The 113,062-nt window shown below is 46.0% G+C and carries 122 protein-coding genes, 1 other RNA gene, 5 pseudogenes and 2 other annotated features (2 of these 130 only partly in view); of the genes and pseudogenes, 23 read left to right on the top strand and 105 right to left on the bottom strand.

Going from position 1 to position 113,062, the window contains the following annotated elements; translation table 11 throughout:
• From ACWJJ5_RS12215 to ACWJJ5_RS12205, 3 genes are all read right to left on the bottom strand, one after another.
• A protein-coding gene (locus tag ACWJJ5_RS12215) for a DNA internalization-related competence protein ComEC/Rec2 (protein WP_327969212.1) crosses the window boundary here: on the bottom strand, window positions 1–1,626 show its 5' portion. Its footprint begins 726 nt before the window's first position; only the first 1,626 of its 2,352 coding nucleotides appear in the window; it begins with the start codon at window positions 1,624–1,626; its stop codon lies beyond the left edge, outside the window.
• Window positions 1,627–2,196 carry a ComE operon protein 2 gene (locus ACWJJ5_RS12210; protein ID WP_003152868.1) on the bottom strand — a complete coding sequence of 190 codons (570 nt, stop codon included), beginning with the start codon at window positions 2,194–2,196 and terminating at the stop codon, window positions 1,627–1,629.
• Window positions 2,197–2,262: 66 nt separating this feature from the next.
• Window positions 2,263–2,877, bottom strand: coding sequence for a helix-hairpin-helix domain-containing protein (locus ACWJJ5_RS12205; protein WP_454022436.1), 615 nt, complete (start codon window positions 2,875–2,877; stop codon window positions 2,263–2,265).
• A gap of 58 nt (window positions 2,878–2,935) precedes the next feature.
• Between ACWJJ5_RS12205 and comER the strand changes: the two genes are divergently transcribed.
• Window positions 2,936–3,757, top strand: coding sequence for a late competence protein ComER (gene comER, locus ACWJJ5_RS12200; protein ID WP_014305449.1), 822 nt, complete (start codon window positions 2,936–2,938; stop codon window positions 3,755–3,757).
• 68 nt (window positions 3,758–3,825) lie between these two features.
• Here the strand turns inward: comER and ACWJJ5_RS12195 are convergent, their stop codons facing one another.
• Genes ACWJJ5_RS12195 through ACWJJ5_RS12160 form a run of 8 tightly spaced genes read right to left on the bottom strand, consistent with a single transcriptional unit; the run spans window position 3,826 to window position 8,831 of the window.
• Window positions 3,826–4,563 (bottom strand): class I SAM-dependent DNA methyltransferase, encoded by a 738-nt coding sequence (locus ACWJJ5_RS12195; RefSeq protein WP_454022435.1) that lies wholly within the window; start codon window positions 4,561–4,563, stop codon window positions 3,826–3,828.
• Entirely contained in the window at window positions 4,560–4,916 is a 357-nt protein-coding gene (rsfS, locus tag ACWJJ5_RS12190) for a ribosome silencing factor (protein ID WP_003152864.1), read from the bottom strand. Before rsfS ends, ACWJJ5_RS12195 begins: the two co-directional genes overlap by 4 nt.
• 17 nt (window positions 4,917–4,933) lie before the next feature.
• The gene (yqeK, locus tag ACWJJ5_RS12185) at window positions 4,934–5,494 is read right to left on the bottom strand and encodes a bis(5'-nucleosyl)-tetraphosphatase (symmetrical) YqeK (RefSeq protein ID WP_454021540.1); all 561 of its coding nucleotides are present in this window, start codon (window positions 5,492–5,494) and stop codon (window positions 4,934–4,936) included.
• On the bottom strand, window positions 5,484–6,053 hold the full coding sequence (locus ACWJJ5_RS12180; RefSeq protein WP_003152860.1) for a nicotinate-nucleotide adenylyltransferase: 570 nt from the start codon (window positions 6,051–6,053) through the stop codon (window positions 5,484–5,486). The genes yqeK and ACWJJ5_RS12180 overlap by 11 nt, the downstream gene beginning before the upstream one ends.
• Before the next feature lie 10 nt (window positions 6,054–6,063).
• Entirely contained in the window at window positions 6,064–6,354 is a 291-nt protein-coding gene (gene yhbY / locus ACWJJ5_RS12175) for a ribosome assembly RNA-binding protein YhbY (protein ID WP_003152858.1), read from the bottom strand.
• Complete coding sequence (aroE, locus tag ACWJJ5_RS12170; protein ID WP_454022434.1) at window positions 6,348–7,190, bottom strand: shikimate dehydrogenase; 843 nt, start codon at window positions 7,188–7,190, stop codon at window positions 6,348–6,350. The genes yhbY and aroE overlap by 7 nt, the downstream gene beginning before the upstream one ends.
• A 19-nt stretch (window positions 7,191–7,209) precedes the next feature.
• Window positions 7,210–8,310 carry a ribosome biogenesis GTPase YqeH gene (gene yqeH / locus ACWJJ5_RS12165; protein WP_014305454.1) on the bottom strand — a complete coding sequence of 367 codons (1,101 nt, stop codon included), beginning with the start codon at window positions 8,308–8,310 and terminating at the stop codon, window positions 7,210–7,212.
• Window positions 8,311–8,312: 2 nt separating this feature from the next.
• Window positions 8,313–8,831, bottom strand: a complete 519-nt coding sequence (locus ACWJJ5_RS12160) for a YqeG family HAD IIIA-type phosphatase (protein WP_007408254.1) — start codon at window positions 8,829–8,831, stop codon at window positions 8,313–8,315.
• Between the two features lie 357 nt (window positions 8,832–9,188).
• On the opposite strand from ACWJJ5_RS12160, the gene sda reads away from it, so the two are divergent.
• A complete protein-coding gene (sda, locus tag ACWJJ5_RS12155; RefSeq protein ID WP_003152850.1) occupies window positions 9,189–9,329 on the top strand; it encodes a sporulation histidine kinase inhibitor Sda in 141 nt (46 codons plus the stop codon).
• 132 nt (window positions 9,330–9,461) lie between these two features.
• Here the strand turns inward: sda and ACWJJ5_RS12150 are convergent, their stop codons facing one another.
• The 3 genes from ACWJJ5_RS12150 to ACWJJ5_RS12140 all read right to left on the bottom strand — a co-directional run bounded on the left by ACWJJ5_RS12150 (window position 9,462) and on the right by ACWJJ5_RS12140 (window position 11,206).
• A complete protein-coding gene (locus ACWJJ5_RS12150; RefSeq protein ID WP_003152848.1) occupies window positions 9,462–9,596 on the bottom strand; it encodes a hypothetical protein in 135 nt (44 codons plus the stop codon).
• Window positions 9,597–9,670: 74 nt separating this feature from the next.
• Window positions 9,671–10,402: an SGNH/GDSL hydrolase family protein gene (locus ACWJJ5_RS12145; protein ID WP_003152845.1), complete on the bottom strand. Its 732-nt coding sequence runs from the start codon at window positions 10,400–10,402 to the stop codon at window positions 9,671–9,673.
• A 69-nt stretch (window positions 10,403–10,471) separates the two neighbouring features.
• A complete protein-coding gene (locus ACWJJ5_RS12140) occupies window positions 10,472–11,206 on the bottom strand; it encodes a polysaccharide deacetylase family protein (protein ID WP_202735637.1) in 735 nt (244 codons plus the stop codon).
• Window positions 11,207–11,438: 232 nt separating this feature from the next.
• Here ACWJJ5_RS12140 and ACWJJ5_RS12135 point away from each other — a divergent pair, with 232 nt between their 5' ends.
• Entirely contained in the window at window positions 11,439–12,065 is a 627-nt protein-coding gene (locus ACWJJ5_RS12135; RefSeq protein WP_017418184.1) for a TVP38/TMEM64 family protein, read from the top strand.
• 59 nt (window positions 12,066–12,124) lie between these two features.
• On the opposite strand, the gene ACWJJ5_RS12130 is transcribed toward ACWJJ5_RS12135, so the two are convergent.
• From ACWJJ5_RS12130 to ACWJJ5_RS12120, 3 genes are all read right to left on the bottom strand, one after another.
• Window positions 12,125–12,346 (bottom strand): N-acetyltransferase family protein, encoded by a 222-nt coding sequence (locus ACWJJ5_RS12130; protein ID WP_454022454.1) that lies wholly within the window; start codon window positions 12,344–12,346, stop codon window positions 12,125–12,127.
• Between the two features lie 66 nt (window positions 12,347–12,412).
• Window positions 12,413–12,553, bottom strand: a complete 141-nt coding sequence (locus ACWJJ5_RS12125) for a hypothetical protein (protein ID WP_238703883.1) — start codon at window positions 12,551–12,553, stop codon at window positions 12,413–12,415.
• Window positions 12,519–13,775 carry an MFS transporter gene (locus tag ACWJJ5_RS12120; RefSeq protein WP_454022433.1) on the bottom strand — a complete coding sequence of 419 codons (1,257 nt, stop codon included), beginning with the start codon at window positions 13,773–13,775 and terminating at the stop codon, window positions 12,519–12,521. The genes ACWJJ5_RS12125 and ACWJJ5_RS12120 overlap by 35 nt, the downstream gene beginning before the upstream one ends.
• Before the next feature lie 454 nt (window positions 13,776–14,229).
• Between ACWJJ5_RS12120 and sigK the strand changes: the two genes are divergently transcribed.
• Window positions 14,230–14,955, top strand: a complete 726-nt coding sequence (gene sigK, locus ACWJJ5_RS12115; RefSeq protein ID WP_020956104.1) for an RNA polymerase sporulation sigma factor SigK — start codon at window positions 14,230–14,232, stop codon at window positions 14,953–14,955.
• A gap of 49 nt (window positions 14,956–15,004) precedes the next feature.
• Here sigK and ACWJJ5_RS12110 read toward each other — a convergent pair.
• The 6 genes and pseudogenes from ACWJJ5_RS12110 to ACWJJ5_RS12085 form a co-directional block, all read right to left on the bottom strand.
• A pseudogene (locus ACWJJ5_RS12110) lies at window positions 15,005–15,202 on the bottom strand (DUF2634 domain-containing protein); the annotation flags it as partial.
• Between the two features lie 100 nt (window positions 15,203–15,302).
• Window positions 15,303–16,001 (bottom strand): aspartate/glutamate racemase family protein, encoded by a 699-nt coding sequence (locus ACWJJ5_RS12105; protein WP_454022432.1) that lies wholly within the window; start codon window positions 15,999–16,001, stop codon window positions 15,303–15,305.
• A 93-nt stretch (window positions 16,002–16,094) separates the two neighbouring features.
• The gene (locus ACWJJ5_RS12100) at window positions 16,095–16,364 is read right to left on the bottom strand and encodes a phage portal protein (protein WP_454022453.1); all 270 of its coding nucleotides are present in this window, start codon (window positions 16,362–16,364) and stop codon (window positions 16,095–16,097) included.
• 55 nt (window positions 16,365–16,419) lie between these two features.
• Window positions 16,420–16,537: pseudogene (locus ACWJJ5_RS12095) on the bottom strand (hypothetical protein); the annotation flags it as partial.
• Window positions 16,538–16,809: 272 nt separating this feature from the next.
• Window positions 16,810–16,917, bottom strand: a complete 108-nt coding sequence (locus ACWJJ5_RS12090) for a winged helix-turn-helix transcriptional regulator (protein WP_082181728.1) — start codon at window positions 16,915–16,917, stop codon at window positions 16,810–16,812.
• 3 nt (window positions 16,918–16,920) lie between these two features.
• Window positions 16,921–17,772: an aldo/keto reductase gene (locus ACWJJ5_RS12085; protein WP_070082139.1), complete on the bottom strand. Its 852-nt coding sequence runs from the start codon at window positions 17,770–17,772 to the stop codon at window positions 16,921–16,923.
• A 170-nt stretch (window positions 17,773–17,942) separates the two neighbouring features.
• On the opposite strand from ACWJJ5_RS12085, the gene ACWJJ5_RS12080 reads away from it, so the two are divergent.
• Window positions 17,943–18,386, top strand: coding sequence for a MerR family transcriptional regulator (locus ACWJJ5_RS12080; RefSeq protein ID WP_052586319.1), 444 nt, complete (start codon window positions 17,943–17,945; stop codon window positions 18,384–18,386).
• A 203-nt stretch (window positions 18,387–18,589) separates the two neighbouring features.
• Here ACWJJ5_RS12080 and ACWJJ5_RS12075 read toward each other — a convergent pair.
• Window positions 18,590–18,769, bottom strand: a pseudogene (locus tag ACWJJ5_RS12075) (phage major capsid protein); the annotation flags it as partial.
• Window positions 18,764–19,495 (bottom strand): annotated as a pseudogene (locus ACWJJ5_RS12070) (recombinase RecT); the annotation flags it as partial. The pseudogenes ACWJJ5_RS12070 and ACWJJ5_RS12075, both read right to left, overlap by 6 nt.
• 97 nt (window positions 19,496–19,592) lie before the next feature.
• Between ACWJJ5_RS12070 and ACWJJ5_RS12065 the strand changes: the two are divergent.
• From ACWJJ5_RS12065 to ACWJJ5_RS12055, 3 genes and pseudogenes are all read left to right on the top strand, one after another.
• Entirely contained in the window at window positions 19,593–20,435 is an 843-nt protein-coding gene (locus tag ACWJJ5_RS12065; protein ID WP_071391589.1) for a sialate O-acetylesterase, read from the top strand.
• Window positions 20,432–20,959, top strand: coding sequence for a PadR family transcriptional regulator (locus ACWJJ5_RS12060; RefSeq protein ID WP_065180886.1), 528 nt, complete (start codon window positions 20,432–20,434; stop codon window positions 20,957–20,959). The genes ACWJJ5_RS12065 and ACWJJ5_RS12060 overlap by 4 nt, the downstream gene beginning before the upstream one ends.
• Before the next feature lie 17 nt (window positions 20,960–20,976).
• Window positions 20,977–21,455, top strand: a pseudogene (locus tag ACWJJ5_RS12055) (GyrI-like domain-containing protein); the annotation flags it as partial.
• 441 nt (window positions 21,456–21,896) lie between these two features.
• Here the strand turns inward: ACWJJ5_RS12055 and ACWJJ5_RS12050 are convergent.
• The 9 genes from ACWJJ5_RS12050 to ACWJJ5_RS12010 all read right to left on the bottom strand — a co-directional run bounded on the left by ACWJJ5_RS12050 (window position 21,897) and on the right by ACWJJ5_RS12010 (window position 28,033).
• Window positions 21,897–22,433 (bottom strand): ATP-binding protein, encoded by a 537-nt coding sequence (locus ACWJJ5_RS12050; RefSeq protein ID WP_454022431.1) that lies wholly within the window; start codon window positions 22,431–22,433, stop codon window positions 21,897–21,899.
• A gap of 160 nt (window positions 22,434–22,593) precedes the next feature.
• Complete coding sequence (locus ACWJJ5_RS12045; RefSeq protein ID WP_063636810.1) at window positions 22,594–22,812, bottom strand: hypothetical protein; 219 nt, start codon at window positions 22,810–22,812, stop codon at window positions 22,594–22,596.
• Window positions 22,813–22,910: 98 nt separating this feature from the next.
• Window positions 22,911–24,287 carry a Tet(L)/Tet(K)/Tet(45) family tetracycline efflux MFS transporter gene (gene tet, locus ACWJJ5_RS12040; protein WP_369614552.1) on the bottom strand — a complete coding sequence of 459 codons (1,377 nt, stop codon included), beginning with the start codon at window positions 24,285–24,287 and terminating at the stop codon, window positions 22,911–22,913.
• Between the two features lie 33 nt (window positions 24,288–24,320).
• Window positions 24,321–24,383, bottom strand: coding sequence for a tetracycline resistance efflux system leader peptide (locus ACWJJ5_RS12035; protein WP_134816631.1), 63 nt, complete (start codon window positions 24,381–24,383; stop codon window positions 24,321–24,323).
• Between the two features lie 112 nt (window positions 24,384–24,495).
• A complete protein-coding gene (gene satA / locus ACWJJ5_RS12030) occupies window positions 24,496–25,017 on the bottom strand; it encodes a streptothricin N-acetyltransferase SatA (protein WP_025649659.1) in 522 nt (173 codons plus the stop codon).
• A gap of 141 nt (window positions 25,018–25,158) precedes the next feature.
• Window positions 25,159–25,659, bottom strand: coding sequence for a DinB family protein (locus ACWJJ5_RS12025; protein ID WP_015387974.1), 501 nt, complete (start codon window positions 25,657–25,659; stop codon window positions 25,159–25,161).
• Between the two features lie 200 nt (window positions 25,660–25,859).
• Window positions 25,860–26,111 (bottom strand): DUF2651 family protein, encoded by a 252-nt coding sequence (locus ACWJJ5_RS12020; protein ID WP_017418201.1) that lies wholly within the window; start codon window positions 26,109–26,111, stop codon window positions 25,860–25,862.
• A 273-nt stretch (window positions 26,112–26,384) separates the two neighbouring features.
• Window positions 26,385–27,188 carry an HAD-IIB family hydrolase gene (locus ACWJJ5_RS12015; protein ID WP_048368151.1) on the bottom strand — a complete coding sequence of 268 codons (804 nt, stop codon included), beginning with the start codon at window positions 27,186–27,188 and terminating at the stop codon, window positions 26,385–26,387.
• Window positions 27,189–27,220: 32 nt separating this feature from the next.
• Window positions 27,221–28,033, bottom strand: a complete 813-nt coding sequence (locus ACWJJ5_RS12010; RefSeq protein ID WP_102421623.1) for a Cof-type HAD-IIB family hydrolase — start codon at window positions 28,031–28,033, stop codon at window positions 27,221–27,223.
• A gap of 236 nt (window positions 28,034–28,269) precedes the next feature.
• Between ACWJJ5_RS12010 and ACWJJ5_RS12005 the strand changes: the two genes are divergently transcribed.
• Window positions 28,270–28,995, top strand: coding sequence for a MurR/RpiR family transcriptional regulator (locus tag ACWJJ5_RS12005; protein WP_053573170.1), 726 nt, complete (start codon window positions 28,270–28,272; stop codon window positions 28,993–28,995).
• An 85-nt stretch (window positions 28,996–29,080) separates the two neighbouring features.
• Here the strand turns inward: ACWJJ5_RS12005 and manA are convergent, their stop codons facing one another.
• The 6 genes from manA to ACWJJ5_RS11975 form a co-directional block, all read right to left on the bottom strand.
• Window positions 29,081–30,028 (bottom strand): mannose-6-phosphate isomerase, class I, encoded by a 948-nt coding sequence (manA, locus tag ACWJJ5_RS12000; RefSeq protein ID WP_013352992.1) that lies wholly within the window; start codon window positions 30,026–30,028, stop codon window positions 29,081–29,083.
• Between the two features lie 14 nt (window positions 30,029–30,042).
• Window positions 30,043–32,001 carry a fructose-specific PTS transporter subunit EIIC gene (locus ACWJJ5_RS11995; RefSeq protein ID WP_102421624.1) on the bottom strand — a complete coding sequence of 653 codons (1,959 nt, stop codon included), beginning with the start codon at window positions 31,999–32,001 and terminating at the stop codon, window positions 30,043–30,045.
• Window positions 32,002–32,153: 152 nt separating this feature from the next.
• The gene (locus ACWJJ5_RS11990) at window positions 32,154–34,106 is read right to left on the bottom strand and encodes a BglG family transcription antiterminator (protein WP_454022430.1); all 1,953 of its coding nucleotides are present in this window, start codon (window positions 34,104–34,106) and stop codon (window positions 32,154–32,156) included.
• A 229-nt stretch (window positions 34,107–34,335) separates the two neighbouring features.
• Complete coding sequence (locus ACWJJ5_RS11985) at window positions 34,336–35,253, bottom strand: MBL fold metallo-hydrolase (protein WP_146284315.1); 918 nt, start codon at window positions 35,251–35,253, stop codon at window positions 34,336–34,338.
• A gap of 46 nt (window positions 35,254–35,299) precedes the next feature.
• On the bottom strand, window positions 35,300–35,782 hold the full coding sequence (ybaK, locus tag ACWJJ5_RS11980) for a Cys-tRNA(Pro) deacylase (protein WP_013352996.1): 483 nt from the start codon (window positions 35,780–35,782) through the stop codon (window positions 35,300–35,302).
• A gap of 67 nt (window positions 35,783–35,849) precedes the next feature.
• Window positions 35,850–36,734 carry a LysR family transcriptional regulator gene (locus ACWJJ5_RS11975; RefSeq protein WP_003152795.1) on the bottom strand — a complete coding sequence of 295 codons (885 nt, stop codon included), beginning with the start codon at window positions 36,732–36,734 and terminating at the stop codon, window positions 35,850–35,852.
• Window positions 36,735–36,858: 124 nt separating this feature from the next.
• Between ACWJJ5_RS11975 and ACWJJ5_RS11970 the strand changes: the two genes are divergently transcribed.
• The gene (locus ACWJJ5_RS11970; RefSeq protein ID WP_070082149.1) at window positions 36,859–38,067 is read left to right on the top strand and encodes an MFS transporter; all 1,209 of its coding nucleotides are present in this window, start codon (window positions 36,859–36,861) and stop codon (window positions 38,065–38,067) included.
• Between the two features lie 149 nt (window positions 38,068–38,216).
• On the opposite strand, the gene ACWJJ5_RS11965 is transcribed toward ACWJJ5_RS11970, so the two are convergent.
• The 7 genes from ACWJJ5_RS11965 to ACWJJ5_RS11935 all read right to left on the bottom strand — a co-directional run bounded on the left by ACWJJ5_RS11965 (window position 38,217) and on the right by ACWJJ5_RS11935 (window position 45,186).
• Window positions 38,217–41,378, bottom strand: coding sequence for a bifunctional cytochrome P450/NADPH--P450 reductase (locus tag ACWJJ5_RS11965; protein WP_167860298.1), 3,162 nt, complete (start codon window positions 41,376–41,378; stop codon window positions 38,217–38,219).
• 27 nt (window positions 41,379–41,405) lie between these two features.
• On the bottom strand, window positions 41,406–41,972 hold the full coding sequence (locus ACWJJ5_RS11960) for a TetR/AcrR family transcriptional regulator (protein WP_003152789.1): 567 nt from the start codon (window positions 41,970–41,972) through the stop codon (window positions 41,406–41,408).
• Between the two features lie 209 nt (window positions 41,973–42,181).
• Window positions 42,182–42,721, bottom strand: a complete 540-nt coding sequence (locus ACWJJ5_RS11955; protein ID WP_013352999.1) for a class I SAM-dependent methyltransferase — start codon at window positions 42,719–42,721, stop codon at window positions 42,182–42,184.
• A gap of 172 nt (window positions 42,722–42,893) precedes the next feature.
• Window positions 42,894–43,049 carry a hypothetical protein gene (locus ACWJJ5_RS11950; protein WP_007408227.1) on the bottom strand — a complete coding sequence of 52 codons (156 nt, stop codon included), beginning with the start codon at window positions 43,047–43,049 and terminating at the stop codon, window positions 42,894–42,896.
• A gap of 173 nt (window positions 43,050–43,222) precedes the next feature.
• Window positions 43,223–43,363, bottom strand: a complete 141-nt coding sequence (locus ACWJJ5_RS11945; RefSeq protein ID WP_003152787.1) for a YrzI family small protein — start codon at window positions 43,361–43,363, stop codon at window positions 43,223–43,225.
• 389 nt (window positions 43,364–43,752) lie between these two features.
• Window positions 43,753–44,553 carry a formate/nitrite transporter family protein gene (locus ACWJJ5_RS11940; protein WP_454022429.1) on the bottom strand — a complete coding sequence of 267 codons (801 nt, stop codon included), beginning with the start codon at window positions 44,551–44,553 and terminating at the stop codon, window positions 43,753–43,755.
• Window positions 44,554–44,817: 264 nt separating this feature from the next.
• Window positions 44,818–45,186: a DUF2294 domain-containing protein gene (locus ACWJJ5_RS11935; RefSeq protein WP_003152783.1), complete on the bottom strand. Its 369-nt coding sequence runs from the start codon at window positions 45,184–45,186 to the stop codon at window positions 44,818–44,820.
• 306 nt (window positions 45,187–45,492) lie between these two features.
• Here ACWJJ5_RS11935 and fdhF point away from each other — a divergent pair, with 306 nt between their 5' ends.
• On the top strand, window positions 45,493–48,435 hold the full coding sequence (gene fdhF, locus ACWJJ5_RS11930) for a formate dehydrogenase subunit alpha (RefSeq protein ID WP_454022428.1): 2,943 nt from the start codon (window positions 45,493–45,495) through the stop codon (window positions 48,433–48,435).
• Window positions 48,436–48,452: 17 nt separating this feature from the next.
• Window positions 48,453–48,944, top strand: coding sequence for a DUF1641 domain-containing protein (locus ACWJJ5_RS11925; RefSeq protein ID WP_003152780.1), 492 nt, complete (start codon window positions 48,453–48,455; stop codon window positions 48,942–48,944).
• Window positions 48,945–48,983: 39 nt separating this feature from the next.
• Here ACWJJ5_RS11925 and ACWJJ5_RS11920 read toward each other — a convergent pair whose 3' ends face one another.
• The 5 genes from ACWJJ5_RS11920 to ACWJJ5_RS11900 all read right to left on the bottom strand — a co-directional run bounded on the left by ACWJJ5_RS11920 (window position 48,984) and on the right by ACWJJ5_RS11900 (window position 52,770).
• Window positions 48,984–49,214, bottom strand: coding sequence for a YrhC family protein (locus ACWJJ5_RS11920; RefSeq protein WP_013353003.1), 231 nt, complete (start codon window positions 49,212–49,214; stop codon window positions 48,984–48,986).
• Window positions 49,215–49,297: 83 nt separating this feature from the next.
• Complete coding sequence (locus ACWJJ5_RS11915) at window positions 49,298–50,440, bottom strand: bifunctional cystathionine gamma-lyase/homocysteine desulfhydrase (RefSeq protein ID WP_003152778.1); 1,143 nt, start codon at window positions 50,438–50,440, stop codon at window positions 49,298–49,300.
• Window position 50,441: 1 nt separating this feature from the next.
• A complete protein-coding gene (locus ACWJJ5_RS11910; RefSeq protein WP_454022427.1) occupies window positions 50,442–51,365 on the bottom strand; it encodes an O-acetylserine dependent cystathionine beta-synthase in 924 nt (307 codons plus the stop codon).
• Between the two features lie 47 nt (window positions 51,366–51,412).
• The gene (mtnN, locus tag ACWJJ5_RS11905; RefSeq protein ID WP_003152774.1) at window positions 51,413–52,108 is read right to left on the bottom strand and encodes a 5'-methylthioadenosine/S-adenosylhomocysteine nucleosidase; all 696 of its coding nucleotides are present in this window, start codon (window positions 52,106–52,108) and stop codon (window positions 51,413–51,415) included.
• 20 nt (window positions 52,109–52,128) lie between these two features.
• Window positions 52,129–52,770 (bottom strand): class I SAM-dependent methyltransferase, encoded by a 642-nt coding sequence (locus tag ACWJJ5_RS11900; RefSeq protein ID WP_003152772.1) that lies wholly within the window; start codon window positions 52,768–52,770, stop codon window positions 52,129–52,131.
• A 183-nt stretch (window positions 52,771–52,953) separates the two neighbouring features.
• Here ACWJJ5_RS11900 and ACWJJ5_RS11895 point away from each other — a divergent pair, with 183 nt between their 5' ends.
• Entirely contained in the window at window positions 52,954–53,157 is a 204-nt protein-coding gene (locus ACWJJ5_RS11895) for a YrzA family protein (protein WP_003152771.1), read from the top strand.
• Between the two features lie 39 nt (window positions 53,158–53,196).
• Here the strand turns inward: ACWJJ5_RS11895 and ACWJJ5_RS11890 are convergent, their stop codons facing one another.
• From ACWJJ5_RS11890 to ACWJJ5_RS11830, 13 genes are all read right to left on the bottom strand, one after another.
• A complete protein-coding gene (locus ACWJJ5_RS11890) occupies window positions 53,197–53,913 on the bottom strand; it encodes a YrrS family protein (RefSeq protein WP_070082151.1) in 717 nt (238 codons plus the stop codon).
• A 63-nt stretch (window positions 53,914–53,976) separates the two neighbouring features.
• On the bottom strand, window positions 53,977–55,731 hold the full coding sequence (locus tag ACWJJ5_RS11885) for a peptidoglycan D,D-transpeptidase FtsI family protein (RefSeq protein WP_014305484.1): 1,755 nt from the start codon (window positions 55,729–55,731) through the stop codon (window positions 53,977–53,979).
• Window positions 55,732–55,783: 52 nt separating this feature from the next.
• The gene (greA, locus tag ACWJJ5_RS11880; RefSeq protein ID WP_003152766.1) at window positions 55,784–56,257 is read right to left on the bottom strand and encodes a transcription elongation factor GreA; all 474 of its coding nucleotides are present in this window, start codon (window positions 56,255–56,257) and stop codon (window positions 55,784–55,786) included.
• Window positions 56,258–56,510: 253 nt separating this feature from the next.
• Window positions 56,511–57,146: a uridine kinase gene (udk, locus tag ACWJJ5_RS11875; protein WP_003152763.1), complete on the bottom strand. Its 636-nt coding sequence runs from the start codon at window positions 57,144–57,146 to the stop codon at window positions 56,511–56,513.
• A gap of 6 nt (window positions 57,147–57,152) precedes the next feature.
• Window positions 57,153–58,421: a peptidase U32 family protein gene (locus ACWJJ5_RS11870; RefSeq protein ID WP_003152759.1), complete on the bottom strand. Its 1,269-nt coding sequence runs from the start codon at window positions 58,419–58,421 to the stop codon at window positions 57,153–57,155.
• 17 nt (window positions 58,422–58,438) lie between these two features.
• On the bottom strand, window positions 58,439–59,368 hold the full coding sequence (locus ACWJJ5_RS11865) for a peptidase U32 family protein (protein WP_003152757.1): 930 nt from the start codon (window positions 59,366–59,368) through the stop codon (window positions 58,439–58,441).
• Between the two features lie 6 nt (window positions 59,369–59,374).
• Entirely contained in the window at window positions 59,375–60,028 is a 654-nt protein-coding gene (locus ACWJJ5_RS11860; RefSeq protein WP_003152755.1) for an O-methyltransferase, read from the bottom strand.
• 151 nt (window positions 60,029–60,179) lie between these two features.
• Window positions 60,180–61,271, bottom strand: a complete 1,092-nt coding sequence (mltG, locus tag ACWJJ5_RS11855; protein WP_278071195.1) for an endolytic transglycosylase MltG — start codon at window positions 61,269–61,271, stop codon at window positions 60,180–60,182.
• Window positions 61,272–61,381: 110 nt separating this feature from the next.
• Complete coding sequence (locus tag ACWJJ5_RS11850; RefSeq protein ID WP_003152751.1) at window positions 61,382–61,663, bottom strand: DUF1292 domain-containing protein; 282 nt, start codon at window positions 61,661–61,663, stop codon at window positions 61,382–61,384.
• Window positions 61,664–61,675: 12 nt separating this feature from the next.
• Window positions 61,676–62,092, bottom strand: coding sequence for a Holliday junction resolvase RuvX (gene ruvX / locus ACWJJ5_RS11845; protein ID WP_003152750.1), 417 nt, complete (start codon window positions 62,090–62,092; stop codon window positions 61,676–61,678).
• 8 nt (window positions 62,093–62,100) lie between these two features.
• Entirely contained in the window at window positions 62,101–62,367 is a 267-nt protein-coding gene (locus tag ACWJJ5_RS11840) for an IreB family regulatory phosphoprotein (protein WP_012118070.1), read from the bottom strand.
• Between the two features lie 84 nt (window positions 62,368–62,451).
• Complete coding sequence (alaS, locus tag ACWJJ5_RS11835) at window positions 62,452–65,088, bottom strand: alanine--tRNA ligase (RefSeq protein WP_454022426.1); 2,637 nt, start codon at window positions 65,086–65,088, stop codon at window positions 62,452–62,454.
• A gap of 80 nt (window positions 65,089–65,168) precedes the next feature.
• Window positions 65,169–65,376, bottom strand: a binding site (T-box leader).
• A gap of 43 nt (window positions 65,377–65,419) precedes the next feature.
• Complete coding sequence (locus ACWJJ5_RS11830) at window positions 65,420–66,481, bottom strand: AI-2E family transporter (RefSeq protein WP_454022425.1); 1,062 nt, start codon at window positions 66,479–66,481, stop codon at window positions 65,420–65,422.
• Between the two features lie 218 nt (window positions 66,482–66,699).
• On the opposite strand from ACWJJ5_RS11830, the gene ACWJJ5_RS11825 reads away from it, so the two are divergent.
• From ACWJJ5_RS11825 to ACWJJ5_RS11810, 4 genes are read left to right on the top strand one after another with little or no spacing between them, the layout of a single operon-like run.
• Window positions 66,700–67,428, top strand: coding sequence for an amino acid ABC transporter ATP-binding protein (locus ACWJJ5_RS11825; protein ID WP_094247706.1), 729 nt, complete (start codon window positions 66,700–66,702; stop codon window positions 67,426–67,428).
• Window positions 67,429–67,448: 20 nt separating this feature from the next.
• Complete coding sequence (locus ACWJJ5_RS11820) at window positions 67,449–68,276, top strand: transporter substrate-binding domain-containing protein (protein WP_454022424.1); 828 nt, start codon at window positions 67,449–67,451, stop codon at window positions 68,274–68,276.
• Window positions 68,277–68,332: 56 nt separating this feature from the next.
• A complete protein-coding gene (locus tag ACWJJ5_RS11815; protein WP_146277231.1) occupies window positions 68,333–68,983 on the top strand; it encodes an amino acid ABC transporter permease in 651 nt (216 codons plus the stop codon).
• A gap of 18 nt (window positions 68,984–69,001) precedes the next feature.
• Window positions 69,002–69,658 carry an amino acid ABC transporter permease gene (locus ACWJJ5_RS11810; RefSeq protein ID WP_024085646.1) on the top strand — a complete coding sequence of 219 codons (657 nt, stop codon included), beginning with the start codon at window positions 69,002–69,004 and terminating at the stop codon, window positions 69,656–69,658.
• 35 nt (window positions 69,659–69,693) lie between these two features.
• On the opposite strand, the gene ACWJJ5_RS11805 is transcribed toward ACWJJ5_RS11810, so the two are convergent.
• The 8 genes from ACWJJ5_RS11805 to cymR all read right to left on the bottom strand — a co-directional run bounded on the left by ACWJJ5_RS11805 (window position 69,694) and on the right by cymR (window position 76,459).
• Complete coding sequence (locus ACWJJ5_RS11805; protein WP_003152741.1) at window positions 69,694–69,825, bottom strand: YrzQ family protein; 132 nt, start codon at window positions 69,823–69,825, stop codon at window positions 69,694–69,696.
• A gap of 21 nt (window positions 69,826–69,846) precedes the next feature.
• Window positions 69,847–70,038, bottom strand: a complete 192-nt coding sequence (locus ACWJJ5_RS11800) for a hypothetical protein (protein ID WP_003152738.1) — start codon at window positions 70,036–70,038, stop codon at window positions 69,847–69,849.
• Window positions 70,039–70,050: 12 nt separating this feature from the next.
• Window positions 70,051–70,509, bottom strand: coding sequence for a PRC-barrel domain-containing protein (locus tag ACWJJ5_RS11795; RefSeq protein WP_017418223.1), 459 nt, complete (start codon window positions 70,507–70,509; stop codon window positions 70,051–70,053).
• A 118-nt stretch (window positions 70,510–70,627) separates the two neighbouring features.
• Window positions 70,628–73,006 (bottom strand): SF1B family DNA helicase RecD2, encoded by a 2,379-nt coding sequence (gene recD2 / locus ACWJJ5_RS11790; RefSeq protein WP_146277235.1) that lies wholly within the window; start codon window positions 73,004–73,006, stop codon window positions 70,628–70,630.
• An 18-nt stretch (window positions 73,007–73,024) separates the two neighbouring features.
• The gene (locus ACWJJ5_RS11785) at window positions 73,025–73,645 is read right to left on the bottom strand and encodes a tetratricopeptide repeat protein (protein ID WP_088005508.1); all 621 of its coding nucleotides are present in this window, start codon (window positions 73,643–73,645) and stop codon (window positions 73,025–73,027) included.
• An 87-nt stretch (window positions 73,646–73,732) separates the two neighbouring features.
• On the bottom strand, window positions 73,733–74,848 hold the full coding sequence (gene mnmA, locus ACWJJ5_RS11780) for a tRNA 2-thiouridine(34) synthase MnmA (RefSeq protein ID WP_058906210.1): 1,116 nt from the start codon (window positions 74,846–74,848) through the stop codon (window positions 73,733–73,735).
• Window positions 74,849–74,884: 36 nt separating this feature from the next.
• Window positions 74,885–76,024 carry a cysteine desulfurase family protein gene (locus tag ACWJJ5_RS11775; RefSeq protein ID WP_071391560.1) on the bottom strand — a complete coding sequence of 380 codons (1,140 nt, stop codon included), beginning with the start codon at window positions 76,022–76,024 and terminating at the stop codon, window positions 74,885–74,887.
• Between the two features lie 18 nt (window positions 76,025–76,042).
• On the bottom strand, window positions 76,043–76,459 hold the full coding sequence (gene cymR / locus ACWJJ5_RS11770) for a cysteine metabolism transcriptional regulator CymR (RefSeq protein WP_003152730.1): 417 nt from the start codon (window positions 76,457–76,459) through the stop codon (window positions 76,043–76,045).
• Between the two features lie 194 nt (window positions 76,460–76,653).
• On the opposite strand from cymR, the gene ACWJJ5_RS11765 reads away from it, so the two are divergent.
• Window positions 76,654–77,922, top strand: coding sequence for a replication-associated recombination protein A (locus tag ACWJJ5_RS11765; RefSeq protein ID WP_003152729.1), 1,269 nt, complete (start codon window positions 76,654–76,656; stop codon window positions 77,920–77,922).
• 75 nt (window positions 77,923–77,997) lie between these two features.
• Here ACWJJ5_RS11765 and ACWJJ5_RS11760 read toward each other — a convergent pair whose 3' ends face one another.
• From ACWJJ5_RS11760 to ACWJJ5_RS11740, 5 genes are all read right to left on the bottom strand, one after another.
• Window positions 77,998–78,762 carry a tRNA threonylcarbamoyladenosine dehydratase gene (locus tag ACWJJ5_RS11760; protein ID WP_003152728.1) on the bottom strand — a complete coding sequence of 255 codons (765 nt, stop codon included), beginning with the start codon at window positions 78,760–78,762 and terminating at the stop codon, window positions 77,998–78,000.
• Window positions 78,763–78,833: 71 nt separating this feature from the next.
• Window positions 78,834–79,026: non-coding RNA, 6S RNA (ssrS, locus tag ACWJJ5_RS11755), on the bottom strand.
• A 63-nt stretch (window positions 79,027–79,089) separates the two neighbouring features.
• Window positions 79,090–80,868 carry an aspartate--tRNA ligase gene (gene aspS / locus ACWJJ5_RS11750; protein WP_007408199.1) on the bottom strand — a complete coding sequence of 593 codons (1,779 nt, stop codon included), beginning with the start codon at window positions 80,866–80,868 and terminating at the stop codon, window positions 79,090–79,092.
• 14 nt (window positions 80,869–80,882) lie between these two features.
• Window positions 80,883–82,157, bottom strand: a complete 1,275-nt coding sequence (hisS, locus tag ACWJJ5_RS11745; protein ID WP_454022423.1) for a histidine--tRNA ligase — start codon at window positions 82,155–82,157, stop codon at window positions 80,883–80,885.
• A gap of 63 nt (window positions 82,158–82,220) precedes the next feature.
• Window positions 82,221–82,453: a binding site (T-box leader), on the bottom strand.
• 60 nt (window positions 82,454–82,513) lie between these two features.
• Complete coding sequence (locus ACWJJ5_RS11740; protein WP_454022422.1) at window positions 82,514–82,684, bottom strand: YrzK family protein; 171 nt, start codon at window positions 82,682–82,684, stop codon at window positions 82,514–82,516.
• 130 nt (window positions 82,685–82,814) lie between these two features.
• Here ACWJJ5_RS11740 and ACWJJ5_RS11735 point away from each other — a divergent pair, with 130 nt between their 5' ends.
• Window positions 82,815–84,356 (top strand): SH3 domain-containing protein, encoded by a 1,542-nt coding sequence (locus tag ACWJJ5_RS11735; RefSeq protein ID WP_454022421.1) that lies wholly within the window; start codon window positions 82,815–82,817, stop codon window positions 84,354–84,356.
• Between the two features lie 25 nt (window positions 84,357–84,381).
• Here ACWJJ5_RS11735 and dtd read toward each other — a convergent pair whose 3' ends face one another.
• From dtd to ACWJJ5_RS11695, 8 genes are all read right to left on the bottom strand, one after another.
• A complete protein-coding gene (gene dtd, locus ACWJJ5_RS11730; RefSeq protein WP_007408194.1) occupies window positions 84,382–84,825 on the bottom strand; it encodes a D-aminoacyl-tRNA deacylase in 444 nt (147 codons plus the stop codon).
• A gap of 12 nt (window positions 84,826–84,837) precedes the next feature.
• Entirely contained in the window at window positions 84,838–87,042 is a 2,205-nt protein-coding gene (gene relA, locus ACWJJ5_RS11725) for a GTP diphosphokinase (RefSeq protein WP_060674703.1), read from the bottom strand.
• 157 nt (window positions 87,043–87,199) lie between these two features.
• Window positions 87,200–87,712, bottom strand: coding sequence for an adenine phosphoribosyltransferase (locus tag ACWJJ5_RS11720; RefSeq protein WP_003152714.1), 513 nt, complete (start codon window positions 87,710–87,712; stop codon window positions 87,200–87,202).
• A 5-nt stretch (window positions 87,713–87,717) separates the two neighbouring features.
• Window positions 87,718–90,078 carry a single-stranded-DNA-specific exonuclease RecJ gene (recJ, locus tag ACWJJ5_RS11715; RefSeq protein ID WP_454022420.1) on the bottom strand — a complete coding sequence of 787 codons (2,361 nt, stop codon included), beginning with the start codon at window positions 90,076–90,078 and terminating at the stop codon, window positions 87,718–87,720.
• A gap of 55 nt (window positions 90,079–90,133) precedes the next feature.
• Entirely contained in the window at window positions 90,134–90,460 is a 327-nt protein-coding gene (locus ACWJJ5_RS11710; RefSeq protein ID WP_003152709.1) for a LapA family protein, read from the bottom strand.
• 61 nt (window positions 90,461–90,521) lie between these two features.
• Window positions 90,522–91,019 (bottom strand): cation:proton antiporter regulatory subunit, encoded by a 498-nt coding sequence (locus ACWJJ5_RS11705; protein ID WP_454022419.1) that lies wholly within the window; start codon window positions 91,017–91,019, stop codon window positions 90,522–90,524.
• A 131-nt stretch (window positions 91,020–91,150) separates the two neighbouring features.
• Window positions 91,151–93,370, bottom strand: a complete 2,220-nt coding sequence (secDF, locus tag ACWJJ5_RS11700) for a protein translocase subunit SecDF (protein ID WP_070082161.1) — start codon at window positions 93,368–93,370, stop codon at window positions 91,151–91,153.
• Window positions 93,371–93,406: 36 nt separating this feature from the next.
• Window positions 93,407–93,703 (bottom strand): post-transcriptional regulator, encoded by a 297-nt coding sequence (locus tag ACWJJ5_RS11695; RefSeq protein WP_007408189.1) that lies wholly within the window; start codon window positions 93,701–93,703, stop codon window positions 93,407–93,409.
• Between the two features lie 115 nt (window positions 93,704–93,818).
• Here ACWJJ5_RS11695 and spoVB point away from each other — a divergent pair, with 115 nt between their 5' ends.
• Complete coding sequence (gene spoVB / locus ACWJJ5_RS11690) at window positions 93,819–95,375, top strand: stage V sporulation protein B (protein ID WP_025649680.1); 1,557 nt, start codon at window positions 93,819–93,821, stop codon at window positions 95,373–95,375.
• 7 nt (window positions 95,376–95,382) lie between these two features.
• On the opposite strand, the gene ACWJJ5_RS11685 is transcribed toward spoVB, so the two are convergent.
• On the bottom strand, window positions 95,383–96,039 hold the full coding sequence (locus tag ACWJJ5_RS11685) for a DUF421 domain-containing protein (RefSeq protein WP_003152699.1): 657 nt from the start codon (window positions 96,037–96,039) through the stop codon (window positions 95,383–95,385).
• A gap of 166 nt (window positions 96,040–96,205) precedes the next feature.
• Here ACWJJ5_RS11685 and ACWJJ5_RS11680 point away from each other — a divergent pair, with 166 nt between their 5' ends.
• The gene (locus ACWJJ5_RS11680) at window positions 96,206–96,592 is read left to right on the top strand and encodes a TIGR04086 family membrane protein (RefSeq protein ID WP_003152697.1); all 387 of its coding nucleotides are present in this window, start codon (window positions 96,206–96,208) and stop codon (window positions 96,590–96,592) included.
• 53 nt (window positions 96,593–96,645) lie between these two features.
• Here the strand turns inward: ACWJJ5_RS11680 and yajC are convergent, their stop codons facing one another.
• The 13 genes from yajC to nadB form a co-directional block, all read right to left on the bottom strand.
• Window positions 96,646–96,906, bottom strand: coding sequence for a preprotein translocase subunit YajC (gene yajC, locus ACWJJ5_RS11675; protein ID WP_003152695.1), 261 nt, complete (start codon window positions 96,904–96,906; stop codon window positions 96,646–96,648).
• A gap of 30 nt (window positions 96,907–96,936) precedes the next feature.
• Complete coding sequence (gene tgt / locus ACWJJ5_RS11670) at window positions 96,937–98,082, bottom strand: tRNA guanosine(34) transglycosylase Tgt (RefSeq protein ID WP_007408186.1); 1,146 nt, start codon at window positions 98,080–98,082, stop codon at window positions 96,937–96,939.
• A gap of 27 nt (window positions 98,083–98,109) precedes the next feature.
• Window positions 98,110–99,138, bottom strand: a complete 1,029-nt coding sequence (gene queA / locus ACWJJ5_RS11665) for a tRNA preQ1(34) S-adenosylmethionine ribosyltransferase-isomerase QueA (protein ID WP_003152692.1) — start codon at window positions 99,136–99,138, stop codon at window positions 98,110–98,112.
• A 25-nt stretch (window positions 99,139–99,163) separates the two neighbouring features.
• Window positions 99,164–99,364, bottom strand: a complete 201-nt coding sequence (locus ACWJJ5_RS11660) for a DUF2905 domain-containing protein (protein WP_003152687.1) — start codon at window positions 99,362–99,364, stop codon at window positions 99,164–99,166.
• Window positions 99,357–100,361: a Holliday junction branch migration DNA helicase RuvB gene (gene ruvB, locus ACWJJ5_RS11655; RefSeq protein ID WP_003152685.1), complete on the bottom strand. Its 1,005-nt coding sequence runs from the start codon at window positions 100,359–100,361 to the stop codon at window positions 99,357–99,359. Before ruvB ends, ACWJJ5_RS11660 begins: the two co-directional genes overlap by 8 nt.
• 10 nt (window positions 100,362–100,371) lie before the next feature.
• Complete coding sequence (gene ruvA / locus ACWJJ5_RS11650) at window positions 100,372–100,977, bottom strand: Holliday junction branch migration protein RuvA (RefSeq protein WP_454022418.1); 606 nt, start codon at window positions 100,975–100,977, stop codon at window positions 100,372–100,374.
• A 134-nt stretch (window positions 100,978–101,111) separates the two neighbouring features.
• Window positions 101,112–101,588, bottom strand: coding sequence for an intercompartmental signaling factor BofC (locus ACWJJ5_RS11645; RefSeq protein WP_071392566.1), 477 nt, complete (start codon window positions 101,586–101,588; stop codon window positions 101,112–101,114).
• Between the two features lie 164 nt (window positions 101,589–101,752).
• Entirely contained in the window at window positions 101,753–101,872 is a 120-nt protein-coding gene (locus tag ACWJJ5_RS11640; protein WP_373364962.1) for a hypothetical protein, read from the bottom strand.
• A gap of 133 nt (window positions 101,873–102,005) precedes the next feature.
• A complete protein-coding gene (locus tag ACWJJ5_RS11635) occupies window positions 102,006–102,599 on the bottom strand; it encodes a YhcN/YlaJ family sporulation lipoprotein (protein WP_069013531.1) in 594 nt (197 codons plus the stop codon).
• Window positions 102,600–102,746: 147 nt separating this feature from the next.
• Entirely contained in the window at window positions 102,747–103,967 is a 1,221-nt protein-coding gene (gene safA / locus ACWJJ5_RS11630; protein WP_454022417.1) for a SafA/ExsA family spore coat assembly protein, read from the bottom strand.
• A 126-nt stretch (window positions 103,968–104,093) separates the two neighbouring features.
• The gene (gene nadA, locus ACWJJ5_RS11625) at window positions 104,094–105,197 is read right to left on the bottom strand and encodes a quinolinate synthase NadA (RefSeq protein WP_024085652.1); all 1,104 of its coding nucleotides are present in this window, start codon (window positions 105,195–105,197) and stop codon (window positions 104,094–104,096) included.
• Window position 105,198: 1 nt separating this feature from the next.
• A complete protein-coding gene (gene nadC / locus ACWJJ5_RS11620) occupies window positions 105,199–106,047 on the bottom strand; it encodes a carboxylating nicotinate-nucleotide diphosphorylase (RefSeq protein WP_094247694.1) in 849 nt (282 codons plus the stop codon).
• Entirely contained in the window at window positions 106,029–107,594 is a 1,566-nt protein-coding gene (gene nadB, locus ACWJJ5_RS11615) for an L-aspartate oxidase (protein WP_146277251.1), read from the bottom strand. The genes nadC and nadB overlap by 19 nt, the downstream gene beginning before the upstream one ends.
• 105 nt (window positions 107,595–107,699) lie before the next feature.
• Between nadB and ACWJJ5_RS11610 the strand changes: the two genes are divergently transcribed.
• Together ACWJJ5_RS11610 and ACWJJ5_RS11605 are read left to right on the top strand one after the other, a co-directional pair.
• Window positions 107,700–108,851 (top strand): IscS subfamily cysteine desulfurase, encoded by a 1,152-nt coding sequence (locus ACWJJ5_RS11610; RefSeq protein ID WP_146277253.1) that lies wholly within the window; start codon window positions 107,700–107,702, stop codon window positions 108,849–108,851.
• Entirely contained in the window at window positions 108,848–109,390 is a 543-nt protein-coding gene (locus ACWJJ5_RS11605; RefSeq protein WP_014305508.1) for a transcription repressor NadR, read from the top strand. Before ACWJJ5_RS11610 ends, ACWJJ5_RS11605 begins: the two co-directional genes overlap by 4 nt.
• Before the next feature lie 25 nt (window positions 109,391–109,415).
• Here ACWJJ5_RS11605 and pheA read toward each other — a convergent pair whose 3' ends face one another.
• From pheA to rpmA, 5 genes are all read right to left on the bottom strand, one after another.
• Window positions 109,416–110,273: a prephenate dehydratase gene (pheA, locus tag ACWJJ5_RS11600; protein ID WP_003152668.1), complete on the bottom strand. Its 858-nt coding sequence runs from the start codon at window positions 110,271–110,273 to the stop codon at window positions 109,416–109,418.
• A gap of 13 nt (window positions 110,274–110,286) precedes the next feature.
• On the bottom strand, window positions 110,287–110,730 hold the full coding sequence (gene thrR, locus ACWJJ5_RS11595; protein ID WP_007408173.1) for a transcriptional regulator ThrR: 444 nt from the start codon (window positions 110,728–110,730) through the stop codon (window positions 110,287–110,289).
• Between the two features lie 53 nt (window positions 110,731–110,783).
• Window positions 110,784–112,070, bottom strand: a complete 1,287-nt coding sequence (obgE, locus tag ACWJJ5_RS11590) for a GTPase ObgE (RefSeq protein ID WP_003152665.1) — start codon at window positions 112,068–112,070, stop codon at window positions 110,784–110,786.
• Window positions 112,071–112,101: 31 nt separating this feature from the next.
• The gene (locus ACWJJ5_RS11585; protein ID WP_077722649.1) at window positions 112,102–112,680 is read right to left on the bottom strand and encodes a sporulation initiation phosphotransferase B; all 579 of its coding nucleotides are present in this window, start codon (window positions 112,678–112,680) and stop codon (window positions 112,102–112,104) included.
• Window positions 112,681–112,997: 317 nt separating this feature from the next.
• Window positions 112,998–113,062, bottom strand: partial view of a 50S ribosomal protein L27 gene (gene rpmA / locus ACWJJ5_RS11580; protein WP_003152662.1) — the end only. It continues 220 nt past the right edge of the window; only the last 65 of its 285 coding nucleotides appear in the window; its start codon lies beyond the right edge, outside the window — the gene reads right to left on this strand; its stop codon occupies window positions 112,998–113,000.

The raw sequence follows: 113,062 nt of genomic DNA, 5'->3' as shown, positions 1-113,062 counted from the left end.
TTTTTCTTTCCATGATTCTCCGGGATAAGCAATCACTCCCCCTGTATCAACCATTACGGTCCCTTTGCGGTGCGGCGCGCTTATAAACAGCGAGTCTCCCTGCCCGATATCAAGCATATCCGCTTCTCCCCATGGACTGAAATACGGACGGCATATTAAATAAGCCAAAACCGCGCAGAAAAAAAGAGCCGATTTCCTGAGTTTTAAAAAACCTCCCTTTTCCAAAGCCGCAAAAAGCGTAAAAACGGAAACCGCAAGCAGAAGAAGGGAAAGAAAGTCAGGCTTTGACACAATCATAGTAAATAAATCAACGGATGCCGCATATGTAATGAAATCATGCACAGGCTTCATCACAAGGTCAAACATATCAAACAAACATTCTCCCACCTGCCTTGAAAGCAAAAGAAGAAGGAAACCGATGACAGAAACCGGAATGACAAATAACGTATAAAATGGCACCATCACCATGTTCATCGGAAAACTGACAAGTGAAATTTGCTGAAAATGATAGAGAAGAAACGGAAGTGAGCTGAGCTCTGCAATGAATGAGGCCATCGCAAGCCCGGCAAGTCTGCTTTTCCCCGCTTTCTTTAAAATGGAGGATGACAGAATTAAAGAGGCGCTTACCGCAAAGGAAAGCTGGAAGCCCGCCTGCCAAAGGAGGTAAGGATTAAACAGCAGGAGCAGCAGATAAGACAGAGACAATGCAGCAGAGGAATGAATGCCGCGTTTAACAAGAGTTCCGGCGATATAAAATCCCAGCATGAGGGATGCGCGCAATACGGATGGGGCGGCACCGCTCAGCAGCGTATACACCGGCAAAAACAGCAGCAGCAACATCCCCGCCTTTTCTCTTGTCAGCCCGATTCTGATCAGAGCATAAAATAGTCCCGCCGTAATAAGACCGACATGCATTCCGGAAATCGCCATTAAATGAACGACTCCTAAATTTTGATATGCACTCAGTATATCGTCCTCTATAGAAAATCTTTCACCTAAGGTCAGCGCTTCAACAATTCCGGCGGAAGATTCAGGCACGTGATTCCGAATGATTGAAATCAAATTTTTTCTGATGTTCAGCAGTTTAAACAGCGGCTGTTTGGATTTTTCACACCGCTGAATGGAAGTCACGGAAAATAACCAGTGAATCTGCTGAGAGTAAAGATATTCCTTATAATCAAAACCTCCGGGAATCGTCGCATGTGCAGGCTGTTCCAGAGAGCCTGTAAACGTGCAGCGCATCCCCGGTTCAAGCTGTTCAATGCGTCTCTTTTCCTCAAGAGACCGGATTTTATACGAAGCCGCCCATTTTTCCTTGTCATGTGTACGGATAACGGCTGACATTTTCGCTCCATCAACCTTCGGAATATTAGTGATGATGGCCTGTTCAGTATAACTGCCGGCCTGATACCGCGTTACATTCGCAGCGTCACAAACCGTATAAAGAAAGAAATAAACACAAAAAGAAACGAGGCAGATGATAACCGGAGCAGGCTGCTTTGTTTTTATCATAATAAAGAGAAGATACAGAAGAAAAAGGAGCAGAACCCAGAAGACATGAGCGGCGGCAATCCCCGCAGTTGCAGAAACCGCCGCCAGAGGCAGAAGAAGGTATTTATATTTCATTTATACGTAACTGGTAAACAGCTCATTGGCCTGTTCATGAATTTTTTTCAGTTCATCTGCCTTAACTCCCGCATCAGATAATTGCTGAATCAGACCTGCGACAAAAGACAATTTTTCGCGGTTTTTCAGATCGATGATCATTTCATCAAGTTCGACCTGCTCCACCTTGACTCCGGCTTGGCTGAACAGCTCTTTTGCATAAGGCTGTGTTTTGTAATCTTCGGCATAATAGACCGTTTTGATGCCTGCCTGGATAATTGATTTGCAGCATTGAATACAAGGATAATGCGTCACATAAATTTCGGCGCCCTCCGTCGGAACACCGAACTTAGAACATTGCAGAATCGCATTCATCTCTGCATGTATGGTCCTCTGGCAATGATTATCTATTAAAAGGCATCCTTCATCAGCGCAATGGACGCCGCCGGCGATTGAGCCGTTGTATCCGCCGGCAATCATCCGCTTATCTCTGACTACGGTTGCCCCGACTGACAGTCTCGGACATGTGCTTCTCAGCGCCAGCAAATGGCTTTGCGCCATAAAATATTGATTCCATGAGATTCGTTCCACAAGTGTTCCCTCCAAAAAGTCTTGTTGCTTTCCTAAGTTTACATAGATTTAAGCAGAACCGTCAATTCACTTTACCGTAATGGAAGTTTTTATCCGCTCAAATGACTTTTCTCCAAAGCCTGATACATTCATCAAATCTTCAGCAGTCTGAAACCGTCCGTTTTCTTCTCGGTAGGCGATAATGGCTTCCGCTTTTTTCTGCCCCACCCCGGAAATCGCCTGAAGTTCGTCCAAAGATGCCGTATTGATATTGACAGCTGCATTCTCCTTTTCACCCGCTGCTGTTTTCGGGTGATTCTCTTCTTCGCCTTCACTCGGAATATAAACAATCGTCCCGTCCTGCAGCTGCTCTGCTAAATTAACATTCAATTCATCCGCCTTTTTCTTCAGGCCTCCGGCTTTTTCAATGGCTTGCGTCACTCTGTCTCCCGCTTTCATTTCATACACGCCGGGATTTCGGACCGCACCTTTCACATCAATCATAATCTTATCGTCTGCGGTGTCTTTTTTGTCCGCGACGGATGCCGAGGCTGTTTGGCCGAGCACGGACTGCTGTTTGACCTGCTCTTCCTTTTCAGAACGAAACAGCCAAATACAGATAAAAACCGCCCCTGCCGCAAGACAAGCGCCCAGAATTTTCAGGTTCCGCCGCAGCCGCTCCGTCATCATCGCTTTCGTCATATTGCATTGCCTCCCCGCATAAGGTTTAGAGGATTAAGGGAAAAAGGAGGGGAATTCATTGAAAATAGGCTTTATCGGCACCGGAAACATGGGAACGATCCTGATTGAATCGTTTATCGAATCAAACGCTGCCGATCCCTCACATATCACCATCACAAACAGAACAATCGAAAAAGCATTAAAACTAAAAGAACGTTTCAGCGGCATCCATGTCACCGAGGATCAGGAAAAGCTCGTACAGGATAATGAAATAATATTCATTTGTGTAAAACCGCTGGATATATATCCTTTGCTGAAAAAACTCACACCGCATTTACGGAAAGATCACATTTTAATCTCCATTACCAGCCCCGTTCAGACGGATCAGATTGAACATACGGTTCCGTGTCAGACGGCCCGCGTCATTCCGAGCATTACGAACCGCGCCTTGGCCGGCGTCTCGCTTGTTACGTTCGGCAAAAGCTGCAGCGAGTCTGCAAAAGCGGATATTCAAACGCTGTTCACTCATATTTCAAAACCTGTTGAAATCAGCAGCGGCATTACAAGAGCGGCGTCAGACATTGTCAGCTGCGGACCCGCTTTTATGAGTTATCTCGTTCAGCGCTTTATTGACGCGGCAGTGGAAGAAACGGACATCACCAAAGAAGAAGCCGTGATTATGTCGACAGAAATGCTTGTCGGTCTCGGAAAGCTTCTTGAAACGGGGCATTACACGCTTCCCGCCTTGCAGGAAAAAGTATGCGTAAAAGGCGGCGTCACCGGAGAAGGACTGAAGGCTCTCGAAAGCGGTGTTCAGGATATGTTCAATCGTGTCTTTCAGCGTACACATGACAAATACGATGAAGATATATCGTTAGTGAAGAAGCAATTTCACGTGTAACTGAGTATGCCATAAAGAGCTTTATCGCGCCAATCGCAAAAAATGCATTTTAAAAACCATCGTTCCGTTTAAACGATGGTTTTTGGTTTGCCTGCCGTAAAGAAAAGACGTTCAGACTCTGTTGAAGGAGGCCGGTCTGTAAAATCAGCCGTCACCTTCTTCAGTTCAAATCCGGTCTCTGCAAGCATTTGTTCATATTCTTCAATGTAAAATGTTTTTTGCTCATGCGTCTCGTCATAGCGGTCATAAGATTGTCCGTTCCATACGAAAAAGGACATATCATGGATGACAGAAAGCTCTTCATCGCCGGCAAAGCTTTGCCAGATATAGCTGATCTGCTCATCCTGATCCGCATGGGTGCTGTCCGGAAAAAGCTCCGTCATTTTATACGGGGAATGGACGTCAAACAGAAGCAGGCCGCCCTCCTTCAAAACTTGAAAAACACTTTTGAAGGTGCTTAAGACATCATTTTTCGTTTTTAAGTAATTTAGGGAATCACAGCAGATGACTACGGCATCAAACTGTTCTTCAAAACCGGAAAGCTCTCTCATATCCTGCTGGAGAAAAAGAATCGGCTTTCCCGTTTTTTTCTGCTGGGCACAGCTCAGCATATCTTCACTCAAATCAATTCCCGTGACTTTGCAGCCTTTTTCAGCAAGCCTGATGGATATTTCTCCGGTTCCGCAGGCAAGATCAAGCACCCTTCCCTTTTCCGGAAGAGACGCTTCAATCCAGCCCGCCCATTCATCATACGGCGCATGGGACATTAACTCGTCATATACACCGGCGAAGCCTTGGTAAATCATGAGTTCAAGCCGAGTTCAAGCTCTGCGAGCGGCGCGTCGCCCCATAGCTTTTCAAGATTATAGTAGCTTCTTTCATCTTTATGGAAAACGTGGACAATGACGTCGCCGAGATCAACTAAAACCCAGCGGGCCTCATCAAACCCTTCCATCTTTTTGACATCAATGCCGTTTTCTTCTGCCTGATCTTTAATTTCACGCGCAATGGCCTGAACCTGTTTATCAGAATTCCCGTGGCAGATTAAAAAGTAATCCGCTACAAGTGAGATTCCTTCCATGTCCAGCGCTAAAATATCTTCTGCACGTTTATCGTCGCATGCTTTTGCCGCGATTTTTAATACGGAAGCTTGATTCATTTTCCATATTCCTCCTGTCATTTTTGAGACACCAGCCAGTTATAGGTTGCAAACGTATCCGGAAAGACCGGCTGGTTTTTTTTCATCAGAAATATCATTGTATTTTTCATCGCTTGTATGAGCGCTTCGTTCAGATCTGTTTCCGCCAGACGGCGCACCTCTTCCACTCCGGGAAAGTGGCGGCCGGGTTCAATGTAATCCGCAACGTAGATGACTTTGTCTAAAAGGGTCATTCCGGGACGCCCTGACGTGTGATAGCGGATTGCATCCAAGATCTCAGGATCAGTGATCCCCGCTTCTTTCTCAGCCAAATACGCTCCCACAGGGGCATGCCACAGCTCGGCATTGTAATCCAAGAGCTCCGCCGGCATTTTTTCCCGCACGATGATCTGCTTCATTTCTTCTTTCGGCCGGAATTTCGCATAATCATGAAAAATGGCCGCCATTTCCGCTTTTTTCGGATCTGCTCCGAACCGGCCTGCGAGAATAACCGCCGTATCTGTCACGCCGATTGTGTGGATGTAGCGATGCTCGGTCAGCTGTTCTTTGACGCAGGCAAGTGCTTCCTCACGATTCATATAAATCATTCTCCTCTATATACTGCCTCACTTTATCCGGCATTAAGTATTGCGTCGGCTTTTTTGCTTTGAGACGTTCTCTCAGCATCGTTGACGAAACGTCAAATTCCGGAACGTCGGCAAAAAGCAGCGGGTACGGGGTCTCAATATGATACCCCGGGCGCCGCACCCCGATAAATTGAATGAGCGTGAGCAGTTCGTCCAGTTTGTACCATTTCGGCAGATATTCAATCATATCCGCCCCGATAATAAAGAAAAGCTTGTCGTTCGGGTGCCGCTCCTTCAGTAAACGGACGGTATCATAGGTATAAGAAGGGCCTTTCCGGTCCATTTCCGCAAGCTCAAGCTTAAAGAAGGAATTAGAGCTGATGGCAAGCTTCAGCATCTCCACCCGGTGCCGGCTGTCTGTAAAGTCTTCATTCTGCTTATGCGGCGGGATTTTATTAGGCATAAACCAAATCTCATCGAGCTCCGCCTGATGAAGGACTTCATTAGCCATCAGAAGATGTCCGTTGTGCGGAGGGTCAAATGTGCCCCCGAATATTCCGATTTTCTTCATGTCAACCACCTTACGGAAGCTCGATTTGTTTATTTTCCTTTGATTCCTTATACAATACGATCGTATTTCCGATCGTCTGCACCAATTGTGAGCGGCTGCCTTTCACAAGCGCTTCTGCGACATCGTTTTTATCGTCTTCGCAGTTTTGAAGCACGCTGACTTTAATCAGCTCTCTTGCTTCTAAAGCCTCGGCAATCTGTTTCACCATGTTTTCGTTGACTCCGCCTTTTCCCACTTGAAAAATAGGCGTTAAATGATGCGCTTTTGAACGCAAAAAACGTTTTTGTTTTCCTGTTAACATTGTGTTCCTCCTAGTTTTCCTTCAACAATTGCTCTCATTAAGCCGCTGTCAGGCTCTTGTTCCGTCCACAGCTTGAAAGACAGTGCAGCCTGTTCCACAAACATGCCGACACCGTCAAGGGTTGTTAAACCTCTTTTTTCAGCTTCTTTTAAGAACGCCGTTTGAATCGGGTTGTATACGATATCACAAACGATGGCGCCCGTTTTGGCCCGTTCCAATGAGAGCGGCACGGCATCCGTTTTCGGATACATGCCGACAGATGTTGTATGAATAATGACGTCATATTGTTCAAGCTGATTTTCAGCTTCTTTTAAAGTAAGGGCGCGTTTCTGCTGAAAAGAGGGAGCAGCAGCAATCAGACTTTCTGCTTTTTCCGGCGTGCGGTTGCAAACGTCAAATTGTTTCGGCTCTCTGCGGACGATCGTCGTAAAAATCGCTCTTGCCGCTCCTCCCGCCCCAATCATGAGGATGGAGAGCTCTGATATCGGTTTGTCCAATACTTTGACTAAGGATTTATAAAACCCATCTCCGTCAGTATTATACCCGATGAGCCTGTCTCCCTCTCTTTTGACGGTATTTACGGCCCCGAGTACTTTCGCGCTTTCATGTATTTCATCCAGATGCTCCATGATCGCGACTTTATGCGGAACTGTGACGTTCACTCCGCAGATGCCAAGCGCCTGGATTCCGTTAACGGCGTCCTTGAGATGACGAGGTTCCACCTGAAACGCAAAATACTGCCCGTTGATGTTCTTATCTTGCAAAGCTGCGTTATGAATATCGGGTGACATTGAATGCCCGATCGGATTTCCGATTACTCCGTACAATTGTTTCATGCTCCCTCTCCCCTTCTCTCTATATTAATGAACGGCGGACAAATACGTGTACGCCTTTCGGAGCGTATGCCGTTATTTTTTTATCTGCTTGCTGCACCGTGACCCAGCCGAGTCCGGAAAAAACGATATCCGTCTTTCCTTCTTTAATCGTAAACGTGTGGGCCGTAAGCTCCGGAAATTCATCCAAATGATCTTTTCCGGGCGGGGTAAGCAGTTCTCCCGCATGCTTTTCGTATAAAGCATCAGCATTTTCAAGCTTTGTTCTGTGAATCATCAATTCATTCGGCATATAGCAGACAAACGCCGTTTTATCGCCTGATACATAGTCAAACCGGGCAAGCCCGCCGAAATAAAGCGTTTGTTTTTCATTCAGCTGAAAAGTGCGCGGCTTCAGTTCTTTTTTCGGTGTCAGCACCTTTAAGTCACGCTTGTCCACGTAATGCGCCATCTGGTGATGGTTAATGATTCCCGGCGTATCATAAAGCGCAGATCCGTCATCAAGCGGGATTTCAATCGCATCAAGCGTCGTGCCCGGAAATTGAGAGGTGGTAATAATATTCTCTTCCCCTGAGACCTCTTTAATAATCCGGTTGATAAATGTGGATTTGCCGACATTGGTACAGCCCACCACATACACATCGCGCCCTTCGCGGTAATGTTCAATGGCGTCAATGACTTCCTTCATCCCTTGTCCGCGGGAAGCGCTGATTAAAAAGACATCAAGGGGTTTTAAGCCGTATTCTTTCGCTTCGCGTTTCATCCATTGGACGAGCCGTTCCCGCTTTACGGATTTCGGCAGGATATCGGCCTTATTACCGACAAGAATGATCGGATTACCGCCGACAAAGCGGTTCAGCCCGTTTATCCAGCTTCCGTTAAAATCAAAAATATCAACGACTTTGACAATTAGAGAGTCAGTATCGCCGATTGTGTGCAAGATATTTAAAAAGTCATCATCCGTTAATGAAACATCTTGAATTTCATTGTAATTTTTCAGTCTGAAGCAGCGCTGACAAATGACATTCTCCTTCGTGAGCGATGCCTTTGGCGCGTATCCGAGACCTTGTTTATCCTCGGTCTGGATCGTTACTCCGCAGCCGATGCAAACAACCTTTTCCATTCCTAATCCTCCCACTGAATATGGCCTTTACGTTTCAAAGAACTCAATATTCTCCGTTCAATCCGGCGGTTAAAGCGCGTCATGACTCCGTCAGAGGAAGCGACAGGCACGACGAGGATCGTATGATACCCGTTTCTGTTTCCGCCGAGAACATCAGTAAGCAGCTGATCGCCGATGACCACACAGTCTTCTTTTTTCAGATCCATGCTGCTGACGGCTCTTTTAAAGGCGCGCCCCATCGGTTTTCTTGCCTTATAAATAAACGGTATGCCAAGCGGCTCCGAGAATAATTTCACTCTTCGTTCATTATTATTGGAGACGATCGTGACTTTAATGCCGTGCTCCTTCATTTCTTCAAACCACTCGATTAATCGAGGTGTCGCACTCGGTCTGTCCCACTCCACAAGCGTGTTGTCAAGGTCTGTAATAATCCCTTTCACATTGCGTTCCTTGAGCTTTTCCGGTGTGATATGAAATATATTTTTCACAAATTCGTCAGGTAAAAAAAACTTTTTTAACAAAACCCGCACCCTTCCTTTTCTTTCTATCATCTATATGTCGAAACCTGTCAGATTTAAAAACAAAGTCGGACTCAGTAAAAAAATTTCGACAAAAATTGGGTTTCTTCACCAGTTGTGGATAAAATTACACACATTATCCACTCTTATTACATCCGGATTTATCCAGATTATAAACAAGATACTAACAAGTTATCCACTTACAAGTGTGGATAACAGAACGATTGTTCTTATTTGTATTTCATGGTAGATTAAAGATAACCTCACCATGATTGAAACGCAACCTTCCATCATATGCTTGCGTCTGATGATTGATTACAATTGTAAGGAGGTGCCACTCCCATTAATTGGGTCCCCGGCATGAGAAAGCTTTCTGATGAATTACTAATAGAATCTTATTTCAAAGCCAATGAAATGAATTTGAGCCGTGAATTTATCGAGTTAATTGAAAACGAAATCAAAAGAAGATCGCTCGGACACATTATTTCCGTTTCTTCTTAAACAGAAAAAAATTCCCGGGCGAATTTCCTTTTTTTACTCAGATGACTGATATTATATCACTTCGGTTATGCGCATTACTACCACTTTCAACAAAAAACACCCCTAAAATAGAGGTGTTTAAGAGGACGGCTGCTATATATTGAACCAATACAGACCGCCCAGGACGAGAATGACGACGAGCAGCACAACAAAAAATGCGTACCAGTACCCCGCATTCACCCGAGGAGGCGGGCATACAGGATATTGCGGAGGGAAACCGCGGTTCATAGCAATCGCCTCCAAAAGATGTTTTTTCTACAGCCTATGAAGCAGAAGCAAAACGGTTTAGGCAGCTGACGGCGTCAGCGTTCCAAAACCCGCCCATTTTTTATGCCTTCAATTAAGATTCTGGCGCCTTTTGGCGTCATATGATTTCCGGAGGGATCTATCAGTCCGGATTGGATCAGCGCCCGGTCTGTATCTTTGCCGCCGTCCGCGCGTATAAAGTGTTTCCAGTTATCCACCAGCGGCACTTTCAACTCAGCTGCAACCTGCCTCGTAACGCCGTTATAGGAATTATGCCATGTTCTCGCGCCGCCTTTTTCTTTAAAGGCTGAGGCTTTATATCTCGAATAGTAATAGAGATGATGCGTTCCGTTTCCTTCTATAACCGGGATGCACGTCATTAAAATCGGCTTTATGCCGTGATTTCTGCTTTCGTTTATGAAATAAGTCAGGTTTTCTTTAAACCGTTTCTTTGATACTCGCGGCTGATCTCCCGTCAAAATGCCCGCATCATTTGTTCCGAACATGATAAATAAATATTGGGGCTTACGCTCCAGCACATCGCTTTGAAAGCGCAGGCGCGCATCCTCAGTCGTCTGGCCGCCTATTCCCGCATTTATAACCGTAAGACGGCCGCGTTCCGCTGTTTTTAAAATGTTTACCCACTGCTGCGCCTTCGGATAATCACGATAATCCCAGTTGGAACCGCGCGTATTGCTGTCGCCGAACGCGACAACACTTTTTTCTTTGCCCGCAGCGCATCCTGATAACAGACAGGTTATCGTAATAAAAAGAACAGCAAACTTCATTTTCTCTCCCTCCAAACCTTACCTCCTATGGTACACATCTCTTTGGCGGCTTTCAACGCGGCGCTCTCTTTACTGGATATGAAAAGGACCGGAATCCTGTCCGATCAAATCCGAAACCTTAACAAACGTGTAGCCCTGCTTTTTCAGCTGGGGAATGATTTCTTTCAAAGCCTCAACCGTCTGCCGCCGATTTCCTCCGCCGTCATGCAGAAGAACGATATCTCCATCTCTGGCATGTGAAACAACGTGCCTGACGATTTTTCCTTTTCCGGGCCTTTTCCAGTCCCTCGGATCTTGGTTCCATGACCACATGATGATATGATAGCCCTCTTTTAAGATGCTTTTGAAAGCCGTATGATTCAACGACCCTCCCGGCGGGCGGAATAACTTGTCCCCTTCCGGCTGCAGCGATCTGATATGATGCGCGGAGCTGTGAAGCTCTTGTAAAATGTCTTTGCGTTTTAAACGGTGAAAATAAACATGGTTCATCGTATGGTTGCCGATTTCATGTCCTTCTTCAACGATGCGTTTTGCCGTTATGGGGTATTTGTCTATACGGCTCCCGATACAAAAAAAGGTTGCTTTAACATTGTGCTGTTTCAGCACGTCTAACACAGCCTCCGTATAGACAGGATGGGGGCCGTCATCGAAGGTTAAAGATAGCTTCTTTTTTTCAGACCTTATATCCCAGTACACGTTTCCCGTCTTCTCCATGTCACTTCTTTTTAAAGATTTCGCATCGGCGGACACGGCAGTGAGACTCGTGAGGACGCATATCATGATGATCAGATGAAAGCATCTCAACGTTTACACCTCCAGTAAACACTACTGTTAACGTGTCCCCTTTTATAAAAAATCATTCTCTGCGTCAAATGATGTACATCCCGCTTCCCGCTTGTTTTTGTCCAAATCCGGGTGCAGCCGTTTCTCATCGAACGGCAAATGCTGATAAACAAGTACGCTTATCGGACAGCTTATTTTAATAGAAGGAGATAGATTTGTGCTGTATACTAATTGAAAAGAGGTGAACGTACAGATGATAAAAAAGGGATTCAGTCTTGCCGTCATCATTGCTGTCGTGATGATCGGCTTTATGCAAAAAGACGTCTGGCTCAGCATGATTCGCGCGGGCGGCATGTACGCCGTGCTTATGAGTATCCTTCTGGTCGCAGCTGACGTATTTTTTCCGATCGTTCCATTCGCCATTATCGCAGCCTTAAACGGAGCGGTTTTCGGGATTGTAAACGGAGTGTGGATTACATTGTCAGGCGCGATGCTCGGAACAATGGCATTGTTTTTTCTCGTCCGGTACGGATTCAGAGACTGGGCCAGAAAAAAGCTGGTGGCTTACCCGGCCGCGGCTCAATATGAAGATTCATTTCATCAGCACGCGTTTACGGCGGTGCTTTTCGGGCGGCTGATTCCGATTATACCGTCGCTTGCCATGAATACCGTCTGCGGGCTGAGTAACATACGATGGCCGATCTTTTTTTCTGCGTCGGTGCTCGGCAAAATTCCGAACATTGTGATCGTGACCGTCGCAGGCGCTTCATTTACAAGCAACAAACTGCTGTCTTTCGGGATTTACGGAATGTATATGCTCGTCTTAATGGCGGTCATTTATAAGAAGTTTCCCGGTCTTTTAAAAACAACGAGAAAATGAAGCGCGTACCGCCCCCCTATTCCGGCGGTACGGCTCCTCTCATTCTGAGAACTTTTCCGTTACATTCTGAACCGATCACTTCCATGTTTTTCTTTCTGTAAAAATGACAGAGCCGCTTCATTGCCCGGCGAAACTCTCAGGTGATATTCCGAAACACCGTTCGCTCTGAAAAACTGATTCGCGTATTGATGCAGTTTTGTTCCGCACCCTCTTCCCCTCTGCTGCTCAGTCATATAGTAAAGGTGCACATAACCGATTTTTTGGCTGCGGTAAAATTTGATGGAAGCTTCAAGCTGTCCGATCGGTTGCCCGTTATGAAGAAGCAGCTTAAAATTGTCGGGTGAGCATTAGATTTGGGATGACAGCCATCTGAGATATTCATCCTTATTAAAATGATCCGCCGTGCCAAAGCTGACGAAAAACGAATCCTCACGAAATGAAACGGCCGTCTCTTTATGTTTGTTTAAATTGATCCGCTTGAAATACATCGGGAGTCCTTCTTTTTGAGGCCGCAAATAAGAACGAGCATAAAACGGCTGCCAAGGCCAGCATAACAGCAGCCCCTGCAATGACGATGCCGCGGACGGAAGAACTGACAGCCGCCGCTCCGAAAACCGCCGTTATCAATATAATGAAGACGGCTTCGACTAATGAATAAAAGCTCCCCACTCTCCCCATGATGTCCACCGGAACATTCTTTTGATAAAACGTCAGAAAGCCTGTATTGGCAAACGCCAGAAAAAAAGCGAGAAGGAAAAATCCGAAAGCAGCCGTCCAAAAAACGTCAGAAAACGCATAAATCATATATCCTGCCGCTGTGAATAAAGAGCCCATTCCCATCAATAAAGAAGCCGGCATTTTTTTATTAAAGAACACATTGACAAGCGCCCCCGCAATAACCCCTGCCCCAGAGACACTGACGAGAAAACCGTAATCGGCATCAGTCAGCTGAAGAACTTCTTTTGAAAAAGCGGCTTCAAGCGAATCAAGCGCGGATAGCATAACGGTCATGACCAGACTGAATAAAAAATAAATGATCATGACGTTTCGCGCCGTTCGGCTGAAGCGATAGACGAGCTTCCAATCTTCTTTGTACACTGCCAAAGAAAGCTTCTGTGCGGGAGAATGTACGTGGGGCTCATTTTCAAGGTTCGGCAGCATCATCGTGATGAAACCGGACAGCACTAAAGCCCCCGCATTCACCCAAATCGCAAAAATCGGCGTGCCGGCGATAAAAAGCAGCCCGGCCGCAGCCGGCCCGAGGAGAAAAGCCCCTGATTCCGACAAAGCCCTTAGTGAATTGAATCGTTTTCTCCTTTCAGCCGGAATAAGCCTCGTCACATACGCCATGGAACACGGACGAAACATCGCATTGGCCATTTGAATCAAAAACACGATACAATAAACAGAAAATAAAGACCGTACAGTAAACATCAGCGGCAGAACGGCAATGAATGCAGCCCGGATGAAATCAAGCGACATCATCATATTCCGTTTGTTACACCGGTCGATGATGCTGCCCGCCCACCCATTTGTTATCAAAACAGCCGCAGGCCTGATTAAATAAAGGATGGAAACCGCAAAAGCAGACCCCGTTTCTTTTAAGACAATAAGATTAAGAGACAAAAAATAAATCCATTCACCAATATTTGCTATCCCGATTCCGGTTAACAGAAGCATCGGGTACCGCCAAGACTTCAGGTTTTTCACCTTATCCCTCCCTTAGAAATAAAAAACGCCCTCAAGACAATAAAGTCTTGAGGACGGGAAACAGCCCGCTATGCCACCTCAATTCGGTTTGGTGCCGGCCTTGCCGGGTACAAAGCTTACTCGGTAACAGGAGTATCCACCGCATCATCCTCGTTTTTCATGATTCCGATGCGAAGCTAAGAGGTTTGTTTCAACACATCCATTCATACTCCTTCACAGCTCCCGGAGCTCTCTGTCATGAATGATATCTGTCTACTCGTCTCTTCAGCGCTTTTCGTTATATTCTTTTCACCCTTACTTTTTTTAACAATATACAGGCTCAATCAGCAAAAATCAAGAGGCTGTAAGAAATAAAACCTGCCTTTGATTAATTTCCCTGTACAGACACAAACAGCCTGACTGCCACATACAGTTACATATAGGCTTTTGCCTACATAACTTTGTGGAGGTGAGGATGGTGACAGGTGTTTTTGCAGCGCTCGGGTTTATTGTGAAAGAACTCGTGTTTTTAGTATCATACGTGAAAAATAATGCCTTTCCACAACCGCTCTCAAATAGTGAGGAGAAAAAATACTTAGACCTTATGGCCGAAGGAGATGAACACGCCCGCAATATGCTGATCGAACATAATCTCCGTTTAGTCGCCCATATTGTAAAAAAATTCGAAAACACGGGAGAAGACGCAGAAGATCTGATCTCCATCGGTACAATCGGGCTGATCAAAGGAATTGAAAGCTACTCAGCCGGAAAAGGCACGAAGCTTGCCACATATGCCGCACGATGTATTGAGAATGAGATTTTAATGCATCTGCGCGCATTGAAAAAAACGAAAAAAGACGTCTCCCTTCATGATCCGATCGGCCAGGATAAAGAAGGGAATGAAATAAGCCTGATCGATGTCCTCAAGTCGGAAAGCGAAGATGTGATCGACACCATTCAGCTCAACATGGAACTTGAAAAGGTCAAAAAATATATTGATATTTTAGACGACCGCGAAAAAGAAGTCATCGTCGGCCGCTTCGGGCTTGATTTAAAAAAAGAAAAAACGCAGCGCGAGATCGCGAAAGAGCTCGGCATTTCAAGGAGCTATGTATCCCGGATTGAAAAACGCGCGCTGATGAAGATGTTCCATGAGTTTTATCGGGCGGAGAAGGAGAAGCGGAAGAAGAAGGGAAAGTGAGCGAAAAGCCGGATCTGACATTCCGGCTTTTTCTATTTTATCTTTTTCAATCATGACTATGAACAGAATATGCGTAGCGCTCAGTTTGAAGGGACAAATATACAAACTGTTTAATCGCGTCAAGGCCTGTGATGAATTCATTTGTGATACGGCCATTTTCAAAATATATTTTGTAGGTTTGAGAGGTCTCTATAACTTCGCTGTCATCTTCAATATCATCAAATTCAATTTCTGAGGAAAGGGTCATGATAAGATCACTCCTATAACGTTCCTCCATTTATTGATTGAATGAACCATAATAAAAACCGCTCCTAAAGAGCGGTTTTAAAATATAAGAAATAATCATTCTAAGAAGAAATCGAAAGGGATTTATTTACTGCTTTTTGAGCATGGATTAAAGTCGTATCAAATAATGGCACTTTTGAATCCTCTGCCTTTACTAATAGTCCAATTTCAGTGCATCCAAGAATGATTCCTTCTGCTCCTCTATCCACCAAATTATTTATGATCTTCTTATAAATGTTTTTGGAAGACTGTTTAATTTCACCCAGACACAGTTCTTGATAAATAATATTATTTATTAATTCCCTTTCATCATCATCAGGAACAATGACATTAATATCATGAGACGCAATACGTGATTTATAAAAATCTTGTTCCATCGTATATTTAGTACCTAGCAATCCTATTGAGCGAATGTCTTGTCTAATAATTTGTTCTGCAGTTGCATCGGCAATATGCAAAATAGGTATAGTGATCATTTCTTGGATATATCCAAGAACTTTATGCATAGTATTTGTACATATTACAATAAAATCTGCACCTGCTTTTTCTAATGATCTTGCAACTCCCCCTAAAGCTTCACCTGCTTTATCCCAAGCCCCTATGGATTGATAATGTTCAATTTCCTTAAAATCAACACTGTATAAAAGGCATTTTGCCGAGTGAAGCCCTCCTAACTTCGTTTTTATTTCTTCATTGATAATTCGATAATACTCAGCTGAAGATTCCCAACTCATTCCGCCAATAAGACCAATAGTTTTCATAACCCACCTCGGATAAAATTTTCAAAATATTATAGTTATTTTAAAGCATAGATTAGGTCTTTACAATTATTTATTTTTTCAGGATTACTATTATTAAATTTTATCGAGAATAAAAAAAGATTGCCCGCCTTTTAAGGAGACAACCATCAAATTTTCACCCATTTTCAGTTCTTCATCTTCTCCAGAGCGCCACCGTTTAGGAATAATAATCAAATCAGCAGGTATTATTAATTTATCATTTTCATTAAGCCTTATTTCAATAGATGAAACGGAAATCACTTCAGCCGGCATAATATCCACCGGTGACTCAGAATCAATAAAGTCAGAATATAGAAAAAGAGATGCGACAGTTATGAAAATCATTTTTCTCATTCGTTACTGCATTTTGGTATCAAATGACTTGACTTATAAGTCCTTAACTTGCGTCCTCCCTCAAACGATTCAACGCCGGACGCTCTAAAAACTCCTCAGAAAATCCTTCCCAGGCATACTTCAGTCCCTGCTTTCTTTATGCAGACCTCGATCTGGCTGCCGATGCTTGAGCCCGTGTTCCTCGGTTGATAACCTTACAGCTAATGGCTATCATCCTGAAGTTTGTCCTACTGAGGTGATTTTCAACGGTGGAAAAAAGAAAAACTAGTTACTGATTAGTAACTAGTTTTTATCTTAAAAGATTCAAATATTAGGTTTCGGATTTTCTGGTTTAACCATCTCATCACATTGTTCTTCCGTTAATAATGTAAGCTGCACGCAGTCTTTTTAGCATTAACCCTTCCTTATGAACAAACTTGGCATTTTCTAATAATTTTCATACCCGATAAGGTTCTAATTCCCTAAGTTTTCGTATCAATATCCTCTGTGTAATCCATGGAATTAACCTTTTAAGTTCATTAAACTTAACTGTTTTATTAGACAAAGCTTACAGATCGAATTTCATGGCGCCTATCGATTTTACAATTTCAGGATCTCGGTGCGACCCGAAAAGACTTTCTCCTTTATCAAGGGTGGAAATCTTTTCGATATCCTCTAAGCTCAACTCAAAATCAAAAATGTCAAAGTTTTCGACAATCCGTTCTTTGCGCACCGATTTTGGAATCGTAACGACTTCACGCTGAACAAGCCAACGCAGCACGACCTGGGCGACGGATTTATTGTGTTTTTCCGCAATGGAAGTCAACACGCCGTTGCTGAACATGTTATTGCGCCCTTCAGCGAACGGTGCCCATGACTCGTGTTGAACTCCCTGCTCTTTCATAAAAGCAGCACTTTCTTTTTGCTGGCAGAATGGATGCGTTTCGACTTGGTTGACGGCTGGCACGATTTCATTATGCATGATCAGATCCATTAGACGGTCGGGATGGAAGTTGCTGACTCCGATTGCCCTGATTTTTCCTTCGCGGTACAGATCCTCCATCGCGCGCCAAGCGCCGTAGTAATCGCCGTATGGCTGGTGAATAAGGTATAAATCAAGATAATCCAGCTGCAGCTTATTTAAAGATTTGGAAAATGCCGCCTTGGCACTTTCATAGCCGGCATCCTGAATCCAGAGCTTGGTCGTAATGAACAGCTCCTCACGCGGTACGCCGCTCCGCTTGATTGCACGTCCGACTGCCTCCTCATTTAGGTAACCGGAAGCAGTGTCAATCAGGCGATAACCGGCCATCAGTGCTTCATATACTGCGTTTTCACATTCTTGAGCATCGGGGACTTGGTATACACCGAAGCCGATAATTGGCATTTTCACTCCGTTGTTTAATGTTACGGTTTGCATTGTAATTCCTCCTATTGTTCAAATGTAGAACGACAAACGGCACGCATCCCGAAAATCGGGCACTGCAGAATGAATTCCGCTGCGGCTGGTTTGCGTTATAATAAGCTTATTACCTTCGTGCAACACGAAGGCAAGCACTTTTTTAAAAAATTTTTAAAGGAGGATTACACATGCATACAGTCAAAGAAGCAGCGATGATAACCGGACTCACTGAGCATGCGGTGCGCTTTTACACGGATAAAGGCCTGGTGCCGAGCGTACAGCGCAATAAAAACAATATCCGTTTGTTCGATGAAGAATCAATCAACTGGCTGTTTGGCGTCAAATGCCTCAGGCAATCCGGAATGCCGATTGAAGACATTAAAACGTACGTGAATCTCTGTCTCGAAGGAGATTCGACCATCCCACAACGGTACACACTCATGATGGAGCATAAAGAAGAAGCACTCGCTCAGCTCGAAGAAGCCAAACAGCACATTGCCCATTTGGAACAAAAAACCGCCCTATATCAGGCCATTCTGGAGCACCGCTCTTTTGATACAACCAATCCCGCCAACTGGGAAAAAATACAGCATATGCATAGTGACGTATTTTACTCGCCCACTGTCCGGTAGATGTGAAAGATATTTATGAGCACATCAATGGATCTTAAACTCCTAAATTGGAATTGGAATCCATATTGAATAGGCTAAGTTTGATGACATGTTATGAGCAATTAAATTTGTTTATACGTCTATAGGGCTGCAAGTCCTTAATTTTTTTCTTACGGTTACTTTCTATTAATTAGAAATTGATAGAAGTCGCATCTGTATGCGACTTCTTGTTCGATGTTGTTTTCAAGTGTGTCAGAGGTAATGTTAACTTCAGCAATTACTTCTTTTGTGCTTAAGTTAGCTGTGCTAATTGATGGAACAGACTTTTGATCCTTAGTCAGCGCAACTCTTAAAATCGTTGGCGTATCTTGAACCATTCGAATAAAAGTTGAAGCTTGAACAGGCTTGCCATCAAAGGATCGGCTTCTCGCGCGCTTGGTTTTCTGTATTTTCTTTGCTCGAAGGCTCGGAATCGATAATTTCTGAATTGTCTGCTTCATTAATAACTGCTTTTTTGAAAGAATCCCCCACTTGCTCAAAACTGCTTTTCATACAGTCTTAAGAGCCATCGCATCACAGTCATTTTTCCATCCAACATCAGACTTACTGAATTTCTTTTTGTGCTTTTCTACTTGTGCCTTTGTCCAGTACACTGTTTTTCGGAAGCCATTTATCAACTCACAATAAGCTGCATAACCAATCACTACGTCTGAATTCACACTTTTCAAAATCAATCTCGATCTCCTCAGTCAGCGGATTCCGCTTCTCCAATTCGCCTTCATGAATCGGTATGCAATTGATGGACTTATATTGGCCTGTTCGCAAAGCAAGCTGTATGTACCCTTTGTATCCTAGCTGGAATTGAGCCTTTCCTCCATAAGGAACTATCCAGGCATACCCTAAGTTTTTATCTATAGGCAGGTCGAGTGTCTGCCACCATTGCAGATGAGATGGCACTCATAAGATCTGTTTTCTGCAGCATCTGCTCGCTGTTATCAAGACTTAAGATAGAAGCAGTAAACTGTGCAGCCCTCTTTCCTGACACTTCCTCAAATCGCTTAATAAGGGGTGGTGGAAGAAAGCTAGCCTTTCATGATCGCTCCTTGCTGTTTCACAGGAACGCTTTTCATACATCATTATAAAACCTTATTAAAACTTTACAAGACAAGCTGAATTGACTATAGTCTAATTAGACTAAAATATTGATGTAAAGAAGTGAAAAATTAGATGATCAAGTCTTTTATAATGTTGGGGCAGTCGAATATGGCGGGCCGTGGATTTTTGAATGAAGTAGACCCTATCTATAATGAAAAAATTAAAATGCTGCGCAATGGACAATGGCAGATGATGACAGAGCCGATTAATTACGACCGTCCGGTTTCCGGCGTTGGCCTGGCGGCATCTTTTGCAGATGCATGGTCGAAAGCTCATCCCGATGAAGAAATTGGCTTGATCCCGTGTGCGGAAGGCGGCAGTTCATTGAATGACTGGCATCCGGAAGGCATCCTTTTTCAGCATGCTTTGTCCGAAGCCCGCTTCGCCCTCCGTTCCAGTCAAATTTGCGGGATCCTTTGGCACCAAGGTGAGAGTGACAGTTATCGTTCGCTGCATGAAACTTATTACGAGAAATTAACTCTTATCATTGAGACGCTAAGAAACGAGTTGAAACTTGATGAGGTACCGTTGATTATTGGAGGGCTTGGTGACTTTCTTGGGAAGACCGGTTTTGGACAGCACGCCACTGAATTTCGACAAGTTAATGAACAATTGCTGCGTTTTGCTAATGAACAACAGAATTGTTATTTTGTTACTGCAGCAGGTTTGACTGCGAATCCTGATGGCATTCATTTAGACGCAGCTTCACAACGTAAATTCGGTTACCGCTATTTCGAGGCTTTTTCGAAAAAGCACCATATCCTGAAACCCATTTCGGGAGAGGAGCAATCACTGAAAGTGAAGGGTGACTATTCTAAAACAGAACAGATTTACCTTCATAGTATGGATTTGGCTTCGGGTGAAATCACGTACGCGGAATTTGAGGCGCGGATGGCGAAGGTGATGAAACCATAATTCCCTTACTTATCCTTGGCTTGCTCATCCAAAACCCCGGAGCTCACGGCTATGAACTTCTGGCCTTAATGGAAAAACGTCATTACAAATACATTGTTAACTTCACGAAAGGTTCATTTTATTACAATCTGCAGCAACTTGAAGAAAAGTGTTTGATTGAACAGATTCAGCAGAAACCCTCAACCAGCGGGCGTGAAATCCGTAACTTTAAAGTCACAGATTCGGGAAGGGCAGAATTCGAAAAATTAATGATCAAATACGGCACCAAATCGGAATATGTGAACCTGCAATTTTATGGCGCGTTACTCTTTGCCGATGAATTCGACAAAAATAAATTACTGGATCTGATCCAATCACAAATCGATCAGACTAAAACTCGAATCGAGCTCCTTGATGAATACCTGTCCATCACTCAAGAAATTCCCGGCACAATCAATTACTTTCGCCGTATGAATGAAAATTCCCGTTCACATCACTTGGTTAATTTAGAGTGGTTCGAAAAATTGAAAGCAGAAATAGAGTGAACTATTGCATAATAAAATTTCGCATCGTCGGCATTAAAAAAAAGAGTCCCTATTTTGTTCAAAGGCGTGAATCCTGACATTGCATCGATGTGGGAAAGTTTAGATGAAGCAGCAATCAATCAACTAAAAGAGCTTTCTAATGCAGCGCCTGCAGGACTCATCAGTGCATCCACGAACTTTTCTGAAGGCCGGACAGAGGAAAACGGAGAGCTTGATCACTATATTGGCGCAGCCACAACGAAACATTGCCCAAATCACCTATCACAGCTTGAAATCCCTGCCTCAACGTGGGCTGTATTCGAAGCAGCCGGATCATTTCCGGATGCACTGCAGGAAGTATGGGGACGGATTTATTCCGAATGGTTTCCATCGTCCGGATTATGAACAAATTGAAGGCCCAGAAATCCTGTGGAACGAGCATAAAGATGTAACATCGCCATCTTTTAAAAGTGAAATTTGGATACCCATTTCAAAAAAGGAATATATCTTACAATGAAATTAGAGGAATTGAAGGTTTTAAGGAAGGGGTCTCATCCCTTCCTCTTTATGTCACTAACCCGATCTGCGGCAATATTGATGCCACTAATCTTCGAATTGAGTTTTTTAATGAGCAGAACCGTTCTTACTGAAAATATAAATTGAGGTGTATTGCGTTTTGATGATCTGCTTCTCACCTCTTATTTTCCGCATTAACGTCCGATCCTTTCTGCAATTCTTCTGCAAAGTCTGACGTTGATGATTGACTGCCAAGATCTCCCGTTTTGATTCCTGCCTTCACGGTTTCCCGAAGTGAGTTTTCTATTAATTCCGCTGCTTCTTTCCGAAAATAAATCACTTCACAACAGACAAACTGAAAGCGGTATAAAAAAACAGCTCCGTTAAAATGGCCGGAACTGTCTTTGACTTTTGGATTTTGCAGTTATCTCCATCCGTCAGTTTAATTAGAATTCAGATAATCCAAGACACGATCAACTCTTTCATTGACTGAGTAATCTCCTTCAATTTTTAACAATGGACAAGATAAATCTGCCATCCAATGTTCGTGTAAAGCTTTGCTTCTAACTTCCATTCCGGCATGATCATATAAAGAAGCCCACTCTAAAAATGTTTTTGATTGTTCATATTTACTGCCGCCGGCTAACACTTCGTTTCCATAACGCTGAAATTCCCTATGCCTTAATCTCTCAAGCCGTATATCCTGCGGAATCCATAAGAAGATGACAAGGTCAAAATAACTTTTTAGATCATCGCCCCAGCGGCACACTGCGCCAGAAAGAATCCATTTCTCATTTATTGTCAAGTCTTTTTTAAGTAACTTTCTTCTTTCAGGGATTTCTCTTTTTTTAGTGAATTGATCTGTCCAATAGTAATCATCAGTATCAAGATGCGTATGCGGCAAATGCTTTGATAATGCAACACCCAATGTTGACGTTCCGACACCAGAGGCTCCCAATATGTGAATCTTATTTTTCATACTTCCCCCTCCTTATGAAGCAACCAAACTCCCTGTTGCATAAGGTATTTACTATTATTTTGACATAAATCCCCAAAAACCTTTACTTTGCCAGGAGAATCCAGATGCATGTTAAAACCATACTGCTTACGAACTTCATGGTCATTTTCAAACAGAATGATTAACTTTCTCTCCGGCCTATTTTAATATCCTCATACACTTTTTCAAAAGTCTCGATTGGCAGTGAAAACTTGGTTGTTTTCTCGTTACGGTGATTGATTACGATCTCAATTTGATTATTTTTTTGTTCAAACTCAATAAGTGCGTTCTCCCATTTATCTCTGATTGAAATGATACAATTTCCATTTTTCTTTTCCTTTTTCTTATAAATGTAATTCACTTTAACTCCCCTTTCATTGATCGGCAAAAGGTTTCGGAATAAGGAAGCTCCTCAAAAAAAGGATCAAAACTTTTATCAAGTTTGATCCTTTTCCCTTTTTAGTCATTTCTTCGCGAACGTTTATAGACATTCACGGTTACCAGCCAGCTCATAACAACGATTCCTGCAAAAAGAATGAGCATATTACTGTACAAATAAGCGGAATGATCAGCGTTAACAGGCAGCAGCCTTTGATTCAGCAAGCGGATCGATAATAAACCGCCTGCAATCGAAATACCCGTTCCCTCTGATAAAAAGCTCGTAAAATTAAGAAGACTCATTCCGGCGCCGGCTTCCTTTTGTTTCAAACTGCCAGACACAATTGTAGATATAACCGTTTTTGTGAAGGAGAGCCCCCCAAAAACAAAAACGATTATAACGGTCATGAGCCAAGGTGCCGCATCTATGAAAAAGGCAGCGATTAAAAAGCTGGAAGACATCAATACAATCCCAATGGTCAGCACATACAAAGAACCTTTCCGATCAACAAGCAATCCTCCAATGTAACCGAAGATGATGACGCTCATCGTCCCGGGGAACATAATCCCGCTTCCAATTGCCGCAGTACTTAAATGGTGAACATCTTTCATCATATAAGGAACCATAGACACAAATCCTGCAGCAGTGCCGAATATCAGGCCTCCGCAAAGGACGCCCATCATAAACAAAACATTTTTCCCCAGTGCAGGGTCAACAAAGGGATCTTGAGTTTTCCTAATATGTCTCACAAATATCAGGAAAGCTAGAGTACTGATGATCAGAAAAGATAGTCTATATGACGTTGTAAACAGCAGAAAAAATACGATGCCTGCAGACATTAATATAATCCCCGTCATATCAAAGCGCCCGCTGATTCTTTCTTCCTTTTCCAGCAGTTTCATCAGGAATGGAACGGTGATAACTGTTGCTGTCGGAATAAGCAGCAAATATGACCAGTGAATATAATGAGCGATCATTCCGCCAATAGCTGGCCCGACACCTTCCCCCATTGCCACCAGCGACCCGATCAGACCAAATGCTTTACCCCTGTTTTCTTTCGGAATATAGCGTACTACTGCAACCATCACAAGAGCCGGGAATGCGGCTGCACCAGCCCCTTGAATAAATCGGGCCAGAATGAGTACAGGAAAGAAAGAGTGTCCGACAAATCCAATGATCGACCCGAAGCCATTTACCATAATTCCAAATAGGAGCAGCTTTTTGATGCCCAGCTGATCTGATAACTTCCCATACAGAGCAGTTCCGATGGAAAAGGTTAACATAAAGGCCGTGTTCACCCAGTTTGCACTCGCTGGAAGTTTATGAAAATCGTTGGCGATATCAGGTAACGAGACGTTCAAAACCATTTCATTTAATACGCTGAAAAATGACAGAACACAAAGCCAAATGAACACTTGGTTGTGCCGTAAAGCTGACTGTGAATAAGGCGTATTCACAAATTTCCCTCCATTAATGAGGGCAGACGCAGTTTATAGGGCCATTGATACGCTTCCCTCTTTTAATTGTACCCTGTTCATTTTTTTGCACTTCATACATAACTCCCCCTGCATTGATTGATATACCTTATTATAAATCCTCAAGCCGATGTTTTGAATACTTTGCGGCACACACCCGCAAATGACGAAACATCAAATACTGTTATATTTAAAATTTACAGTACCAAAAAACCGCAATTTCATTTGCTGTTGAAAGATTGGAATAAAGCATTGTATCGACCGCTCCTATGACAAAGTTATTTTTGGCATAAAAATGACAAGCTGAAACATTAATATCTTGTGTTTCAAGCATAAGACCGCATAAATGATTCTCCTTTGCCCACTCAATCGCTTTATGTAATAAAGCCGTCCCGACACCATTTTTTCTATAATCTTTTGCAACGGCAATGTCTTCAATCAGTGCGTATCCATTCCAATTAGAACGAAGCTTACTCCGGCCGACACAGTCGTTCTCTGCGTAATAAAAAAAGACAACTTTATCCTCTTCTTCAATATAACTGACATCAATGTCATCATCGTCATATTTTTTGACATAAGGTTCAGCAAATTTCTCCTCTGTATATGTCCAAACATTGTTTTCAAATGAAGGGATGATTCTCCCTGAAACAACGAAAGGTTCGTTTGGTTTATTGAAGTCTTTCATATTGAAACGAGTCATTTTAGTTATCATCATAATCACCTTTCTGCAGTTATTGAACTCACTTTACACCTTTTGAACTGTTGATTCGTCTGCATGTCACGAAGACTAAAACAAAAAAGATACCAACATCGATTGGTATCATCTATTCGTTCGAGCCCTTACAACAACATCCTATTTCGGAGCTTCCAAACCAAATGTTGTCCATTCCTCTTTTGCCGGACCATAAATACCCGGAACAGGTAAACCTGCTTGTCTCATAAGGACAGTCATTTGTCCTCGATGATGGTTTTGATGTTGAATTAAAAACATCAAAAGTGAACCATTTGGCATTTGCTGACCAATAAAGTTGACACATTCTTGAAGTGTATCGTCAGTCCATTGCGTTTTTAACGCCTGCACAAATGCATTACTGGCTTGATGATAACTCTCAGCAATAAACCGCGCCGATGCAGGAACAGGATAATCTTCAGCCGGAGCGTGGAACGTTAAATCTGTGTTCGAGGTAATGATATGAATGGCCGCGACAGTATGCCATGCAATACGGCCTAAAGTCCAATGTTGTGAAGTGATTTCTTGTTTAAGTGATTCATCAGTCAGATGATTCAGCAGTTTTTGTGTCGCATCGGCTTCGAATTCCCAAGATTTCAAAAAATGGTCTAAGGTTTGAAACATAAAAATCCTCCTTATCCTTTTTTGTGTTTCTATGTATCTGCAGTTCAATTATAGTGCTCCGTTCAGTTAAAAAAGAACAAAACGATAGACAGACATTTTTATCAGAAAGCCCGATCTGACAATAACAGTCAAAATATAAGAACATAACAGATCACTCTATACTTCTTTTTCTTCAATCGACAAACAGGATTCTTCTGTGTCTAATATTTTCGTTTTGCAAAAGTCCATATCGTCTTAGTGATTGAACCGGAGATAAAACAGCTCCCCGTCATCATAGCCACCCAAATGAAAAATGTCGGTTCGGCACCTATTACAATAAACATAAATATCAAGGACAAAATGAATACAATAACAACCATCATCCATACTTTTTTGAAAATGAAATATCCTAAAATCCCTAACAGAAAAGAAGCTGCCGGAAGAAAAATGAGAATGATATACGCGGGACTCAACAGCGGGCTAATACAAACACCTCCCAATTTCAAAACGAGGAAGTTCCTACTTTTTGTCTGATATCAAATGATATGAAGTGATTTTTTTCATCTTGATATTACGCCGTTTCATTCATTTTATACATATTATACCAATACAATCGAGTCAAATATAGATATTTATTTATTTTTAACATATTTCCGGAAAATGAGGAGTGAATTAAAGTCTGAGAATAGCCCGCTTTTTCTTTTCCTAGTAAGTCCTGCCTCATTGGCTTTAGCCCATCTGCTTTCTCATTGTTTTTGCAGCGCTAATATTCTCATAATCGTGTGCATGACGCTGCTTGCCTCATTTGATTTGATGACAAAGTGCGCCGCATCTTTTATTTCGTCAATGGCGTTCTTAACCGCAAAGCTGTAGGATGCCGCTTCCATCAATTCTTTGTCATTGCGGCCGTCTCCGAATGCCATTGTTTCATCAGCCGAAACCCCTAATAATCGCTGCAGTTCTTGTACTGTTGATCCTTTATGTATTCCGATATTTGATATATCCATCCAGGTATCTTCTGATGCTACGATATATAATTGGTGAAAAAATTCATGCAGCTTTTCTCTCGTTTCCGGACAGTTGGCGTCGGGGTCATGAACCGTAATCTTGATAAAATCGTCTTTTATCTCAGTAAAATCAGTTATTTTCGTTACATGTGCATAAGAGGCATTTACATATTTCATTTCACTTTCAGACAGATTTTCTTTTACGATCGCGCCTTTTTTTGTGCACGCGATAATGGTGTGCCCGCAGCTGATTTTTTCTAAAGCGCCTATAATTGACAGTCCGGCTTTATTGCTGATTAAAGATTCATATACGAACTTGCCGTTCTTTTTCATACGTGCAGCACTGTCTCCTAAAATCCAAAAATCTTTCGCGTCTTCTCCGAATAAGGCTTCCACCCTTTCACACTGTTTCCCGGTGCAGATGGCGAAAGCGACATGCTGTTCCTCCATTACTCTTTTTGTCTTTTCAAATAACGTTCTGTCAAAATCGCCTTGATTATTTAAAAATGTGCCGTCTAAATCCGTAATCACTAATTTAATCATCGTTCAGCACCTCCGCAGTTAAAATGTCTTTTTCAGACAAAGGGTTTTTCACATTTGAGAATGGAATCAATCGCGTTTAAGACCCCTTCCTCATTGTTTGATTGCGCGATATGCGCCGCGGCCTGTTTAATGCTTTCCTGCGCATTATCCATGGCGACTCCGTATTTCACGGCGGACACCATCTCCAAATCATTGCCGCTGTCTCCGAAGGCCGCGCATTCTTCAGCATTTATCCCCCATTGTTTCTGGAGAAGCTTAATCCCGCTTGCTTTATGAAGCCCCGGTATGATCAGATCTATGTCACCGTGCCCGCTTGATACAGGCGTGACGAAAGACCCGATTGCGTTTTTTAAATGGCTCAGAAGTGCGGAACAATGTTCGGCGGGAAAGCTGATGGAAAATTTTAAAATGTCATCATCGATGTTTTCAAAATGCGGCACCCTTTTTAACACATAATAATACTTACTGGCATGCAGATATTCATCTTCACTGGCATTTTCATGAATATACGCGCTTTTTTTTCCGCAGACAATGACGTTTTTCACCTCATACTGCTCTAAAGCACGGATTACTGCTTTTATAGTGTCTTCAGACATGCTACCTGCGAATACTTCTTCTCCGGCATTCACGACGAAAGCGCCATTCTCGGCAACGAAAGCGATTTCACTTTTGATTTCCGGAAAGAAAGATGTAAGCTGCGCATATTGGTTTCCGCTTGCTACGGCAAATTTAATTCCCCGCGCTTTTAATTCACGATACTGATTCATAAAACGCTCTTCGTTATATGCCATTTCATCATTCAAAAACGTTCCGTCCATATCAACCGCTATCAGTTTGATACTCATATTGTCCTCCTTTTTTCGGCCGCTCTTGTCAGCGACCCTTGAAGAGATCATGCATAAAGCGTATGAACGAATTATATCCGCAGTTGTTTTGCACCGTAAATCATTGGCTGACGTCTTGTTTTGAATGACACAAAAAGTGATTTGTCACATAAATATAACACTATGTTTCTTTTAAAAATGATATGTTACGATGAGATGTACATTCACCATTCTCATAAAAAGGAGAATCCCCCTGCATGTTCACACACGAAATGATTGCTTCATTTAATGAGCTTGAAACTTCTTTATACAACTACATCTCCCAAAACAGCGAGAAAGTCGTCTATATGCGAATCCGTGAATTGGCAAATGAAACCCATGTATCTACGGCTTCTATTTTACGTTTCTGCAAAAAAATAAACTGTGAAGGGTTTTCAGAGTTTAAGGTGAAGCTGAAAATGTATGCGGAGGCAAATAAAAAAACGATTTTAAAAAGTCCCCATCATTCCGTTGCCGAGTTTTTTGAAAGAACAGTAAGCGGAGGGATGGAAGAAAAGCTGAAGGAAGCAGCAGCCCTTGCGGCCGATGCAGAAAGCGTCATTTTTATCGGAGTGGGAAGTTCAGGAATTCTCGCCGAATACGGAGCCAGATATTTTTCGTGCTTAGGGAAACTTTCAATGTATATTAAAGATCCTTACTTTCCGGCCCATTCCCATTTCCGCCATAACAGCATCACGATCGCATTATCGGTTTCAGGTGAAGGAGATTCTACGGTGACTCATCTGAATCAGCTGAAACAAGAAGGAAGCCGGGTCATCAGTATTACAAATCATAAACATTCAACCATTGCCAAAATGTCCGATGTGAATATTTCATATTACGTGACGGAAGAATGGGTTGAAAATGCGAATATCACCACCCAAATCCCCGCGATGTACATACTTGAATCGATGGCTCGGGAGATATACAAATTGAGAGAATAAATTCAGGAACGAACCACGGAAATTTCGGCCTTTTTGTAAAAGTAACGAGAAACCCTTCTCTGATGCCAGAGAAGGGTTTTGAAGATCACAGATGAGACACAATACAATTTGCATGGCCCGCCAGTTTATATTCTCCCAAACCGGAAGGCAGGAGAATATGATCTCCTTTTCTAAAGGAATGTTCATGCCCGCCTGCAATCATTATTCCGTCTCCTTCGATCACGCTGACAAGAAGGAAGGGATGATTCTGGAATAAATTCACTTCACCTTTTACATCCCACTTTTCGACTGAAAAATAAGGACATTCTATTAAAACAGCTGCCAGCAGATCATCTGTTTGTTTATATTGAACGGTCGGCCGTTCACGGACAGATGGAACGTCTGTCACTTCTATACTTTTTTCCAAATGGAGCTCGCGCAGCCTGCCGTCCGCATCTTTTCTTCCGTAATCATACAATCTGTAAGTCGTATCTGAATTTTGCTGCGTCTCTAAAATAAGTGTGCCCTTTCCAATCGCGTGAACGGTGCCGCTTGGGACAAAAAAGAAATCTCCCGGCTTTACCTTAACTCTGTTCAGGAGCCCGTCCCATTCTCCGCGCTCAATCATGGATATCAGTTCTTCTTTTGTTGTTGCGTTATGGCCGAAAATGATCTCCGCATCTTTTTCACAATCAATGATATACCAGCATTCGGTTTTTCCAAGTTCCCCGTTTTCATGCATTTTGGCAAAGTCATCATTCGGATGCACCTGAACGGACAGGTCTTGGTCCGCATCCAAAATTTTTGTAAGAAGAGGAAAACGGTCTCCTTCAAGGTTTCCGAATAAATCTCTGTGATGCTCCCACAATTCACCGAGCGTACATCCTTTATACATGCCGTTTCGAACTGTGCTCTGTCCATTTTGATGAGCGGCAAAGGCCCAGCACTCCCCTGTCCGCTCGGACGGAATATTATAGTGAAAATCACGCAGGGCGGCGCCTCCCCAAATTCTTTCTTTGAAAACCGGATTGAAAAATATCGGTTCAGTAGACATGATCATCCCCCGCTTTATTCGATTTCTTCCAGAAGCTCATACGCCTCTTCTTTTGTCTGAACGGAGAGCAGCCTTTCCCGATAGCTGTCATCCATCAGTTTTCGGGATAACATCTGCAATATTTTCAGATGCTGATTTCCGCCGCTTTCCTTCGGTACGGCAATCATAAAAATCAGTTTTGCATCAGAACCATCAAGGCTGTTCCAGTCAACACCCGAACGTCTTATTCCGAATGCGACACCCGGCGTTCTGACGGCATCAGACTTTCCGTGCGGAATGGCGATATTCATACCTATCGCCGTGGTTCCCTGCTGTTCACGGCTCAAAATGGCCTGTTTAAATCCGCTGTCAGACAGAAGCATACCTTTACGGGACAATTTCTCGATCATTTCATCGATAATGTCATCCCTCGTTTCGCCGGATAAATGCGGTTCAATCAAGTCCGTGCTGATAATGTCAGTCAGTTTTTTGATTTCGGTCATCCCGGCTTTTCGGCTGTCAGCCTGAGATGGTTCCTTTGTTTCTTTTGCCGCTGCAGCTTCATTTGGTGCGGCAGACGGCAGCACCTCACCGGGCGCGGGGGATTTCGCCATATCTTTCTTCAGTACATTAACCAACAGAGCGGTGACAAGAGAGCCTGCTGTTACAGCGATAAAAAACATCAATACATGATCTACTGCTCCAAGTACAGCAACGATGGGGCCGCCGTGTGCCACTCTGTCCCCCACATGGCCGATCATCGCTATCACCGAGCCGGTCATAGAACCCGCCATAATACTCGGGATCACACGAAGGGGATCTTGGGCCGCAAATGGAATGGCTCCTTCCGTGATACCGAAAAGGCCCATCGTAAATGACGCTTTTCCCATTTCTCTTTCTGCGGCGGCGAATTTTCTTTTTCCTAAAAACGTCGCAATCCCAAGCCCTATCGGCGGTATACAAATGGAAACGGCAATCGGGCCCATAATTTCATAATTTCCTTCTCCGATCATTGCCGATCCGAATAGAAAGGCCACCTTGTTTACGGGTCCTCCCATATCAAAGGAGATCATCGCTCCTAAAATCAATGCCAGGAGAATTGAGCTCGAGCCTTTCATTCCCGCAAGCCAAACCGTTAATGATGCGAAAATATGAGCGACGGGGGCGCCGATCAGAAATACAAACGCCAAACCGACGATCAGTGAGGCAAACACCGGAATAATAATGATCGGCATAATCGGCTGTATTGCTTTAGGAACTTTACATTTTTTGATTCCAAGCGCCGCATATCCCGCCAAAAATCCCGCAATGATTCCTCCAAGAAATCCTGCGCCGCTCGCACTGTCGTAAAAGCTGCCGGATGCCGCAATATATCCGCCGATCATTCCGGGGACAAGACCCGGCTTATCGGCGATGCTGAACGCGATGTACCCGGCTAAAATCGGGATCATGAATGAAAAAGAAGCGCTGCCGATCTGTTCAATCGTTTTCCAAAAAGACGCATCCGGAATGACTAAGCCCTTTGGTGTTTTTTCTCCTCCAAGCGTCAATGCAACCGCTATCAATAATCCGCCGACGACAATGAAAGGAACCATAAAAGAAACGCCGTTCATTAAATGACGGTAAATCGGGTTTTGTTTTTTGCCCTGCTGACTTGCGGTTTGAGCTTTTGAAGCAGATTGATAGATCGGCACTTCACCGCTAAGCGCTTTTTGAATTAATTCTTCCGGTTTGCGGATGCCTTCCTGAACCCCGACGGCCAGCAGCTTTTTTCCCGCGAATCGGTCTTTGTTCACCGAACGGTCCGCCGCGATAATGATTGCGTCTGCTTCCTGGATTTCCTCTTCGGTCAGCCTATTTTCCACCCCGATTCCGCCCTGGGTTTCCACTTTGATCTCAACGCCTAATCTGCCGGCTGCTTTTTGTAAATTTTCAGCAGCCATATACGTATGGGCAATGCCGTTCGGACATGATGTAATCGCTAACAGTTTCATATAAATCCTCCTTTGCAGTCTGAATTTCAAGATCTTGTCTCAACTTTATACTGAAATCAGCCTGTGATAAGCGCGTTTTTTTACCATAAGTTCCGGAAATAACGGCATTTTTCCCTATAAACAGAAAAAAAGCAGGGAGCCATTCCCTGCTTTTAATAGTTTAAATACGATAAAAACGTCATCACATTTTTTTCTTCCGTCAGTTTTTGAATAAATGCCGGCTGCTCGCTAAGATAGGAAAGCTCACTGAATAATTGCTTTACCTTGTTTTGATCTTCGTGTTTGACGGCAAGCATAAATACAAGCGACACCTTTTCCGTCCCCCACTCAATGGGCTCTTTTAAGGTGGCGATTGCAATGGCTGATTGTTTGATATATTTAGAGTTCGCGTGAGGGATGGCAATACCCGCCCCGATATTTGTCGCCGACATTTTTTCTCTCATTACTGCATGAATGCCATACTCTTTTTCTACATAGCCTTTTTCATACAAAGCCTGCGCCAGCTGTTCAATGACCTGATAACGGTGCTCTGTCTCTTGCTGTAAAAAAACGAGAAACGGAGTCGTATCATTCAGCATTTTAAACGTTTTTTGCTCCCGGCGGTATGATGTATCAAGCTGTTGCATAAATGCGCTGAGCTTCTTTTCATCAGCAGGCTCCAAAAGCGGTGATACGACGATATGAGGGATCGTTACATTTCCAAGCTCTATCGTAGAAATGACGAAATCTATATCTTTATGCTTTTTGATATACTCTGTCAGCTCCGCTTTTGCGATACAGTCTTTTATCGTAATGTGATGAAATTTGCGTTCAATTTTAGTCCGCAGCAATTGCGACATGCCAATGCCCATATGGCAGACGATGATCGTCCTTTTAGGGTTATAACTGCTTCGGCGCAGCCGTTCGATCGCTGCCTGAAAATGCAGCGTCAAATAGGCCGCCTCTTCTTCAGGAATATAAAGATCAAATGTTTGATTGATGTCTTCTAAAACGTCAATGATAAGATGAAACAAATAAGGGTACATTTTTTTGATATCGTGGAGCATGGGGTTTGAAACAGAGAGATCATAGCTCAGCCGCTTCAACACCGGATCGAGATGAATGTTCAATCCGTTGATCAATTCCTGGTCTTTGTGAAAATCCAGCATTTTCAGTTCTGAAACACGATTGATCAAATGCCTGACGACTTTGGAAAGCTCAGAATCTTCAAGATCAAGCTTCTTTTCTTGCTGCAATGGATAGCGGACTTTCCCGCCTATTATATGTAAAGTTAAATAGACGGCTTCTTCCTCGGGAAACCGGATGGCAAATACCGGCTCAAGCCGTTTTAAACAAGCCAGTGTCCATTCATATTCTTTCTTCTTTTTTACCGCCTCCAGCTGTCTTGCAGAGATGGCGACCGGCTGTTTCATTTTGATACGGCGGATGGTCAGCAATGTATGCAGCAGCAAATTTTCAAATGTTTCATCCGTAAAATAGATAGAATGGTTTTTTTGTAATAACTTGATTTCTTTTCTCACAAAGTCCGCTTCATGACTTAAAAACTTACTTTTTATAAATTGGCTTGTAAACTCCGCATTATCAATCAAATCTGAAATTCGCGCCAATGCTTTTCTTTTGTTTTTTTCGTCCCCTTCAATCTTTAAGCCGAGCCGCTGTTTAGAAACCAGTGTGAGATCAAATCGCTTCAGCCACTCTTCAACCGCACTAATATCCTTTTTAATGGAAGCTCTGTTTACAAAATGCTGTGCGGCAATTTCTTTTGCGGAAACGGGCTTTGAATTCATTAATAAATCATAAGCGATGTGAAGTATTCTTTCTTCATCGGTCTTGTGCCTGCATGTAAAGTGCTCATTATAAATGTGCCGGCTTAACCGTGACCTTTCCTGTTCAGATATATGTAAATAGACGCCTAATCCCGGTTTGCGGATCAGCTGAGCTTGAACATGTTCATTCAGGAAATCTTCAATCGTTTTCAAATCATTCCTGATCGTTTTTTCAGAACAGCGGACCCTGTCTGCGAAATCTTGCACAACTAAGTAGTCATCAGGTTCAGATAACAACAGATACAAAATCTTTTTCTGTCTTGAATTCATGTATTTCATCTGTTTTTCTATCCTTCCTGTCCGTTTCTGCTGGAGCAATTATGATAGGTTAAATATACTGCGCATACGAAACCGTTTTCATTGTATAGTGAAACAAAAGAGTAAAAAGTTTTGTTTTTTACCGCAGATTCCGGAAAAATCATGTTTTATACTGAGGCTGTTCACCTTTGGTTGACAACAAAACACCAACCGTTTTTAAACGATTGGTGTCGGCAGCGAAAACCTGCTGTTACAGCCAAAATGTTTCGCCAAGCGCTAATGCTTTCAGGTTTTCAGGAGGTAATGCACGCCGGTCCCACTCGCTGTGCAGTCTGCTTAATGCTTCCGGGCCTGTATCATCAGCAAGCCGGAATGCCCCGTAATGCATGGGAATGAAGCTGTCAGCCTTCAGCTCCAAAAACGCTTTCACGGCGTCTTCCGGATTGATATGTGACACTTTCATAAACCATTCGGGTTCGTATGCTCCGATCGGCATCAGAGCCGCCTTAATACGAAACCTTTCTCCGATTTCTTTAAAGCCTTCAAAATAGCCGGTATCTCCTGCAAAATAGATGGACTCGCCGTTTTCGCTTTCTATGACCCAGCCCCCCCAATGAGAGGTATCGGTATCCCAAAGCGTTCTCCGTGTCCAGTGCTGGGCCGGAACAAATGATATATTCACCCCCCGCATCTCAAAACGATCCCACCAATTCATTTCATGAACCTTTTTGCGGCCTTTTTTGATGAACAGCTTTTTCAATCCCGCAGGCACGTAAAAATCCGGGTTTCCTCTCAGTTTTTTTATACTCGGAAAATCAAGATGGTCATAATGCCCATGTGAGATGAGCACGGCATCAATGTCAGGCAGTTCGCTCAATTCATATCCCGGCTCTGTCAGCCGTTTTTGAAAACCCATCCTCCGCGCCCATACAGGGTCGGTCATTATGTTAAGCCCCTGTATTTGGATCAGAAATGAAGAATGGCCGATCCATGTTATGGCGGTTTCCGTCCGATTGACGGCAACATCACGGACATCCCTTGTGACCGCTTTCGGAATATTCTCGCTTAAATCTTTACTTTTTTCTCTTCGTTCTTTCATCCATTTCCACATGTCCATGAATCCATGTTCATTCTTCACGCCATTCAAGTTTTCATATCTTTTTTTCATTATCATTCTCCCTTGAAACGTGTATTCCATTAGATCCACCGGACATTTATACAATGTCTGTAAATACCGCCCCGCTTGCTTCGGCTAAATCTTGAGGCGCTACTTTCAGCTGCATTCCGATTTTCCCCGCACTGACAATCATAAACCCCAGTGTTTCAGCGGATCTATCAATAAAAGTCGGAAACCTTTTTTTCATTCCGATCGGAGAGCAGCCGCCGCGTATATAGCCGGTCACTCCCAAAAGGTCCTTCATGGCAATCATTTCTATTTTCTTCTCACCTGCCGCCTTCGCAGCCTTTTTCAGATTCAGTTCTTTTGCAACGGGAACGACAAAGACGTAATAACGATCAGTTCCTGCAGATGCCACTAAGGTTTTATAAACATATTCGGCAGAGTATCCGATTTTTTGTGAAACGGAAAGACCGTCTGCGGGCTGTCCCCCTTCTGTTTTGTAACCTAATAGCTCATAGGGAATGTTTTGCTGCTCAATGATACGGACAGCATTTGTTTTCACTGTTTTTTTCGCCATGGTTTTCCTCCGTTTTCTGTATTTCTTTCTGCTTTATTTTCAACTTCGATTTTAATAAAATGACCGCTCAGTTGCGTGCTTTGTAATAATCAAGTGCAAACTGTTTAAAACGCTCAGCAGCGGGAGAGAGAGCATGGTTTTTTAACTGGGCTAACGCTATGGTGCGTTCGCATTGGTAATCTGCAACCGGGAGAAAAACGACCGGAAAGTATGAATGCTCCGCGGTTTTCGGCAGCACTGCAGCCCCCAGACCCGCGGCGGTCAGCCCTAATATGGTTGACACTTCCTCTCCTTCAAATGCGAGATGCGGGTGTATATTCAAATCCCGGCACATCAGATCAAACATATACCTCAGCCCGTATCCCGGTTTAAATCCGACAAAATCCTCGTCCTGCATCTCTTTCATTTGAATGCTTTTATTTCCTGCAAGCGGGTGGTTCTCAGGAAGCACCGCATATAGAGGCTCTTTCTCCAGCACCGTCCATTGTAAAAGCTCGCTGGGAAGCGGCGGGGAGCTGAGACAGATATCCGCATCTCCCGTTTCCACCATTTTGCGGAGCGTTTCATTTGCGCCTTGATAAAGCCGGAAGGTGACGTTTGGGTATAGCTTTTTAAATTCGGCAATCAGCTGAGGCATTAAGCGCAGCCCGAGCGTATGAAGAAAAGATACAGATATTTCGCCGTGTTCCAGGCTCATATTTTTTTTCACTTGTTCAACGCCTTCATTTAAAGCTCGTCTCGCTTGTTTTGCTTTTATTAAGAACTGCTCTCCGTGCCTTGTCAGCCGGACGGCTTTTGTCTCTCTGTAAAATAACGGCGCGCCTAATTCTTCTTCGAGCCTGATAATCGATCGGCTTAATGCCGGCTGAGAAATCATTCTTTCTTTTGCCGCATTTGTGAAATGCTGATGAGTTGCCGCCGCAATAAAGTTGTCAATTTGATGAAGCTCCATTTTCTCCTTCTCCCCTTCCCTCATAACCTAAACGCATTAATTCTATAGTTATTATAAATTAGACACATTGAAATGAAAAGCGTACGATACATATATAACCAACAGTGAGAAAAGAGGGACATTCATGACGTTTATTCAGCCTCATACAAAGGCTTACAGAAAGGCCAGCTTGGCTCTGTTTATCAGCGGCTTTGTGACATTTGCCACGCTTTACACGACACAGCCGCTTATGCCTTTGTTTTCGGAAGAGTTTCATATTTCCGCTGCGGCTGCCAGCTTAACTTTATCCATCTCAACAGCCGTTTTGGCATTTTCATTATTGGCCGCCGCTTCGTTGTCTGACGGATTCGGCAGAAAAAAATTAATGGTGCTGTCGTTAACAGCTACTTCTGTTTTAGGTCTATTAACAGCGTTCAGTCCGGCTTTTCCGGCGCTTTTGGCGATGAGGGGGCTGCTCGGTATTTTTCTGGCAGGCGTTCCTGCTGTCGCTATGACATATGTAGGCGAGGAGTTTGATCCGAAGGGCCTCGGGAAAATGATGGGCCTGTATATCAGCGGCACAAGCATCGGGGGAATGAGCGGCAGGCTGTTAACGGGGCTTCTGACTGATGTATTCGGCTGGCGGCCGGCGCTTGCCATTATCGGCATTCTTTCTATTGTATTAAGCTATTTGTTTTGGCGTTTTCTTCCGGCTCCGCGCCATTCATCTCAGCGGCATGCGGGCGTAAAAGCGGCATGTAAGGAATACGGAGCGGTTCTACACCGCAAACGGCTGCTTTTGTTAATATCTCTGGGATTTATATTAATGGGGAGTTTTGTGACATTATATAATTATATCGGCTTTCATTTAATGGCGGCTCCTTATCATTTGTCACAGACTGTGATCGGTTTTATTTTTATTGTCTATCTCGCGGGAACGTTCAGCTCTGTCTATATGGGGAAAAAAGCGGACCTTTTCGGAAGTTCAAAAATGATTAAGATTGCGATTTTTGTTATGCTGGCCGGTGCAGCGGTGACACTTTTGCCCCAGCTTGCCCTTAAAATTGCGGGCATTGCCGTCTTTACCTTCGGCTTTTTCGGCGCACATTCAATTGCAAGCGCCTGGGTCGGCCGCGCAGCCGGTGATCAGCGCGCGCAAGCCTCTTCATTATATCTGCTTGCATACTATATCGGGTCAAGCGTGGCCGGGTCTTGCGGCGGTTTCTTTTGGACGCATTTTCATTGGATCGGTATCATTTCATTTATTTCGGTTTTGCTATTGCTGTCTTATCCGGTTTTATTTCTGGCGGAATTCAGAAAAAAGGGACATAGCCGCCTGCATGTAAATCAATAAAAACATTAAAGATTTGTTTCTTTTGTCCGATACTAAAGATAAGGCCGGCACGATACTCCCTATAACTATTCCTTTTGATTCAGTAGATTTCAAATATCGTGCCGGCTTTCTTCAATTAAAACACAATCTTCAATTGCCTTACGCTTCTGTTACACACCTGCCCAAACATCTTTCGCATATCTTCCTTCCGCCTGCAGCTGTTCAAGCCAATTCAAGGAAACTTTTGAATCAGTGTTATGCACCTTTTCATACGCCTGAAGCAGTACATTTTCGACAGCCGGAGCCATTTTGCTTCCGTCTCCGCATATATAGAGATGGCCGCCTTGGTCAAGAAGCGCAATAATCTGTGCAGCCTCGCGAAGCAGGACATCCTGTACGTAAACTTTACAGTCCTGATCTAATCTGGAATACGCCCGATGCACGGTGACAAGGCCGTTTTTCTCCGCATGGTCGAATTCATCTTTGTACAGATCGTCTTCTTCAGGATGTCTGCAGCCGAAGTATAAATGAGCTTCGCCCAGGCTGTTACCGGACATTTTTTCTGCAGCCCGCGCCTGGATAAATCCCCTGAACGGTGCAATTCCGGTGCCTGCTCCGATCATAATGAGAGGCGTTTTCGTATTTTCAGGCAATGCAAAACCCGACTGCGGCGAGCGGATGAAACAGACCGCAGAATCGCCATTTTGTAATCCGGCTAAATAGTTCGAAGCCACGCCTCTGTATTCTCCCCGGCCGCTCCACGCCGGAGCCGTCACAACGCCGACCGTGATACTGAGCTCCCTTTTGTTTGACTTCGGTGAGCTTGAGATTGAATAATAGCGCGCCTTTAAGGACGGCAGAAGTTCTAAAAAGCGCTCAAACGGCAGTTCACAAGCCGGATAATCTTCCAGCAGGTCCAGCATGGTCATTCGTTTTTTCAGCACGTTTTCTTTATATGCCGCATCGTCAGAATAAAGATGCTCCAATTCTTTTTGGTGCGGCGGGCACACGGTATGGGCGGCAAGTTCGCGAAGCTGGGCTCTCGTTGCCGGTTCCTGCAGCTCTACATATGACGCCAAAAGCTCCGGCGCATTAACCGGCCGGTCCATCGGCAGATGAGGCAGCTGCCGGCCCTTGATCTTAAAGTGCTGGTTCGGATCAAGACCGAATCGGCGAATGACACGGCTGATCAGTTCCCCGCTGTTTTGCGGGAGCACCCCGAGATGGTCTCCTTCCTGATACGTTTCGGTTTTCGGGAGACGCAGCTCAATATGCCGGACTGAACGCTTGCTGCTTTCGGTATGAAGCTCTTTGTTTGTGATGACTTCCGCCTCAAATGCTTTGTACGTTTTGGCAATCGGCGTCTCGGCTGCTTCACTTACGTATTCGATTGATAACTGTGATTTGTTTGCCTGTTTTGGAGCGGCCTCTATATGAAAAGCCTTCATGATGTCCTTCCAGAATGAGTCTTCCCAGGCTTCCTGACTGTACTCAAAATCATCGGCATTGTCGCCCTCCCCGATAGAAGTCAGCCTTTTTGCCCCTTTTTCTTCAAGCACTTTGTCTATCAGGCGGGGGATCCTCTGGTAAGTGGCGGCCCAGTTGCGGTCTCCGCAGCCGAAGACAGCATAAGAAACACCCTTTAATTCCTGATCTTCAAGGGTTTCCATCCATTTCACAAAACCCGCCGCATTATCAGGCGGCGCCCCGTTATAAGAAGCCGTCACAATAACGACTGCGCCTTTTACAGGCAGTTTCCCTGCATAATCATCGAGCGGGCCGGTTTCAGTTGAAAATCCTTTGCTTCTGCCGATGTCAGCCAGCTCTTCCGCAATTCCTTCCGCAGTTCCCAAATTTGAACCGTAAAGAATGAGAAGCGGAGTTCCGTGGGACGGTATTTCTTTCGTTTCTTCTTTGTGACCGCTGCCTTCAGCTTTATGGTTTTGTGCGGACTGCTGATTGGACACATCCTTGTTTTTCACACGGATTTTAAAATCACCGGGCTTAATGGTTAAAGCTTCTTTAATCGTAAGCTCATAATCAGTATGATCAATCAGTTCAAAGTGTTTAAGGACAAGGCCGAGCACCATTGTCGCTTCCTGCAGGGCAAACTGCATCCCGATGCATGCGCGCTGTCCGTTTCCGAACGGCTTATACGCATCAGCCGGAATTGCCGCGGGATCGCTGAACCTTTCCGGACGGAATAGCTCGGCATCTTCTCCCCACGCGCTTTTATCCCGGTGCAGCTGCGGAGTCAGAATCGTCACCGGCTGTCCTTTCGCAATCGGATATTTCCCGCCGAGAACCGTATCTTCTTTCGCGTACAGGGAAAATGCCGGGGCAGTCGGATACAGCCGCAAAGTCTCGTTCAGCACCATGCGGATATATGTCAGCTGCTGAATCTGCTTATATTCAGGTGTCTCTCCCGTCAGCACCCGCTCGGCTTCCTGAACGGCTTTTTTCAATTTATCTTTATTTTTCAGCAGGCAGTAAATCGCGAATGAAAGCAGTCCGCTTGTGGTTTCATGCCCCGCGATCAAAAAGGTAATGATTTGATAGCGGATATTTTCATCATCCAGCCTTTCACCTGTTACAGGATCTTTCGCTTCAAGCATCAATGCTAAAAGGTCAGACAGATTCTCATCCGGATTTTCTCTCCGCTCAGCGATGATCCGGTCTACGAGTTCATTCATCACTTCAATATCCTGCTGGAACTGGTGTCTCGTTTTGATCATCAGCTTGTCCTGCAGGCTGTGTCTCTGTGATTGGCGCATTGCCTCCTGCAGCGCGCGAAGCATGCTCGTGATAAAAGGATGCTGTGTGTCGCGGTAAAAGCTGTTAAAGCGGTAATGAAATCCGCACAGGCCGATTGTATCCAGCGTCAGGCGCGTCATATCTTCGGCAACGTCAATTTCTTCATTCGGATTTAATCTGCTCCACTTCTGCACGAGCTGCATGGCAATATCAAGCATCATTGAATGATAGCCTTTCATCGCCTTCTGGCTGAAGCTCGGCAATAAAATCCGATGCGCTTTCTGCCAATTCTTTTCGTGAGTCCAGCTCGTAAATAGTCCGTCACCGCCAAACTCACGGACTTTCAGCAAGGCTTTGCTGAGGTTTTTATCAAATCGCTTTTCATCACAGACTTCTGCCGCGAGCTCGCGGCCTGAGACGAAGACCCCGACAGAGCTCGGAAATTCAAAACGAAAGATCGGGCCGTATTCTTCGGCAATTTTCCAGAGCGATTGTGACAGTTTTTCTTTTTCCAAGTGAGGGAGATTTTTCAGAGGTCCGTATGTTTTCGGCTGCGGTATAGCGCTTAGCTGTTTCATATCGATCTTCCTTCCTTCGGCGAATAATTAATGAGTTCTGATGGCATCCCAAGAACATTGTTCCAGTTCTTTCAGAAACGGTTTTGTTATTTCGACGCTTCCCGTCCGGATAAGCTGATAGAGTTTGAGATATGCCCCGAGCAGCAGCGCCATCAGCACATTGGACGGCAGATTGCGGAGCACACCTTCAGACTTGCCGCGCTGAAAAAAGACGTCAAGCATCTGTGTTATTTCATCAAGAAGCTTACGGCTCGTTTCATTCAGAAAGTAGGCGTCCTTATTCGTTTCAAGAAAAAACAATGCATACTCACTTTCCTTCGTAAAATCAATCAGACAATAAAACAGGTGATGAAACCCTTCTCTTACAGAGATACCCTGAAAGTCCGTTTTGACTTTTTTCATAAAACGCTGCGCACTTTCCTGATACAGTACGTTCACAAGTGTCTCTTTACTGTCAAAGTAACGGTAGATTGTGCCGGTTCCGACATCGGCCTGAGCGGCAATCATCGGAATCGTCGTTGCGTCAAATCCTCTATCTGTAAACAAAGTAAGCGACGCTTTCATAATGAGTTCAACCTTGTTTGAAGCTGTCATTTCATCCCCCTTTCTAAATGCGGAATGAATGTTCATTCCGTTTGTTCAAAATATTTAAAATGTACGGTCATCTGATTACCATTGTATAAGAAAAAAACTTTTTTTAATATAAAATAGATGTGAAATAACCAAAAATAAGGAAATATGCCCAATTTCACAAAAAGAGCTGCAGTGACTTAAGCAGCTCTTTTTATTTCCCAAGAAATATTCTATTTAATGGCAGTAATAAAATGGAATGAATCTCTGCTGACAACTGAAATGTCTCTGAAATGCTGATCATAGAGCACCTGAATCACATCCTTCTCACTCATCCGCGAAGGTTTCAAAACCATATAGAAACATCCGTCAATTTGAAGAACGCGGTACACTTCTTTACATGCTGTCCGGTAATCGCTGACTGTTTCAGCAGTATGTAATGAGAAAACTTTATGAAAGCTGCGATCGCGGAACGGTAAGCTTTCAGGCCTCCCCTGCTGAATGTTTCCGAGCCCGGCTTTTATAACCGAACGGTTTGCGCGCTGTGTTTTCCGTATTTTACGTTTCGATGTTTCTATGCTTTTAAGACTGCCCTTTTCAAGCTGTCCGATGATTTGTTTAAACATTGAGCCGTTTCCGGTCCCGATTTCCAAAATGCGGTCGTATTCCTGTATGTCCATCAAGATTTGCTGAATGACTGACTCTGCCGGTTCTGATGCAGCAAAGTATTTCGCGCGCATTCGTTTTAATGCTGAAGATGTATGTTGCAACATTGTATAACACCCGCTTTTCCATTCCTGTGATTTATTATTCAGAAATAATATTACCTCGTATTAGTATGAGGTACTAACTAGACGCACTTCTCTTCATGAACGTTTCGATTTATTTGAAATTTATATTTGTTTTCATAAAAAAAAGACGGAAAACGTAGGTTTTCCGCCTGCTCTAGTACCAATAATACGGTGCTATATATCTTGTCTGCCGGGAAAGCGCCGCCATTCTCTGCCGGCGATACGGGTTGCCGTAGCCGTGTTTAAATGAATGGGGCATTGACGCATACCCGTGCCCGATGGATGGAATTCTGTTCTGACCGCCTTGCATGCTATCACCCGCTTACCAATTTTTCTTTCTTTACCATGGTATGCAGGCCGTCTGCGACGTGACAGCAACATCCTCGCTAAACCTGGTCCTTCTCCATTGTGTAATGATTCAGCAGTTCAATTCTGAACATGATGATCTCCTCCTTCTCCTCCGTTTTAGCCCTTCGTGTCCGTTCAGTTCATATAAAAGTGTTTCAGCTGTCGTTCTTTCGCTTCATTATAAAACTCTTCGACCTGCTGTTCTCGTTCATACTCTTCCGCACTTTTAAAACGCTTTGAAATGGTCAGTGTTAAAAAGAAAAGATTAATGGTCATTATCGCTCACCCCCTTTCAATATCCGCACAAGCGAAAATAACCCGCAGCAAACTTCATATGCGCTGCGGGCAGACTAAATCCGCAGACAAAAGAAGACGGAGCTTCTTTCCCTGCGGGGAGCTGCGAATGTCCTGATACTCCGAAATTAACGTGCTTGACGGGCAGAGGTTAAGGAAGGACACGAACTCTTCCACAGGCTGAATCGGTTCAATTGTAAATTTTGATTGCCGTTTAACGTCGTCATGTGATTCAACCTCCCTTTGCTTTTTTCTTACTTTGTAAGTATATCCATCAGCTTCCATTTTGTAAACATTTTTTTCAAGATTTGGACGGAAAATGTGCTGGCATTCCGCTTCAATTGTCCGTGTTTTCCGGCATCTTTCTTACCTCAGGAAACTCTTTTCATCCCTTGCTTTTTCTGATCTTTTTTTGAATATGCAATAAAATAAATAAGGCCGACAAACACTGCCCCGCCGATTACATTCCCGATAAAGGACGGAATGAGATTGCCAATCAGATCACCCCACGAAAAAGAGCCTGCAAAAATCGCAGCCGGGATGATAAACATATTGGCTACAACGTGCTGAAAACCAATCGCGACAAACGCCATAATCGGAAACCATATACCCGCGATTTTTCCAGCTCCGTCTTCTGCGCCGAAAGAAAGCCAGACGGCCAAACAGACAAGCCAGTTACAGCCGATCGCCGAAACAATGACTTTTCCAAACGGCATATCCAATTTGCCTTGTGCGACCGCAATCGTTTTTTCCAAGTAAGGTCCTGTTTCGGTTAATCCGACAACATGTCCGAAAAAGTAAGCGACAAACAGTGCGCCGACAAGATTCATCAACGTCACGATCACCCAATTTTTCACTAATGCACCGGCGGATATTCTTCTGGAAAACAGCGCCATAGATACCGACATCATATTTCCCGTAATCAGCTCCGCGCCGGCAAGAACGACGAGCACCAATCCGATGGGAAACACGGACGCCCCGATTAAACTCGACAGGCTTCCCCATTCTTTCGGAAGGTCGCCGATGACACGGATATCAAGCAAATAACCGAGTGCGATAAACGCTCCTCCCAAAAATCCTAATACAATCAGTGCTGAAAGCGGTGAATGCACCTTTTTTACCCCTGATTCGACCGCAAGCTCCGCTATTTCGTCCGGTTTACGAAAAGCCATAATAACCCCTCCATTTATCATTTCAGCCCGCAGTTTCCAAAGACGCCTAACAAAAAAGGCAGCATTCAAACAGCCCGTCTAAAACGGGTTTGAATGCTGCCTAACTTGTATGCATACCCATACAACAATATCAAGCAGAATGAAAATATTAGCTATAGAAAATGTACAGATCATGCACACATTCCATAAAAAAATCGTCCTTAAGCCACTGCTGGCAGTTCATATCATATCAAATGTGACAATTTCGTGTCAATTGAATTTTTTTCAGCTTTTGATTTCTTCACGGCGCTCTTCAATGGTTCGGTCAAAGACAAATACAGACACCGCAATATTCTCTTCGATCTTGATGTCTGAAAACAGATGCACGAGCTTTGCTCCGATGAGCTCTTCCATTCCGTCAGGCGTTTGTTTTGAATACAGTTCCTGAATTAAGCTGGTCCGCGCCGCATGAACCATTTCTCTTCCTTCAGGCGTGCGTGCGATAAACTGCTCACTTGCGCTTAGATTGCCGTAAAGCGTTGATACCGCCATGTTATCCACAAAAACGGTGTGAATTCGTTCCGGCCCCTTTCCAAATAATTCTTTGCGCAATTTCCGGATAATATCGTTAAATTCATGAATTTTTTTAGACATATTGTCCCCTCCGATTTCAGCCTATGAAAGACATTCCCGGTTCCCCTTTGTGACATTTCACCTGGTTAAAGTTTTCCTTTCGTATTGTATTATAATAAATATCACCTTATAATAAAAGCAGTGAAGATGGATTTGTAATAGGAAACGTGTTACGAGTCTATCGTTTTATACAAATAGGATTGGTCTGTTAGTAAGACTTGCTAGTGAACTATTCCGCCATGCGTATTTATACCGTTCTCCGGACAGGAGGCCGGTATCTATGTGCATGGCTTTTTTTCGAGTTTAAAAGATGGAGGGGAATTGGAAGTGACAGACGTTCAGTCTATCCGTGTCAAAATTGACGGCACGGAGTATGAAGCACCAGAGGGGTCAAAGATTTTAGATATTTTAAACCATAACGGAATTGAGATTCCGCAAATATGCCATGTACCGGAAGTAGATCCGATTCAAACATGTGACACCTGTATTGTTGAAGTAAACGGGAAATTGCAGCGCTCTTGTTCCACGGCTGCAGAAAACGGGATGTCCATCTCGCTTACGTCGGGAAGGGTAAAAGAGGCTCAGACAGAGGCCATGGACCGCCTGCTCGAGAATCACCTGCTTTACTGTACGGTATGCGATAACAACAACGGCAACTGCACACTGCATAATACAGCGGAAATGATGGGAATTGAGCATCAGAAATATCCGTATACGCCGAAAGATGATTCAAAGTGCGCGGTTGATATGTCTCACCCGTTTTACCGCTATGATCCGAACCAATGCATCGCCTGCGGTCAATGTGTGGAAGTGTGTCAAAACCTTCAGGTGAATGAGACCCTTTCAATTGATTGGGAGCGCGACCGCCCGCGGGTCATTTGGGATGAAGGCGTCGCCATTAATGAATCATCCTGCGTCAGCTGCGGCCAATGTGTCACTGTCTGCCCTTGTAACGCACTGATGGAAAAATCAATGCTCGGCCAAGCCGGATTTATGACAGGAATAAAAGAAGATGTCATGGAACCGATGATTGATTTAGTGAAAAATGTTGAACCCGACTATACAAGCATCTTCGCCGTGTCAGAAGTGGAAGCGGCTATGCGCGATAAACGGACGAAAAAAACAAAAACGGTCTGCACGTTCTGCGGCGTCGGATGCTCTTTTGAAGTATGGACAAAAGGCCGTGACATCCTTAAAATTCAGCCTGTTTCCGATGCTCCGGTTAACGCGATTTCCACTTGTGTGAAAGGGAAATTCGGCTGGGACTTCGTGAATTCGGAAGAACGGATTACAAAACCGCTTATCCGGAAAAACGGCGCATTTGTTGAATCGTCATGGGAAGAAGCTCTTGATCTTGTCGCTTCAAGACTCGGTTCGATCAAGGCCGAACACGGAAATGGTTCTGTCGGTTTTATTTCTTCTTCTAAAATTACGAATGAAGACAACTACGTTATTCAAAAATTAGCGCGTCAAGTATTTGAAACCAACAACGTGGATAACTGTTCACGCTACTGCCAGTCACCGGCAACGGACGGCTTATTCCGCACAGTCGGTATGGGCGGTGACGCCGGCACAATTAAAGATATCGCAAAAGCGGGCCTCGTGCTCATCGTCGGCGCCAATCCGGCAGAAGGACATCCGGTTCTGGCCACACGCGTGAAACGCGCCCATAAGCTTCACGGACAAAAATTAATTGTTGCCGATCTGCGCAGAAATGAAATGGCTGAACGGTCCGACCTCTTTATCAGCCCGAAACAAGGGACTGACCAAGTCTGGCTCATGGCAGTGACAAAATATATGATTGACCAAGGCTGGCACGATCAAGCGTTTATTGATGAGAATGTCAACTACTTTGAAGATTATAAAGAAACGCTGAAAAAGTATACATTAGAATATGCGGAGCGCATCACCGGACTTTCTCAGGATACGATCATCCGCATTGCCGAAATGATTCGTGATGCAGACGGCACTTGTGTTCTTTGGGGCATGGGCGTTACCCAGAATACAGGCGGCTCTGATACATCAGCGGCGATTTCCAATCTGCTGCTTGCCACAGGAAACTACCGCCGTCCGGGCGCCGGAGCCTATCCGCTGCGGGGACATAACAACGTTCAAGGCGCTTGCGATATGGGAACTCTTCCAGGCTGGCTTCCGGGGTATCAGCATATTACCGATGATGAGGCACGCGCTAAATTCGAAAAAGCTTACGGTGTTGAAATTGACGGCAAGCCGGGTCTTGATAATATCGAAATGCTCCATGCGATTGAAGAAGGAAACATGAAAGCCATGTATCTTGTCGGTGAAGATATGGCGCTCGTCGATTCAAACGCCAACCATGTTCATGACATTTTATCCAGCCTTGATTTCTTTGTTGTGCAGGATATTTTCCTTTCAAGAACGGCGCAATACGCGGATGTCATCCTGCCTGCAGTTCCATCTCTTGAAAAAGACGGAACATTTACAAACACAGAGCGGCGTGTGCAAAGATTGTATCAGGCGCTTCCGACGCTTGGTGATGCTAAACCGGACTGGTGGATTATTCAGGAAGTCGCCAATCGTTTAGGCGCTGATTGGAATTACACGCATCCAAGCGATATTTTCTCAGAAATGGCGAGCCTTTCTCCGCTGTTCGGAAAAGCAAGCTACGACGTTCTTAGCGGTTGGAACAGCTTCCTGTGGGGAAGCTTTACGGGAGAGAACACTCCGCTTCTTTATGAAGACGGCTTTAACTTCCCGGACAAAAAAGCCCGTTTTGCGCTGAGCGATTGGGTGGAGCCTGCCGTATTCCCTGAAGAATATGACCTGCATATTAACAACGGACGGATGCTTGAACATTTCCACGAAGGAAACATGACAAACAAATCGAAGGGCATTCAGTCTAAAGTGCCGGATGTATTTGTTGAAGTATCGCCGGAGCTCGCGGCTGAACGCGGAATTTGCGACGGAACAATGATCCGGCTCGTCTCTCCTTTTGGGGCGGTTAAATTGAATGCGCTTGTGACAGACCGTGTCCGCGCAAATGAGCTTTATCTGCCGATGAACTCTACAGATAAAGATTCTGCGATTAATTTCCTGACCGGGCCTGCGTATGATTCACGGACACATACACCTGCCTATAAACAGACAAAAGTCCGCATGGAAGTGCTCGGCTCCTGTGATACACCGCCGCTTCCGAAAACGAATCCGCGGAACAAAAAACGTCATCCGCAAAACGGTGTGGAAGCTCAGCGAAAATGGAACCGTCCGGGCTATGTGCACCTAACTGATTAAGGAAAGGAGGAAACATTATGGCAAGCCCAATTACTGAAATTCAAAAAGAAACGAAAACAGAGGAACAGCTGAAAGCTGAAAAACTGGAAGAACTGAAGACGCTTCTCGCAGAAAATGAAGAAGCCGTCGCGAAAACGATGTCCATTATGGCAGAGCTGAATGGCTTGGGCATTTTTGATGCCGCCGGCTATATGCTCCAGGCAAAAGAGGAGATTGCCAAAATCGCACTCGGACAGATTTCCCGGGAACCTGTCACCAATCTTCTGAATACGATGATGGCCGCGGGAGGCGCGCTGTCAAAAGCTGATCCCGAATTTATGGGCAGACTTTTAGAAAGCGCCATGGCCGGGACGGATCAGGCGCAAAGATTTTTAAAGGAGGACAGGAAAGTCAGTATGTTTGAACTGATGAAAGCCGTCGGTGATCCTGATATTAACCGCGCGCTCGGCTTCGGGCTTCAGTTTTTAAAAGGAATGGGAAAAGAATTACGCGAAACCCCGTCTGAATAAGAAATGAAAAAGCCATTGTCAAAAGACAATGGCTTTTTTTTATTCATCGGCCTCTTCCAGCCTCTTTTTATAAATAAGTGAACGGTCAACGCAGAAATAAGCGCCCGCTAAAAATGCACAATCCGTTACAAACATCAGCATTTTCTGGCCCGCAGTCAGCCCTTGTCCGGGAAGAACCGCGCCGATATAAATGAAGGTGCTGACTGCAAGCAGAATAAATGCGTAATGCTTAAAATCTTCTATTAATGATTTCAGTCTTTTCTTCTCCATATAAGGTCACCTGCCAGTTTTATAGTCTACCAACATTATAATACAAGCTGACAGCCGACAGAGAATGTAAATCTATCCATTCTTTATAAAAGGGAATCAAGCGCCTGTTTCACATCCGCCGTTAAATCCTCAGTATCCTCAATACCGACTGAGATCCGTACGAGCCCGTCGGTAATGCCAAGCGCAAGCCGGCGGTCGCGCGGGATCGAAGCGTGCGTCATTCTGGACGGCACGGAGATTAAGCTTTCAACCGCTCCTAAGCTTTCAGCGATTGTAAACAGGTTCAATTTTTCTAAAAATGCGTCGACGCGTTCACTGCTGCCGATATCAAAGGAAATCATTCCGCCGAAACCGGAGCTTTGCGCTTTTGTCAGCTCATGGCCCGGATGTTTCGCTGATCCCGGATAGTAGAGCGTCTGAACGGCATCATGCGCTTCAAGCAGCTCGGCGATTTTCCCGGCGCTGTGATTGATGGCATCCATTCTGAGTCCGAGTGTTTTAATGCCTCTCATTAAAAGCCATGAATCCTGCGGTCCTAAAACGCCGCCCGTTGAGTTTTGCACGTAATGAAGCTTTTCACCGAGCTCTTTATCAGCCGTCACGACTAAGCCGCCGACGACATCACTGTGGCCGCCGAGATATTTTGTCGCGCTGTGCAGCACGATGTCCGCGCCAAAGCTGAGCGGTTGCTGGAAATACGGCGTGTAAAATGTATTATCGACGATAAGCAATACGCCCGCTTCTTTTGCGATGTCAGACATCAGTTTGAGGTCAGTCACTTTCAATAGCGGGTTTGTCGGTGTTTCGATATAAATGGCTTTCGTATTCGGGCGAATGGCCTTTTTGACTTTTTCTTCACTGCTCGTATCAACAAAGTCCGCTTCAATGCCGAAGCGGTTCAGCACACCTGTCATCACCCGGTAAGTGCCGCCGTATACATCATCCGTCAAAATAACATGATCGCCGCTGTCAAACAGCATCATGACGGCAGTAATCGCAGCCATGCCTGAGCCGAACGCATATCCCGCCGCGCCGCCTTCAAGCTCCGCAATTAAGCTTTCAAGCGCCGTCCGCGTCGGATTGGCCGTTCTTGAATATTCATAACCCGTGTGCTCGCCCGCTTTCGGCTGCCGGTACGTGCTTACTTGATAAATCGGTACGGAAACCGCTCCTGTTTTTTCATCTCCCGTAATTCCTCCGTGCACCATCAGCGTTTTTTTCTTCATCTTACTGACCTCCTTGAAAAATGTTTTTGCTTATATATCGATCGCTGCCGTCAGGGAAAATAGTGACGATATTTGATCCGGCGGGCGCTTTTTTCGCTTCTTCAAGCGCTGCATAAAGAGCCGCCCCTGAAGAGCTTCCGATTAAGAGGCCTTCTTTCTCGGCCGCTTCTCTGACAAGCGAAAACGCCGTATCGTCTTCCACTGTGTAAATGGCGTCAAAATGGTTCTCGTCCATATATTCCGGGATAAACTCCATGCCGATGCCTTCCGTTTTATGGGCATGCGGCTCTCCTCCGTTCAGGATCGAGCCTTCCGGTTCAACGATCACCGTTTTGACGGCAGGATTTTTCTCTTTTAAATAAGCTGCCGTACCGGCAAAGGTGCCGCCGGAACCCGCTCCTGCGACAAAGGTGTGGATATCCCCGCCGAGCGCGTTCCATATTTCGGGTCCAATCGTTTTATAGTAAGTCAATGGATTTACTCGGTTTTTAAATTGCAGAACGGCATAAGAATTATTAATCTCCCTCTCCAGTTCAAGCGCTTTTCGAATGGCTCCCTGCATACCTTCTTCTCTCGGCGTATGGACGATGTCCGCTCCGAGAGCTTTCATAATTTGCTGCTTTTCTCTGCTGAAATGCTCCGGGACGCAAAAAACGGCGCGAAGCTGATGATTTCTTGCGCACAGAGCGAGTCCGATCCCGGTGTTTCCGGCAGTCGCTTCGATGATAACGCCGCCCGGTTTCACCTTTCCCGTGCGTAGCGCATCTTCAATGAGCATTCCGCCCAGCCTGTCTTTAATGCTTCCGCCCGGATTCATCATCTCAAGTTTAGCATAAACCGCTGTTCCCTCCGGTATATCAAAATGCTTGAGACGGAGCAGCGGTGTATTTCCGATCAGTTCTGTAATATCTGTTATCACGTTCAATATATGTCCTCCTCCTGGAAAAGCGGAGGAGAACGAGAATCCCCCGCTTAGTGAATTCGTTTGATGACATTCAGGACAAGCTCAGTTGAATGAACGGCAGCCTGTTCTAAAAATTTATCAAATGAAACGTCAGATTCTTTTCCGGCAATATCAGATAAAGCTCTGATGACAACAAAAGGCGTTTTGAACTGGTGGCACACCTGTGCGACAGCCGCAGCTTCCATTTCAACCGCGTACAAATCCGCAAATTTGGCGCGTACGTCTTCAACCCGCTTCGGATCATTCATAAAAGAATCTCCCGTAGCGATTGTGCCTTTGGCGACTTGAATGCCGTTCAGTTCAGAAACCGCTTCCTCAGTAATACTGATCAGCTTTTCATCAGCTTTGTATGCTGCCGGAAGACCCGGCACCTGTCCGTATTCATAGTCAAACGCCGTCACATCCACGTCATGATGGCGGACATCTGTTGAGATGACGACGTCGCCTACATTCAATGTATGATGAAAACCGCCCGCTGAGCCTGTGTTAATCACATAATCAGGTTTGAAACGGTCAAGCAGAAGCGTCGTGCTGATCGCGGCGTTGACTTTTCCGATCCCCGATTTCAGCAAGATAACTTCGACGCCTTCATAGCTGCCCGTCGTAAACTCACAGTGAGCGATCATCTCTTGTTTTGCGTCTTTCAGTTTGCTTCTTAAAATCGTAACTTCCTCTTCCATTGCTCCGATGACTGCCAGTTTCATTTATACACAATCCCTTCGATTTACCGTTTAATCGCCTCCATTATCCAGACAAAGTCATTTTGCTGCGTAAACCGCGCGGCAAATCCCTCTTCTGAAAAGATGTTTTTCATTGTCCCGAGTGTCGGATAATGTTCCGTCTTTAAATCGTCCGCTAATTGATGATAGCCGTTTCGGATTGCTTTTTTAATTGTTTCATCATAAGCTTCATGATCTTTAAAGACGGTATCGGCAAACACTATTTTATCATGCTTCTGAAGGATTGTGCCATATTGCTTTACAGCCGCTTGCTTTTCTTCATCTGTTAAATGATGAAAGGCGTACGAGCTGACGATGGTATCTATTTGAAAAGGCGGAGCGGGAAACTCCAGAAAATCTCCGTCACTGAACACGGCTTTGTCAGAAAGCTTGTCAGCCGCCAGTTTTCTCATTGACGGAGACGGTTCTACACCAAACACCTTTTTGTTCGCGGCGGCTAATTTCGCCGTTAAATTCCCTGTGCCCGGTCCGAACTCTAAAACGTTTGAACCTGAAAGTGCGACGATGCTGTCAAGAATATTGTCATACCCTTTAAAAACATCAGCATATTGTTTGTCTGCCCCGTGCACTGTGGCATCATAAGTCGCTGCCCAATCTTCAAATAATGGAATAAATTCACGGCCCATATTTTTCACTCTCCATAATTTATAATTCCTATGAGTATAGTATGGATTAATCGTGGAACAGTTCCTATCCTATCACAAAAAAGAATGGAAGGGTACTAAAATACTTTGGGATTATTGCGCAATTACGGCAGAAAGGCTTATACTTTCATTGACTCAGAAGAAAAATCAGGAGGATCTGTACTGATGAATTTTCAATTGGATTTAATCAAAGATAAAGTAGAATTTTTCGAAGCGGCATCTTTGCAGGAGCTTGAAAAGAAAATAAACGTTCAGATTGAAAACAACCAGGCGATTATGCTTCGCGTCCGTTCTGTATCCCATCAGGTGACGGCCGTTGACGGCAGAATCCTTTACAGCGCGTCGGTGCATTTTTCAGCTGACGTATGACAGAAAAAAGCAGCTGAATAATCAGCTGCTTTTTTGCGGTTATTTTAACGTTTCTACTTTTGTCGGCTTCCAGCCTTTTTTGTCTTTCCAAGTAATGGTGACCTGATACTTTTTGCCGTTCGTTTTGTCTAAAACTTTACCCTTCGCATCTTGCGGGCTTCCATTGTTTCCGAGCCACAGCACTGTCATGTGATCTTTTGACACGCCTGTTGCGTAAGAGATGGCGTCAAGCATTTCGGACCAGTCTTCAGAGCTTGAGTCATACGTCGCCGCATGTTCTCCCGTCTGCTTTGTGCCGACCGCTTTCCATTTTGGGTTAACAATTGTTTTCTCGACTTCGCTTGATGAGCCGCCCTCTGTTATTTTTGCGCCTTTAAAAGGATCGCTTGAATCAGAGTCTTTTTTGCTGCTGTCATCACTTTTCGATGAATCATCGTCTTTTTTGCTGTCAGAGTCTGAAGATGAATCAGATGTGTCCTTATCCTGTTTATCTTTTTTGTCATCGTCTGATGCCGTATCTTTTTTGCTGTCTTTTATGTCTTCATCCGATGTCTGCTTCGTCTTGCCTGATGCAGGTGTTTCCTGCTTCTGGCTCGTGTCCGCTTTTTCGCTCACGTCGCTCGACGGACTGTTGATGAAGAGGCTGACTGCAACGACGACAATAAGAATAGATACGATAGCAATTAAAATGTTAAGCACCATATTTGCTTTTCTGCGCTTATCACGGTTTTCAAAACGAGATTGTTTATTGCTCAATCATTCTGCACTCCTTTATCCCTCTTGCTCAGCATATATTTTAACATGGGCTGAGCGGTTGTTCTATGTCTGATTTGTTTCATTTTCATGTACCTTTTTAACAATATCATAAAACACTGTATTTGTCAGAGCCTTATCCCCCGGCGTGTCCATATGCAGCACCACGAGAGCGTATTTCGGCTTGTCCGCGGGAAAGTATCCCGCAAACCATTTGTGGTAAAGCGTCTGTTTTTCTTTTGTGAACATTCCCGTCTGGGCCGTTCCCGATTTGCCTGCTATCTCATACGGCAGATCCTGAAACCTTCGGCCGGTTCCTTTCGGTGAGGTGACGACTTCTCTGAGAATTTTTTGAAGCTGCTGCGCCGTATATTTGTCGATGTTTTCCCCTTTTAACGGCTGATCTTTGAATGACGCCATCGTCGTTTTGTTTTTGTATTCAATTTTGTCCGCGATTTTGACTTGTTTTTTTTCACCGCCGCGCGCGATCGCCGCCATCATATTGGCGACTTCAAGAGGCGTGACTTTCACGTTCTTTTGCCCGATCGCCGTCTGTGCGACGGCTTTTTTTACGGTTTTGTCTTTGTCATCTCCCCAAATGACCCCGCTTTTTTCATTATACAGCTGCCTGAATCCGTCTTCCCGGTACAGCTTGCCTTCCCAGCCCGCCCGCTGTGTGAGACCTAGTTTTTCCGCCATGTTTTCAATAACGGAATCATCTTTTTTGATCAATTTTTCCGCAAGACTTGTAAACGTATAATTGCAGCTTTGGGCAAAGCTTTCTCCAAAACTGAGCGTGCCTTTGTCATCCCCCGGCTCTCCGTACAGGTTGAGATTGCAGTTAAAGGATGTGCCCGGCTTCACTTCGTTTTGTTCTATTGCGGCTGCGGCGATCACCGTTTTAAACACTGATCCCGGATAAATCGGCGTCAGCATGTAATTTTGCAGTGTCTGCTGCTTTGACATGTCAGCGTCAGGCTTTGATACCATTCCGAGCACACTGCTTTTTTCAATGTCTAAAAGGACGGCTCCCCCCTTTTTTAACCCGCGGTCTTTCAATACATCTTCCATTGCTTTTTGAATATTGCGGTCGATGGAGGTTTTGACTTGCAGCGGATAAAACGCGTTTGCTTCAGCCGTATATTTGACGTCCATTCCGAATAAAGGGTTTCCCCTTCCGTCGACATGATACAAAAGTTTTGTGTCCTGATCCGCCAGTAAAAACTCATCAAACGTCCGCTCCATCCCGCTTGTCCCGATTTTTGCCGTGATCGGCAGTTCCTTCCTGCCGGGGTATTTCTTTTTCAAAAGCTCAGGGTCCTGGTTTGTCGCGCCCAACAGATGAGCGGCTATGTTTGTTTCTTTGCTGTCTTTCATATATACGCCGTAAATGCCGGGATATTTCAAAGAATTGATATTTGCCACGGATTGTTTCGTCAAATGTTTTATTTTTCTGCTGTTCAGGATCACCGGTTTTTTTGCTTCCGTGAGCAGCTGCCTGAGCTCCCCCTGTTTCATTCCGAGAATGTCTGATACCCGGTCAACCGGCCAATCCTGCGTCACGAGAAAGGGAAACAGTATGACGGCAGGCTGCTTTTTTCCGGTCAGCTCTTTGCCGTTCCGATCAAGAAAAGAGCCGCGTCCGTCTGAAATAAGGACTTCTTCCGTCCGCTGCTTGACGCTTTCCTGAATCAGATTAATATTGGATTTTGAAAAAGATTCTGTAAAAAACAGCTGAATTTCAGCCAGCCTAGCAAGCAGAAAGAAAAACACGAGCAGAAAACAAATCACGGCCGTTTTCAGCCTTTTTGATACGATCATAAAAAACACCTCATCCACATTTTGGACGAGGTGTTTCATTGTTAAACGGATCTTATGAAATTTTCACAATTTTCACGAGCATTTCTCCGCCCGGCGTCTGAACTGTCACTTCTTCGTCCACTTTTCTGCCGAGCAGGCTTTTTGCGATTGGCGAGTCGTTTGAGATTTTTCCTTCAAACGGATCAGCTTCAGCGCTTCCGACAATCGTGTAAGATTCTTCTTCACCGTCGGGCAATTCGATGAATGATACGGTTTTTCCCAAACCGACTACATTTGAACCGCCGTCATCCTCGATGATTTTCGCATTGCGGATCATGTTTTCAAGCGTCGTGATGCGCCCTTCCACAAATGCCTGTTCTTCTTTTGCGGAATCATACTCAGAGTTCTCTGACAGATCTCCGAAGCTTCTTGCGATTTTAATGCGTTCTACTACTTCTTTACGTTTAACCGTTTTCAATTGCTCTAATTCTTGTTCAAGTTTTTGTTTTCCTTCGTGAGTCATCGGAAAAACTTTTTCTTGTGCCATGTTCCTTCACTCCTTGGTGGTTGTCCCTCAACAATAACGTGTGATTATGTATGAGAGCATAAACGAAAAAATCAAGAATGAGAACACAGGGCAGTCCTCGTTCTTCTCTCCCATATAGGTACTGTTTATCTTAAACTGAATGTGTGTTTTCTGCAAATGTTTCGGTTTATAAACAGGGAAAGAAGGGAACTGTCTCATTCCCTTCCAGCCTATACATAATATGGTCTGAGTTATTTATGTCTATGCTATGGTATTACAAAATTGCATTTTGTTCAAGGATCGTTTGAATCTTCGTGACCATCAGATCAATTGCGACGTGGTTTTGTCCGCCTTCCGGAATAATGATGTCCGCGTAGCGTTTCGTCGGTTCAACAAACTGATTGTGCATCGGTCTGACGACGGACACATACTGCTCAATGACAGAATCGATTGAACGGCCTCTTTCGTTAATATCTCTCATAATCCGTCTGATGATACGGAGATCCGCGTCCGTGTCGACATAAAGTTTCATATCCATGAGGTCGCGAAGTCTTTTATCTTCGAGGACGAGAATGCCTTCCAGAATAATGACATCCTTCGGCTCAACCGGAATGGTTTCCTCAGAACGCGTATGCAGTTTATAATCATAAATCGGCTTTTCTATCGGCCGGTAATTCAAAAGCTCTTGAATATGCTCGATTAAATAGTCATTATCAAATGCGAGCGGGTGATCATAGTTTGTGTTCAGCCTTTCTTCAAACGGAAGATGGCTTTGGTCTTTATAATAAAGGTCTTGCTGGATCATTAAAATCGAGTGTCCTTTAAACTGTTCATAGATGGAACGGGTGACGCTTGTTTTTCCTGATCCGGACCCTCCTGCGATGCCTATAACTACAGGACTCTTACCCATTGGTGATTACTTCCCCTTTCTCATCATGTTGCTCGGATAAATCTTTTTGTCTACTTTAAATGTAACGATTTGCAGGGGATGGCGGGCAGCATCAAGCTCGTTTCCGTCTTCGTCCCAAATAGTGCCGATTGTGAATGTGAAATTGTCGATTTCAGGACCGAAAAATTCCACTTCGTCACCTTGTTTAAAGAAATTGCGCTGCTGGAGCGTCACCATTTGAGTTTCCTCGTTATACGCGAGCACGAGACCGGCAAAATCAAATGTTGTTTTCTTTCCGTGTTCGCCGAACATCTGCTCTTCATACCCGGGCGTGCCTTCAAAGAAAGCAGGCGCGGTATCCCGGTTTGCACATTTGTCCAGCTCATCCAGCCATTCTTTTTGAATGACAAAGTTTTCAGGATCAGCGCAGTATGCGTCGATGACTTTGCGATACACGCTGACAACCGTCGCAACGTAATGAATCGATTTCATCCGGCCTTCAATTTTCAGGCTGTCGATACCCATCTCGATCATTTGCGGAATGGATTCAATCAATTTTAAATCTTTCGGGCTCATCGCAAACGGAGCGTCTTCTTCGTCATAGAGCGCGACCGCGTTTGCACCGTCTGTCTGATACAGGTCATAATCCCAGCGGCAGGACTGACAGCAGCCGCCGCGGTTGGAATCCCGGGCTGTCATGTGATTGCTCAGCACGCATCGTCCTGAATAAGCGATACACATAGCGCCGTGGATAAAGGTTTCGATTTCAATATCCACCTTTTCCTTCATTTCTTTAATTTCCAGTCCGCTCGTTTCACGGGCAAGCACCACGCGGTCAAGCCCTTCTTCTTTCCAGAACTGCACCGCTTTCCAGTTGGAAAGGGACTGCTGTGTGCTGAGGTGAATTTCTACGTCTGGGGCCACTCTCCGGCATGTTTCAATAATCAGCGGATCAGCGACGATAATTCCGGCAACTTTTGCGTCTCCCAACGCTTTTAAGTATTCTTCCAGACCGTCCATATTTTCATTATGGGCGAAAATGTTTGTTGTCACATATATTTTTGCCCCGTATTTTTTGGCAAATTCTACGCCCTCTGCGATTTCTTCTATTGAGAAGTTATCCGCATTTGAGCGGAGTCCGTATTCCTGTCCTCCGATAAAAACCGCGTCCGCTCCGTAATGAACAGCAATTTTTAATTTTTCAAGGTTTCCTGCCGGAGCAAGGAGTTCAGGTTTTTTCGTAATGACGCGTTTTCCGTTTACGACTTTGGAAATGGTTTGATTTACGGCTGTCATCCGTTGCACCCTCCTTTTTAATAGACCGTTTCTTTAAAGAAGAATCCTGTGTCGATGCTTCTGTTCACAGGCTGAATGCTTTCAATCCGCTCTATCCAGCTCTCTTTTTTCTCTTCGTATGTCTCTCGGCTTTCGAAGCACAGATCGATTGCTTCTCTGTACATGCGGGTCACTTCAGTTAAGTATTCAGGAGACTTCAAAACTCCGTCGATTTTGAAAGAATCGATGCCGGCGTCCATCAGGTCCTCTAATTCATCAATCATGCACACATCGTTCGGGCTCATGATGTGCGTGCCGTTTTCATCTTCAAAAATCGGGTATTTATTGCCCCGTTCCTTGTCATGCAGAAACATTCCCGCTTCTTTTTTCTTCTGTTCGATGTCCATGACTTTTCCCTGGTATTCGAAGTAATGGCCCACTAGTGAACGCTTCGATTGGAACATGCACGTCATGCCGTGGATTTGAATTTCAATTTCCACTTCGGCGTTCTCTTTTATGTCAATGATGCTGTCCATATTTAATTCCTTAGCCAGCACTGCCCGCCGTGCGCCTTTGCGTCCCCAGTAATTGCAGGAATAGTAGTTGGTACCCGTTGTTTCCGTGCTCCAGTGCAGTTTGAGATCGGGAGCCGCTTCACGCGCCGCCATTAAAACGGCCGGATCACCGAAAACAGCCGCATCAACGCCGGCCTCCTGCAAAAAGGCAAGATAGCCGTTCAGCTCGTCCACTTTTTCGTTGTGAAAAATAGCATTGACGGCGGCGTACACTTTCGCGCCTTCCTGATGAGCTGTCTTTACGGCTTCTTTTATATCTTCTCTTGAAAATTCACCGGCCAGTCTCAGGCCGTATCTCTGTTCTCCGACTAACAGGGCCGTTGCGCCCGCTTGAATGAGCGGAAGAATATCCTGTACAGAAGTCGGAGTCACCAAAAGTTCAGGTTTTTTCATGATCATTCACCTCTTCTTTTTACTGATGGCGATGCCGTCTCCGACCGGCAGTATGACCGTTTGATAGTCAGGCCGGTTCATCAGCCATTGGTTATATTGATCAATTTTTTCAACAAGCTTCCGTCTTCTTTTCGGCTCAATGTCCGAGTGATTTTGTGCCACCAGTCCTTTAAACAGAACATTGTCCGTAAAAATGACTCCATCCGGCGCAAGCATCGGTTCATAGAGCTCAAAAAAGTTCGTGTACTGGCCTTTGGCCGCGTCGATAAAAATGGCATCATAAGGAGCCGTGACACGGACAGACTCAGAAAGTTCCAGCGCATCCCCGTGCATTACGTGAATCCGTTTTTCCATTTCAAAGTCTTTTATATTGTTCACAGCTTCTTCATAGCGTTTGTCGTCCCGTTCAATCGTGTAAATATTCGCATCCGGAAGCTCAAGCGCCATCCGTATGGCGGAATATCCGATTGCCGCGCCGATTTCCAAAATGTTTTTCGCCTGTTGAATCGACAGCATTTGAAGCAGCACTTCAATACCCGCTTCTTCCATAATCGGAACATGGTGCTCTTTTGCATAGGCTTCAAGCTTTTTTACTTTATCAGGCCGAGGCTTCAGCATCGCGTTTATATACTCGTTTATTTGTTCATACCGATCATTCACGGCAAACAGCCTCCGTTCTAAAAAGGAGTGCCCCTGACGAATCCGCGGGGACACTCTCTTAAGACACTTCTTTATCCATAAGTAAACAACCCGATATATTTTATCATAAAACCTTTCAGAATGGAATAAAAGGAGAGCTTTTGCCCTCCTTTTATTCGCTGTCTTTTTTGGAAATATACTTTTCCTTCGCTTTATTATGGTCTTTTAATGTTTTGGTGAAAACGACCTCGCCGTTTGATTTTGCAAGGAAATAGAGATAATCCGTTTTGTCAGGGCGGAGAGCCGCTTCCCATGATGAATCGCCGGCATTTGCAATCGGTCCCGGCGGCAGCCCCTTATGTTTATACGTATTAAACGGAGAATCAATTTTCAGGTCTTTGTAGTAGACCCGGCTTTTATGCTTACCGGCCGCATATAATACCGTCGGGTCAGTCTGCAGCGGCATTTTTTCTGCAAGCCTGTTGTAAAAAACGCTGGCGATTTTGTGACGGTCGGCTTTGGCGGTGGCTTCTTCTTCAATAAGCGATGCCATCGTCAGCGCGTTATGGACGGAAAGTTTCTTTTTTTCCAGTTCAGATTTATACGTTTCGATACGGGTGTTTGTTTCCTGAACCATTGCCGTCAAAATCGTGTCAAGCGATGCATCCGGATCATTAAACGGATATGTGGCCGGATACAGATAGCCTTCGAGCGGATGCTTGAGCTTCTTGTTTGAAAGTGCGTCCGTTATTGTATCAGGAAACTGTTTTTTCAGTTTGCCGATGAATGTTTTGTCATCCAGTTTCGCCATAATCTCTTCTTTTGAATATGATGTTTCTTTTGCGATCGCATCCGCAATCTGTGTAAGCTGTTTTCCTTCAGGAACGGAGATCTGAAAGGCATATCCCGTTGATCCCGCGGTCAGTTTTTTGATAATCGCATCCGCATCCATTCCTTTATTCAGGTGGTAAAATCCCGCCTGAAACCCGGAAGTGCCTTTATACTTCACATACAGCTGAAATGCTTTTTTGCTTTTGATGACATGCTGATCCTCAAGAATTTCAGCGATTGCCGAAACGGAAGAACCGCTAGGAATATTAATATTGACTGCCGTTTTGCTGCCTTTGTCAACCGGAGACAGCAGAGATTTTCCATAGAAAAAAGCACCGCAAATGATGATAAGCAGAGCAATCACGGAGGACAGTATTATCGTTGTTTTTTTGTTTTTACGCGGAAATGAATTTTTAGTCTGATTGATATTCATACAAGTATTTTCCTCCCAACAGCTCTTATACTACATGATTCATGTGCATTCGGCAATTTATTACAAAAAAAAGCCGAAGCACATATGCGCTCCGGCTTTTTCTGTTCATTTTATTCTTCGTCTTCTTCCGCTAAAAACGTGTTCAGCGTTTCTTCGATCATTTCCCACTCTTCATCAGTTTCAATCGGCATCAGTTCGCCGTCTTCACCGTTTTCGTTCGGTTCGAAGCTTGAAGCGTGAATTTCGATTTCATCATCGTCTTGAGCATCAATCGGATAATAAAGTACGTAAGATTTGTTGAATGTGTCGTTTTCAAATGTGAACAGCACTTCGCAAAGCTGTTCGTTGCCTTGATCATCGACAATTGTAATGTGTTTTTCGCCGTGTTCCATTTCTTTCACCTCTTAGTTTAAACTGTCCAGATATCCTTGAAGGATCATGACAGCCGCCATTTTATCAATGACTTTTTTTCGTTTTTGCCTGCTGACGTCAGCCGCGATCAGCATTTTTTCAGCCGCCATCGTCGTCAGACGCTCGTCCCACAGCACAACAGGGACATTGTACGCTGTTTCAAGCAGTTTCGCAAATGTTTGGCTGGCTTCGCCTCTCGGACCGATCGTCCCGTTCATGTTTTTCGGAAAACCGAGCACGATCTTCTCTACATTATAGTCTTTCATCAGCTCGGATAAACGGTCCAGACCGTAATCTCCTTCAGCCTCGTTTATTTTTATCGTCTCAATGCCTTGAGCGGTCCAGCCCATTTCATCGCTTAAAGCTACGCCGAGTGTTTTCGTACCAAGATCAAGTCCCAATATTCTCATGAATGTATTTACGCCTCTTTATGCTGTTCTAGATAGGATTTTACCAATTCCTCGATTAATTCGTCACGTTCCAGTTTGCGAATTAAGTTCCGGGCGTCGCGATGCCTAGGAATGTATGCAGGATCTCCAGACAGCAAGTATCCGACAATCTGGTTGATAGGATTGTACCCCTTTTCCTGAAGCGCATCATATACCGTATTCAGCACTTCTTCGACGTTTGTTTCAGCAGAATCATCGGAGAAATTAAATTTCATCGTTTTATCAAACGAGCTCACCGTTTTGCACCTCTTTCCCAAATTCGCAGGCAAAGTTCAGCCTGAGGTCCTCATCTTATCATCATTCTACACTAGTTGAAAGGATTATAAAACGGATTTTATCCAATCTTCCGCAGATGCGAGCGCCTCTTCCAATTTTTCAGGCTGCTTTCCGCCGGCCTGCGCCATGTCCGGACGGCCTCCGCCTCCGCCTCCGCAGACTTCAGCCGCTTGTTTGACCATTTTGCCGGCGTGAAGGCCTTTTTCGATCAGGTCTTTCGTCACGCCTGCTGAAAGGTTGACTTTCTCGTTTTGCACGGCGCCGAGAATGATGACCGCAGAACCGAGCTTCGCTTTCAGATCATCCACCATAGTGCGAAGGTGGTTCATGTCTTTCGCATTTACTTTTTCAGCCAGCACTTTTACGCCGCCGATGTCTTTTACTTTAGACAGAATAGCTCCGGCTTCCACATTGCCAAGTTTGCTGAGCAATGATTCATTTTCTCTTTGCGCTTCCTTCAGCTCTGCTTGAAGAGACTGAATTCGCTTCGGTACGTCTTTTACGTTTGATTTCAGCTCGTCCGCAGCGTGCTGCAGAAGGCTGAGCTGGCTGTTCATTTCCTGATAAGCGCCTTTTCCTGTTACGGCTTCGATTCTTCGCGTACCTGCGCCGATCCCTGATTCGGATACGATTTTAAACAGACCGATTTCAGCCGTATTCGTGACATGGCATCCGCCGCAAAGCTCAAGGCTGTAATCTCCGACTTGTACGACGCGGACGATATCGCCGTATTTCTCGCCGAACAGGGCCATCGCGCCCATTTCTTTCGCTTCATTGATCGGTTTCAAATCAATCGCTACCGGAATGCTCTCCCAGATTTTTTCGTTGACGATTCCTTCAATGCGTTCAAGTTCTTCTTTTGTCACTTGACCGAAATGAGAGAAGTCAAAACGCAGACGATTTTCGGTAACGAGTGAACCCGCTTGGTTGACATGTGTGCCGAGAACGTCTTTCAGCGCCTGGTGCAGAAGGTGGGTTGCTGTATGGTTTTTCACCACGCCGCTTCTCATTTGATCTTCAACTTCAGCCGTCACGCTTGCGCCTTTTTGAATCGTGCCGCTATCCACCGTGCCTTCGTGTACATGCTGACCGTTCGGAGCTTTTTTCACGTCCTTAATGGTTACGACAGCCTGCTCGCTTCTCAGCACTCCTCTGTCACCGATCTGTCCGCCGCTTTCAGCATAGAAAGGCGTTTTGTCGAGAAGGATTTGGACGGTATCCCCTTCCTGCGCCTCGCTGATTAATTGACCGTCATGAAGAAGCTCGATTACCTTCGCTTCAGCTTTTACGGAATTGTAGCCGACAAACGTGCTTTCTGCAGTAATGTCGCGCAATGCGCCGCCCTGCACCTGCATGCTTCCTACATCTTGGCGCGCATTTCTCGCCCGTTCACGCTGTTTTTCCATTTCGGCTTCAAAGCCTTTATGGTCAACCTTCATTTGCTCATCTTCCGCGTATTCCTCCGTCAATTCAACCGGGAATCCGTATGTATCGTACAGTTTGAATACGTCTTGTCCGGAGATGATGCCGCTGCCTTTTTCCTTCTCTTTCTTTATCACGTCGGATAAAATGGCCAGACCTTCGTTTAATGTTTCATGGAAGCGCTCTTCCTCCGTTTTGATGACTTTGGCGATAAACTCTTGCTTTTCTTTCACCTCCGGATAGAAAGCGTCCATAATTCCTGCAACAGTCGGAACCAGCTCGTACATAAACGGACGGCTGATACCGATGGTTTTCGCGTATCGCACCGCCCGGCGCAAGAGGCGTCTCAGTACATACCCGCGCCCTTCATTTGACGGCAGAGCTCCGTCGCTTACCGCAAATGCGACCGTTCTGATATGATCGGCGATCACTTTAAAGGCCGTATCCTTCACTGCATCCTTTCCGTAAGTATCTCCGGAAATACGCTCTGTTGCTTCAATAATCGGCATAAACAAATCAGTGTCAAAGTTTGTCGGGACGTCCTGAATCACGGAGACCATCCGTTCAAGCCCCATGCCCGTATCAATGTTTTTCTTCGGAAGCGGTGTGTACGTGCCGTCCGGGTTGTGGTTGAACTCTGAGAATACCAGGTTCCACACTTCAAGATAGCGGTCATTTTCGCCGCCCGGATACAATTCAGAATCTGACAGATCATTGCCGTATTTCTCGCCGCGGTCATAGAAAATTTCTGTATTCGGTCCGCTCGGGCCTTCGCCGATATCCCAGAAGTTCCCTTCCAGACGGATGATTCTTTCTTCCGGAACGCCGATTTTTTCCGCCCATAGCGTATAAGCTTCTTCATCCTCAGGGTGAACCGTTACAGACAGCAGCTCCGGATCAAAGCCGATCCACTTTTCGCTCGTTAAAAACTCCCAAGCCCACGTGATGGCTTCTTCTTTAAAATAATCACCGATGGAAAAATTTCCGAGCATCTCAAAGAACGTGTGGTGGCGCGCCGTTTTCCCCACATTTTCAATATCATTTGTGCGGATTGATTTTTGCGCGTTTACAATTCTCGGATTCTCCGGCACAACGCGGCCGTCAAAGTATTTTTTCAGCGTCGCAACGCCGCTGTTGATCCATAATAAAGACGGATCTTCATGCGGAACCAATGAGGCGCTCGGTTCAACGGCATGGCCTTTTTCTTTAAAGAAATCTAAAAACATTTGACGCACTTCAGCAGAAGTTAAGTGTTTCATCTATATTCCTCCTTATCACTACCCGAAATTCTCTTTTGCGACAGCAAAAAAGCTCTCTCCCTATGCAAACCATGCGTTCACACAGGGACGAGAGCTGTCTCGCGGTACCACCCTGATTACAGGCCGAAAAAGGCCTGTCACCTTTCATCCCGTAACGCAGGATTGCGGCAGCCTTTAACTGCACTCAGGATTAGCTTCGGCCGATCTTCTGCTGAAGCTCCTTTCAGCGTATCGGAGCTTCTCTCTTAAACAGGGCTTCGGCGTACTCATATCCGTCACTCGAGATTCGTATGTATTCTACTCGAAATTATAGACAAGCAGAACCCGAATGTCAATGTTCCGTCCTGATCCGCAAAAAGTGAATGGCCGTCACTTTTAAAACGGCTGCCGCCGGAACAGCGAGAATCATGCCGGGAATGCCCGCGAGCTCCCCTCCGGCAAGAAGCGCAAGCATGATCACGACGGGGTGCATCCTGAGACTTCGCCCGACAATGAGCGGGCTCAAAATGTTTCCTTCTATAAATTGAAGAATAAAAATCGTGACGATTACGATGATCACAGCCTTGGAGGAAATCGCCAGCGAAAGGAGCAGCGCCGGCACAGCGCCGATAAACGGACCGAAATACGGGATGACATTCGTAATCCCGATGGCAAGGCCCAAAATCAGCGGGTAAGGAAGCCCGAACAGCCAAAATGAAACGCCGGCTATGAACCCGAGCAAAAAACAAACGAGAAGCTGACCGCGGATGTAATCACCGAGAGAGTCGTCCACATCCCGCAGAAATTCACTCCCCCTTTTTCTCCAGGATTTCGGCGTCAAATACCAGACCGTCTTTTTCATAACGTCTATATCCTTCACCATATAGAACACGAGAAAAGGAATCGTCGCCGCGATCAGGATATAATCAAGCATGAAACGGATGCTTCTGATCGTGCTTTCAATCGTGCCGGCAAGAAACGTTTCTGTCTGCTGAATCATTTTGTCCATCCGATGGTGCATGCCGTCAGGCCAATGATCCGTGTGATTATGCAGATGCCTCAGCATGCTGTTGTAGTTTTCGGCCAGACCGGGAATGCTCTCAGACAGATCCTGCAGCTGTTCAATTAAAACAGGAACCCCTTTATAAACCCCCCAGCCGATTCCGCCGAAAAACAGGCAATAAATCAGAAGCAGGCTTAAAGTTCTAGGCATCCCTTTTCTATGAAGCCATTCAGTAATCGGAAGTAAAAGATAAGCAATAAATACTGCGATGAATATAGGAATAAAGAGAGATTTTATAACAAGCCAAATGGGAGACCATAACATATCGAGCATGCAAAAGACATACACTGTTAACAAAACGAGCAGACATACAGCCGTCCACATTAAGAGCTGCAGCGGTTTTTGAAGCATGACGTTTCACCTCTTGCTTTATCTTTTGACAGAAAGCCGGAATTATTCCCGTTTCATAAACTCCGCCTTATGACGCAGACCTCTTGACGGAAATAATTATCAGAAATTACGAAATAATCTAACTAATATTCATAAAAGTCTGTATAACCATCGTAATGTGTTAAAGGATTTCAAAACTGTCCAGTCAATATGACTCATGTTTTTTAAGGAGGATGGCCATGATTTCATTTCAGGATGTAAATAAGCACTACGGACATTTCCACGTGCTGAAAAACATTAATCTGCACATTAAAAAAGGGGAAGTCGTCGTTATCATCGGACCTTCAGGATCGGGAAAAAGCACGCTTCTCCGCTGCATTAATCAGATGGAAACAGTTGATGGAGGCGCCTTAACGGTAAACGGCGTCTCCATCCATGACAAGAAAACGGATATCAATCAGGTCCGCCGGAATATCGGCATGGTGTTTCAGCATTTTCATCTGTACCCGCACAAAACCGTTCTGCAAAACATCATGCTCGCACCGATCAAAGTGCTCAAGCAATCAAAAGAAGAAGCAAAGGAAACGGCTTTATACTATTTGAAAAAAGTCGGTATACCGGACAAAGCGGACGCTTATCCTTCACAGCTTTCCGGCGGCCAGCAGCAGCGTGTCGCCATCGCCAGGGGGCTTGCGATGAAGCCCGAAATTATGCTGTTTGATGAACCCACATCCGCGCTTGATCCGGAAATGATCGGGGAAGTGCTGGATGTCATGAAAACACTTGCAAAGGAAGGCATGACCATGGCAGTCGTCACACATGAAATGGGATTCGCAAAAGAAGTGGCGGACCGCATCGTGTTTATCGACGGCGGATCCATCTTAGAAGAAGCTGCACCGGCTGAATTTTACGAAAGCCCCCGTGAAGAGAGGGCGCGTTTATTCTTAAGCCGTATTTTAAATCACTGAAAAGAAACGGAGGAGCGCTTATGTCACGCGTAACAAAATGGTTGTCATTCGGATTGATATCACTGCTGGCCGTCTTTATGCTGGCAGCCTGCGGAGGGAAAGAAACGTCCTGGGATTCAAAAGGAACGGGAAAAGACACGTTAGCCTCTATTAAAGACAGAGACAAAATCATCTTCGGCGTCAAAACCGACACGAGGTTATTCGGGCTGAAAAACCCAAGCTCCGGTGATATTGAAGGCTTCGATATTGATATCTCAAAACAGCTCGCAAAAGATATTCTGGGGGATGAGAAGAAAGCGGAATTTAAAGAAGTGACGTCAAAAACGAGAATTCCGATGCTGCAAAACGGCGATATCGACGCCATCACCGCCACGATGACGATAACGGATGAGCGGAAAAAAGAAGTTGATTTCTCAGATGTTTATTTTGAAGCCGGGCAATCCCTGCTCGTCAAAAAAGGAAGCAGCATCAAAAGCACCGAAGACCTGGGAAAAGGCTCAAAAGTATTAGCGGTAAAAGGCTCCACTTCCTCACAGAACATCAGAGAAAAAGCGCCTGACGCCTCAGTGCTGGAATTTGAAAATTACGCCGAAGCGTTCACTGCGCTTAAAGCGGGACAGGGAGATGCGCTCACAACCGATAATGCGATTTTATACGGCATGGCGGATGAAAATAAACAATATCAGCTGACGGGCGAAACCTTCACCGATGAACCTTACGGAATCGCCGTCAAAAAAGGCCAATCCGGCCTTGTCAAAGAAATCAACGCCTCTTTGAAAAAAATGAAAGCCGACGGCAGGTACGAAAAAATCTATAAAAAATGGATAAAAGAAGAACCGGCAAAATAGGACGGACCGCGGGATGAGCAGGCATGCTCATCCCCGTTTTATAAGGAGTGACATAGATGAACTTTTCAATTTTAACGGAAAACTTCGATATGTATATGGACGGTTTCCTGCACACATTGCTTGCGAGCTTCATCGCGCTGGCAGGCAGCTTTGCGCTGGGCGTTCTGATCGCAGTCATGAGAATCACGGCTTTCAAACCCCTTCAATGGATCGGCACTGCGTATGTGGAATTTATCCGGAACATCCCGCTTCTCCTCATCACATTCGTTTTTTATTTCGGACTTCCGAACGCCGGGCTGAGACTGGACGGCTTTCAGGCGGGAACAATTGCGCTTACGATTTACACGTCCGCCTTTATCGCAGAAGCCATCAGAGCCGGAATTCAGACTGTCCCCAATGGGCAGATGGAAGCGGCCAGATCGTCAGGCTTCACCTACAGTCAGGCGATGAGATATATCATTCTTCCTCAGGCCGTAAAAATCGTCATTCCCCCGCTCGGAAACCAATTTCTCAACCTTGTCAAAAACTCATCAATACTCGGAGTGGTGGCGGGACTCGATTTGATGTATCAGGCGGATCTCGTGTCCTCGAGCACTCTTGTCGTGTTTGATGTCTATATTTTCGTCGCGCTTTTTTATTTGATATTAACGATCCCGCTCAGCATCGGGGTTCACTATTTGGAAAGACGTCTCGGAAAGAGTTATTAGAGAAGGAGAGTGAATAACATGGATTTTAGCGGCGCCTATACACCTGACCATCTGCTGTTTTTATGGGACGGCTTTTTGGTCACACTTTATGTTGCGCTGATCTCCATTGTCCTGAGTTTTATGTTCGGGCTTGCCGCCGGTACTTTGCGCTATGCGAACATTCCTATCGTCTCGGGCATTATAGCGGCCATTGTGGAAACCATCCGCAACCTGCCGCTGTTATTAATCATTTTCTTTACGTTTTTTGCCCTTCCGGAAATCGGGATCAAACTGGAAATTACCGCTGCCGCCATCACGGCGCTGACGATTTTTGAATCGGCCATGCTGTCAGAAATTATCAGAAGCGGTTTGCAATCCGTTGACAAAGGACAGATTGAAGCGGCGCGTTCTTCAGGACTGACGTACACGCAGACTCTTTTTCTCGTCGTCATGCCGCAGGCGCTCAGGCGTATGGTTCCTCCGATTGTGAGCCAGTTTATCTCCTTATTAAAGGATACGTCACTTGCGGTCGTCATCGCTCTGCCCGAACTGATTCATAACGCGCAGATTTTAAACGGACAAAGCGCTGACGGGGGGTATTTTTTCCCGATCTTTCTGCTGGCGGCCCTGATGTATTTCGCGGTCAATTACAGCCTGTCTCTCGCAGCCAGACGGCTGGAAGCGAGACAAACGTAAAAAGGATACTTCCGGAGAAGTATCCTTTTTTCCGCTTAAAACATTTTCATGACTCGTCTTCTCATCCGTTTCATACCTTTTTTATTCAGCATATCGGACTGAGAAGCCATACGATACATAACGGCTCCAGCTCCTAAAGCCAACAGAGAGGTCATTGTTCTGCCCATCGCGCGTATCTCCTTTCAACTTTAAAAATTGATACTGCGTTCGTCTTCAGAAAACAAATCATCAAGACTGCTTAACGTGCCGTCTTCCTCTACTTGATGTGTCGCAATTTTGCCTTTGGCCACCGTCAGCTCAATGAAGCAGCCCCAGCAATAGTATTGGTTTACGCCGATTTTGCCGATATCTTTACTTTTGCAGTTCGGACATACAAGCACAGACTACACCTCTTATCCGTTCAGGACGATGCCTTCTTTCCCCGCTTCAATAAGCGTATCGGCGGCGCGGCGCACTTGGCGTCTGCCAGCCAGATCTGAAAAGAAGCCGTCCGAGAGTTCATATGCTACGATTATGCCCCTGTCCAAACAAAAGTATACATCTTCCAGCAAACCGAACATTTCACCATCAGGCGATTTCACCGGTTGCATTTTAATCTGTTCAAAGGTGAAACAGCTCTTCGGCAAAGGCTGCAAATGAGCATGACCGGCAGCTACGGCTTCTTGATCCATCTCTTTTATATCACTTGCCCCTAAAAAAAGATGGCGGTTGTGAAACAAGCGTTTCTGCTCCAGCACGAAACCGAGAAACCGGCCGTCCAGAGAGAAACATACATCCGATATCATTCCGAGACTGCGCCCGGTGTTTTCGTCATATACTGTTCGTCCTTCAGCTGCATGGCATGTTCTCAAAGTGTGATCAACCACCTTTTGTTGAACACGTATAGGTTTTGCCAAGAAGCCGGGCAGCATACTTTGAAATGACTTCCACAGGCGAAAACCCGGCGCATAAACATACGCCGGGTTTTATTTACGCTTTTTCTTCCATAAAGTCAAAAGGCGTGATGCCTTCCATTCCGATGTTCGCATCATATACACTGAACGGCAGCTCTTTTTGCAGGGCGGCCAGTTCTGCATCCATCTCTTCAGTCTGCTCTGTGAGCCTGTTTTTAAGCGATGTCTGTCTGACGGTGGCATCATTGTTTTTGACGCCCCATTCAAGCGCTTCTTCTTCTCCGCAAAGAATCAGGAATTTTTTCGCTCTTGTAATGGCGGTATAAAGCAGATTTCTCCTGAGCATTCGATAGTAGCCTTTGACGACAGGCAGGACGACAATCGGGAATTCGCTTCCCTGCGACTTATGGATGGAACAGCAGTACGCGTGGGTAAACTGGCTGAAATCCTTTTTCGTAAAGGTGATCTCGTTGCCGTCAAACGAGACGACGACCATGTCTTCTTTTTCCGTATTTTCTTTGGCATAAAAAATGGACACGATTTCGCCGATATCGCCGTTAAACACATTGTTTTCCGGCTGGTTGACAAGCTGCAATATTTTATCGCCCGTCCTGTAGACGACATCCCCGAATTTCAGCTCCCGCCTTTTTTCTTTCGGCGGATTCATGATGTCCTGAAGAAGCATGTTCAGCTCGTTAATTCCCGCTTTTCCCCTGTACATCGGGGCAAGCACTTGAATATCTCTGGAGGTATACCCCTTTTTTAACGCGTTCGAGACGACCTGGTCCACGACTTCTCTAATCTGTGAAGAATTACAGCGGATAAATGAGCGGTCCTTTGTCGGCGCGGTCAGCCCCTTTGGAAGCAGTCCTTTTTTCATATCATGGGCAAGTTCCACAATGGATGATCCTTCAGCCTGACGGTAAATATCTGTCAGGCGTACGGTCGGCAGCACCTCAGAAGCCAAAAGGTCTCTGAGCACCTGCCCCGGTCCTACTGAAGGAAGCTGGTCTTCATCACCGACTATAATGAGCTGAATGTGCTTAGGAAGCGCCTTAAACAAATGGCTGGCGAGCCAAATATCGAGCATACTCGCTTCGTCTATAATGATCAGTTTTCCTTCAATCGGCTGATCTTCATTATAGGTAAAGCCTTCAGCGCCATTCCAGCCAAGCAGCCTGTGAATCGTAACAGCCGGCAGACCCGTAGATTCGCTCATTCGTTTTGCGGCTCTTCCGGTCGGCGCGGCAAGCAGCACCGGAAACGCCTCGTCTTTTTTATAATCACCGGGGTCAAGGGATACGCCGTGCAGTTCACTGTATAATTCCACGATTCCTTTAATAACGGTCGTTTTCCCCGTTCCAGGTCCTCCGGTCAGTAAAAGCATCGGTGAAGACAGCGCTTTTTGAATGGCATCCTTTTGGCTTGGTGCGTATTGAACATTCATCCGTTCTTCCAGTTCACCGAGTGCAAGCAGAAATTCCGATTCAGGAAATTGATCGGCATACTCCGTCTGGGCCGCAATGTCGAGCACGCGTTTTGCGACGTTTTGTTCCGCGTAAAACAAGGACGGAAAATAGCAGCGCTCTCCTTCGATGACGATATCCTTACTCTCCCCGAGGGCGATGATGCCGTCAGCCGCATCCATTTCCGTGACCCGGCCGCCTTCAGCTGACTGATTCAGAAGCGTTTGCGTATTGATAATCAGCTGCTTCGTTTCTATGTACGTATGGCCCTCTGAAAGACAGGTCGATTCAATTGTATATAAGATAGCCGCTTTGATCCGCTCCGGGTGGTTTCCTGACAGACCCATTTTTCCGCCCAGCTCGTCAGCTTTCACAAAGCCGATGCCTTCAACGTCTTTTACAAGCTGATAAGGATTTTCCTGAATTTTCTCCAAGGTTTCCGTTTCGTAGGCCTGATATATTTTCATGGATAGCTGGGGCCCGAAACCGTATTGGTTCAGAGAGATCATAATCTGCTCGAGACCCTGATGCCGCTGCAGCTCTCCGGCAAGCTTATCCGCTTTCTTTTTTGACATTTTCGGCACATCATAAAGCACCGATGCATCAGCCAGAATTTTATTGAGCGCGCCGTCTCCAAGCTTTTTGACGATTTCTTCCGCCGTTTTTTTTCCGATTCCTTCAAACAGATCACTTGATAAATAGTGAATGATCCCTTCTTTTGTGGTCGGAATTTCTTTTTTAAAGTGTTCAGCCTGAAATTGCAGGCCGAACTTAGGATGCGTGGCGGTTTTTCCGTAAAATGTGTAGGTCTCATCTTCTTGCAGCAGAGGGAAGTAGCCCGTTACGGATACGACCTTGTCTTCGATCGCCTCAGACGTTTCTGCAACCTTGACTTTCAGCACTGTATACAGGTTGGTGTCATTATGATAAATGACCGTATGAATGACGCCTTTTACATACGGCTGTTCTTCGATGTTCAGCTGATCCACGAGCCTTCCCTCCTTTTGTTATGACTGGGTGATAAGCTGTTTCGCATGAAGCGCAAGCATATGATCAGGCTGTATGCCGATTGCGCCTTCCAGCATCTCAAGCGCCTTTTCACGATTTTCTTTGTACGCGTAAGCGACCCCGGCATTATAAAATGCGTCCGCGTGGCCCGGATCCTGCTCGATCACCGTCTCAAACTGCGCAAGAGCTTCATCCAGCATTTCTTCATTTGCGAGACACATTCCGAACTGGAAGCGCGCTTCCGTGTCATTTTCGTTTAATTCAACGGCACGCTGCAAATACGGCAGTGCAAGCTTCGGCCGCTCTAATTTAACGAGAACGGTCCCCAGCATATAAAACAAATCTCCGTTTTCCATTCCGGAGCGAAGCGCTTTTTCAAACATATCCTTCGCTTCGGAAAACGATTCTTTCATCACATATACGTTTCCCGCACCGTAATAAGCGGCTGCCGCCGAATTGTCCAATTCAAGCGCTCTGTTATAGAATGCAAGCGCTCGTTCGAGTTCGTTCACAGAAGAAAGCAGATTTGCGAAGTTGATGTACGGCACCGGGTCTTGGCCGTTTTCCTCAATCGCTTTCGTAAAAGCCTCTGCCGCTTTTTCAAAATCGCCCTCCTGCATGGCGTCAATCCCGATTTTATTATAATCCATTTTTAACTTCCTTTCGCTAAAAAACCCCAACATGCGAGTTGAGGTTTTTTACATGTGTTATACGTACCACAGTTTTGTTCCGTCTTTATAAACGTCATCTATCGTTCCGCCGCCGAGGCACTCTTCTCCGTCATAAAAAACGACGGCTTGTCCCGGCGTAACGGCGCGTACCTGCCCGTCAAAAATGATTTCCGCTTCATCATCACCCGTCATTTTCACCGTTACTTTGTGATCTTCCTGACGGTAGCGGAATTTCGCCGTGCATGTCATTTCGCCGCTGTCCATCAGACCGGGACGCGTCCAGCTGACATTTGTCGCCGTGATCTTATCGGAATACAGAAGCGGATTATGGAATCCTTGATCAACATACAGAATGTTTTTTTCAAGATCTTTACCGACGGCGAACCACGGCTCGCCGCTTCCGCCGATTCCAAGACCGTGGCGCTGTCCGATTGTATAATACATCAGACCGTCATGACGCCCTTTTATTTCTCCGTCCATTGTCATCATATCGCCCGGCTGAGCGGGGAGATATTGGCTGAGAAACGTTTTGAAGTTGCGTTCGCCGATAAAGCAGATTCCCGTGCTGTCTTTTTTCGCAGCTGTCGCAAGTTCCGCTTCTTTGGCGATTTCCCGCACGCGGCTTTTTTGCAGATCACCGATCGGGAACATGACTTTGCTGAGCTGTTCCTGATTGAGCTGATTCAGAAAATAAGTCTGGTCCTTGTTTTCATCCAGACCGCGGAGCATGCGCACTGTACCTGCGCTTCTATCCACGCGGGCGTAATGGCCCGTCGCAAGATAATCCGCGCCGAGTGACAGAGCATGATCCAAGAAAGCCTTAAACTTAATTTCTTTATTGCACATGACATCCGGATTGGGGGTTCTTCCGGCTTTATATTCATCAAGGAAATATTGAAATACCTTTTCCCAATATTGCTTCTCAAAATTGACGGCATAATACGGAATTCCGATCTGGTTGCAGACCCGGATGACGTCTTCATAATCTTCCGTTGCCGTGCAAAAACCGTTTTCGTCCGTATCATCCCAGTTTTTCATAAAGATTCCGATTACATCGTAGCCCTGCTCCTTCAGCAGAAGGGCCGCCACGGAAGAGTCCACGCCGCCGGACATGCCGACTACGACTCTTGTATCCTCCGGCCGTTTTTCCATTTGCATTCACTCCATTAAAAACGTAAGTCCGCCGTTTTAAGCAAGCCGTTTAACGACGGCGGCAAGCTTTTCGGCGGCTGTTTCGATTTGTTCCGCCGTATTGCCGAGGCCGAAGCTGAGGCGGATTGACGAAGTCAGCCTGCCGCTCTCACTTCCGAACATGGCCGTAAGCACATGGGACGGAAGAACGGATCCCGCTGTACAAGCAGATCCGCTGGAGACGGCAATGCCTTCCATGTCAAGATTGACCAGCAGCGCTTCCACCGGCACACCGGGAAAGTAAAGGTTTAAAATATGAGGCAGGCATTTCTCGGCATCTCCGTTCACCTCCGCTGTGACGCCGGCTTCTTCCAGCGTGCTCATGATGATGTTCTTAAACTCCTTATATTTCGCTGTTTTCTCTTCCCTCTCACGGTTTGAAAGGACGACCGCTTCTTTTAAGCCGGCGATGCCCGGTACATTTTCCGTCCCCGCGCGGCGCTTTCGTTCCTGCTCTCCCCCAAGAAGAATCGGTGACAGCTTCACCTCTTGATTTACATATAAAAAGCCTGTCCCTTTAGGCCCGTTAAGCTTGTGACCGGAAACAGACAGCATGTCAATTCTGCTTTTTTTCACATCAATCGGCATATAACCGAATGCCTGAACGGCATCTGTGTGAAAATAGGCCTGGTGCCCGCTTAACAGCTCTCCGATTTCGTCAATCGGCTGAATGGTTCCGACTTCGTTATTGCCATACATGACGGTAACAAGGATTGTATCATCACGGAGCGCTTCTTTCACCTGATTTGCACTGATCCGTCCTGAAGGGCCGGGGATGAGGTATGTCACCTCAAAGCCGTCTTCTTCCAGCTTTTCGCAGGCGTGCAATACAGCATGATGCTCAACAGCGGTCGTAATGATATGCTTTCCTTCATTCTTCCGGGCGGCAGCCGTTCCGAAAATCGCTAAATTATCAGCCTCCGTGCCGCCGCTTGTGAAAATAATTTCCTGTTCTTTCGCACTGATTTCGCGCGCGATGTCCGCTCTCGCTTCATCGACCCATTTCCGGGATTCTCTCCCGAATGAATGAATGCTTGACGGGTTGCCGAAACTGCCGAAGAAATGGGGCTTCATTTCTTCGAGCACACGTTCATCCATCGGGGAAGTCGCGGCATGATCTAAATAAATCCGTTCCATTGTCTTTACACCTCTGGTTTAAATATAGAACATATAAGCTTCCTGCTCGCCGTCCGTGTAGCTCGCAAGGTCTTCTAACGTCGTGCTGTCCAGCACGTCTTTTACAGCGTCGCGGATGCGGATCCATAACTCCCGCTTGGCAGGCTCTTCATCCTCAAGCACTTCTACCGGGCTGATCGGCCCTTCCAGCACTCTGATAATATCTCCGGCCGTTATCTCTTCAGGCTGGCCCCCGAGCACGTAACCCCCGTAAGCGCCTCTGATGCTTTTTACGAGTCCGGCGTTTCTGAGCGGTGATACAAGCTGTTCCAAGTAATGCTCAGAAAGGCTGTTTGTTTGGGCGATGCTTTTGAGCGACGTCGGACCGTCTCCGTGCTTTTTCGCCAATTCAATCATAATGGTGAGCCCGTATCTTCCCTTTGTCGATATTTTCAATATGAACACCCCAGTCAATTCTAATTGTTAATTTATACAAGTAAATGGATATGAATAATCTGTTTAGTATCTTATAGACCAACTGTTATTATAACATAACTTATCCTAATTTTCATTGAAACACGGGGCCCGCCGCAATTCGCTTTTCTAATCGGCCGTTTTCCGTTACCCTGTATATGTAAGGAGAGATGTTCATGAAACCATTGGCGTATCGGATGCGGCCTGCCAATATCGAAGACATTATCGGTCAGGAACATTTGGTCAAAGAAGATAAAATCATCGGCAGAATGGTGCGTGCGAAGCACTTATCATCCATGATCCTGTACGGACCGCCGGGCATCGGAAAAACGTCCATCGCCACAGCGATCGCAGGATCGACAAGCATCGCATTCAGGAAATTGAATGCCGTCATTCATAATAAAAAAGACATGGAGATTGTCGTACAGGAAGCGAAAATGTCAGGCCAGGTCATTTTAATCCTTGATGAAGTGCACAGGCTTGATAAGGGAAAGCAGGATTTTCTGCTGCCCTATTTAGAAAACGGCATGATTATTTTAATCGGCGCGACGACCGCCAACCCTTATCATGCCATTAACCCGGCCATCAGAAGCCGAACCCAGATATTTGAGCTTGAACCGTTAACACCCGATCTGATCAAGCAGGCATTGAAAAGAGCGCTCACAGATGAACACCGGGGACTCGGTTCCTACAGCGTTTCGGTGGACGACGACGCGATGGATCATTTCGCACAAGGATGCGGAGGAGACGTCCGCTCCGCTTTGAACGCACTGGAGCTTGCCGTGCTCTCCACAAAGGAATCAAGCGACGGCACGATCCGGATTACACGGGAAACGGCGGAAGAATGTCTGCAGAAAAAAAGCTATACCCATGATAAAAACGGCGATGCGCATTATGACGTCTTATCCGCGTTCCAAAAATCGATCCGGGGCTCGGATGCAAACGCCGCCCTTCATTATCTGGCCCGTCTGATCGAAGCCGGAGACCTTGAAAGCATATCAAGAAGACTTCTCGTGATCGCCTATGAAGATATCGGCCTCGCAAGCCCGCAGGCAGGCCCCCGGGTGCTGAGCGCGATTCAGACCGCAGAACGGATCGGCTTTCCGGAAGCGAGAATTCCGCTGGCCAATGCGGTAATCGAATTATGCCTCTCGCCAAAATCAAACTCCGCCATCTCAGCCGTTGATGAGGCGCTCAAAGACATCAGGACTGGTAAAATCGGCGATGTGCCGAAACATTTAAAAGACGCCCACTATAAAGGGGCCCAAGAGCTCGGACGCGGGATCGGCTATCAATATCCTCACGATTTCGAGAATGGATGGGTCGAACAGCAATATTTGCCCGATCCGTTAAAAAACAAGCAATACTATAAACCGAAACAAACGGGGAAATTTGAAGCCGCCATAAAGCAAGTGTATGAAAAACTGATGAAGCAGAAAAAATAACCGGACAAGATCTTTCGTGTAAACGGCGGATTCAAATAAAAAAACAGCCTTTCCTGAAGAAGGCTGTTTTTCTTTTTACTTATCTTTAACCCGTTTAATGTCGATGTCCTTTAAGAGCTCCATGACAACATGTCCGCCCATAATCAGACCGGCCACTGACGGAACCCAGGCGTTGGAAGACGGCGGCATTTGCGCTTTGCGGATTTTCGCTTCATCATTCCCGACTTCTTTTCTGACGTCTTCACGGATGACGATCGGGCTTTCATCAGAAAAAATGACCTGTACGCCTTTTTTAATGCCCTCTTTACGAAGCCTTGTGCGGACGACTTTGGCAATCGGATCAGTATGGGTTTTTGAAATGTCAGCAATCTGAAAGCGTGTCGGGTCTGTTTTATTCGCCGCTCCCATGCTTGAAATTAGCGGAACATTCCGTTTCAGACATTCTTTCATCAGATGAATTTTATAATGAATCGTATCCGACGCGTCAATGACGTAATCAAGCGGATACTCAAAGAACTGCTCATACGTCTCTTCTGTATAAAACATTTTTAAGGCGACGACGTCACAATCCGGATTAATATCAGCGATCCGCTCTTTCATCAATTCTGTTTTCGGCTGTCCCACCGTCGACAATAGCGCATGCAGCTGGCGGTTTACATTTGTAATGTCAACATCATCTTTATCGACAAGCACGATCCGCCCCACTCCGGACCTCGCCAATGCTTCGGCTGCGAATGAACCGACTCCGCCGACGCCGAGAACGGCCACCGTGCTGTTTTTTAACGTGTCCAGCCCTTCTTTTCCAATCGCTAGCTCATTTCTGGAAAACTGATGTAACAAGAACCTCACTCCACATTCTGGTTTTATAAACTCGGCTTGTCAAAAAGCCGCTGGTTTTAGCGCACAAAAAATAAAGTCCCAATTGTGCCGTTGCAGCTTTCCTTCGTTTTGAACCCGCTCTCAGCAGGTGGGTGCCCTTTTTTAAATCTTGTAAGTCCTCTTTAGCGAATGAAAAGAGGCATGTACGCCATTTAAAAATGCGGGCTCCCAAATCAAAAAAATGTTCGGTCAAAACTAGGTGTACAACTAACACATCAGGACTTTATTTAACTTGTCAAAATCATATCACAGCAGATTTTGATTTTCAAGAAACAAACTGCCGATCTTTTACTGTTTCACTTTTCTTTTGACAGAAAGGTGAAGTTCTTCAAGCTGGGCGTCGCTCACTTCGCCGGGCGCTTCCGTAAGAAGGCAGCTTGCGCTTGCCGTTTTCGGGAAAGCGATCGTATCTCTTAAGTTTGTGCGGCCTGCAAGAAGCATAACCAAACGGTCTAAGCCGAGCGCGATTCCGCCGTGCGGAGGGGCGCCGTATTCAAAGGCTTCAAGAAGGTATCCGAACTCCTCCTCCGCTTCTTCTTTTGTAAAGCCGAGAAGCCCGAACATTTTTTCCTGAACGTCTTTTTCAAAAATACGGATTGAGCCTCCGCCGAGTTCATAGCCGTTTAAGACAAGGTCGTAAGCCTGCGCTTTCATATCTTCAGGCGCCGTTTCAATCAGGTCAAGATCTTCACGGACAGGCATTGTAAACGGGTGGTGAGCCGCATAGAAACGGCCTTCTTCCTCGTCATGCTCCAGTAACGGCCAGTCCACAACCCACAGGAAGTTGAAGAGGCTTTCGTCAATCAGGCCGCGTTCTTTGCCGAGCTTTAAGCGAAGCGCGCCGAGGGATTGAGCCACAACCTCAAACTTATCAGCCCCGAAAAGGAGCAGATCGCCTTCAGAAGCATCAAGCGCTTCAGCCAGTTTTGCCTGCTTCTCTTCATCAAAGAATTTCGCAATCGGGCCTTTTACGCCGTCAGCTTCAACTTTCACCCAAGCGAGACCTTTCGCGCCGTAATTTCCGGCAAAAACGCCGAGCGCATCGATATCTTTTCTGGAATAGTCGCCGGCAGCGCCTTTGACATTGATCGCTTTTACAACGCCGCCGTTTGCCACGGCTGATGAGAACACCTTAAATTCAGTATCTTTCACTATGTCTGACACGTCCGTCAGCAGCATGCCGAAGCGGGTGTCAGGCTTGTCGGAACCGTAGCTGTTCATCGCTTCTTCATATGTCATTCTCGGAAGCGGAAGCGGTACTTCAACACCTTTTGTTTCAAGCATGACTTTCGCCATCATCTCTTCCGCCAGAGCCATGATGTCCTCTTGACTCATAAAGGACATTTCAATATCAATCTGCGTAAATTCCGGCTGGCGGTCGGCACGCAAGTCTTCATCGCGGAAGCAGCGGGCCACTTGATAATACCGTTCAAAGCCCGACACCATCAGAAGCTGTTTAAAAATCTGCGGCGATTGCGGAAGGGCGTAAAATTCTCCTTCATGCACCCGGCTCGGCACTAAGTAATCACGGGCGCCTTCGGGAGAGCTTTTTGTTAAAATCGGTGTTTCAATATCAAGAAATCCGTTTTCATCCAAGAAATGGCGGATGGATTTTGTGACTTGATGGCGCATTTGCAATGTTTGAAACATCGCCGGGCGGCGCAAATCCAAATAGCGGTGTTTTAACCGGACGTCTTCAGAAACATCAGCCGCCTGATCACTGATCGGAAACGGAGGCGTTTTCGCCGTACTGAGCACCGTCACCGCTTCAGCTTTGATTTCAATTTTACCGGTTTTCAGGTTGGGATTCACCGTGCCTTCTTCACGGGCAGAAACCGTGCCTTCGATATCAAGCACATATTCGTTTCTGATTGCTTCCGCTGCGGCAAGGGCTTCCTTCGATACGTCAGGGTTGAACACGACTTGCACAATACCCGAGCGGTCCCGCAAATCAATGAAAATCAAGCCGCCGAGATCGCGCCGTTTCTGCACCCACCCTTTCAGTTTGACGGTTTCGCCAATCGCTTTTTCAGTTATCTCGCCACAATAATATGTTCTTCCAAACATAGCGTTCCTCTCCTTCACTGCTTTTGATCTGCCTTTAACACTTGTATCAGCTCGTCTAACACCACTTCACGCTGCTCTCCTGTTTCCGCATCTTTTACATTGATTTTATTTTGAGCAAGCTCATCTTCCCCTAAAATCGCAATAAAACGTGCGCCGAGACGGTCAGCCGTTTTGAATTGGCCCTTCATCTTTTTATTTTCATAATCGATTTCACTTGAGATGCCCGCTTCTCTCAGTTTGTACACAAGGGAAACGGAATAATCCTTCGCTTTTTCTCCGAGCGTCACGATGTAGCAGTCAATCCCCTGATTGACGGGAAGCTCTGTTTTCTCAGCGTCAATGGCTGCCAGCAGACGTTCGATGCTCATCGCAAATCCGATACCCGGCGCTTCAGGTCCGCCGATCTGTTCAACAAGCCCGTCATAGCGGCCCCCGCCGGCAAGGGTTGTAATCGCTCCGAATCCTTCGGCATTGCTCATAATTTCAAAAGCGGTATGGTTATAATAATCAAGCCCTCTGACAAGGTTCGGATCTATTTCGAACGGGACGCCAAGACCGTTTAAGTATTGTTTTACCTTCTCAAAATAAGCGGCTGATTCTTCATTTAAGTAATCAAGAATGGACGGAGCCGTTTTCATCAGTTCATGCTCTCTGTCTTTCTTGCAGTCAAGAATTCTGAGCGGATTTGTGTGCAGACGCGACTGGCAGTCTGAGCAAAACTCTCCGATGCGCGGTTCAAAATGTTTGACGAGCGCTTCCCGGTAGGATTTGCGGCTCTCCTGGTCACCAAGGCTGTTCAGCACAAGCTTGACATGTTTCAAACCGGCTTTACGGTAAATACTCATCGCAAGCGCAATGACTTCTGCATCCACGGCCGGATCTTTGGAGCCGATCGCTTCAATTCCGAATTGATAAAATTGGCGGAAACGCCCTGTCTGCGGACGTTCGTAACGGAACATCGGTCCGACATAATAAAGCTTCGTCGGCTGCACCGGGTTCGCAAATAATTTATTTTCATTGAACGCGCGGACTGCGGCGGCTGTTCCTTCCGGCCGAAGCGTCAGGCTTCTCCCTTTACGGTCTTCAAACGTGTACATTTCTTTCTGCACGATATCTGTAGACTCACCGACGCCTCTTGCGAATAATTCCGTATGCTCGAAGATCGGCGTGCGGATTTCTTTATATTGATAAGTGCGGCACGTCTCCCTCATAATTTGTTCGACGAACTGCCATCTGTCTGATTCACCCGGCAGTATGTCCTGTGTGCCTCTTGGAATGTGATATGCCATGTTACAGGCCTCCTTAATGTCTTTCTTCAAATAAAAAAACTCCCGCTCCTACTATACATGTATAGTAGGGACGAGAGTTATACCCGTGGTGCCACCCTAGTTGGAATGCCGAAGCATCCCCGCTCTGACCTTTAACGCAGGTTCACGTCCGCTGCCTAATGACTTGCAAAAGCGTTCAGCAGGGAACCTCCGGAGTGTTGTTTCGAGAAAGATGCAGTGCGGATCCGCTTTCAGCCCGGGACGGTTCCTCTCTTCTCCATGCATTCTGACCTACTCTTCTCCATTATCGGTTCAAAATCGTTATCATGACTTATGTACATCAATTTCTATTATAATAATGGGATTGCACTCCCCTGTCAAGTTTTATTCTGTCTGTTTTTCCTTGCGACCGCTTCTTTCGATAAGAGACCGAACTCCGTCGCCGTCTCTTCAAGAAACCCCGCCTTTTCTCTATCGCTCTGATCACTGAAGTGCAGATTTCCTTCCGCATCGTGCAGCGCGCGTCCCATTTTTGGTTGATATTTCATGATTTGCACACCTTTTCGCTGTATTTATGACTAGTATAAACAAACCATTTTATTTTTATTTAACATTCAGCAAGGAAAATACGATATTATACAAGAATGTATTTTAGTTAGTTCAGAAAGGAGGACAGCCATGAAGAAGAGAACTCTTGCTCTTATTTTATGCGGCGTCATCATCACAGCGCTTCTTCCGTCATTTCACACCGCAATCGCCGCAGAGGGAGAAGCGGTCATCGCGACAGACAAGATCAATGTCAGAGGCGGTCCCGGCCTGAGCTACGGAATAAAGGCTGAAGTAAAAAAAGGGGAAAGATACCCGATCGTTAAAGAAGAGGGAGACTGGGTACAGCTTCAGCTGAGCCCCGGTAAAACCGGATGGGTCGTTTCCTGGCTGATATCAAAAACAGCCGGGGGAGCAGACAATTCATCCGCAACAAGCGGAACGGTCACTTCCACCGATCCTGACCTCCGCATCAGAAAAGGCCCGGGGACATCGTATGAAGTCATCGGCAAACTTCCGCAAGGCGCGCATGCATCCGTGCTGGACAAGAACAGCGGATGGGTGAACATTTCTTATCAAGGCACAACCGGGTGGGTTTCTTCCGAATACGTCACCGCGGACAGCGGCGGATCGGATACGAAAGCAACTTCGGCCCGAAGCGGGTCAAAAAACGGGACGGTCGGCGTTTCTTCATTGAATGTCAGAAGTGCAGCATCACATGATTCAGCGATTATGACTAAATTATCACGCGGAACAAAGGTTTCCATCTTAAGTGAAGACCACGGCTGGCTGAAAATTGAAGCAAACGGGCAAAAAGGCTGGGCAGCAAGCCACTACATCATAAAGGATTCTGACTCATCGGACAGCGCATCGGGCTCAGGCTCCTCGAAAAAAGCGTATATTGTTTACGGCGGCACCAACTTAAGGAGCTCGGCCTCGACTTCCGCTTCTATCGTAAAAAGAGCAGATAAAGGCGCAGCCTACCCGATTGTCGGCTCAAGCGGCAAATGGTATGAAGTCCGGCTTGAGAACGGACAAACCGCATATGTGGCAGACTGGGTCGTACAAACGTCAAAAAGCGGTGAGGAAACAGGCGAAGCACCTTCTCCCAACACGTCAGGCGGCAGCGGCTCACTTAAAAACAAAACGATCGTCGTTGATCCCGGACACGGAGGAAAAGACAGCGGAACGATCGGCTACTCCGGAAAGTTTGAAAAAAACGTAACGATTAAAACAGCTAAGCTGTTAGCCGGAAAATTGAGAGCGGCCGGTGCAAACGTGTATATCACCAGACAGGATGATACATTTATCAGCCTGCAGGCCAGGGTTTCAACCTCTCATTACCGGAATGCGGATGCCTTTATCAGCATCCACTATGACAGCTATGCCGATACGTCAACGCGGGGAAGCACGGCTTATTATTACAGTCCGTCTAAGGACCGCCAGCTTGCCTCAGACGTCCATTCTGAAGTAGTGAAGCGTTCCCCTATTCCTGATCGCGGCGTTCTGTTTGGCGATTATTACGTCCTGAGGGAAAATAAACGGCCTGCCATGCTGTATGAGCTCGGCTATCTCAGTCAACCGCAAGAAGAAACAATCATACATAGCGGCTCTTACCAGGAAAAAGTGACAGACGGAATTGAAAGCGGATTGGAACATTATTTTCAATCATAAAAAAAGCTGCCGAACGGCAGCTTTTTTATTGTTTAGAATCCATAATCAATGTAATCGGCCCGGAATTCGTCAGCTGAACATCCATCATGGCTCCGAATATTCCGGTTTCCACTTTGACTCCTTTTTCCCGAAGGAGTTCGTTCCACTTTTCATAAAGGAGCACAGCCTGATCCGGTTTAGCCGCATTCATAAAATTCGGGCGTCTCCCTTTCTTCGTTTCGCCGTAAAGCGTAAACTGGGAAACGGATAAAATCTCCCCGCCCGTATCCAAAAGCGATAAATTCATCTTGCCGCTTTCATCATCAAAAATCCGAAGATTCACGATTTTATCCGCCAAGTAAGCGGCATCTTCTTCTGTATCTTCATGAGTGATGCCGACAAGCGCCATAATACCGGGTCCGATCCGGCCGGCGACAGCGCCGTCAACCGTCACACTCGCTTCTGTTACACGCTGAACAACTAATTTCATAGCAAGCTCCTTTTAGTTCATTACCCGGCGGACTGAATAGATGTCTCTGATCTGTTTAATCCGCTCGACCACTTTGTGCAGATGATTGATGTTTTGAATAAAAATCGCCATATGAATCGTAGCGACTTTATTGCGGTCGGATTTGCCGGAGACAGAGGAGATGTTGGTTTTCGTTTCATTTACGGCTTGGAGCACCTCATTTAAAAGCCCGAGACGGTCATACCCCAAAATCTCAATCTCAACGTTATATTCTTTGCGCCTTTGAACCTGTGATTCATGCTCCCATTCAACGGGGATCAAACGTTCCTGCGCTTCATTCGTTTTGACGTTCGGACAGTCATCCCGGTGAACGGATACACCGCGCCCTTTTGTAATAAAACCGACAATATGGTCGCCCGGCACCGGGTTGCAGCATTTCGACAAGCGGACGAGAAGGTTGTCAATGCCTTTTACGCGCACACCCGCTTCCCGTTTTCTCCCTTGCGGATAATGTTTCGGCTCGGAAGTGACTTCCTGAACGATTTTTTCCTGCTCTTCCTGGTCACGCAGCTTCCGTTCTTTTTCGGTGAGCCTGTTGGCCACCTGAAGAGCGGTAATGCCGTTATACCCGACCGCCGCGTACATATCCTCTTCATTTGAGAAATTGAACTTGTCGGCAACTTTTTGAAGATTTTCAAGCGTTAAAACATCTTTCACTTCAAAATCAAGATTTTTAATTTCTTTCTCGACAAGCTCACGGCCTTTTTCGACGTTTTCTTCCCGGCGCTGTTTCTTAAAGAATTGGCGGATTTTGTGTTTCGCCTGGGACGTCTGCGCCAGTTTGACCCAGTCTTGGCTCGGACCGTAAGAATGCTTGGACGTCAGAATCTCGACGATGTCGCCCGTCCGGAGCTTATGGTCAAGCGTCACCATTTTTCCGTTCACTTTCGCCCCGATTGTTTTGTTGCCGATCTCCGAATGGATCCTGTAGGAAAAATCAATCGGCACAGAGCCTGACGGCAGTTCAATGACATCGCCTTTTGGCGTAAATACGTATACCATGTCAGAAAACAGATCGATTTTCAGCGATTCCATAAATTCTTCCGCATCGGTAGACTCGTTTTGAAATTCCAGAATTTCACGGAACCAGGACAGTTTTTTCTCAAATGTCGCTTCTTCGTTTGCAGCCTTGCCTTCTTTATATGCCCAGTGTGCGGCCACCCCGTATTCAGCGATCTCATGCATCTCAAACGTTCTGATCTGCACTTCCAGCGGATCGCCTTTAGGCCCGATTACGGTCGTATGCAGAGACTGATACATATTCGGCTTAGGCATCGCAATATAATCTTTGAATCTGCCCGGCATCGGCTTCCAGCACGTATGAATAATGCCGAGTACGGCGTAGCAGTCTTTAATGCTTCCGACAAGAATACGGACGGCGAGCAGATCATATATTTCATTGAACTGTTTATTTTGCAGCGCCATCTTGCGGTAAATGCTGTAGATGTGCTTCGGACGTCCTGAAAAGTCCGCTTTAATATTCACTTCTTCAACGCGTTTTTTCACTTCATTGACAACCTCTTCGACATAAAGTTCGCGTTCCGCGCGCTTTTTCTTCATGAGGTTGACGATTCTGTAATATTGCTGAGGATTCAAATAACGGAGAGCGGTGTCTTCCAGCTCCCATTTGATCTTAGAAATCCCGAGCCGATGGGCCAGCGGAGCGAAAATCTCCAGCGTCTCATTTGAAATTCTCCGCTGCTTTTCCTGCGGAAGATGCTTTAACGTCCGCATATTGTGAAGGCGATCCGCCAGCTTGATCAATATGACTCTGATATCCTGAGCCATAGCGACAAACATTTTTCGATGGTTTTCCGCCTGCTGCTCCTCTTGAGATTTATACTTAATTTTACCGAGCTTCGTCACGCCGTCGACAAGCATCGCCACTTCTTCAGAAAATGCTTCCTTCAGGTCGTCGAGGGTGACATCCGTGTCCTCCACCACATCATGCAGAAATCCGCCCGCAATTGTGGAAGGGTCCATTTCCAGATCGACGAGGATCCCCGCCACCTGAATCGGATGAATGATGTACGGCTCACCTGATTTGCGGTACTGTTCGCGATGCGCGTCTTGCGCATACAGGTAAGCTTTCTCGACAAACGCAATCTGCTCCTCCGGCAGATAAGTGCGCGCTTTATCTATTACTTGCTCGGCAGTCAATACTTGTTCGTTCGCCATGGAATCACCTTTTTTAAATGTAAACTGTATTAGTTTATTATCAAGAAAAAAACGAGAGATGTAAAGGGCAGAAGTTCAAAACACCTAAAGAATCTGTCAGGATGATGAAATAATAGGAAAAAAGCACCCTGACACGAGTGCTTTTTTCCATATGCGGTTAATATTTCATTAATGTTAAAATATCGTAATCGTCAAGCTTGTCTCTGCCGTCAAGGTAAGAAAGCTCGATTAAGAATGCAATACCGGCTACGACGCCGCCCAGTTCTTCGACTAGCTTAATCGTTGCTTCGATCGTGCCGCCTGTTGCAAGCAAGTCATCAGTAATCAGCACGCGCTGTCCCGGCAGGATCGCATCTTTATGAATCGTCAGTACGTCTTTTCCGTACTCCAAACCGTAATCGACTTTAATGACCTCACGCGGAAGTTTTCCTTCTTTCCGAACCGGGGCAAAGCCGACTCCGAGCGCGTATGCAACCGGACAGCCGATAATAAAGCCGCGCGCTTCAGGCCCGACAACTAAATCAATTTCTTTTTCTTTTGCATATTCAACAATTTGGTCAGTGGCGTAACGGTATACGTCGCCTTTGTCCATCAATGTCGTAATATCTTTAAATTGTACGCCTTCTTTCGGGTAATCGGGCACAATTGTTACGTATTTTTTAAGATCCATCTGTTCTATGTCCTCCTCGTACTTTCATAAGCCTCTGAACCTTGGTTCATCAGCTTATTCAGCCATTCCTTCAGCTCATGGGCTGCGGAATAATTGAGCTTCTGGTCTAATTCCATCAGCTGCTGTTTTACCTGATAGGTTTGCGAATCTGCCAGGTCGCGTTTTTTCGCGCCGCTCACGACAGACAGCACACCATCTTCTATTTTAACAAAACCGAGATCAAAAAACACCTTTGTCATGAAATTGATTGTGTCAATTGACCATCCTCTGTGTCTCGCAAGCTCTGAGCCATGCTTGCCGAAGTCAAAAGCGCCCCTTTTCAAGAGAAATGCGTAAAACCACTTGAAATCATTCCGCGATGGAAATGAGGACAGGAAATGTTCTTCATGATTGATAAAAACAAAATAAATCCGTTCCGGCTTCTTTCCGTCAAGCAAATGCTGCAGGCGATCCGCTGACGGCGGCACATCCAGAAAAACGGCATATTTTCCGTCAAGCTGGAGGGCTTCCGCCTCGGATTCCGAAGTGATCTCGGCAAGCTCGCCCGACAGCTCTTTTTCACGGAGCTTCTGAGCGGTTTTTTCGTTAAAGCAGATGAGCACCCGTTTTTCCTTCGGCAGCGCGGTGACCGTGTCTTCCCACGTCCGCTTGCCCCGGATATCAAAAAGCTGCCATTCCGGCACCGCAGCATCTTTAATCATCAGCTGGGGCTTCTTTCTGTTGTTCCATTCATTAATGGACATCTCGCCGACAATGGAAATCGTTGATCCGGGAACAACTCCGGCTTCCAGCTCTCCTTTGTTAAAGCCGACGCAGTCAAGGACGGTGTAATCACTTTTCACCGTCATTTTTACGTGGTTTTTATTCGCTCCGATCAGGCGCACATCATCAAGCACGGCATTTTTCACCATCACATGCGGTTTAGGGTTAAGCATGCCGAACGGCGACAGCATATTCAATTCTGTAATGCTTTCAACGGTTATGTCTTCAACGCCGCAGACAAGATCAACCTCCTGAACGGGAATAAAATCCTCTTCCGTAAGGGTTTCTTCAGCCATTTGATTCAGCCTGTCCCTTAATTCCGCCACATCTTCAGCCTTCAGCGTCATTCCGGCCGCCATCGGATGCCCGCCAAAATGAGGAAGAATGTCTCTGCACTGTGAAAGGCTCGTAAAAAGGTTGAAGCCTCTGATGCTTCGCGCCGACCCTTTAGCGATTCCCTGCTCCTCATCTATTCCAAGCACAACAGCGGGCCGGTAAAAACGTTCAGCCAGCTTCGATGCGACAATACCGACGACTCCCGGATTCCAGCCGGCTTTTGCCACTACAATGGCAGACGGGTTTCCGCCTTGCTGCTGAACCATTTCAACAGCCTCTTCGGTCATGGTTTTCACCATTTTCTGCCGCTCTTTATTCAGCCGGTCAATATCCGAAGCCAGTTCCTCCGCTTCAAACTGATCTTCGGTCATCAGCAGGTGAACGGCGGGATCGGCCTGTTCTATTCTTCCGACAGCATTGAGCCTCGGTGCGACCTGAAATCCGATCGTTTCCTCATCAGCTTGTCCGATATCTCCGCCGGAAAGCTTAATCAGAGCTTTGAGGCCCGGCCGATTTGTCGTCCGAAGCCTTTCAATTCCGAGTGACGCAATTAATCTGTTTTCATCATGAAGAGGCACCAGATCTGCAACCGTACCGATTGCCGCCAAGTCCAGCATAGCTTCCGGCAAAGAACCCGTAAGCGCGTGGGCAAGCTTAAACGCCACACCGACGCCGGCCAATTCTTTAAACGGATAGCCGCATCCCGGCTGCTTCGGATGGATGATCGCAAATACGTCAGGAAGCTCGGGTCCCGGCTCATGGTGGTCGGTAATAATGACGTCTAAGCCCAGCTCTTTTGCGACTTCAGCTTCATGGACGGCGGCGATTCCCGTATCCACTGTAATGATCAGCGAAAATCCCCGCTCTTTTATGGAGCGGAAAGCTTGTTCATTCGGGCCGTAGCCTTCTGTAAAACGGTCGGGAATATAAAAGTCAACGTCCGCCGACAGCTGTCTGAGTGCCGTCAGCATCACTGACGTGCTTGTAACGCCGTCTGCATCGTAATCTCCGTAAATCATAATCGGTTCCCCTTGAGAAACCGCCAGTTTTATCCGATCAACTGCTTCCCGCATTCCCTTTAATTCATACGGGTCATAAAAGTCTGCATCCTTTGTATGTAAAAACAGCCTTGCGCTTTCGGCAGTATCAAAACCTCTTTTTACAAGCAGTGATGCCACAAGAGGTGTTATGTCCAATTGTTCTGTGAGTGATTTGACTTTTTCCTGATCCGGCTGCTGGATTTCCCAGCGCATTTTTGACGCTAACATAAATTCACCCCTCAACCACCCTATTATACTAGAGCGGACTGAGGGGTTTCAAATGTTATTCTGATCCTTTTTTCTCTTCAAGCATTTCTTCCGGCGGAGCGGCTGTTTTTTTGCCGTCCGAATCAGCCGTCAATTCACCTGCTGATCTGTTTTCTTTCCGCAGCATTTTAATTTCGCGCTTCAGTTTCATCACTTGAAAGATACCGGCTGAAAACACGATCAGCGCTCCCATTAACACAGAGCCTAAAATGACTAAAATCAGCGGCCATTCAGCGGTTCCGAACAGATAATCAACCTCAACCGCCCGCACGTTAATGACAGCAAAGATGGCGACAATCAGAGTAAATAGTAAAGCGAATATAATAGTCCATTGTTTATTCATGCGTCTGCCCCCAATTATTTTCTTATCTTTTCCCCCATTTTCCCGGGAGTAAACCCCGGCCTCAGGAAATCCGGGCAGTCAACTGCTCGCAGACCAGCTTTTTCAGTCCGCTTCTTTCTCCCGATATGACGAGGGTGTCCCCTTCTTCAATTACGGTATCAATACCGGGGCTCAGCTGTTTTTGCCGGTTTTTCTTCACGATCGCAATAATCTGGACGTTGTAATGTTTCTTGGTCTCCAAATCTCCGATTGTACGGCTGACAGCCGGTGCATGAGATTCGGCTTTAAACCACTCAATGACGAGGTCATCAAGCGCGACTTCCACAGATTCCAGCGCTTTCGGCTTATACGTCATCCCGCCTAAAATAGCGGAAATCTGCCTTGCCTCTTCGTCGTTAAATTCAACGGATGCCAAGCATTCGTCATGATCATTCTCATCGAAGTAATAGAGCTCTTTTCTGCCGTCATCATGAAGAATAATACTGATTTTATCGTGATTTTTCGTAATGACTTCTACTTTCTGGCCGATGCCCGGAAGCTCCGACTCACGAACGTTCATAAGAACCCTCCTACATGTTTTTACAATGATGATTGATTATGTAAGCGTATGTCATTATAGCAAATGCAGGTTTTAAGTTCAATGCGGCCTAAAAAAAACAGGCTGCCTTCCGGAAGACAGCCTGTTTCCTTTTACTCTTCGATTGATTTTTTCCCTCTAAATTCTTTTCCTTTCCATACAAGCCACAGCTGCGCGGCGATGTAAAGAGAGGAATAAACGCCCGTCAATAAACCGACCAATAAGGCGACGGAGAAGTTTGTAATTGACGATGAGCCCAAAATGAGCAGCACGACGACCACAATCACAACGGTCAAGACCGTATTGATCGAACGTGTAAAGGTTTGCTGCAAACTCAGATTCACGATGTGTTCCAGATCGGCAAATGACTTCGGCTTGCGTTTTTTCATCTGCTCGCGTATCCGGTCAAATGTAACGATCGTATCATTTATCGAGTAACCGATTATGGTGAGAATAGCGGCGATAAAGGTTACGTCAACCTCCAGCCTTGTAATGCTGAAAAACGCGACGATAAAGAAAGCGTCATACAGCAGGGATACAATTGCGGCGATAGCCATTCTGTACTCGAAACGTATTGATACGTAAATAATGATGCCGATTGATGCAATGGCGACAGCATATAAAGCATTACGGGCCAGTTCTTTTCCGACTGTCGGCGATACCGTGCTGACGTTCGGTTCAGATCCGTATTTGTCCTTAAAGTACGTTTTGATTTCAGCGATCTTTTCTTTAGATGGCTCTCCGACAAACCGGGCTGCGGCAACATGGTTCTCTTTACCCGAGAGCACGATGTTTTCCGGATCCATGCCGAGAGAGTCAAAGTCTTTTTCAACCTGCTGCGCCGTCAATGCATGATTGCTCTGCACGTCAATCCGCGCACCGCTTGCAAAATCGATTCCCAGGTTGAGCTTAAAGACCAGCAAGATGATAATTCCCGCAATGGTTACAGCGCTTGAGAAAATAAAGAAATATTTTCGCTTGCTCGTGAAATCCCATTTTTGGAATGCCGTATGCGGTTCAGTATTTTCATCCGTTTTTTGAATGTCCATAATATGTTTTTTCTTGACGCCGAACCAGCCTTTTTTCCGGTCAAGCCATCTGCTTTCCACGAGAAGGGAGAGCAGGAATCTTGAAAGGAAGACAGCTGTAATAAAGCTTGTCAGAATTGACAGAATCAGCATCGTCGCAAACCCTTTTACAGAGCTTGTCCCGAAAATAAAGAGCACGACCGCTGCGATGATCGTTGTGATGTTCGCATCGAAAATCGTCGCGAATGACCGTCTGTTCCCTGAACGGAAAGCTGAGCGTACGGATTTGCCGAGTTTCAGTTCTTCTTTTATCCGTTCATAGGTGATGATGTTGGCGTCAACCGCCATCCCGACACCCAAAATGAGAGCCGCAATACCCGGAAGCGTCAGCACCGCCTGCATCCAGTCAAACACTTGAAGCGTAATATACACGTATACAGAAAGCGTAATGACCGCTATGAGTCCAGGCAGTCTGTAATAAAGCAGCATAAATAAGAAAACAATTGCAATACCGATGATGCCGGCCTCTACCGTATCATGCAAAGCCTGCTGTCCGAATTGCGCCCCTACTGAAGTAGAGTATTTTTCGGTCAGTTTCACAGGCAGCGCGCCCGCGTTTAAAATATTGGCCAAGTCCTTCGCTTTTTGAACGGTGAACTGGCCTTCAATCGTGACATCCTTCGTGTTTAATTCCTGGCTCACATTCGGAGCGGATACATATTTCGGATGTTTTTTACCGACTTCTTTTTTAAATGAATCGCCTTTTTGGTAATCAAGCCAGATCACAAGCTGATTATTTGGCGCCATTTTCTTGACTTTTTTCGTCACTTCTCCGAACTTATCCGCATCCTTCAGCTTAACGCTGACAATCGGTTCGTTCGTCGTCGGATCAAAGGTTTGCTTCGCGCCGTTTTCCACGAGATCAGAGCCGTTTAACAGCTCTTTATCATTCGTATCCCTGAACGAGAGCTGCGCTTCCGTTGACAGAATTTCGCGCGCCCTGTTCTGGTTCGTGACGCCAGCCAGCTGAACGCGGATACGGTTATTTCCTTCAATCTGAATGTTCGGCTCGCTTACGCCGAGAACGTTAGCCCGGCGGTTCAGCGCCTGCACCGTGCTGACGAGCACGTCTTTTGTGATTTTATCGCCTTTTTTGACGGGCTGCACATCGTACAGAACTTCAAACCCGCCGCGTAAATCCAATCCTAACGTAATATTATCGGCAGCCGGTTTTGTAAAATACCCCAGCCCTGTGCCGATCAATAATACGATCAGGAAAAACGCAATCAAGCGTCCTTTTTTCATTATGTATTTCCTCCTTAAACCTATGCCGTCAAATCATTATCTCAGCAGTTCATCCAAAGCTTCCTGACCCTCATCGCTTTCCAGCCAATTAGACGACTTAAAAGCTTCAACGGTTGCATAGTTCATAAAATCGCCAATTTTAACTGATAAAATATGACCGGCCAATTCATGCAGCGGCAGTTCCTTTTTCTGTTTCCACTTTTTATGTATTAAGTATGACCATAAACTCTCGTGCTCAACATCATCGTATCCGAGGATTTTGAACTCTTCAAGTTTACTGTACAAGAAAGGCCGCAAATGATCTTTGTACATTTCGGCGGGATGTTTCTCCACTGGGCGCTCGCTCCTTTTTCCATTTTTCTCGAAGACTTGTCATGCTCGGACGACATCGGCGCATATCTTTATTGTATATGATTCCAGGTAGTTTGAGAAGGCAGGGGTTTATAAAATGGCAAAACAGACTTTTTTAAGGGGCACTCTTATTCTCATCGCAGCCGGGATGATTACGAGAATGCTCGGCTTTGTCAACCGGGTGGTTATCGCCCGGTTTATCGGTGAAGAAGGGGTCGGTTTATACATGATGGCTGCCCCGACATTTTTCTTGGCCACCACTTTGACTCAATTCGGCCTCCCCGTTGCCATCAGCAAACTTGTCGCTGAAGCAAGCGCGCGGGGGGACCGGCAGAAAATGAAACACATTTTAGTGATGTCGCTTACCGTCACTGGGATATTAAGTCTCATCTTCACGCCGCTGTTTTTATGCTTTGCGCCGATTATGTCCGAAACGATGCTGACGGATCAGCGCACGGTTTACCCGCTTCTGGCGATTACGCCCGTCGTGCCGATTATCGCGATCTCCAGCGTGCTCCGCGGTTACTTTCAGGGCAGACAGAATATGAACCCGCTGGCGTTTTCCCAAGTGCTTGAGCAGATCGTGCGGATTTCACTTGTCGCAGTCTGCACGACGGTGTTTCTGCCGTACGGGATTGAATATGCCGCAGCAGGAGCCATGATTTCGTCTGTCATCGGGGAGCTTGCCTCTCTTATTTATTTATTCATTTGTTTTAAAGCAAATAAAACAATCAGAATCAGAAAACAATTTTTCAAGTCGATTGCAAATGGAAAAGAAACCTTCCGCCAGCTGATGAGCGTGTCGCTCCCGACAACCGGAAGCCGCTTCATCGGAAATTTATCTTGGTTTTTTGAACCTATTGTCGTCGCGCAGAGCCTTGCGATTGCAGGAGTAGCCACCGCTGCCGCCACCAGCCAGTACGGAGAGCTGACCGGATTTGCCATGACGGTTTTGACGCTGCCCAGCTTTATAACCTATTCTCTGTCAACGGCGCTTGTTCCTGCGATCAGTGAAGGAATGGAGCAAAAAAAGCTGCAAGTTGTCGAATACCGTCTGGAACAGGCGATGAGGCTGTGTCTTTTAAGCGGAGGCATTTCGGTGGTTATTTTATTCTCTTTCGCTGATGAACTGATGTCCGTCATGTACGGATCAACTAATGCGGCGGTATTTGTTAAAGTGATGGCGCCGTTTTTTCTGCTTTACTATTTTCAGGGGCCCCTTCAGGCGGTGCTGCAGGCTCTCAATTTAGCCGGGGCCGCCATGATGAACAGTTTTATCGGCGCCGCTGTCAAAACCGGCCTAATTTTTGTTTTGGCGACCAGGCCTTCCTTGGGCATCATGGGCGCCGCACTTGCGATTGTAACGGGGATGGTCCTTGTCACCCTGCTGCATGCGGCCACCGTAAGCAAGGTGCTTCCGATCAGCATTAAAATAAAAGAATACGCGCTCTGTTTTGCCGTCATATTCATTTGCGGTTATGTCAGCCGCATCATCAAGCACGCCGTTCATTTTTCAGGATCAGAGGCTGTTAATCTCACAGGCTGGATTGCAATGACCTCGATTTTGTACATTGCGCTTCTTCTGTTATTCAGGCTGATTAAAAGGGAAGAGCTGATCCGGATTCCGGTCATCGGCAAGTTCGTGACGCGGTGAAACCGATTTATGGCTCCCCTTTTTCATCTTTAAGATCAATAAAAAAAGCGCCGTCCGTAAACGTGCAGAATGATATAACCGAAAGATCGCGATATCCTCTTTTTGCTAAATTTTTTTCAAGCCAGTGTTTATCTTTCCCGATTCTGTCCAGATGCTCGTTCTGAATGACCCCGTCAACGATAAGCGATGTTTCCATCTGCTTATCCTTATTGTTTTTCTTTTTGACGATTGACAGTTTGCCCGAAGACTCCAAAATGGCGTACGACACGTCAGAGATTCTATCGATGTTATTCTCCCTCAGCTGCATAAGAAGATCGTCAAAATTGTAGCGCTGCGATCTCATCGCCCGTTCATCAATTTTTCCCTGTTTTATAATAATGGTGGGTTTTCCGTCAAGCAGCTGCCGTATTTTTTGGCTTTTGAGCGAAATAAAAGCAAGGCTTACTTGAATAATCATTAAAACGACAATCGGCACTATTGTGTGCAAAAGCTTATCTTTTACATTTTCAATTGCCAATACGGCAATCTCGGCAATCATAATGGAGACGACAAGGTCTAAAATGCTCAGTTCTCCGATTTCCCGTTTTCCCATCAGTCTGAAAATCACAAGAATGATAAAATAAAGCACAATCGTACGAAACGTAATAATGAAAATATCTTCCATATCGCACCTCCAACGGTCATAGCATTTGCCATCGGCTCTGAATTATGTAATAAACGGGCTGAACATCATGCATTTACGTCTAATTCGAACATTCAGAGAATACATTTAGAAAAAGACGGGCTCCGGCTTGTCATATATCAGGCCGCAGAGCGGAGAGGAGATAAAAATGGAAGAAACGAAACAAGTGGGAAGAGGCGTTTTGTACGGTTTAGTGGCTATTTTTGCGGTGATGCTTCTTACAAGTTTGGCGATTTCGCTTTTACTGACGGTTACCTCAATGGAAGAATCATCTTTCAGCTGGCTGATCACCGCGCTTTCTTTTCTTTCTTTATTTGCGGGAGGTTTTATATCGGGCGGCAAAGCGAAGGAAAAAGGCTGGATGATCGGAGCGTTAACCGCCGTCTGTTTTTCATTAATCATCTTGCTGTTTCAATATTTAGGGTTCGGAAAAACGTTTACATCCGGTCAGCTTTTGTTTCATCTCGGCTTTTTGGGAGTCAGTATGCTGGGCGGCATTTTCGGAGTGAATTTGAAAGGAAGCAGATCAGCGTAATAAAAAAAGAGCGGATTCTCCGCTCTTTTTTTTTGTATGTATGAGCTTCGCTGTTATTCAGCGGAAGCTTCTCTGATTGCGCGGCGGTCAAATGTTAAACGGGTGTTATCACCTGTTTTAATGACGACCTTGCTTTCATCAATTGAATCAACAGTGCCGTGCAATCCTCCGATTGTCACCACTGAATCCCCTTTTTTCAGCTCTTCCTGCATCTGGCGTACGGCCTTCTGCTGCTTTTGCTGCGGACGGATGAGCAGGAAATAAAGCACTGCAAACATTAAAATAATAGGAACGATTGTGCCTAAAGTACCCATCTGTTTCCCTCCTTTCAAGAATGGTTTTATTTAGAAGCTTTTCGCATTTGGCTTATTATAGCCGTAACGCTCAAAGAACTCTTCTCGGAAATCACCAAGACGATCCTCCCGGATGGCTTGTCTGACCTGCTCCATTAAGTGTAACAGAAAATGAAGGTTATGGTAAGTTGTTAATCGAATTCCAAACGTTTCATTACAGCGGATCAAATGTCTGATGTAAGCGCGGGAGTAATTTTTGCATGTATGGCAGCTGCACTCTTCGTCAATCGGACGGAAATCACGCTCATATTTGGCGTTTTTCATATTCAGACGCCCTTCATTCGTAAACACCGTGCCGTTTCGGGCAATCCGGGTCGGCAGTACGCAGTCAAACATATCCACGCCGCGGATGGCGCCGTCAATTAAGGCATCCGGTGAACCCACACCCATTAAATATCTCGGCTTGTCCTTCGGTAAAAGCGGAGTTGTAAACTCAAGCACTCGGTTCATGACGTGCTTCGGCTCGCCGACAGATAATCCGCCTATGGCATACCCCGGAAAATCAAGCGAAACCAAGTCTTTTGCACTTTGTGTCCGCAGGTCTTCGTATTCTCCGCCTTGTACGATTCCGAACAGACCCTGCTCATCTGAGCGCCCGTGCGCCTCCAGGCAGCGTTCCGCCCAGCGGCTGGTCCGTTCCACAGAGCGTTTCATGTAATCATACTCTGCCGGATACGGCGGACACTCATCAAACGCCATCATGATATCAGAGCCGAGGGCGTTTTGAATTTCCATCGCTTTTTCCGGAGATAAAAACAGCTTGTCTCCGTTTAAGTGATTGCGGAAATGAACGCCTTCTTCTTCTATATTACGAAACTTGCTCAATGAAAAGACCTGAAAACCGCCGGAATCTGTTAAAATCGCGCGGTCCCAGTTCATAAACTTATGAAGCCCGCCCGCTTCTTTTACAATGTCGTGTCCCGGACGGAGCCATAAATGGTACGTATTGCTTAAAATAATGCCCGCATCCATAGATTTCAGCTCATCCGGAGACATCGTCTTTACCGTAGCAAGCGTGCCGACCGGCATAAATACAGGCGTCTCAAAGGAGCCGTGGGGCGTATGAACTCTGCCCAGCCGCGCTCCCGTTTGTTTGCATTCCTTTATAAATTCATAACGTATCGGTTGTTCAGCCACTTTGTATGAGGCCTCCTGTCATTCAAATTAGATAATCAGCATGGCGTCGCCAAAGCTGAAGAAACGGTATTCCTCTTCTACCGCATGACGGTAGGCGGAAAGAACATGCTCTCTGCCGGCAAGCGCAGAAACGAGCATGATAAGGGAAGATTTCGGCAGATGAAAATTGGTGATCATACCGTCAATCGCTTTAAATTCATATCCCGGATAAATGAAGATGGACGTCCAGCCGCTTGAAGCGGTAAATACGCCGTCATGCTCGCCGGCAATGGTTTCCAGGGTGCGCGTTGATGTCGTCCCGACCGACACGATGCGCCCTCCCGCCTTTCTGACCTCGTTTAAAGAGGCGGCGGTTTCTTCCGTCATTTCATAAAATTCCGCGTGCATGTTATGCTCTTCCACATCATCCGCACTGACGGGGCGGAATGTGCCGAGTCCCACATGAAGTGTGATAAATTCAATCCGCACACCCTTTTGCTTCAGCTCGTCCAGAATCTCTTCCGTAAAATGAAGTCCGGCCGTCGGAGCTGCGGCAGATCCGATTTCTTTTGAAAAGACGGTCTGATACCGTTCTTTATCATCAAGCTGCTCTTTAATATAAGGAGGCAGCGGCATTTCACCGAGTGATTCAAGCACTTCGTAAAAAATCCCGTCATACCGGAATTCTATTTTTCTGCCTCCGTGATCAAGCTCCTCCGTGCAGACCGCTGTCAGCCGGCCGTCGCCAAATGTCAGGACCGTTCCTTTTTTTACGCGTTTCGCCGGCTTTACGAGCGTTTCCCATGTATCATTTTCTTCCTGTTTTAATAACAGAAGCTCCACTTTCGCTCCCGTATCTTCTTTTGTGCCGAATAATCTTGCAGGCAGCACACGGGTATTGTTCAAGACGAGACAATCCCCTTCATTAAAAAAGCTTACAATCTCTTTAAATGAACTGTCCGTCAGCCCGCCCGTCTGTTTGTCGAGCACCATCAGCCGCGATGCGTCACGCTCTTTCAGCGGCACTTGGGCAATGAGGCGTTCAGGCAGTTCAAAATCAAATAAATCGACTTTCATCATTTCACCTTTATTCTGTCTATTGTTATTTCATTCTGCCGAAAAAATTAAGCAGAATGGATAGTATCACACTGATCACAATACAAGTGACAACGGGAAAGAAAAATGTAACATTTCCCTTCTTAACGAAAATATCTCCGGGCAGCCTTCCGACAAAGTGCCAGACTGCGCCGGCAATAAGCAAAACGGCACCGAGAACCATGAGAACCTTCGGAAAGTCAGTCACGGGCGGGCGCCTCCAATCGAAAATGTTCATACACAGCCGGAGTCACGACCCGTCCCCTCGGCGTCCTCTGGAGAAATCCGATCTGCAGCAGATACGGTTCGTACACATCCTCTATTGTATGCGGTTCTTCGCCGATTGTCGCGGAAATCGTATCAAGGCCGACGGGACCGCCGCTGAATTTTTCGATCATGCCCATCAGCAGCTTATGGTCGATATGGTCAAGGCCGAGCGCATCGACTTGAAGACGTTCGAGCGCGTCGTGAGCGATTTCTTCCGTGATGCGGCTGTCGCCGAGCACCTGGGCAAAATCTCTCACCCTTCTGAGAAGCCGGTTTGCAACCCGCGGCGTTCCCCTTGACCGTCTGGCGATCTCCAGAGCCGGAGCTTCTTCGATATCCACTTCAAAAACGTCAGCCGTTCTTGACACGATATCTGTCAGCTCTTCCTGCGTATAGTATTCAAGGCGCGACAGCACCCCGAACCGGTCTCTGAGCGGTGCGGTCAATAATCCGACCCTTGTCGTCGCTCCTACAAGCGTAAAAGGGGGAAGGTCGAGACGGACGGAGCGGGCGGACGGGCCTTTTCCAATGACGATATCAAGGCAGAAATCCTCCATCGCCGGGTACAGCACTTCCTCAATCGAGCGGTTCAGCCTGTGAATTTCGTCTATAAACAGCACATCCCCTGGTTCGAGCGCCGTCAAAATGGCTGCCAAATCTCCCGGTCTTTCGATGGCGGGACCTGACGTCGTCCGCATCTCCACCCCCATCTCATTGGCCACGATAGACGCAAGCGTTGTTTTCCCGAGACCCGGAGGCCCGTATAAAAGAACGTGGTCCAGCGTTTCCTGCCTCATTTTCGCCGCATCGATAAACACGCGCAGATTTTCTTTCACCTTCTTTTGCCCGATATACTGGGCGAGATTCTGCGGCCTGAGGCTTTGCTCGATTATTGATTCATGGCTGTCTGCTTCACTTGAAACGAGCCGTTCATCCATGAACATCACCTTACTTTAATAATTTTTGCAATGCTTTTTTCACATATTGATCTGTTGAAAGCGCCGTTTCCTCTTTTAAGTGAGGAAGCACTTTTTTAATTTCTTTTTCGGCGTAGCCGAGAACCCTAAGCGCTTCAAGCGCCTCGTCAAGCGCCGTTTCAGCCTCTTGTTTTTCAATGCGCGCTTCATGATTGAACAGGTTGTCAATCATTTCAGGCACGACGTCGGCCAGTTTGCCTTTCAAATCAAGAATAATCTGCCGCGCCGTTTTTTTGCCCACACCCGGAAATTTCACCAAAAAGGCTTCATCTTCCTGTTCGATCGCTTCGATGACGGCTCCGGGGTCACCGGAACCGAGGATGGCGAGGGCCCCTTTCGGCCCGATGCCGGTGACGTTCAGCAGCTTTGTGAAAAGCGTTTTTTCTTCCCGGGTTGAAAAACCGTACAAAGAAAAGGCGTCTTCTTTTATATGATGATACGTAAAAATGGTCTCTTGATTGCTTACCTTATAAATAAACGGGTTCGGAGTGAAGACCTGATAGCCGATTCCGCCGTTTTCAATCACGATGTATTGGGGAGATACATAATCAATCGTCCCCTTCACGAATTCAATCACACCTAATCACCTCTTTGACTGCTTATCATTGTAACACAAAAACAGCCAAAGTCTTATAGAAAAGTTAACGTATGTTCGCTTTGACACCTTCCATTCAGAAAAAAAAGACATGTGTCACATGTCTTGCGTCAAAGTCAGCCGCTATAAGTCTTAATATGATCGATCACGCTCTCAAACTCCGCTTTTGTCCTATACGGTATGCCGTGTTCCAAGTGCTTTTGCAATCGGCTTTCCAGCCTTTCTATATCAATCTGGAAGAAAGATTGAATCGGCTCGGCCAGCGATCCGGGACGGCCGTGAAAAGTGGAGATGACGCCTCCGTCCGTGACGCCGATATAACCGTTAACCTTACTGAGCGGAGAAATGTCATCAACATGCTTACGGAAAAGGACGAAGCCTTTTTTCTGCTCAACGAGCGTCCAGCCCGCATATGCGGCCCAAAAATCCTCCATCGCCAAAACGGTTTCATCCGTATGTTCGATGCCGACATCACCGTCCAGATAGACCTTTTCCAGCTGGACGTGCACCCGAAGCGGCCCGTAATGCTCAACCTCCGCCCCGTATGCGCCTTTTCCTCCGCAAATCAGGACTGCAGCCGATAAGATAAGCATAAACAATAGACGAACACCGCAAATTCGTTTCACCAATAACACCTCTTTATTCAATCAAACTCTTGATGCTAGTTTGACCAAAGATGCCGGTGCTTAACCGTTTTCTTTCATTTGTCTGTTTCAGCCGAAAAAAAGCAGCCTCTATATGAGGGCTGCCCCGATGATTATGCCCGGCCGGCTGAAATCAGTTTCATTTGTCCGGGCGTCAGTTTGAGCCGGTATCCCCTTACGGTCAGATACACAGTTTTTTCTCCGCGGCTTTTGTCATGCTCCGTTTTTTTCATTCCGGCCCCTCCGTTACGTTTTATTACTTTTATGTTACCACCGCAACATAAAGAGCGTTTTAAGAATATGTAAAGAAATAATGAAGCTTTATCCATAAAAATACTGCCGGATGAAATCATCCGGCAGTCCCGTTTAACGGCTGTTTCTGTTCATGTCTTGCAACTTTGTAAAAGTAGCGTTGTCGGTAAACACTTGAATTGTACGGCCGTCCGCAAATTTTTTGGCCGCATGTTTGACATGTTTATCATCATTTTTCGTAAAAGGATGATTTGTTCTGACGGCAATGACGACTCTCGTGTCAGTCACGATGACCTGACTATCCTGTACGCCTTTTACTTTTTTCACGCGGTTTGCAACTTTTGCCGCCAGCCTGATGTTTTCGGCGTTGTCATACCCATTATAAGACATTGCTGCCGGCGGCGTATTGACATTTCGGCCGTTATATGTGCCGTCCGTCGTTAACGGAACCCCGTCATTAGGCGCATACTGGTCGGACACGTTTGTCGTATTATGACGGCCGTTTCGGTTTTCCATCATTTCAGAAACGGGTCCTTGATGGTCCATTCCGTACTGGCGTCTGCCGTTATCATTATCATTCGAATAATATCCGACCGGACGTGTTGACTGATTGTAGCGTCCGTCATTCATGGCATTATTTGCTCCGCATGCCGTTAAGCTTGCCGTCACGGCTAAAACGCCTGCGATCGTCATCAGTTTTTTACCCAATGGAAAAACCCCCCGTGGATTCATCGCTGTTTGAGCGTTTTCCGCTCATGTTTAGGATGTGCGGCCGACGGCGGGTTTAAGCTTGTCAGTTATGTCCATTCCTCAGTTGGACATAAAAAAAGGAACGACATACATCGTCCCGAAACATTAATCTTCTTCTTCCTCCGGCCGTCCGAATACTTGATTTGGACTCGGCTGATTCGGCGCGGCATTAGGATTTGCTCCGCCGTAAGGCATAAAATATCCGGCGTTTGCACCCACATTCGGATACGGCTGCACAGGCACATTTGCGTGATGGTGATGTGAACCGTGGTGATGATGGTGGTGGTGATGTGAATCATGGCAGCCGCAATCATCATCCTTATATTTTCCATCATGATGAGGCGCGTTTGCGTAATGTGACGAATATCCGCCGTAATACGGCATTTGACCGTACGGAGCACCGCCGAAACCGGATGCAGAACCATCATAATGCTCTGCATTTTCATGGGCCTGGTTCTCATATTCACCGTAACCCGCTTGCGGCCCAAATCCCGGATGATGGAATCCGTGATGATGGAATCCGTGATGATGGAATCCGTACGGTAACGGCATCGGCATTACCGGAAAGCCTCCAAAACCTCCTCCAAAACCGCCGAAACCTCCGCCTACCGGGAAGCACGGATGGCATAGTCCCGAACCCGGCAGCATCGGTGTCACCGGAACCGGACAAGGACAAGGCATGCACGGCATCGGGTAATGCATAAAAGGCGGTTCAACGGCCGGCATATTCGGAAACGGGACATTCGGAATGTTTGGCATGTTCGGCAGATGATAAGCGGCGTTTTCTTCTTCCATCTTTCCGGCTTCAGGCGCCTTCGGCATATTCGGGTAATTCGCGTTTTCCATGTTGATCATTTCCTCCTGTTGTGGAATGTTATTGTCATGCTCTTTTTCTTTCGGCTCGACAAAATGTGTCACCGGTTCCTCCGGCTTAGGAGGCGACCACGGCTGAAACAGCTGATTGGACGGATAATATTGGTTCATATCAGCTTCCGGCAGCACATTTTCATGCTTTTCAGGGATTGGCGGCACATACGGAATTGACGGCTTTGGTTCTTCCGGTATGGTGTCTTCAATGTCCACAACTGATTTCGGTTTTTCTTTGGCATATGGATGCTCATGCTTATGCGCAGACGTTCCGAAGCCGGCCTTGGGTTCTTTTCTGACCGGAACGGCTTCTGAAGGCACCTTTATCTTCATTCCAGGCATAATTAAGTCTGGATTGCTAAGCTGATGATTCAGTTTTTTTAACTCTTCAAGATCAACTCCGTATTTTTCAGCTATTTTCCAGAGCGAATCGCCTTTTTGAACGATATGAATTTTCAACGTTTTCCCCTCCTATGCACAAAACGTGAACGGTACATTTGTCATTACAATACGTTTCTTCACACTATATGCCGGTGGACTGGGCATGATGATAAAAAATTTGGGAAGGAGGGGAAATTTTTATGATTACGTATGACTCAGCATTCTGTTCAAAGCACGAAGCGCTTCTGTCCGAACCGCTTCCGGAACTTTAATGACACCCTTCGGCTCGCCTTTTTCAAGCTGCTCAAGCGACCACAATAAATGCGGCAGGTCGATTCTGTTCATTGTCAGACACGGACACATATCGGGATTCAATGATTCAATCTGTTTATCCGGGTGCGAGTGAATGAGGCGCTGAACAAGATTCATTTCCGTGCCGATCGCCCACTTGCTTCCCGGTTCTGCCTGTTCAATCGTATCAATAATATATTTGGTAGACCCGCTGTCGTCACTGAGCGAGACCACTTCCCGCGAACATTCCGGATGAACGATAATGCGGATGCCGGAATCCCGCTGCCGCAGCTGAGAAATATTTTCCGCTGTAAACTTTTCGTGTACGGAGCAATGCCCTTTCCAAAGGATGACTTTAATGTTTTCCGGATGGTCAGTAAGCAATCGGTTCTGCCCCGGGTCCCATACAGCCATTTCTGTCAGCGGAATGCCGAGGTCATAGGCCGTATTTCTGCCTAAATGCTGATCCGGCAAAAATAAAATTCTTTCTTTTTGTTTAAAAGCCCATTTCAGCACACTCCGGGCATTCGAAGAGGTGACGGTCGCTCCTCCGTGCCGTCCGACGAATGCTTTAATTTCCGCCGTCGAGTTAACATATGTTAACGGAATGATGGTGTTACCGTACAGTTCTTGAAGCTCTTGCCATGCTTTGTCCGTCTGCTGAATATCTGCCATATCAGCCATCGAGCATCCGGCGCGCATGTCAGGCAAAATGACGGTTTGGTTATCATCAGTCAGCATATCAGCGGTTTCCGCCATAAAATGCACGCCGCAAAACACAATATATTCCGCCTCTTTATTTTTTTCCGCCACTTGAGCAAGCTGCAGAGAGTCACCTGCCGTATCGGCGAATTGTATCACTTCGTCTTTTTGATAGTGATGTCCCGGAATGAACAGGCGCTTTCCGAAATCCCGTTTAATGGCGGCGACACGCTTTTCCATTTCTCCGGTGCTCATGTCTTTATAATGGCTCGGCATCATTTCGGCTGATGCAGTTAACACGTCAAAAATAGACATCTTATAAATCCCCCTGTTCCGCAGCCTCAACATCCATGCTGATGTCGGCGCTTTTTACTGAATGAGTCAGAAATCCGAGTGAAATATATTGGACGCCCGTCCCTTTATAAGCGGGCAATGTATCGAGCGTTATGCCTCCGGATGCTTCCGTTTTGATATGACCCGGTGTCATGCCTGCAAAACGCCGGACGGACTCAGGCGGACAGTTGTCAAACATAATAATGTCTGCGCCCGCTTCTATTGCCTCGAGCAGCTGCTGTTCGGATTCGATTTCGACTTCCACCGCAAGCATCTGCCCCGCTGTTTTTCTTGCCCGCTCCACGGCTGCCTTTATCGATCCGCAGGCGGCAATATGATTATCTTTAATCATGATGCCGTCATATAAGCCGAAGCGATGATTAAAACCGCCTCCGATGCGCACAGCGTATTTTTCCAGCATTCTGAGCCCGGGTGTCGTTTTTCTCGTATCACAAAGCTTGATGGACGGATCATCAAGACGCCTTTTGGCCTCATCCGTCATGGTCGCAATGCCTGACATTCTTTGTATGAGATTCAGAATGACCCGCTCCCCCGTAAGAAGAGCTGCCGCCCGGCCTTCCATTTCAGCGAGCACGTCTCCTCTTTTCATCCGTTCTCCGTCTTTTTTCAGGGAGCGGATGCGGATATCATCGTGTAAAAGCTTCCATCCTTCACGGATAACGTCTTCTCCGGCAAACACGCCGTCTGTTTTTGCGATGATCCGCGCTTTACATTGCTGATCAGAAAAAATCGCTTGTGACGTCGCATCACCCGTTCCGATATCTTCCTGAAAAAAATGAGTCAGCATTTGTTTCAGCTGCAGAATGTCCATAGTTCCCCAATCCTTTCGTTTTTTCTGATAACTGTTCCAGATGTTGAATGAATGATTTGTTTTCCGTGCCACTCTTTCCCCGTCCCGGGAAAATCAGTGCGAAAATGAGCGCCTCTGCTTTCTTCCCGAATAAGGGCTGAGGTCACAACAAATTGCGCAGTCTTCCATAGGCAGGATAGCTCGGCTTGTTCCATTGTGATATCCTTCACATTTATATGACGCACAGATACGTTGTTAAGCCAGGATGCCAGCGCCTGCAGGTTTTCTTTTTCCCTGACGATGCCCGCTCCGGTTGTCATTTTGGCTTGAAGCACATGAAGCGTTGTGTCCGGCACTTGTAAGATGACATCAGTTTTCTTCGGGGTTTTTTTATATCTTCCGTTTAACGGTGTTTGAATGATATGTTCAGCACATCGTTGCCCGCTTGCCAGCGCTTCCAGCAGTGAGTTGCTCGCAAGGCGGTTCGCCCCGTGCAAGCCTGTGCAGGCGGTCTCGCCTATGGCGTACAAATCAGGCACGGACGTTTTCCCCCATGTATCGGCTTTTACTCCGCCCATTAAAAAATGCATTCCGGGTGCTATGGGGATCCCGCTTTCAAGATCAACGCCAGCTGTTTGACAAATTTCTGTTATGGTCGGAAAACGTTTGTTAAAATCGGCTATTCGGCTGCAATTTATAAAAACAGGATTTTCTTTCATCATTTCTTCATAAATCGCCCGTGAAACCACATCCCGGGGCGCCAAATCTTCAAGCGCGTGTCTGTCAGCCATGATCCTGCGCCCGAAGCGATCCGCTAAATATCCGCCTTCTCCTCTCACTGCTTCAGAAATCAGACCGTACACAGTCCCGTTTTTCACAAGGAGGGTCGGGTGGAACTGGGTGAACTCCATATCCGTGATCTCAGCTCCCGCACGGAAGGCAAGAGCGATGCCGTCTCCCGTTATGGCGGAATCATTTGTGTGATATTGGTACAGACTGCCGCAGCCGCCTGAAGCAAGCACTACACAATCCGCCCTTCTGTAAGAAACGGCGCCTGAAGCATCCTTTACGGCAACGCCTGCGCATCGCCCGTGTTCAATCAGCAGATCAACAACCGTCTCGTGTTCAATGATCCGAATGCCGTCCCTCAACTGCTGAACCAGAAACTCAACCAGCATCCGTCCGGTCGCATCTCCCCCGGCGTGCAGAATCCTCCTTTTGGAATGAGCGCCTTCCCTGCCGAGACAAAAGGTTCCATCCGACTTCGTATCAAAAGGGAAATGGCCTTCTATCAGCCTGTTTATCATGCTCTGTCCGCTTTTCAGCAAATGCCGCACGGCTGTCACGTCATTGTGTCCGCATCCCGCATACAGTGTATCGTTCACATGGGATTCTATAGAGTCATCTTTTGCGTATGACACAGCAATCCCGCCTTGAGCATAATGCGAATTGCTGTTCGTTACGTTTCTCTTTGTAATGACGGTCACTTGGTATGACGGAGGAAATGAGGAAGCACAGGCAAGGGCCGCCGTCCCCGAACCAATGACGATAATTGTTTTTTCAGACATACATCACCCTCCTGTTATATTTACACCTGTCTTGACACCTATATTTACACAACGATAAAATAAACTCAAGCTTTTTTTAACATAAACGGATAGGAGACGGGCTGTATGATTTATCTTGATTACGCGGCGGGAACGCCTTTAAGCAAAGAAGCCGCGAAAGTCTTTCAGCATCTCAGCACAGAGGTATACGGCAATGCAAGCAGCCTTCATGACGCCGGAGGAAGAGCGGCGGACGTGCTGGAATATTGCAGACATTCTGCAGGAAAATTGATCGGCGGAGCGGCAGACGGCATTTACTTTACAAGCGGCGGAACGGAAGCGAACATCTTGGCCGTCCAATCGTTGCTGCACGGTCTGCCCGACCACAAAAAACATTTTATTACGACCGCAATGGAACACCACTCGATCCATAATGCCGCGGCGTTTTTAGCTGACCGGGGAATTGATGTCACCATCATATATCCCGACGAAAACGGCCTTATAACCGAGGACATACTGGCGGCTCATATCCGACCTGACACGGGGCTCGTTTCCATACAGCACGCCAATTCAGAAACCGGCCTCATCCAGCCTGTGAATCGTCTGGCCGCTTTTCTTCACCAGAGAAACATTTTGCTGCATTGCGATTGTGTCCAAAGTTTCGGCAAACTGCCGATTGATGCGGATCAGGCGGGAATCGACGCCCTTTCCGTCTCCGGTCATAAAGTATACGGCCCGAAAGGCACCGGGGCTGTTTACATTCGGCCCGGTGTCAGCTGGAATCCGGTTTATCCGCATACCGTGCATGAAAACGGGTTCAGGCCCGGTACGGTGAATGTGCCGGCCATCGGCGCTTTTACCGCTGCTGCGGAGCATGCAGTGAAACATATGGAGGAACACCGTGAGCATGCTGACAGGCTGAGGAATTATTTGTATGATCAAATTCGGCGTCAAGGCCTTCCCATTTCATTTTCAGAGGAAGAAACCGGCGGTGAATGCCTGCCCCACATTGTCGGGTGTTTTTTTCACTCCTTTGAAGGACAATATATTATGTTAGAATGTAATCGTAACGATATTTGCATCTCAACCGGGAGCGCATGTTCCGCCGGCAGCCACGGCCCTTCTTCAGCTATGAAGGCGCTGAGAAAAACCGAACGGGAAGCGCGGCAGTTTTTCCGGATCTCATTCGGAAACGAAACAACATGTGAACAGCTCGATATGCTGATACATACATTTACGGCGCTATGGGAGCAAAAGAAAGGAGAATCAGCAATTTGACAGAAGGAACGAAGCTTACTGGGGCGAAAAGACGCGACATGCTGCTTCATTGGCTGAAAGAAGCCGGCTCGCCATTAACAGGAGGCGAATTGGCCAAAAAAGCAAATGTTTCAAGACAGGTGATCGTGCAGGACATATCGCTCTTGAAAGCAAAAAGCGAACCGATTATCGCGACGAGCCAAGGCTATTTATACATCAGCATGAATGCCGGCGGCGAAAAAAACGCCGAACGGATTGTCGCCTGTCTGCACGGCCCGGAGCGGACGGAAGAAGAGCTTGAACTCATTGTCGATGAAGGCGTCACCATAAAGGACGTCATTATTGAACACCCCGTATACGGCGATTTAACCGCCGCCATAAGAGTCAGCACACGGAAAGAAGTCAAACAATTCATGGATCACATTAACTCGACAAATGCCGCTTATCTTTCACAGCTGACCGGAGGCGTGCATCTCCATACGTTAAGCGCCCCGACAAAAGAGCGGATTGACCAAGCCTGCCAAGCGCTGGACGACGCGGGTATTTTAATAAAAGATTAAAAAAAAGCCCCCTGAAGGGCTTTTTTTATATCGAATAGGATTGATATGTTCCCAGAAGCTTGACCCGGCAGCCGAGGGCTTCCATCTCTTGAACGGCACCGGGAATGAGAACCTGATCCATCGCCTGTTCAATATCAATAATAAAGAAATAGTTGCCGAGACCCGTTTTTGTCGGGCGCGATTCGATCTTTGATAAATTCAGGTTTCTCCATGAAAAAGCGGACAGCACCCTGTGCAGCGCGCCTGATTGGTCATCTTGGGGAAGCGTTACCATCATCGTCGTTTTCGGCCGTGAAGACAGTTTCGCATTCACTTCGAATGAGACGTCTTTTTCAGGCGAAAGAATGACAAATCTCGTGTGGTTGTCCTGATAATCCTGAATATCCCGCTTCACGATGCTCAATCCGTATGTAGCGGCCGCCATTTCATTTGCAATCACGCCGATCGGAAGGTCCGAATGCTCACTGACATACTTGGCAGCCGCACCTGTTGACTTCGCATACTCATAAGGAACGGACGAAAAATGCCGGTGAAGAAATTTGTGACATTGCGCAATCGCATGGGAATGAGAATAAATTTTCTCAAGCTTTTTCCACTCATTTTCTCTCGAAGGGTGAACGAGCAGATGCTGGTGAATCGGCAGCGTCATTTCCCCCACGATCGCAAGAGGCTGCTCATGAATCAAGTAGTCAATCGTTAAGTTAACCGAGCCCTCCAGCGCGTTTTCCAAAGGAACAAATGCAAGATCAACTTCTCCCGCAACCGCCGCATCCATGCATGCCGGTATTGTTTGATAAGGTGCTTGTGTCACGCTGTTTTGAAAGCAGGAACTGACTGCTAGATGTGTAAATGTGGCTTCTGGCCCTAAATAACCGACTTTCATGTCTCTTCTCTCCTTACGCGCCTGACCCTAAGATCTCAACTTTTTCTATAAAATCAAATTTTCTCAGTTTATTCATTAACGTATGAATGTTTTCTTCCATTGCGGACGTACTGATTGAGAGCGTGACATTCGCCCTGCCCTGAAGCGGAATCGTCTGGTGAATGGAAAGCACGTTGCTTCCTGAGTCAGCCACCGCCTGCAAAAGCTGGGATAACGCGCCTGACCGATCCTCCAAATGAAAGAAAAGTGTGATTATTTGTTCTTTAACCATCGTGTAAAAAGGGAAAACCGCATCTCGGTATTTGTAAAAAGCGCTTCTGCTTAAATCAACTTTCTGCACGGCATCTGCAACCGATTCAGCCTTTTTTCTGTCGAGCAGCTTTTTGACTTCAAGGGTTTTCCGCATCGCATCAGGCAGAACGTCTTCACGCACTAAATAAAATGTCTCTTCTTTCACCTGCACCCCTCCCTTTTACATCAGAGAGCCTGCATTGCAAGCTCTCCATTTTTTTAATCAATAAATTCAAATTCAAATTCCAGCAGCCGGATGATATCGCCGTCTTTAGCACCGCGTTCTCTGAGTGCTTCATCAACGCCCATACCGCGCATCTGTCTTGCAAAACGCTTGACGGATTCGTCACGGGAGAAGTCAGTCATTTTAAAGAGACGTTCCAGACTGTCACCTGAAAGCACAAACGCGCCGTCCGGATCACGGGTAATGTCAAATGGAATTTCTTCATCTTCCATCGTGTACATTACGCGGTTTTCCGCCAGTTCTTCTTCATCATACAGCGGGAATTCAGGCGTTGTTTCCAGCTGGTTGGCGACTTCAAACAGAAGATCGCGGAGCCCTTCTCTCGTCACCGCGCTGATCGGGAAGACAGGGTGATCATCCTGAAGCTTTTCTTTAAACGCTTTAAGATTTTCAGCCGCTTCGGGCATGTCCATTTTATTCGCAACGATAATTTGCGGACGCTCCGTCAGCCGCAGATTATATTCACTGAGCTCCTGATTAATGGTCACATAATCCTCATACGGATCACGGCCTTCCATCGCTGACATGTCAATAACGTGAACGATGACGCGCGTCCGTTCGATATGGCGGAGAAATTGGTGGCCTAAGCCGACTCCTTCGTGCGCTCCTTCAATCAAACCGGGCAGATCCGCCATGACGAAGCTTCTTCCGTCATCCGTTTCCACCATGCCCAGATTCGGAACAAGCGTTGTAAAATGATAATCGGCGATTTTCGGCTTTGCCGATGAAACGACAGACAGAAGCGTAGATTTTCCGACGCTCGGGAAGCCGACGAGACCTACGTCTGCAAGCACTTTCAGTTCAAGCACGATATAGCGCTCTTTTCCGGGCTCTCCGTGCTCTGACAGCTGCGGTGCCGGGTTGGCCGGTGTCGCAAAGCGGGTATTTCCGCGTCCGCCGCGTCCGCCTTTTGCGATGACGGCGCGCTGCCCGTGCTCTGTCAGATCGGCAATGACCTGTTTTGTATCGTCATCCGTTACGACTGTGCCGGGCGGAACTTTAACAACCATATCGTCCGCATTTCTGCCGTGCTGGTTTTTAGACATGCCGTGCTCGCCGCGTATCGCTTTGAAATGGCGCTGGTACCGGAAGTCCATAAGCGTGCGCAGTCCTTCATCAACCTCAAAAACGACGTCGCCTCCATTACCTCCGTCACCGCCGGCAGGCCCGCCTTTCGGCACATATTTTTCACGGCGGAACGCAACCATTCCGTTACCGCCGTCGCCGCCTTTTACATATACTTTCACCTGATCTACAAACATAATATCCTCCGTTCTAAACCGTAAAAAACCGCTAGTTCATTCCAATTTCGGCCACACATTCATGGCCGGTCAGCTCAAATTGCATGACATCAAAGTCCTCATACCGCGATTTGCGAAATTCATCAAACACATCTGTATTTGCAATCGTTCCATGAAAATCGAGATATACAATAAGCTGTCTGTCAGGGTGATCTGTCTGCAGCGATACGGTCAGATGATTTTCACTTTCATTGCTTACCGCCAGACCGAACAGATGAAACAGTTTTCTCATCAGGTTCGACAGCTTTTGATCATATGCCGATAAATCTTTAATTTCTCCGAGCACTTCGTATTCGAGCCTCATATAACGGGACTTCCAATTAAATGTCAGAAAGTCAAACGCCAAGTGCGGGGTTTTCAGGTTTGAGAGCTTTGATTCGTGCTTTGCATCTATGACCATTTCGTCAATAATTTCAACGACTCTGTCATACTTCTGCAAACTTAAGTTTCCTTTTATCAGCTGCAGCTTATTCATCCAATCATGACGGAAATGGCCCATTAATTGGATCAGTTCATTGATCAGAGCCGCATCGCTTACAGGTTCTTCTTGTTTCTTCGATACATCCTTCATTTTCGCACTCCCAATCGTTTAATTTCTTTTTAGGAGTCTTGATAAGTGTGTACTATGAATTATAACAGAGAAGGCTTTGTTAAAAAAACACTTGTTTTTCCTGGTTCATCATGTTCCTTTTTCGGATCGCATACAATGCGGATGCCAGGCAGAAACATTTTTGGTATCACTGCTTGGGGAACATATCCAGTGGGTATGAGAAGCTGATGTCCTCATTCAAGGCGGGGTTCACTCACGCATCCTCTGCTTTTCATTCTTGATGTTACTCCGCTTACTGCAAAAAAAACTCCAGTCAACGACCGGAGTTTTTTGTGTCATTATTGAGCTACAGGATATACGCTCACTTTTTTGCGGTCACGGCCGAAACGTTCGAATTTAACAG

The sequence above is a fragment of the Bacillus sp. JK74 genome (assembly GCF_053663395.1).
Note: the sequence above shows the minus strand (reverse complement) of the source record. Positions and strands in the feature narration are given on the sequence as shown.

Excerpts from the sequence above, each read along its gene's own strand:
- ACWJJ5_RS12205 (WP_454022436.1), bottom strand. The coding sequence starts at position 2,877 with ATGACGAAAGCGATGATGACGGAGCGGCTGCGGCGGAACCTGAAAATT.
- ACWJJ5_RS12195 (WP_454022435.1), bottom strand. The coding sequence starts at position 4,563 with ATGATTTACCAAGGCTTCGCCGGTGTATATGACGAGTTAATGTCCCAT.
- rsfS (WP_003152864.1), bottom strand. The coding sequence starts at position 4,916 with ATGAATCAAGCTTCCGTATTAAAAATCGCGGCAAAAGCATGCGACGAT.
- yqeK (WP_454021540.1), bottom strand. The coding sequence starts at position 5,494 with ATGAATCGTGAGGAAGCACTTGCCTGCGTCAAAGAACAGCTGACCGAG.
- ACWJJ5_RS12180 (WP_003152860.1), bottom strand. The coding sequence starts at position 6,053 with ATGAAGAAAATCGGAATATTCGGGGGCACATTTGACCCTCCGCACAAC.
- yhbY (WP_003152858.1), bottom strand. The coding sequence starts at position 6,354 with ATGTTAACAGGAAAACAAAAACGTTTTTTGCGTTCAAAAGCGCATCAT.
- aroE (WP_454022434.1), bottom strand. The coding sequence starts at position 7,190 with ATGAAACAATTGTACGGAGTAATCGGAAATCCGATCGGGCATTCAATG.
- yqeH (WP_014305454.1), bottom strand. The coding sequence starts at position 8,310 with ATGGAAAAGGTTGTTTGCATCGGCTGCGGAGTAACGATCCAGACCGAG.
- sda (WP_003152850.1), top strand. The coding sequence starts at position 9,189 with ATGAGAAAGCTTTCTGATGAATTACTAATAGAATCTTATTTCAAAGCC.
- ACWJJ5_RS12150 (WP_003152848.1), bottom strand. The coding sequence starts at position 9,596 with ATGAACCGCGGTTTCCCTCCGCAATATCCTGTATGCCCGCCTCCTCGG.
- ACWJJ5_RS12145 (WP_003152845.1), bottom strand. The coding sequence starts at position 10,402 with ATGAAGTTTGCTGTTCTTTTTATTACGATAACCTGTCTGTTATCAGGA.
- ACWJJ5_RS12135 (WP_017418184.1), top strand. The coding sequence starts at position 11,439 with ATGATAAAAAAGGGATTCAGTCTTGCCGTCATCATTGCTGTCGTGATG.
- ACWJJ5_RS12125 (WP_238703883.1), bottom strand. The coding sequence starts at position 12,553 with ATGTATTTCAAGCGGATCAATTTAAACAAACATAAAGAGACGGCCGTT.
- sigK (WP_020956104.1), top strand. The coding sequence starts at position 14,230 with ATGGTGACAGGTGTTTTTGCAGCGCTCGGGTTTATTGTGAAAGAACTC.
- ACWJJ5_RS12105 (WP_454022432.1), bottom strand. The coding sequence starts at position 16,001 with ATGAAAACTATTGGTCTTATTGGCGGAATGAGTTGGGAATCTTCAGCT.
- ACWJJ5_RS12100 (WP_454022453.1), bottom strand. The coding sequence starts at position 16,364 with ATGATTTTCATAACTGTCGCATCTCTTTTTCTATATTCTGACTTTATT.
- ACWJJ5_RS12085 (WP_070082139.1), bottom strand. The coding sequence starts at position 17,772 with ATGCAAACCGTAACATTAAACAACGGAGTGAAAATGCCAATTATCGGC.
- ACWJJ5_RS12080 (WP_052586319.1), top strand. The coding sequence starts at position 17,943 with ATGCATACAGTCAAAGAAGCAGCGATGATAACCGGACTCACTGAGCAT.
- ACWJJ5_RS12065 (WP_071391589.1), top strand. The coding sequence starts at position 19,593 with ATGATCAAGTCTTTTATAATGTTGGGGCAGTCGAATATGGCGGGCCGT.
- ACWJJ5_RS12050 (WP_454022431.1), bottom strand. The coding sequence starts at position 22,433 with ATGAAAAATAAGATTCACATATTGGGAGCCTCTGGTGTCGGAACGTCA.
- satA (WP_025649659.1), bottom strand. The coding sequence starts at position 25,017 with ATGATAACTAAAATGACTCGTTTCAATATGAAAGACTTCAATAAACCA.
- ACWJJ5_RS12025 (WP_015387974.1), bottom strand. The coding sequence starts at position 25,659 with ATGTTTCAAACCTTAGACCATTTTTTGAAATCTTGGGAATTCGAAGCC.
- ACWJJ5_RS12015 (WP_048368151.1), bottom strand. The coding sequence starts at position 27,188 with ATGATTAAATTAGTGATTACGGATTTAGACGGCACATTTTTAAATAAT.
- ACWJJ5_RS12010 (WP_102421623.1), bottom strand. The coding sequence starts at position 28,033 with ATGAGTATCAAACTGATAGCGGTTGATATGGACGGAACGTTTTTGAAT.
- ACWJJ5_RS12005 (WP_053573170.1), top strand. The coding sequence starts at position 28,270 with ATGTTCACACACGAAATGATTGCTTCATTTAATGAGCTTGAAACTTCT.
- manA (WP_013352992.1), bottom strand. The coding sequence starts at position 30,028 with ATGTCTACTGAACCGATATTTTTCAATCCGGTTTTCAAAGAAAGAATT.
- ACWJJ5_RS11995 (WP_102421624.1), bottom strand. The coding sequence starts at position 32,001 with ATGAAACTGTTAGCGATTACATCATGTCCGAACGGCATTGCCCATACG.
- ACWJJ5_RS11990 (WP_454022430.1), bottom strand. The coding sequence starts at position 34,106 with ATGAAATACATGAATTCAAGACAGAAAAAGATTTTGTATCTGTTGTTA.
- ACWJJ5_RS11985 (WP_146284315.1), bottom strand. The coding sequence starts at position 35,253 with ATGAAAAAAAGATATGAAAACTTGAATGGCGTGAAGAATGAACATGGA.
- ybaK (WP_013352996.1), bottom strand. The coding sequence starts at position 35,782 with ATGGCGAAAAAAACAGTGAAAACAAATGCTGTCCGTATCATTGAGCAG.
- ACWJJ5_RS11975 (WP_003152795.1), bottom strand. The coding sequence starts at position 36,734 with ATGGAGCTTCATCAAATTGACAACTTTATTGCGGCGGCAACTCATCAG.
- ACWJJ5_RS11970 (WP_070082149.1), top strand. The coding sequence starts at position 36,859 with ATGACGTTTATTCAGCCTCATACAAAGGCTTACAGAAAGGCCAGCTTG.
- ACWJJ5_RS11965 (WP_167860298.1), bottom strand. The coding sequence starts at position 41,378 with ATGAAACAGCTAAGCGCTATACCGCAGCCGAAAACATACGGACCTCTG.
- ACWJJ5_RS11960 (WP_003152789.1), bottom strand. The coding sequence starts at position 41,972 with ATGACAGCTTCAAACAAGGTTGAACTCATTATGAAAGCGTCGCTTACT.
- ACWJJ5_RS11955 (WP_013352999.1), bottom strand. The coding sequence starts at position 42,721 with ATGTTGCAACATACATCTTCAGCATTAAAACGAATGCGCGCGAAATAC.
- ACWJJ5_RS11950 (WP_007408227.1), bottom strand. The coding sequence starts at position 43,049 with ATGCAAGGCGGTCAGAACAGAATTCCATCCATCGGGCACGGGTATGCG.
- ACWJJ5_RS11945 (WP_003152787.1), bottom strand. The coding sequence starts at position 43,363 with ATGACCATTAATCTTTTCTTTTTAACACTGACCATTTCAAAGCGTTTT.
- ACWJJ5_RS11940 (WP_454022429.1), bottom strand. The coding sequence starts at position 44,553 with ATGGCTTTTCGTAAACCGGACGAAATAGCGGAGCTTGCGGTCGAATCA.
- ACWJJ5_RS11935 (WP_003152783.1), bottom strand. The coding sequence starts at position 45,186 with ATGTCTAAAAAAATTCATGAATTTAACGATATTATCCGGAAATTGCGC.
- ACWJJ5_RS11925 (WP_003152780.1), top strand. The coding sequence starts at position 48,453 with ATGGCAAGCCCAATTACTGAAATTCAAAAAGAAACGAAAACAGAGGAA.
- ACWJJ5_RS11920 (WP_013353003.1), bottom strand. The coding sequence starts at position 49,214 with ATGGAGAAGAAAAGACTGAAATCATTAATAGAAGATTTTAAGCATTAC.
- ACWJJ5_RS11915 (WP_003152778.1), bottom strand. The coding sequence starts at position 50,440 with ATGAAGAAAAAAACGCTGATGGTGCACGGAGGAATTACGGGAGATGAA.
- mtnN (WP_003152774.1), bottom strand. The coding sequence starts at position 52,108 with ATGAAACTGGCAGTCATCGGAGCAATGGAAGAGGAAGTTACGATTTTA.
- ACWJJ5_RS11900 (WP_003152772.1), bottom strand. The coding sequence starts at position 52,770 with ATGGGCCGTGAATTTATTCCATTATTTGAAGATTGGGCAGCGACTTAT.
- ACWJJ5_RS11895 (WP_003152771.1), top strand. The coding sequence starts at position 52,954 with ATGAATTTTCAATTGGATTTAATCAAAGATAAAGTAGAATTTTTCGAA.
- ACWJJ5_RS11885 (WP_014305484.1), bottom strand. The coding sequence starts at position 55,731 with ATGATCGTATCAAAAAGGCTGAAAACGGCCGTGATTTGTTTTCTGCTC.
- greA (WP_003152766.1), bottom strand. The coding sequence starts at position 56,257 with ATGGCACAAGAAAAAGTTTTTCCGATGACTCACGAAGGAAAACAAAAA.
- udk (WP_003152763.1), bottom strand. The coding sequence starts at position 57,146 with ATGGGTAAGAGTCCTGTAGTTATAGGCATCGCAGGAGGGTCCGGATCA.
- ACWJJ5_RS11870 (WP_003152759.1), bottom strand. The coding sequence starts at position 58,421 with ATGACAGCCGTAAATCAAACCATTTCCAAAGTCGTAAACGGAAAACGC.
- ACWJJ5_RS11865 (WP_003152757.1), bottom strand. The coding sequence starts at position 59,368 with ATGAAAAAACCTGAACTTTTGGTGACTCCGACTTCTGTACAGGATATT.
- mltG (WP_278071195.1), bottom strand. The coding sequence starts at position 61,271 with ATGAATATCAATCAGACTAAAAATTCATTTCCGCGTAAAAACAAAAAA.
- ACWJJ5_RS11850 (WP_003152751.1), bottom strand. The coding sequence starts at position 61,663 with ATGGAACACGGCGAAAAACACATTACAATTGTCGATGATCAAGGCAAC.
- ruvX (WP_003152750.1), bottom strand. The coding sequence starts at position 62,092 with ATGAGAATATTGGGACTTGATCTTGGTACGAAAACACTCGGCGTAGCT.
- alaS (WP_454022426.1), bottom strand. The coding sequence starts at position 65,088 with ATGAAACACTTAACTTCTGCTGAAGTGCGTCAAATGTTTTTAGATTTC.
- ACWJJ5_RS11830 (WP_454022425.1), bottom strand. The coding sequence starts at position 66,481 with ATGCTTCAAAAACCGCTGCAGCTCTTAATGTGGACGGCTGTATGTCTG.
- ACWJJ5_RS11825 (WP_094247706.1), top strand. The coding sequence starts at position 66,700 with ATGATTTCATTTCAGGATGTAAATAAGCACTACGGACATTTCCACGTG.
- ACWJJ5_RS11820 (WP_454022424.1), top strand. The coding sequence starts at position 67,449 with ATGTCACGCGTAACAAAATGGTTGTCATTCGGATTGATATCACTGCTG.
- ACWJJ5_RS11815 (WP_146277231.1), top strand. The coding sequence starts at position 68,333 with ATGAACTTTTCAATTTTAACGGAAAACTTCGATATGTATATGGACGGT.
- ACWJJ5_RS11810 (WP_024085646.1), top strand. The coding sequence starts at position 69,002 with ATGGATTTTAGCGGCGCCTATACACCTGACCATCTGCTGTTTTTATGG.
- ACWJJ5_RS11805 (WP_003152741.1), bottom strand. The coding sequence starts at position 69,825 with ATGGGCAGAACAATGACCTCTCTGTTGGCTTTAGGAGCTGGAGCCGTT.
- ACWJJ5_RS11785 (WP_088005508.1), bottom strand. The coding sequence starts at position 73,645 with ATGCAGGAGGGCGATTTTGAAAAAGCGGCAGAGGCTTTTACGAAAGCG.
- mnmA (WP_058906210.1), bottom strand. The coding sequence starts at position 74,848 with ATGGAAAAACGGCCGGAGGATACAAGAGTCGTAGTCGGCATGTCCGGC.
- ACWJJ5_RS11775 (WP_071391560.1), bottom strand. The coding sequence starts at position 76,024 with ATGGAACGGATTTATTTAGATCATGCCGCGACTTCCCCGATGGATGAA.
- ACWJJ5_RS11765 (WP_003152729.1), top strand. The coding sequence starts at position 76,654 with ATGAAACCATTGGCGTATCGGATGCGGCCTGCCAATATCGAAGACATT.
- aspS (WP_007408199.1), bottom strand. The coding sequence starts at position 80,868 with ATGTTTGGAAGAACATATTATTGTGGCGAGATAACTGAAAAAGCGATT.
- hisS (WP_454022423.1), bottom strand. The coding sequence starts at position 82,157 with ATGGCATATCACATTCCAAGAGGCACACAGGACATACTGCCGGGTGAA.
- ACWJJ5_RS11740 (WP_454022422.1), bottom strand. The coding sequence starts at position 82,684 with ATGAAATATCAACCAAAAATGGGACGCGCGCTGCACGATGCGGAAGGA.
- ACWJJ5_RS11735 (WP_454022421.1), top strand. The coding sequence starts at position 82,815 with ATGAAGAAGAGAACTCTTGCTCTTATTTTATGCGGCGTCATCATCACA.
- dtd (WP_007408194.1), bottom strand. The coding sequence starts at position 84,825 with ATGAAATTAGTTGTTCAGCGTGTAACAGAAGCGAGTGTGACGGTTGAC.
- relA (WP_060674703.1), bottom strand. The coding sequence starts at position 87,042 with ATGGCGAACGAACAAGTATTGACTGCCGAGCAAGTAATAGATAAAGCG.
- ACWJJ5_RS11720 (WP_003152714.1), bottom strand. The coding sequence starts at position 87,712 with ATGGATCTTAAAAAATACGTAACAATTGTGCCCGATTACCCGAAAGAA.
- recJ (WP_454022420.1), bottom strand. The coding sequence starts at position 90,078 with ATGTTAGCGTCAAAAATGCGCTGGGAAATCCAGCAGCCGGATCAGGAA.
- ACWJJ5_RS11710 (WP_003152709.1), bottom strand. The coding sequence starts at position 90,460 with ATGAATAAACAATGGACTATTATATTCGCTTTACTATTTACTCTGATT.
- ACWJJ5_RS11705 (WP_454022419.1), bottom strand. The coding sequence starts at position 91,019 with ATGAACGTTCGTGAGTCGGAGCTTCCGGGCATCGGCCAGAAAGTAGAA.
- secDF (WP_070082161.1), bottom strand. The coding sequence starts at position 93,370 with ATGAAAAAAGGACGCTTGATTGCGTTTTTCCTGATCGTATTATTGATC.
- spoVB (WP_025649680.1), top strand. The coding sequence starts at position 93,819 with ATGGCAAAACAGACTTTTTTAAGGGGCACTCTTATTCTCATCGCAGCC.
- ACWJJ5_RS11685 (WP_003152699.1), bottom strand. The coding sequence starts at position 96,039 with ATGGAAGATATTTTCATTATTACGTTTCGTACGATTGTGCTTTATTTT.
- ACWJJ5_RS11680 (WP_003152697.1), top strand. The coding sequence starts at position 96,206 with ATGGAAGAAACGAAACAAGTGGGAAGAGGCGTTTTGTACGGTTTAGTG.
- yajC (WP_003152695.1), bottom strand. The coding sequence starts at position 96,906 with ATGGGTACTTTAGGCACAATCGTTCCTATTATTTTAATGTTTGCAGTG.
- queA (WP_003152692.1), bottom strand. The coding sequence starts at position 99,138 with ATGAAAGTCGATTTATTTGATTTTGAACTGCCTGAACGCCTCATTGCC.
- ruvB (WP_003152685.1), bottom strand. The coding sequence starts at position 100,361 with ATGGATGAACGGCTCGTTTCAAGTGAAGCAGACAGCCATGAATCAATA.
- ACWJJ5_RS11645 (WP_071392566.1), bottom strand. The coding sequence starts at position 101,588 with ATGCTTATCTTATCGGCTGCAGTCCTGATTTGCGGAGGAAAAGGCGCA.
- ACWJJ5_RS11640 (WP_373364962.1), bottom strand. The coding sequence starts at position 101,872 with ATGAAAAAAACGGAGCATGACAAAAGCCGCGGAGAAAAAACTGTGTAT.
- nadA (WP_024085652.1), bottom strand. The coding sequence starts at position 105,197 with ATGTCTATTTTTGACGTGTTAACTGCATCAGCCGAAATGATGCCGAGC.
- nadC (WP_094247694.1), bottom strand. The coding sequence starts at position 106,047 with ATGGACATTCTGCAGCTGAAACAAATGCTGACTCATTTTTTTCAGGAA.
- nadB (WP_146277251.1), bottom strand. The coding sequence starts at position 107,594 with ATGTCTGAAAAAACAATTATCGTCATTGGTTCGGGGACGGCGGCCCTT.
- ACWJJ5_RS11610 (WP_146277253.1), top strand. The coding sequence starts at position 107,700 with ATGATTTATCTTGATTACGCGGCGGGAACGCCTTTAAGCAAAGAAGCC.
- pheA (WP_003152668.1), bottom strand. The coding sequence starts at position 110,273 with ATGAAAGTCGGTTATTTAGGGCCAGAAGCCACATTTACACATCTAGCA.
- obgE (WP_003152665.1), bottom strand. The coding sequence starts at position 112,070 with ATGTTTGTAGATCAGGTGAAAGTATATGTAAAAGGCGGCGACGGCGGT.
- ACWJJ5_RS11585 (WP_077722649.1), bottom strand. The coding sequence starts at position 112,680 with ATGAAGGATGTATCGAAGAAACAAGAAGAACCTGTAAGCGATGCGGCT.